The sequence below is a fragment of the Geodermatophilus sp. SYSU D00814 genome (genome assembly GCF_054050055.1).
Genome location: NZ_JBJGYP010000007.1, coordinates 57672 through 172672, shown reverse-complemented (window position 1 = coordinate 172672; position 115001 = coordinate 57672). Strand labels below are relative to the sequence as shown.

Here is a 115001-nt window from a genome sequence, read left to right as displayed (position 1 = left end):
TGCCGAGCAGCCGGCGCGCCAGTCCGAGGTGCACGCTCAGCGCCACGAGCTGCTGCTGGGCGCCGTCGTGCAGGTCGCGCTCCAGGCGCCGGCGCTCGACGTCGGAGGCGGTCACCAGCTCGGCCTGCGCGGCGCGCAGCCGCCGCGCCTGCCCGGTCAGCTCGTCCACGCGAGCCTGCAGCTCGGTCTGCAGCTGCGCCCGGGCGAGCAGCAGGCCGGCCTGGCCGGCCAGGCCGGTGAACAGGCGCAGCTCGACCGCGGTGAGGGGGCGCCCGGGCCGCTCGCGCACCCGCAGCACGCCGAGCACCTCCCCGCCGTGACCGACCGGCAGGCTGTGCACGCCGGCCCGGTGCTCGGCCGCGGGCGGCGGCGGCAGCGGGTCGGTGGCCACCCCGGGAGGCCAGCCGGCCACCAGCCGCGGCTCGCCGTGCACCAGCAGCCAGACCTGTGTCCACGCGGCGGCCGTGCCCTCGGCGAGCACCCGGGCCATCCGCCCGGTCATCTCGCGCACCGACGCGCTGCTGCCCAGCCGCTCGGCGAAGCCGGACAGCAGCTCGTACGGCTCGGGCACCGGGCCCGCCAGCCGGCGGGCGACGGCCGCCTGCACGCGACGCCGGGCCGGCTCCAGACCGACGGCGACCACCGCGGTGGCCAGCAGCGCCAGGCCGGAGCGCGCGGTGCCGGTGCGCCCGAGCAGCAGGTCGCCGCCGACCACCACGACCAGGTACACCGCGAGCACGCCGGCCGCGGTCAGGACCCAGCCGACCGCCGGCGCGACGCCGGCGCGGCGCGTGCCGGCAGCTGCCGGGGCCGGGGGCATGGGCGGGAGTGTGGCCGCCCCGCAGCGGGCCGGGGAGGGGGTTGCCCGCACCGCGCCGGGGGGACGGCCGCACTCCCCGTTCGCTCAGCGGGGCTGCGGCTGGCCGCCGGCCTCCAGGAAGGTCAGCACGGCCGCGACCCGGCGGTTGAGGTCGCCCTCCTCGCTCAGCCCGAGCTTCTGGAACAGCGCGGTGATGTGCTTCTCGACCGCCCGCTCGCTCATGTAGGCGACGCGGGCGATCGCGGCGTTGCTGCGGCCGGTCGCCATCTGCTGCAACACCTCGAGCTCGCGGTCGGTCAGCCCGGCCAGCGGGGACCGCTCGCCGGTCGAGCGGCGCAGCAGCCCCTCGACGACCTTCGGGTCCAGCGCCGAGCCCCCGGCCGCCACCTCCCGCAGCGCCCGGACCAGCTCCTCGACGTCGGAGACGCGCTCCTTGAGCAGGTAGCCGAGCCCCTCGACGCCGTCCTCCAGCAGCTCGAAGACGTAGTCGGGCTCCACGTACTGGGACAGCACCACCACGCCGGTGCCCGGGTGGGCGGCGCGGATGCGCTTGGCCGCGACGATGCCCTCGTCGGTCAGCCCGGGGGGCATGCGGATGTCGGTGAGCACCGCGTCGGGCCGCAGCTCGTCGACCCGGCGCAGCAGCGTGTCCACGTCCTCGGCGACGGCGACCACGTCGACCTCGTCGGCCGTCCCCAGGAGCGCCGCGGTGCCCTGCCGGACGAGGTAGTTGTCCTCGGCGAACACGACCCGCAGCGTCATGGCGGGAGGGTAACGAGGGGGCGGCCGGCCGTCGGCGCCCTCGGGCGCCCGTTCCGGGGCCGCCGACACGGTCGACGGCTGCTGGTCCTGGGCGGTCACGGGAGCTCCTCGGGCGCGGTGCCGGTCCGGTCGCTGCCGAGCGTCGCCGCCGGCCGGCACCCCCTCCAGGGAGCTGACCGCCCGGCGACCGGAGGCCGGCCGAGCCCACGGGTGCGGGAACCCGCCGCCGACCGGGTGGCCCACCGGCTCCACCGGCTCCTCCCCCGTTCCTAGCGTCGGCGCCGCGGTCCCCCGGTCGGCGGGCGGGCCACGACCCGACCCCGAGGAGCTCCCGTGGACACCCTGACCGCCCCGCACCCCACGACCGCGCCGCCCCGCGCCCGGCGGCCGCTGCTCGCCGTCCTGGGTCTGGTCCTCGTCGTCCTCGGCGGGCTCGCCGGGACGGCGGGAGCCGGCGTCCTCGCCGCCTTCGGGACCGACGGCACCGTCGACACCGGCCCGTTCCGGCTGTCCACCTCCTCCGCCGCCCTCGTCAGCGAGGCCTCGCGGGTCGACGACGTCAGCCGGGTCGCCGCCGTCACCGGCGGGCTCGACCTGCGGCTGTCGGTGACCGGCGGGGACCCGTCCACGCCGGTGTTCGTCGGGATCGGCCCGGCCGGTGACGTCGAGGGGTACCTGGCCGGCGTGGCCCACGACGAGGTCAGCGGGCTGGGGACCTCGACGCAGGCCGTGGACCCTCAGCCCGGCGCACCCGCCGCCGCACCACCCGGTGGCCAGCCGTTCTGGGCGGCTTCGGCCGACACCGCGTCCTCGGGGGTCCTGACCTGGCACCTCGCCGACGGCGACCACCGGCTCGTCGTGGTGAACGCCGACGGGTCACCCGGGGTGGACGCCCGCGTCGACGTCCAGCTCGTGCTCGACGGCGCCTTCCCGGTCGGCGTGGCGCTGCTCGTCGGCGGCGGGGTGGCCGCCCTGGCCGGCGTCGTGCCGCTGGCGCGCGCGGCGCGCCGGTGAGGGCCCCGGTGGTCCCCCGCGTCGAGCAGGTCGCGCAGCAGCGTGGCCCGGGTCGCCGGGTCGACGACGACCTCGACGGCGAAGGCCAGGGCGCCCAACGCGGCCAGCCACGCCGCGACCTGGGCCAGAGCGCGTGTGAGGACCACCGCGGTCCCCTCGCCGCCCAGGGCGATCACGGCGTCGGCGGGCGCACCGGTCCACTCGGTCACCACGTGCAGGTCGAGCGTGACCAGGCCGAGGGCGAGGAAACCCCCGAACAGTGCGGCGCCGAAGCCGAGCACCTCGGAGGCGACCCGGGCGGTGACCCGCCTGCCGGTGCGCCGGTCGAGCGGCGCAGACAGCGTGCGCCGGACCCCGACGGTCGCGACGACCAGGGCGCCGCCGCAGGTGACGGTCAGCAGCACGACCAGCCGCGGCAGCGGGAGACGACCGACGTGGCGCCAGGTCTCAGCGGTGACGAACAGGACCAGGAGCAGGCCCAGCAGCAGGCGCAGCTCGCGGGCGGTGACGAGGACGACGTCGACGCGCCGCGGCCGCCCCGCCGGCCGGTCACGGGCCGACCCACCCCGTCCCCGGGCCGACACCGGGTCACGTCCCTGCTGGACCGGGGTGCGGGAGCCGGCCCAGGAAGGCCCGGACGGCGGCGGCGTACCGGTCGGCTCGGGCGACGGAGGCAGTCTGGCCACCGGAGAAGGTCCGCACGGTGGCGCCCGGGTACAGCCGTCGCACCGGCTCGAGCGCCGTCCCGCACCGCTCGTCGCCGGTGGCCTGCAGGAGCAGCACCCGGCCGGGCCACCCGGCCAGGTCGGCGGGGGCGGACCGCGGGAGCGCGGCCGTGTCGGCCAGGACCATCGCGCCGAACCGGTGCGGGGCACGGCGGACCAGAGCCTGGGCGACCAGTCCGCCGGACGAGGTGCCCCAGGCCACGGCGGTGTCGACGTCCTCGGCGTCCAGGATCGCGAGCAGCCCTCCGGCCGACTCGTCGAGGTCGGTCGCCGGGAGACGGGTCACCGACAGCACCCGGTGGTCGGCCTCCATGGCGGCCAGGTGCTCGAAGGACGCCTCCGACCGGCCGGTACCGCCGGGCAGGTGGAGGAGGGCCGGTGAGCCGGATCCGCCGGTCAGGTACTCCCAGGAGGTCGCGCCGATCCGGAGGCGGCGCACGGGGTGCGTCACACGGAACCGCTCCAGTCGCTCGTGCGCGCTCGGCGCCCCCCGGCACGGACACGGCTCACCGGTCACGGTCGGTCCCCTCCCGGGCCGGCCGGACGCTCGCGGCCCCGTCACGGGAGCGCAGGCGCCGGACGGCCAGGACGGCGGCGGTGCACAGCAGCAGCGCGACGTCGCGCTGCCAGCCGCCCTCGACGGCGTCCAGGTCGCCCGCGGTGTTGAAGGCGGCGTGCAGGACACCGACGGCCAGGATGCTGCCGCCGGTGGACAGCAGGACGCAGCCGGCCAGCAGGCGGAACACCAGGGCCACCACCAGCAAGCCGCCTGCCCCCAGCACGACCTCGCCGACACCGGGACGCCCGTCGAACAGCAGCGGCAGGTGCAGCGCCGCGAAGGGCAGCGCGGTCAGCGCCGAGCCGGCCCACAGCCCGTGACGGTCCACCAGCCGGCGCTGCACGAAGCCGGCCCAGGCGGTCTCCTCCCACAGGTTGAGCAGGAGCGTCCCCCACAGCAGCGTCGAGACGGCGAGGTCTGCGGCGAAGCGCCCCCAGCCCGCCCCGGGCCACACGAGGGTGCCGGTCACGGCGGCCAGGCCCAGGGTGGTTCCCGGGATGCCGAGCAGCACCAGCAGCGCCCACGTCCAGCCGATCCGCCAGCGCAGCACGCCCGCGAACAGGCGGCGCACGCCGGGGCGGCCGTCGGCCAGCCAGGTGACCGCCACCGCGGGCCCCAGGAGGCCGACGACGGTGGCGGCCAGCAGGAACGGCTCGACCGGGAGACCGGCCACCAGTGCCGTCCCGAGCGCCGTCCAGCCGGTGCCGAGCGCTCCGACCAGGAACGACGTGACCGGCCGACGGCGGGCGAACCGGCGCAGGGGGCCGCCAACAGCCGGCTCGGTCCCGATCCCGGCGGGCATCTCCGAGGTGGTCACGGTGCACCTCCCGTCCGCGGACGACCCGTCCCCCGCCCGGCGACCGGGCCGGGGCACAGGCCGTGCCGGATCCGCTCAGGTCCCGATGTCACGCCGGGTGAAGACGGCGGCGCCCACGCCGACCAGGACGGCTGTGGCCGCCAGCAGCGCCAGCGCCCCGCCGGGCTGGACCCCGTGGGCCAGCGGGTCGCCGCCGAGGTACCAGTGGAACGGCGACAGGTCCCGGGTCCAGCTCAACGCGTCCACCTGCGGGAGGACGCTGTTGGCGAGGTAGGCGAGCACGACCACGCCCGCGCTCACGCTGAGCGTGACCGTCCTCCTGCCGGTGGCGGCCCCGACCGCGAACGCGAGGGCGGCACAGAAGCCACCGAACAGCGCGAGGTGCAGGTCCATGGCGGCGAGTTCTGCTGCGCTGATGCCGGAGAGGTCCACCGCGCCGGACAGGGCGAGCATCGCCAGCCACAGCCCGACGGCGACGACGACGGCGCCGACCAGGACCGCGGCGATCCGCTGCAGCGCCAGCTGCCGGCGGCTCACCGGGTGGGCCAGCACCAGGTCGAGGGTGCCGGCCTCCTCGTCGGTGCCGACGATGCGCGTGCCCCACGCGGTCATGGCGACCGCGACGAGCAGCGGCAGCAGCATCCCGTAGACCGAGCTGCCCAGGTAGCCCTCGGGGCTGGTGAGCTCGTCGACGTTGAACGCCTCGAGCAGCGCCCGGGGGTAGGCGGCCACGGCCTCCTGCACCTCCGGGGTGCTGATGGTCGGCCAGAAGGCGGCGTACACCACACCGACGACGGCGATCGCCACGGTCCAGCCCGCCAGGGAACGCCGGGCGTCCCAGACAGCCTTCCCGAACACGCTATGCAGCAACACGGTCCGGCTCCCTCCGGGTGTCGTAGTAGGTGAAGAACAGCTCCTCGAGGTCGGGCTCCTCGGACCGCAGTCCCACGACGGTGTGCCGGGCTGCGGTCTTGACGAGGTCGTCGGCCCGTCCGTCGAGCCGGCCCCGCAGGACGGTGCCCTGCACGGTCACGTCGCTGAGGCCGGGTACCGCGGCGAAGTCGGCCGGGTCGACCGGTGCGGCGAAGACGATCTCGACCCGCCGGACGGCGCGCTCGCGCAGCTCCTCGACCCGCTCGACGGTCACCAGGCGCCCCTCGCGGACGATGCCGACCCGGTCGGCGGTCTGCTGCACCTCGCTCATGACGTGCGAGGACATGAACACCGTCGCGCCCCTCGCCGTGGCCTCGCGGACCATGGCGACGAACTCCTGCTGGAGGAACGGGTCCAGGCCGCTGGTCGGCTCGTCCAGCACCAGGATCTCGGGGTCGTGCACGAAGGCCTGGACGATGCCCACCTTCTGCCGGTTGCCCTTCGACAGGGTCCTGATCCCGCGGTCGAGGTCGAGACCCAGCCGGTCGGCCAGCTCCGCCGTGCGCCCGGCCGGCACCCCGCCGCGCAGGTTGCCGAGGTAGGTGAGCAGCTCGCGGCCGGTCTGCCGGCCGTCGACGACGAACTCGCCGGCGAGGTACCCGATCCGGCGGCGCACCTCGACGCCGTGCGTGCGCGGGTCGGCGCCCAGCACCTCGACGCGCCCGGACGTCGGGCGGATCAGGTCGAGCAGCAGCCGGATCGTGGTGCTCTTGCCGGCCCCGTTGGGCCCGAGGAAGCCGTACACCTCACCGGCGAGGACCTCGAGGTCGAGGCCGGCGAGCCCGCGGCCGGTGCGGCCGTAGGTCTTGACCAGTCCCTCCGTGCGGATGGCCACCTCCGCCATCACACCGTCCTCCTCCCTGGAGCTCCCGCTCCCGTGCGGACCGTCGGCGACGAGCGTGCGCGCCGCCCTGGCCCCGGGACCACGCACGCGACGACAACTCCGTGCACACAGCGGGCACACGCCGCACGGGCGGGCACGGAATCGTCGACCGCCGACGGACCGGCCCGGCGACGCGGGCGCCGCAGGGCCGGGGAGTCGTCGTGCGGACCACCGGGTGCGGCACCGTGCACCCGAGCCGGGCGAGGAGCGCCGCGCGCGTCGACCGCGGCTCCGACCGCACCGCCGGGGCGACGAGCGGGGTCAGCGGGGCGAAGTGCAGCGCTCCGTGGTCCCGCACGAGGTGCTCGTCATCGGGGCCGAGGGCCGACGTCCCGTCGTTGACCGGCAGCGGCCCCGACGAGCGCGCTCAGCCGTCGGACGGCCGCAGCCCGCCGTGTCCGTCGAGCGCGTACTCGACCGCCTGCTCTAAGGTCATCGCCCGCCCCTGCTCGCGGGCCCGCTCGAAGGCGGGCACACCGAGGCGTTCGCGGGCCCGGGCCGTGGCGCGGTCGTAGAGCCCGCGGTCGGGCCGGTAGTAGTTGTAGACCGGGGAGCCGACCGCCGCGAGGAGTCCCTCGGCCGCTCCGAGCAGGCACGCGGCGCGCCGCGCGTCACCGCGGGTGGCGGCCACCGCGCCCAGCCCCTCGACGAAGTGCGCGAGGTTGGCCCGGTCGTGCATCCGCTCCGACAGCACCACGCCCTCCGCGAGCAGGAGGGCGGCGTCGTCGTGGCGGCTCTGGGCGAGGGCGACCTGCGCCAGGTTGAACAGCGCGACGCACGCACCGGCCCGGTCCCCGGACCGGCGGGCGACCCGCAGTCCCTCCTCCACCGTCGACGCCGCCCCGTCGAGGTCGCCCTGCAGCAGCAGGACCGTCCCCAGCTGCGTCCGGGCCGTCGACACCGACTGCTCGTTGACGCCGGTCTCGAGGTGCAGCCGCAACGCCTCCTGCAGGTGGGACCGTGCGGTGTCGAGGTCGCCGACGTTGAGCGCCAGCAGGCCCAGGCCGTGCACCGCGTGCGCGGCCAGGACCGGATCGTCCACCTCGGCGGCCAGCGCGAGGCTGCGGGCCAGGTGCCGCTCGGCGGCCGGGTAGTCGCCCTGCGCGTACGCCAGCGCTCCGACCACACCGGATCCGACGGCCGCCGTCCGCGGGGCCGGGTCGCTGCCGAGCACCTGTTCCACGGCGGTCCGGCCCTCGTCCTGACGGCCCCGCAGCCACCAGAAGACCCACAGCGCCCAGCCCAAGCGCACCACACTCTCGTGGTCACCGGCCGACAGCGCCGACGAGATCGCCGCGCGCAGGTTGTCGGTCTCCTGGTCGAGCCGGCCCAGCCACGTCGTCTGGCCCGGTCCCCGCAACTCGGGCTCGGCACGCTCGGCCAGCGCGAGGAAGAACGCCGTGTGGCGGTGGCGGGCGTCGTCGGCGTCCCCGCTCTCCCTCAGGCGCTCCAGCGCGTACTCCCGGATCGGCTCGAGCAGGGTGTACCTGACCGCGCCGTCGTCGGTTCGGGCCACCACCAGGGACTGCTCCACCAGGTCCCCGAGCAGCTCCAGCACAGCGGGCACGTCCACCGGGTCCCCGGACCCGACCGCCTCGGCGGCCTCCAGCGTCAGCCCACCCGAGAAGACCGCCAGCCGGCGGAACAGCGCCCTGGCCTCGTCGCTGAGCAGGTCGTGGCTCCAGTCGAGGGTGGCGCGCACGGTCTTCTGCCGGTCCGGCAGATCCCGCTCCCACGACAGCGACACCGCACGGTCGAGGCGGGCCAGCAGCGTCGCGGGGTCGAGGAACCGCACGCGGGCCGCGGCCAGCTCCACGGCCAGGGGCAGGCCCGCCAGCCGCCGGCAGATCGCCGCCACGCTCGCGGCGTTGCCCTCGGTGAGGGTGAAGGAGGGGGAGGTCGTGCGGGCCCGCTCGACGAACAGCCGGCCGGAGGAGGCCGCCAGGACGTCGTCCGGTGACGGCGACGGCGTCGGTGCCGGCACCGGCAGGGGCGACACCGGGTACTCGTGCTCACCGCGGACCCGCAGCCGCGCCCGGCTGGTGACCAGCAGGGTCACGTACGGGCACTGCCCGGCCAGCCCGGACAGTTCCGGCGCGGCGGCCACCAGGTGCTCGAGGTTGTCGAGGACGAGCAGGACGCGCCGGTCCTGTAGGTGGGCGACCACGGAGTCGACCAGGCGCCGCCCCTCCGTCTCGCGCAGACCGAGCGATCCCGCCACGGTCGGCAGCACGAGCGCGGCGTCGGACAGCGGCGCCAGGGGGATGAACACCCTCCCGTCGGGGAAGGCGTCGGCGGCGCCACCCGCGGTCTCCACGGCCAGGCGCGTCTTGCCGACCCCGCCCGGACCGGTGAGCGTGAGCACGCGGACCTCCGGGCGGTCCAGCAGCGCGGCCACCTCGGCCAGTTCCTGCTCGCGGCCGACCAGCGGCGTCAGGGGGACCGGCAGGGCGGTGTCCGGGACCACGACCGACGCCGCACCGGGTCCGGCGGCCTCGCGCGGGACCGCCGCGAGGAGCGCGGCTCGCTCCGGGCCGGACAGGTGGAGGGCGTCGGCCAGCGACCGCACGGTGTGGGGATGGGGCCGGCGCCGCTCGCCCCGCTCCAGCGCGCTGATCGCGTTGCGCGTCACCCCCGCCAGCTCCGCGAGCTCCTCCTGGCTGAGCCCGGCGGCCTCGCGCAGTCGCCGCAGGTGTGCTCCGAAGGACGGCGTGTGCCCGCTGTCGGCGCTCATGCTGGCTGCTCGCACTGGGTCGTCACGTGGCCGCGACGCGGCGCCGGAGACGCTAGCAGCCGGGCGCGCTCCGGAGGCCGGTCCGGGAGCGCGGTGTGTGCCCGTTGTTGGCGCACCGTGTGTGGCCCGCCTCCCCCCGGCGCGCGGAGACTCCTGCCACCGAGCGCCGCACCCCGGTGCGAGCGGCCGGCCGGACCCGGACCGAGGAGGTCGTGTCGTGTACCCGACCAGCGCAGGACGACCCAGGGCGAGGCGGCCGTGAACGCCGGGGTGGTGGTCGTCGGAGGCGGGCCGGTCGGACTGACCCTCGCCCTCGCCCTCGCCCGGCAGCGCGTGCCGTCCCTCGTCCTGGAGGCCCGGCCGGAGCCCACGCCGGTCGACGAGTCCCGGGCGATCACCTGGATGCCGAAGGGCCTGGAGCTGCTCGACCGGCTGGGACTGCTGGGGGCGTTCGCCGGGCACGGCGTGCGGCGGACCGCCCACGAGTTCCGTACGCCGGAGCGGCTGCTGCTGACCCTGCGGTTCGACGAGCTGCCGGTCCCGCACCCGTACACGCTGCAGCTCCCCCAGCACCACTCCGAGGCCCTCCTGGAGGCAGCCGCGCTGGCCACCGGTCTGGTGGAGGTCCGACGAGGTCACCGGGTGACGGCCGTGGACCAGACCCCGGACGCGGTGACCGTCACCGTGCACGGTCCGGACGGGGGCTACCGGCAGACGGCGTCCTCCGGGGTGGCGTGCGACGGCGCCCGCAGTACCGTCCGCGACCACCTCGGCATCGGGACCCGCTGGCGTGACCACGGCACGGACTCGGCCGTGGCCGACGTCGTGATGGACTGCGACCTGCCCGCCGGCGTCTCGCGGATCGTGCTGGACGCCGCGCGCCCGTACGGCTTCTTCCGCTTCGGGCCGCGCCGCTGGCGGTTCGTCTACCGGCTCGGCGACGGGGAGGACCGGGCGGAGGCGACGTCGGAGGCCGCGGCGGTCGCCCTGCTGACGTCGCGGCTGCCCACGGCGCGGGTCGAGCGCTTCCTGTGGGCCAGCGCCTTCCGTCTCGCCCAGGGGCAGGCGAGCACCTACCGCCGCGGGCGCTGGCTGCTGTGCGGGGACGCCGCGCACGCGATGGGCCCGTCGGCCGGGGCGGGCATGATGATCGGGGTCGTCGGCGCCTGGCGGCTGGCGCACCGGCTGGCCGCGGTGGTGGCGGACGGGGCTCCCGCGGCCGGGCCGCTCGACGACTACGAGCGCGTGCAGCGCGCGGCGTCGCGTCAGGTGCAGGGCGCCAACGCGAGGATCTTCCGGAACATGGCCGTGACGGACCCGGCCGTGGCCGCCGTCCGCGCCACCCTGCTGGGCGGGATCGGACGGGTGCCCGCCGTCGTCCGCAGGATCACCGAGGAGGAGGCCATGGTCCGGCAGGACCTCGGCCCGACCGGGGCCGGCCCGCGACCTGCGCGCCCGGCAGGAGGAGTCAGGAGGACGCCGTGCTGGTGACGGTCACCACGGAGCTGCCGTGCTCGGTCGAACGGGCCCGCGAGGAGGTGGGGACGTCCCGCCTGCTCCTGTACGTGTCCTGGCCGCTGGTCGAGTTCCTCCCGGTCGACCCGCCGGTCCTGCCACCCACTTGGCAGGCCGGGGACCACCTGGTCCGGATGCGGTTGTTCGGGCTGGTACCGCTGGGCCGCCAGACGATCTCGATCTCCTTCCCGCCCACCACCCCGGACCGGGTGCTCCTCAGGGACAACGGGTCCGGTGACCTGCTGCGCCGCTGGGACCACCTGATCACGATCGCACCGGGCAGCTCGCCGACGCGGGCGCGGTACACCGACCGGATCGACGTCGACGCAGGCCTGCTGACCTCGCTCGCCTGGGCCTGGGCGCACGTGCTGTACCGCTGGCGCCAGCACCGGTGGCGGTACCTGGCCGCCCGGGGCTTCCGCTACCCGCCCGCCCGCCGCGCCCACGTCCCCAGGGCGCCCTCGGGGGGCGCGACCCGGGAGTCGCACGACCGGGGACCGGCGACAGCTGGGTGACGGCGGTCGGGGGTCACGGCAGTCATCTGTCCGATGACGCCGGCCGGCAGATCGGGGAGGTTCGGGGAGCGCCCGGCCGACCCCGGCCCCGGCTCCGGCACGACGAGGGAGACCCGTGACCAGCAAGCAGACCGTCGTCCTCGTCCACGGCGCCTACGCCGAGTCCTCGAGCTGGAACAGCGTCATCCGGCCCCTGGCCGCCGAGGGGCACCGCGTCGTCGCCTGGGCCAACCCGCTGCGGAGCGTCGCCGCCGACGCCGCCGCCCTCAGCGACCTCCTGCGGACCGTCGAGGGACCCGTGCTGCTCGTGGGGCACTCCTACGGCGGCGCGGTCGTCACCAACGTGGCGCCCGACGCCGGCGACGTCGTCGGGCTGGTGTTCGTCGCCGCGTTCGCGCTGGCACCCGGCGAGAGCTGCGCGGACGCCTCCGCCCTCGTCCCCGGCAGCACGCTGGGCGAGACGCAGGTGCGGGTGCCCCTGGCGGGCGGCGGCGCCGACACCTACATCGCCCCGGACCGCTACCACCAGCAGTTCTGCGCCGACCTGCCCCACGAGGAGGCGCTGCTGATGTCGGTCACCCAGCGGCCGATCACCGAGGCCGCGCTGGGCGAGGCGTCCGGGGACCGGCCGCTGTGGCGCGACCTGCCGAGCTGGTTCCTCTTCGGGGAGCTCGACCGCAACATCCCCGTGGGCGCCCACCGCCGCATGGCCGAGCGGGCCGGGGCGCGGCGCGCCGTGGAGGTCCCCGGCGCCTCCCACGTCGTCGGGATGTCCCACCACGACGAGGCGACCCGGCTGGTGCTGGAGGCGGCCGCGGCGACGGCGTCGGTCACCGCCTGAGGCCGGGCGGCGCCCGGCGCCGGTCAGCCAGCGCGCAGGCTCGCCACGAGGTTGATCGTGGTGGCGAGGATCCCGGTGCCGAACAGGTAGGACAGCAGCGCGTGGCGCAGCGCGGTGCCGCGCAGCACCGTCGACTGCAGCGTCGTGTCCGACACCTGGAAGGTCATGCCGACGGTGAACGCCAGGTAGGCGAAGTCGCGGTAGGTGGGCGCCTCGGCGCCGGTGAAGTCGATCCCTCCCACCGGCTCGGCGTAGTACAGCGCGGCGTACCGGAGCGTGTAGAGGGTGTGCACCAGCGCCCAGGAGAGCACGACCGACACCACGCCCAGGACCACCCGCAGCAGTTCCTCCGGTCCGCTCCCCTGGTCGGCGCGGGCCAGGACGACGGCCACGACGACGAGGCTGGCGATGGCGGCCACCAGCAGGATGACGTCCGTCGTCACCCGGTTCAGGTCGGTGGTGGTCGCCCGCCGCGCGGTCGCCGCGGCGTCCATGCGCAGCAGCCCGAACACCAGCCAGCCGGTGTAGAGCCCCGCCACCGTGTCCCAGCCCAGCATCAGCCCCAGAGCCGGGGACCGGGCCCAGCCCACCGTGACCGCGACGGCGACCCCGAGCGCCACCGCGACGAGGGCCTCTCCCCGCGCGGAGCCGACCAGCCTCACGGGTGCCGAGGTCCTGCGGTCACCACCCGGCGGGCGCCCGTGCGGTCACCCGGTCACCAGGGTGACCAGGGGCTGCGCCGGGTCGACGAGGTAGGTGGACAGCATCTGCCCCGTCCCCGGGCCGAGGTCGCGGGCGTTGTGCGGGGTGCCGGGCGGGATGAGGAACCCCTCCCCCGCGTGCAGCGTCCGTGGCGGCTGCCCCTGGACCTGCACCTCCACCGTCCCCGCGGCGATGTACCCGACCTCCTCCCCCGGGTGGGTGTGCCACCCGGACTCCACGCCGACCGGGATCTCGGTGAGGACCTGCACGACCACGCGGCCGGGGACCGACAGGGGTCCGCGCTGGACCTCGGTGCGCGTGAGCCTGCCGGCGAAGGCGTCGCCGGCGGACCTGGGTGCGGGGGCGGGATCGGACGACACGGCCGGACCTCCCGGGACGGTGGGTGCGTCCCGTCACCGTGGCGGGTGGACGGCGGCGGCACATCGGCCATCCGACTGCGGATCCGTCGCGCACCGACCGCCGCCACCCGCCGGCAGGCGGCCTCAGCGACCGAGGGCGCGGCCGTCCGGGAGCGTGCGGCCGGCCAGCAGCGCGACCAGCGAGCCGGTGTCCGCGCGGACGGGCACCCCGTCGCCCCGGCTCCACGCCGTGTCGGTGGCCTCGAGGCGGACCCCGGTCAGGTCGGTGCCGAACACCGCGCCGCCGGCGGCGGCGAGGTGCTCGAGGACGGCGACCACGGCCTCCGCCGGCGCGACCGGCGGCCGGCCGAGCGCGACCGTCACGTCCAGCGAGTGGATGACGGCGTGGCTGAGGGCCCCCACCGCACCGCCGCCCGGCGGCTGCCACGCGTGCAGCTGCGGTGAGCGCAGCGCGGCCAGCAGGTCGGCGGTCGGCAGCGCGGCGTCGCGCGCCGCCACGGTGTCGGACAGGACGCCGAAGTCGCCGCCGGCCGCCGCCATCTCGGCGCCGAACCGCTCGGGCGTCAGCCGCACCGGCATCGTCACGTGCGCCACCACGTGCCGGACCTGCCACCCCGCACACAGCGACGGCGCGTCCCAGACCCCCTCGGGACCGGACGCCAGCAGTGCGGCCAGTCCGTCGTACGTCGGTCCCACCCAGGCCTGCAGGTCGTCCCGTGCCCCGCCGCGCCCGTCCACGTCCATCCTCGTCCCCTCCACCCGGCCGGCCCGGTCGCCGGCGCCGACAGGAGGACGCCCGCCGGAGCCCGGACTCATCGGCCGGTCATCCTGCCGGTCCGCGGGCCCGGTCGCCGGCACGGTGGGACGGTGCTGCGCTCAGCCGAGCATCCGCCGGGCCTCGGCCAGCGCCCGCCGCATCGCCGCGGGCATCGACGGGCTCCCGCCCGAACGCCGGTGGCAGACCGCGGCGCGCAGCACCGCCAGCCCGACCGCGGCCGCGAGGTCGGCGTCGGCGGGTCCGGCGGTGCCGCCCCGCGCGGCCAGCGCGGCCGCGAGCTGGGCCTCCAGCTGCTGCTGCACCGCCAGCGTGCGGCGCAGCAGGGCGGGGTGCCCGTCGACCAGCTCGCCCTGCAGGTCCAGCAGCTCCTGCTGGGACTCCAGGAAGTCGGCGAAGGCGAGGAGGACGGCCGGCAACCGGTCCCGGCCCGGGACGTCGGCCTCCACGGAGGCGACGGCGCGGGTGAGCGCGGCCGAGAACGGCTCCCGGTAGCCGACGACCACGTCCTCCTTCGACCGGAAGTGCCGGTAGAAGGTGGCCGGGCTGACGTCGGCGGCCCGGCACACCTCCCCCACGGTCACCGCCTCGTAGCCGTGCCGGCGGAACAGCTCCACGGCGGCCCGCTCGATGCGCGCCCGCGTCTCCGGTGCGCCGGCCAGGCGCCGGTCCTCCGCCATCCCGGCCTCCGGCGGGGGGCTCACGAGGTGCCGACCGGGACCTGGGCCGCGACGTCACCGGCGACGGCGAACTCGAAGGTCACCGGCACGCTCTGCCCGACCGGCAGGTCCTCGGTCAGCCCCGTCAGCCGCAGCCGCACCGGGCCGCTCGTCGCGTCCACCGTGCCACCGGCGGGGACGGGGATGCCGCCGGCCGCCGGGGCGCCGTCCTCGCCGAGGAGCTCGACCGACGCGGCCGCCGCGGTGCTGACGGTGACCAGCCGGTCCTCCTCGTCACCGTCGTTGACCAGCGCCGCGCGCAGGTCGACGTCGCCGCCGGCGGGCACCGTGCCCGAGGTGTCGAGGAAGGCGTCGACCACCTGGACCGAGCCCGCCTGCGCGTTCACCCCCGCGGTGGCCGGGGCCTCGGTCTCGGTGGCCGCGTCCTTCCCGGCGTCGCAGCCGACGAGCAGCACCAGCGCGGCGCCGGCGGCGGCGAGGCCCCGCCTCACCGCGCTCCCCCCGCCTCGGCGACGAGCTGCCCGAGCAGCCCGAGCAGCCCGCGCAGCTTCGTCAGCGTCGCCTGCTCGGCACCGACGTCGTAGCGGTCGGCGAGGACGGCGGGGTCCTGGGAGGCCACTCGGGTCGTGCCGTCCTGGGACCACACCAGCACCCGCAGCGGCAGGTCGAACCCGCAGCGCGGATCGGCCTGCATGAGTGCCGTCCCGACCGCCGGGTTGCCGAAGACGAGGAGCACCTCGTCGGCCAGCTCCAGTCCCGCGGCGCGCGCACCGGCTGCGTGGTCGATGGTCGCGAACACCTCGACCCCGCGGGCGCGCAGCCCGGCGGTCAGCCGGCCGACGACGGCCGCGACGTCCCCGGGGACCTCGGTCACCTGCAGCTCGTCGGACACCTGCCCTCCCTCGGCCGGCGCTGCCGTGGCCGGCACACCCGCCGACCATCCCCCGACCTCCGGCGGACGGCATCCGCCATCTGACCACCGTCGCGGGCGGTCACCCCCCGGCTCGCGGCGACCGGACCACCGCCACCGGACACGGCGAGTAGGTGAGGCAGCGCAGGCCCACCGAGCCGAGCAGCAGGCTCGACCAGCCGGTCCGGCCGCGCGACCCCACCACGAGCAGGTCGGCGGAGTCGGCCAGCTCGGTGAGCACGTCCCAGTCGACGCCCTCGACGGTCTCCGCCCGCAGCTGCAGGTCCGGGGTCCGCCCCTGCCACGCCTCGTGCACCGTCGTGCGGAGGACGACGTCGGCCTGCTCCCGCAGCGTGGTGCCGGGCACCGCCCACGGCGGGCCGCCGTAGCCGGACACGGTGTCGGTCCAGGCGTGCACGACGTGCAGCTCGGCGCCGCGCAGCCGCGCCTCGGCCGCGGCGAAGCGCACCGCCGCCACCGACTCCGCCGAGCCGTCGACCCCGACCAGCACCCGGCTGCCGGTGCCCTGCCACAGCACGGCACCGTGCGTGGACTCGTCGTCCCGGACGACGGCCACCGGTCCCCGGGCGTACTGGGCGCACTGCTGGCTCACCGAGCCGAGCAGCGCCCCGCGCAGCGGCCCCCGCCCGCGGGAGCCGGCGACGAGCAGCCCGTCCTCGCCGGCGGCGTCGACCAGCTGCTGCACGGGGTGCCCGAACCGCACCTCCGGGTGCACCGGGACGGCGTCGGTCCCCGTCGAGGCGGCGACGTCGGCGGCCTCCGCGGCCATCCGGGACCGCACGTCCGCCTCGAGGTCGGCGACGTCGGGCCGGCCGACGCCGCCGTCGTGGCGGTGCGGCGGCAGGTCCGGCGGCCAGACGGTGACCGCCCGGACCGGCACCCCGTGCAGACCCGCCTCCCGGAGCGCCCAGGCCAGGGCGGTGCGCGCCCCGTCGGACCCGTCCACCCCCACCACGACCTCGCGCGGCGTCGTCGCGTCGTCCACGGTGCTCCCCTCGTGGCCGTGCCGGCCCGCGGCCGCGGCCGGTCGGACCCGCCCTACCCCGCGGAGCGGCGCCGGTCCCCTCCCCCGTCGACCGCGGTCCCCCTCCCGGCCGGGCAGCGGCTCCCCCGACGGTCGTCGGCGCAGGTGGGCCGCGGTGCGGGCGTCTCGACCACGTGGGCGAAGACGTAGGCGGGCCGCCCGGCCAGGTCGTGCGCGACGGTCGCCCGCACGCGGGCGGGGACCACGGTCCCGTCGGCGTGCAGGTAGCGCTTGGTCACGTCGTGCACCGACACCGTGCCGTCGCGCGCCTGGCCGAGGTTGACGACGTCCTGGGCCAGGTCGTCGGGGTGGGTCACGTCGGCCACGGACAGGCCGGCGAACTCCTCCGCGGTGCGCCCCACCAGCGCCTCGTAGGCCTTGTTGACGCGGATGAAGCGACCGTCCATGCCGGTCAGCGCCATGCCGATGGGCGCCTCGTCGAAGGCGTGGCGGAACATCGCCTCGCTCTCCCGCAGCGCCTGCTGCGCGGTCACCTCCGCCGTGACGTCCCGCGAGGTCGTCACCAGCTCCCGCAGCGCGCCGTCCTCGTCGGTCAGCCGCTGCACCGACGTGCGCAGCCACCGCACGCGGCCGTCGCGGTCCAGCGCCCGGTGCACGGCGCCGTCGAGCGTGCCGCTGCGCACCAGCGGCAGGCCGGAGCGGACGCGCTCGGCGTCCTCCGGGTGCAGCAGCGCGAGCACCGATCGGCCCAGGAGCTCCTGCGGCAGCCAGCCGAGGACCGGCCCGGTGGTGGCCGAGGCGTAGGTGATGACCCGCTCCGGCGTCGAGACGAACACCATCTCGTCGGCCCCCTGCAGCAGCAGGGACGCGCGCGGGGGGTCGGCGATCCCCGCGGTGGCCCCCGGCCCGGCGCCGGTCAGGACGGGTGCCGGCGCGGGGCGGCCGAAGAGCCAGCCCTGCGCGGCGTCGCAGCCCATGGCGACGAGCTGCTGGGCCTGCTCGAGGGTCTCCACCCCCTCGGCGCACACCCGCCGGCCGAGGCTGTGGGCCGCCTCCACGACGAGCCGCACGAGGATCGCGTCGGCCGGGTCGGTGGTGACCCGCGCGACGAACGAGCGGTCGATCTTCACCTGGTGCACCGGCAGCCGGCGCAGCAGCGTCAGCGACGAGTGGCCGGCGCCGAAGTCGTCCAGTGCGAGGCGGACGCCGAGCTCGCGCAGCTCCTCCAGCCGGCGGGCGGTGGCGTCGAGGTCGGTGACCGCCGCCGTCTCGGTGATCTCCAGGCACAGCCGCGACGGCGCCAGGCCCGAGGCCTGCAGGGCCGACACCACGTCGTCGACGAAGCGGCGCCGCCCGAGCTGCACCGGCGAGACGTTCACCGCGACGGTCGGCAGCGCACCCGAGGGCCCGGCCGGCCAGCCCGCGGCCGCCGCGCAGGCGGTGTGCAGCACCCAGCGGCCGAGGTCGACGATCAGCCCGGTGCGCTCGGCGAGCGGGATGAAGCGGTCCGGGGGGATCCAGCCGAGCTCCCCGTCCTGCCACCGCGCCAGGGCCTCGAAGCCGGTCACCTGGCCGGTGGGCAGCGTCACCACCGGCTGGAACTGCAGGGTCAGACCGCCGGCGTCGACCGCCGCGCGCAGCCGGCGCTCCAGCGAGTGCCGCGCCCGGACCTCGTCGGCCGTCTCCTGGTCGGCCAGCAGGTCAGGGACGAACCGCTCGGCCCGCCCGCGGCCGAGGGACTTCGCCTGGTACATCGCGAGGTCGGCCCGGGTGAGCAGCGTGTCCAGCGCGTCGGCCCCGAACGGCTCGTCGTCGGCCGGCCCGTCGGCGACGCCGACGCTCGCCCCGATCGTCACGACCTCCTCGCCGCCGGTGGCCGCGGACACCGTCACGGGGGCCGCGGCGGCGAGCAGGATGCGCTGGGTGAGCCCCTCGGCCTGCGTCGGGGTCAGCCGGTTCGCGACGAGCAGGGCGAACTCGTCCCCGCCCAGGCGCACCGCGAGGTCGCCCTCCCGGGCGAGGCACCGCAGGCGCCGGGCGAACTCGACGAGGACCTGGTCACCGGCCGCGTGCCCCAGGTGGTCGTTGACGTCCTTGAACCGGTCCAGGTCGATGTAGAGGAGCGCACCGGGGCGGGGCCCGTCGCCGGGCGTCCCCCACTGCTCCTCGAGGAACGAACGGTTCGGCAAGCCGGTCAGCGGGTCGTGCGCGGCCCGGTGGGCGTAGTGCCGGGCGAGGTGCTCGAACACGGTGGCCACGGGGACGACGCCGTACCGCCCGCCCGCCGTCCGCACGACGATCGCCTCGGGCACCGGGTCGTCGGTGCGGCGCCTGCGGGCCAGCACGGCGGCGGCGTCGCCCAGCGTGCACCCGTCGGCCAGGACGACGGTGCCGGGCGGGACCGGCGCGGTCGCCGGCCGCTGCCCGCGGTGGAGGGGACCGGGATCGCGCCGCGGGGCCGGGAGCCGCTCGAGCCAGCTGCGCGTCAGCAGCACCGGACCCTCGGCGCCGGTGAGCACCACCCACCGCAGCGAGCCGTCGGCCCGGAGGAGGTCCGCGACGACGGACAGGGGCGTCCCGGCCGGCACGGTGCGCACCGGCAGGGCGAGGTCACCGAGCGTCTGCGGGGCTCCCAGGGGGGACACGACGGGAGACGGTGCCACGTCGGTCCGGTCCTGCAGCGAGGGCGCCAGGAGCACGCCTGCGTCGGGCATCGGGGAGCCCCTTCCTGTTGCGGTCAGGGACATGTCGGCACCCGCGCGCTCCCGCTCCCCTCCCGTCGCTGCCGGTGTCCCCCACAAGGGGGACCCGCGCTACCGGGTGGCCCGCGCCGGTCAGGCCTCGACCGGGGGCACCGCGTCCGACGGCGTCGCCGTCGTCTGCGGGGGGCGGGCGCGCCGGGTGGCGTAGGCGCGCCGCATCTTGACGTGGTTGCCGCAGCCGGCCATGGAGCACCACCGGCGGGTCTGGTTGCGCGAGGAGTCGAAGAAGGCCCACCGGCAGGTGTCGCGGGCGCACACCTTGAGCCGCACCCAGGTCCGGTCCTCGGCGCACTGGCGGACGGCGTCGACGATCCCGGCGCCGGCGTGGGCGAGGGGTGTGTCGAGCGCGGCGACGAAGCGGTGGCCACCCTCGGTGAACACCAGCCGCACGGGGACCTGGGCGAGCGCGGTGTTGAGCGCCACGACCGCGGCTGGGTCGCTCGCGTGGCCGGCGTGGTCGAGCAGGACGGCGCGCAGCCCCTCTCGGAGGGTCGTGGCCGTGGTGAGGTCGGCCTCGTCCAACCGGGCGTCCGGCGGCACGAGCCGGTGGGACGCCAGCCAGTCGCGCAGCTGCTCCGGCGTGGCGAGGGACTCCGCGCCGACCTGTGGCTCGCGGGTGTTGACGAGGTCGCGCAGCAGGCGCGCGGCGGGCGGGACGGCCGGCTCGTCGTCCATGGCGACCTCCTGTCTGTGACACCACCGTACCGGTTTGACAGGTGTGACGCGTCACTGTCAGGGTCGATCGACACCACCGTCAAGGTCTGACTGGTGTCAGGGAGGTCGTCATGGGCGAGGTCGCACCGCAGGGCGGCCGGTTCCCGGTCCCGCTCGTGGTGGTGCTGGGGCTGCTGACCGCGCTGGGCCCGCTGTCGATCGACCTGTACCTGCCGGCCTTCCCCGCCCTGCAGCGCGAGCTCGGTGCCGGGAACGGCGCCGTGCAGCTGACGCTGGCCGGCACGACGCTGGGCCTGGGGCTGGGGCAGCTGGTCGTCGGCACCTGGAGCGACCGGATCGGGCGACGGATCCCGCTCCTGCTCTCCACCGGGGTGTTCGTGTCGGCCACGGTCGCCTGCGCACTGGCTCCCACGGTCGAGGTCCTCTGCGCGCTCCGCGTGATGCAGGGCATCGGAGCGGCCGGCAGCGCGGTGCTCGTGCTCGCGGTCGTGCGCGACGTGGCCGAGGGCCGCACGCTGGTGCTGCTGCTGGCCCGGGTCGCGCTGGTGACCACGACGGCGCCGCTGGTCGCGCCGGTGCTGGGAGCGGAACTGCTGCGCGTCGTCGGCTGGCGGGGCGTCTTCGCCGTCCTGGCCGCCGCGGCCGCCCTGGTCCTCGCTGCCACGGCGCTGCTCGTGCCCGAGACCCGCACGGCCCGCACCGTCCCGGTGCCCCTGCGCGGCCGGGTGCGCGAGGTCTGGTCCGACCGGGCCTTCCGCCGGGCCACGCTGGTGGCGAGCACGACCTACGCCGGCGTCTACGCCTACGTCGCCGCCTCACCGCTGCTGCTGCAGGAGGTGCACGGCCTGAGCGCCCGCGCCTTCGCCCTCGCGTTCCTCGCCAACTCCCTCGGCCTCGTCGTCGGCGTGCAGGTCAGCGCCGTGCTCGTCAGGAGGATCGCCACCGAGCGGGTGCTCACCGGCGCCACGGCCCTCACCGTGGCCGCCGCTGCCGCGCTGGTGCCGGCCCAGGAGGCCGGCGCGTCCGGGGTCCTGGTCTGCCTGTGGGTCTTCGTCGCCGGCTGCGGCGGCTGCTTCCCGTGCGCGGAGGCCCTCGCGCTTGGGAGCCAGGGCGGGCACGCCGGCACGGCCACCTCGCTCCACGGGTTCGCCACCTTCACCGCGGCCGGGCTGGCATCCCCGCTGCCCGGGCTCGTCGGCATCAGCGACGCGACGCCCCTGGCGGTCGTGCTGCTCGCCACCTCGATCACCGGCCTCGCCGGCACGTGCCTGCTCCTCCGCGGCGCGCGGGCCGTCGAGGACCGGACCCGGGCACCGGCCACCTCCGGTGCCGCCGACCGCTGATCCCCGGAGGATCCCCGTGCCCGTTCCCGCCACCGCCCAGGACGGCAGCCACCCCCGACCCCAGCTGGTCCGCGACGCCTGGACCGACCTGTGCGGCCCCTGGCAGTTCACCTACGACGACGACCGCCGCGGGGAGACCGAGCGGTGGTACCGGCCGACCGACGCCGGCGACCGGACGGTCTTCGACCGCGAGATCACCGTGCCCTACCCACCGGAGTCGCCGGCCTCGGGCATCGGGGACCCGGCCCCGCACCCGGTGTCCTGGTACCGGCGGTCGCTGCGGCTGGCCGACGTCGCCGGTGCCGACGCGGTGCGCGAGCGCGGCCACCGCGTCGTCCTGCGGTTCGCCGCGGTGGACTACGCCGCCCGGGTGTGGCTGGACGGCACGCTGCTCGGCGAGCACGAGGGCGGCCAGACGCCGTTCTCCTTCGACGTCACCGCGCTGCTGGCGGCCGGCGGTGCCGACGCAGATGCCGACGCCGAGCACGTCCTGGTGGTGCGCGCGGAGGACGACCCGCGCGACGTCACCCAGCCCCGGGGCAAGCAGGACTGGCTGGATGCTCCGCACGACGTCTGGTACCACCGCACCAGCGGGATCTGGCAGCCGGTGTGGCTCGAGGTCGTCCCGCCGCTGGCCGCCGAGCACCTGGCGTGGACGCCCGACCTCCCCGGTGCGCGGGTGCACCTGGACCTCACCCTCACGGACACGCCGCTGGCACCGGTCACCGTCGCCGTGCGCCTGGTGCTCGGGGACGCCGTCCTGGCCCAGCACACCGTGCAGGTCACCGACCGGCGCAGTTCGATGACGATCACGACCCCCCACCTCGTCAACGGCGAGGCTCGCCAGCACCTGACCTGGTCACCGGAGACCCCGCGCCTGGTGGACGCGCAGGTCCGCCTGCTCGACGACGCAGGTGCGGTGCTCGACGAGGTGGCCAGCTACCTGGGGCTGCGCTCGTCGGGGGTCGGCGCCGGGGCGTTCCTGCTCAACGCGCGCCCCTACGACCTGCGAGCGGTGCTCGCCCAGAACTACTGGCCCGAGTCCCACCTGGCCGCGCCGGACGCCGGGGCGCTGCGCCGCGAGGTGGAGCTGATCAAGGAGCTCGGCTTCAACGCCGTGCGCGTGCACCAGAAGGTCGAGGACCCCCGCTTCCTGTACTGGTGCGACCGGCTCGGCGTCCTCGTGTGGGGCGAGACGGCCAACGCCTACGCGTTCACCCCCGAGGCGGTGCGCCGGCTGACCACCGAGTGGCTCGACGTCGTGCACCGCGACGTCAGCCACCCCTGCATCGTCACCTGGGTGCCGATGAACGAGAGCTGGGGCGTGCACGACGTCGCCACCGACCCCGCCCAGCAGGCCTACACGATCGCGCTGGCCGCGCTGACCCGGGCGGTCGACCCCAGCCGGCCCGTGGTCAGCAACGACGGCTTCGAGCACACCGACTCCGACCTGCTCACGGTGCACGACTACTCCGTCAGCGGGGCTCTGCTCGCCGAGCGGCTCGGCTCTCCGGAGGGTCTGGCGCGGTTGCTGGCCGGGTTCAACCAGCAGGGACGCCGGGTGCTCGCCGCCGGGGACGTCGACCCCGGCCGGCCGGTGGTGCTGAGCGAGTTCGGCGGAGCCCGCTACACCCCCGGCGGGGGCGCCGGGTCGGCGGAGGACTCCTGGGGCTACTGCACCGCGTCCACGGCCGACGAGTTCGCCGCCCTCCTGACCGACTGGTACGACACGGTCCGGGCCTCCCCCGTGCTCGCCGGCTCCTGCTACACCCAGCTCACCGACACCCTGCAGGAGGGGAACGGCCTGCTCGACCGGCACCGCCGTCCCAAGATCCCGATCGACCGGCTGCGGGCGATCATCACGGGACGGCCCGCGGCGCCGTGACCGGACGGGCACCGGACTCGCGGCCCGGTCGTGCGGGGATGACGCAGGATGGGGCGTGCTCTCCGTTCCCCTGGCCCGGGCCCTGCGCGACGCCGGGCTGACGTGGACCCCCGCCCGAGGCGACAGCTTCGTCGTCCCCGACAAGGAGATGGACTCCGACGTCTTCGTGCTCTCGGACATGACCATCGAGGTGCACCAGTTCCCCACCGGGCCGGTCATCGGCTTCAACGGCACCACCGAGTGGGCCCTGGACTCCCTCGAGCAGTCCGAGGCGCTGTGGCTGCCGGCCGAGCACCAGCTGCGCGGGCTGCTCGGCGACGCGTTCGCGGGGCTCGCGCCCACCGGCGAGGGCTACCGGGTCACGCTCCGCGTCGACGGCGCGACGAGCGGGTTCAACGGCCGCGACCCGGCCGAGGCCTACGCCCTGGCGCTGCTCTCCCTGCTGCGGGCACGCCGCCCCTGACCGGCGGGCGGCTGCCCGTCCGGTCACCCCCGCTCGCCGGCCGTCCGCCGGCCGAGCCCGTCGGTCCACCTCCTCCAGCGCCGGCGGACGACGAGCCGGGCGACCGGGGCCCACGGCGGGCGCCAGCGCTGCTGCGGCTTGCGCGCCACCAGCGTGTTGAGCAGCAGCCCGCGCCGGTCCAGGGCGAGGCGCAGCGGGAGGGCCCGCATGGCCGCGTCGACCACGGCGACGACCAGGTGCTCGCCCTTCGACGTGCTGCGGAGCCGGCCGATCAGGTCCTCGTCCTCGATCGTGCGCAGCGCCTGCCGCTCCTCCCGCCACGCGGCCGGGTCCCGGTCCAGTTCGGCGCGCACCGTGGCGGTCTGGACGTCGGTCAGCCAGTCGGCGAGCCGCTTGCGGGTCTCGTCGTCGTCGGGCGACAGCGCGCGCGCCAGGTGCGCCTGCGCGTCGAGCCGGCCGGCGGTCCAGTCCCAGGCGCGCCACTCGGGCAGGCCGAAGGCCGCGAAGTGCATCACCCGGGTGCCGTAGAGCTTCCTGTCCCCCCAGCGCCGGGCGAGCCGGGCGTCCTCCTCCGAGGGGTCCACGAACGGGCTGTCGACGTCCGGCCCGAGCCGCAGGAACCGGAAGGGCGCGGTCCGCCGGAACGCCCCGTAGGCGGTGAACGCCTGGGAGGCGACCTCCACGGCCAGGGCCGCGCGCACGACGTCGGCGGTGTCGAGGGAGCCGCCGATCGCGGAGGCGTATCCCCGGGCCGCCTGCTGCACGCAGTGGGCCAGGGCGGCGGGAGCCCGGAGGGCCTCGATGTGCTGCCGCGCCCAGGCGGCGCAGGCGACGTCCTCGGCCGGCGCGCCGGCGGCCTGCTCGACCAGCCGGGCGGACACGGCGTCCCGGACGGCCTCGACCCGGCTGAGGGCGGAGACGACGTCGGCGATCCCGCCGGCGCCCGGCTGCTCGCCCTGGGCGACGCGGTCGCGGAGGTCGCCGGCGAGCAGGCGGCACACGCGCTCGGCGGTGCCCAGGCCCCAGGCCCAGCCGCCGGGGCCGGGGGTCAGGCCCGTCCCGGCAGGAGGCACCCACGGCAGGTCCTGCTCGAGCAGCCGGTCGAGGTCCACGGTGGTGGCCGGCGCGAGCACCACCCCGCCGCCCTCGTTGGCCGAGGCCAGGGTGGTGCGGACGTCGAGCAGGCCCCCGACCGCCCGCGCCCGCCGGTACTGCTCCAGCAACCCGTCCGCCGCCCCGGTGGGGGCGGCCAGCTCGGCGCGCAGCAGGGTCTCCGGTCCGGCCTGGCGCGCGTCGGCGCGCGCCAGCAGCTCGGCCGCGTCCTCCACGTCCGCGCGGACGTCCCCCTCCCGGGGGAAGCCGACGGCGGAGCCGAGGATGCCCGTCCAGTCCGGGTGGTCGCCGGCGCCGTCCGGCGTCTGCTCCCGGGAGTCCGGTGCGGCCCGGTCCAGGCCGGTCGAGGCCTGCCCGCGGGAGGGCACCACGTACACCAGCAGCCGCCGCACCGGCCCCGTGGCCGGACGGCGGCCGATGGCGTCGAGCACCGGCTGGAAGGGCGCGTTGTCCAGGACGCCGCCGTCGACCAGCCAGCGGTCGCCGTCGCGTTCCACGGGCGCGGCCGGGAGGATCCGGCGCCGGGCGAGCTCGGGTCCCTCCCGCACCGGGGTGAAGGCCACCGGGAAGGACGCCGACGCCCGGGCGGCGGTGACCAGGGCGCTCTCCGCGTCCGGCCCGTCGAAGTCGTCGGTGAGCGCCGGCTGCCACCACGAGGCGTCGGCATCGGCATCGGCATCGGCATCGGCGTCGCCGGGCCGGTAGACGACCCCGTGGTCCTCGGTGCGGCGGAAGCGGTACTGCCGGCGGTGGTCGGCCACGTCGAAGCGCTGGCCGAAGGAGTCCACGTGCGGCCGGGTGGCCGGGCCCAGGGCGGTCGCGGTGACGAACAGCGTGACGGGCCGGCCGCGGGAACCGCCCGCGCCGCCCATCCCGGCGATCTCCTCGCGGACCGCCTCCCGGAAGAAGTCGCCGTCGAGGACGCTGGGCAGCGGGTCCTCCTCGCGGCGGCGCAGCAGCCGCCCCTCCTCCAGGCGGGCGCGGTCGTCCCAGACGCGGCGCAGCCGCGGGCCGCCGTCGCCGCCGGGTGGGTCCAGCGGGACCCCGCGGGCCACCGCCGTGGCCAGCAGGGTGCCGTTGAGGCCGCCGGCGCTGGTGCCGGCGATGACGTCGACGACGACCTCCCCCACGTCGGCGCGCCGGCACAGGTCCACCCAGGCGTCGAACACCGCCCGGTCGTGCTCGGCCACCCCGCCGACGGCGGCCTCGGACTCCCCGGCGGCGACCCGCGACGCCCGCCGGAGCAGGTCGATCTCGTGGGTGACCCCGCCCATCCACACCGCCAGGCTGACGCCGCCGTTGAGGACCAGGGCCAGGCGGACCTCCTGCCGGGAGCGGCCCGGAGCGCTGGAGCGGGACACGGCTGCCTCCTCCTCGTCGGGGTGCCGCGGCACGACGGCGTCCTCAGACACCGCGGGTCCGGGCGGCGACCAGGGCGCCGGCCGCGAACGCCTCGACGCGCACGACCCGGGCGCCCGGGACGCCGTCGACCCGGATCGTCCGGTGCCCGTCGGCGGCGTCCGCGCTGGCCCGCGGCCGGTCGTCGACGTGCACGTCGAGCCGGTCGGCGCCGACCACGTCGACCTCGAGGGTGAGCGTCCCACCGGACAGGGACGCGGACACGTCCAGCCGGCGGCGGGGCATGCCCGCGAGCACCCGGCCGGCGTGCTCCAGCAGGTCGAGGTTGCCCTCCAGCACGTCGCGGCGGGTCATCTCGTGCCGCTCGTCCGGGGTGATCCCCAGGTCCTCGACCGGCGTCCCGGCCAGCGCCCCGACCCGGAGCGTGCGGCGCATCGACACCCGCATGTCCGCCCCGTGGGGGAGCGCCACGTACGGGGTGTCCGGGTCCGGCACCGGTTCCCGCAGCAGCCGCGCGAGCAGCCCGTGCGTCCACACGTTGGCCCCGCCGGCGCCGGTGTTGTCGTCGACGCCGAGCACCTTCCCGACGGCGTGGTCCTGGAAGCCCGCGGCGAAGATGTCGGTGGCCGAGTAGCAGCGGGCGTCGGTGACGAGGACGACCGGGCCGAAGTACCGCTGACCGGTGGCGTTGGCCTCGTCCTCGGGCGTGATCGGGAACGCCGAGGAGAACACCGCGCCCGTCTGCACGGCCTGCTCCATGGACCGCAGCCACGGCCCGAGGTCGATGCCGATCGGGTTGGCCGCGTGCTGGCGGGTGATCGCGAGGTTCAGCGGCGTGCAGAGGAACTGCACCGGCTCCGGCGTGATGCGCCGCGGCGTGAGCGTCTGCAGGAGGAACTCACTGGCGAAGATGTGCCCGCCGCCGTTGCCGCGCACGTCGAGGACCAGCCCGTCCTGCGGCAGCAGCTCCACCAGGCGGACGAACTCGGCGAGGAAGGCGTGCGGGTCGGGGACGGCGAACCGGAAGACCCGCAGGTGGCCGAAGGTGCCCGAGGCGGTGACGACGCTGCGCGCCTTGAAGACCAGCGGCATCGACGTCGGCACGTCGGCCCCCGGCGCGGCCGGCTTCGTGGACAGGTCGACGTCGGCCGCGCCGAGCTGCTGCTCGACCGCCCGGGGCGCGTAGAGCAGCGCCTGCGCGCGCCCCACCTCGTCGGTGAGCAGGTCCAGGCCCTGGGAGGCGGCGGCCGTGGTGACGGCGCCGGCGTCGGCCATCGGTGGCACGTTGGGCGCCACCAGCCACGGCACCCGGAACTCGCGGCGCACCCCGTCGGCGTCGCGGTAGGTGACCGTCACCCACTCCTCGTCCGGCGGCAGGTGCAGCTTCAGCGGCCGGATGGTCAGCGACTCGACGCCGCGGGCCAGGCGGGCGGCGCGGTTGCTGCCGGCGAAGCGGTCGGCGGCGACCGCGACCGCCCGCTCGATCGGGACACCGTTCCAGTGCAGGACCTCCACGCCGACCCGGAAGGTCGGGTCGCTGACGCCGGAGGCGGTCTTGCTGACGATGTACCGCCGCGCCGCCCCCTCGACGCACCGCTCGACCTGGAACGGCAGGTAGGCGACCTGGCCGGCGAAGGGCTCCGGCAGCAGGTAGTTGGTGTGCAGGTCGCGCACCGAGTGGAAGACCTCCGACAGCTCGGCGTGGAAGACCCGCTCGGGGTCCATCGTGGCGTCGGTCTGCTGTCCCAGCCGCGCCCGCAGCAGGCGCAGCCGCTGCACCGGGTTCACCGCGTGCATCGCCGTCTTCAGCGGCAGGTGGACGTAGTTGTCCTCCATCAGGACCAGCGCCTGGTCGACCAGCACGACCCGGTCGGCGTGGGTCAGCGTCCCGGCCGTCGCGACGAACTCGTGCAGCGGCACCGAGCCCGCCAGTGCGGCGTCGCCGGTGCCGACCTGGATGGTCAGCTCGACCGGCAGGGAGTCGTCGGCGGCCACGTCGTCCAGGGCCTGGCGCGGCTGCAGGACGGCCACGCGGGATGTCAGCGTCATGGGCCGAGTCCAGCGGCCGGGCGTCACCGCCGCGTCACCACCGGGTCCACACCCGGCACGCGCGCCGGGACACCTCGCCGTCGGGGGTATCAGCCGGGTGGTGCCCGGGCTCCGTCCGGCGAGTCCCTCCCCGCGGCCGGCCCGGCCAGGGGACTCCCAGGACGAAGGAGCGACGGCATGCCCCTCCCCTACGACGGCGAGCAGTTCACCCTCCACGACCCCGACGGCGCCGAGCTGCCGGTGCGGGCCTGGGGCAACCAGTTCGCCGCGGTCTTCGAGACCCTCGACGGGCACACCGTCGTGCAGGACCCCGACAGCGGGTACTGGCAGTACGCGACGCTGTCGCCGGACAAGCAGGAACTCCTCCCCACGAGCGACCGGGTCGGCGCCGTCGACGCCGCGCTGCTCGACCTGCCCCGGCACGTCCGCCCCCAGCGGGGAGCGAGGGGCGTCTCCGCGCGGTCGGCCCTCTCCGCGGCCGACGAGCGGCCACGGTGGCGGGTCCGCCACGAGCAGCGGCTGGCCGGCCGGGGTGGGGACGCGCAGGACGGTGCGGCACCGGCGCCTCCCCAGGAGGAGACGACCGGCGACTACGTCGGCCTGTGCCTGCTCGTGGCGTTCCCCGACGTCCCGGCCACCATCCCCCGCCGGGAGGTCGAGGACTTCTGCAACCAGCAGGGGTACGCCGGCTTCGGCAACAACGGGTCCGTCCGGGACTACTTCGCCGACGTCTCGGGCGGCCGGCTGACCTACACCAACACGGTCACGGCCTACTACACGGCCCGGCACGAGCGGGCCCACTACACCGACGAGACGATCGAGCAGCCGCTGCGCGCCTGGGAGCTGATCACCGAGGCACTCGACGACCTGGTGGCGCAGGGGTTCGACTTCTCGCAGCTGACGACCGACGACGCCGGCTACGTGCGGGCGCTCAACGTCTTCTACACGGGCAAGCGGGTCAACAACTGGGCCAAGGGGCTCTGGCCGCACTCCTGGCACCTGCGGAGCGGCTACCGGGTGACACCGACGGCGGAGCTCTACGACTACCAGATCACCGACCTCGGCGACCGGCTGACGCTGCGGACGTTCTGCCACGAGAACGGCCACATGATCTGCGACTACCCCGACCTCTACGACTACGACACCAACCCCACCCTGCAGGGCAACGGCGTCGGGCACTACTGCCTGATGTGCTTCGGCGGCTCCGACGTCAACCCCGTCCAGGTCAGCGCCTACCTCAAGCACGCCTCGGGCTGGGCGTCGTCGGTCCGCCCCCTGACCCCGGGCGCGACGTTCGTCCTCGAGGCCGGGACCAACGACCTCCTCGTCCACCGCAGGAACGCGACCGAGTACTTCCTGCTGGAGAACCGGCAGCAGGTGGGACGCGACCGCTCGCTCCCCGACGCCGGCCTCGCCATCTGGCACGTCGACGAGCGGGGCGACAACAGCCACGAGCAGATGACGCCCGCGCGGCACTACGAGTGCTCGCTCGAGCAGGCAGACAACCGCTTCGACCTCGAGCACCGGGCCAACGCCGGTGACTCCTCGGACCTGTACGGGGCGCCGTTCGCGACGGCCTTCGGCAACGCCACCGCGCCGGACAGCCGGTGGTGGGACGGCACGAGGTCGGGGCTGGAGATCGCGTCCGTCTCGGCTCCGGGCCCGAAGATGACCGTCACCACGAGCGAGCAGACCTGAACCGGCGACCCGTGCCGGCCCCGCCGCGGGGAGGAGGACCGCGACGGAGGCCGGCCGGCCTCCCTGGCCGCCACCGGCAGGGTCCGTCAGCGCAGACGACGCAGGATCGGCAGAGCGGCGAGCGCCGCGGCCGCGGCGACCGGTGGAGCGGCGCGGCGGCGACCGTCGGCGACCCCGGCCAGCGCCCAGGCCAGGGTCACTCCGTACACCCGCTGGGTGAGCGTCGTGGCGTGCCGCGGGAGGTGGCCACCCCGAGGGCGCCGAGGGCCACCGCGGTGGCCGCGCCGGTGGCCGTGGCCGGCCGGCCACCGGGCACGGGCCCGGCGCCGACGAGCATCGAGGCGAGGTTGACCCCGCAGGCGGCCGCTCCCCACCCGGCGAGCAGTCCGGTGGTGAGCGCCAGGGTCGGCGGGACCGGGTCCGGCGTGCGGTCCGCCCGCGCTCGCGCGGTCCCGGCGAGCAGCGCGGTGCCGGCCAGGGCCGCCTGCGCCGCCCAGTACCGCTGCCGGGACAGCAGCGGCGCCCAGGCTCCCAGGCAGAGGAACGCGGCGGCGAGCGGCCAGCCGGTGCGTCGCAGCAGCGGATCGGCGCGCAGGGCCGGCCGGGCCTGCCGGGCGGCGTGCGCCGCCGAGGCCGCGTAGACCGGCAGCCAGACGGCGAAGGCCCACGGCGCGGGCTGGGCCACCTCCGGCGGCCGCAGGTCGCGGCGGACCCGCGGGAGGAGCACCGCGGGCAGGACCGCCTGCGCCACCGCGCCGGTCACGGTGGCCACCTGGCGGGCGACGTCGCCGGCGGCCGGCGGCCTCGCCGGCCTCACCGCGGGACCCCGGCGCCGGGCCGGACCTGCTCCGGGCGCCGCTGCGCGGGGGGCCGCGTCGGCGGGAGCGCCCGTGCGAGCGGAGGCACCAGCACCGCGGCGACGACGGCGTGCAGCACGAGCAGCCAGACGGCGGTCGAGGTCGTGGTGGCCGCCTGCACCGGGGGGACGCCGGAGAGGGCGAGGCCGGCGACGACCGCAGCGAGGAACGTCCGCCGGGGCCGGCCGGTGCGAGCGGCCGACCGGGCGAGGACGTGCGCGGCGACCCCGCCGGCGACGGTGGCCAGGACGACGGCGCCGACCGGGACCGGCCGTGGATCTCCGCGGGCGGCCACCACCAGCTCCTGCCCCGACAGGCGCAGAGCGGAGAAGGCGGCCACCGCGGCCGCGGTGGCGAGGACGGTGAGGACGAGAGAGCGGCGACCGCTCACGAGGGTGTGTTCAGTGCTGAACATGGTCCGACGGTAGGCCCGCCCGCGGCTCAGGGCAAGCCCTCCAGGACCGCCACGGCCAACCGGTGCAGGGTGGCCAGCTCGGCCTCGTCGAGGACGCCGAACCGCTCGGTCAGGAACCGGCTCTGGTCCGGCTCCAGCCGCTCCACCAGCGCCTCCCCGCGCGGCGTGAGCCGCAGCCCGTTGGCCGCCCCGCGCGGTTCCCGCACCAGCAGGCCGGCATCGACCAGCTTGGTCACCAGCATGGAGACGTTGCCGCGGGTGACGCCGAACCGGTTCCCGAAGGTCTGCTGGGTCTCCCCCGGCGCGTCCCGGACCGCCCGCAGCAGCTGGAACTGCGCCGGGTTGAGACCCTCCCCGCGGAGCACGGCAGCGGCGTCCTGGGCGGTGCGGTGCACGATCCGGGCCAGCACGCCGAACAGCTCCGCCGACCGTTCCGCGCGCTGCGCGGCGTGGTGCTCGTCGTCCACCGGCGCAGTCTCGCCCAGGCGCTCGCGAGGCCGGTAGGCGGTGGCGCACCGACACGCCCCGGCCGACCGGTCCGACGGTCGCGCTCACACCGGGAGTCGGTGCGGGTGGTCCGGAGCCGGCGCGGCTCCACCGCGCGCACCACGGAGCGGGACGTCGTCGGGCTCGCGAGGCGCCTGCAGCGGGTCGTCGAACACCGCGACGCCGTCGTCGACGGTGTCCGCGTCAGGACGCGTCGTGGTGCCGGCCGAGAAGGAACCGACCACCGTGCGGGAGCCGAGGTCGACGAGTGCCACGGCGTTGTTCTCCTGCAGCGTCTCCGCGGCGACGCCGTCGCGGTCGACGTCGACGTACTCGGGCTCGGTGTCCTCCGGGTACAGCGCGACCTCGAGGCCGGTCAGCTCGACGCGCCCGACCGTCCACCCCGCTACCGGCCCGTGCAGGTCGACGACGGCCAGGAAGCCCGCCGGCGCCTGCGGCAGACCACCCTCGACACCCCCGACCTCCACCTCCTCGTCGCGCTGGTTCTCGATGGCCACGGCGGCCACCGAACCGTCCGGAGCGACGGCGACAGAGTCGGGCTGCCCGCCCAGGTCCAGGGTCCGCACGACCGACCGGGTGCGCAGGTCGATGACGGCCGGCTCTCCCGAGGGGGCGGCGGGCGACGCGCTCGTGTCCACCACGGCGAGGGCGTGACGCCCGTCCCGCGTGACGGCGACCGACGTGGGCTCGCCACCGACCGCGACACCGCCGATCGCACGGGGCCGGTCCGGTCGGGTCAGGTCGACCAGGCCGACCTCCCCGGTCGCCGAGTCGGCGTGGAGCAGCGTCCGGCCGTCGGGTGTGACAGCGAGGATCTCGGCGACCTCACCACTGACGTCGAAGGTCGCCACCTCGGTGAACGACCGCTGCGGGCCGGGTGCGGCACCGGCAGGGCTGCCGGCGACGACGAGCACGGCGGCAGCGGGCAGCGAGCAGGCGAGGAGCCGGGCGGCGCGAGATGACACAGGAGCTCTCCAGGGTCGCGGACACGTCGTCCCGACCCTGACGAGCCCCGGCGTCACCGGGGCGACCGGCGGCCCGACGACCGGTGACCCGCAGATGACCAGCGAGGGGTGTCTCCGCCGTCCGCCTGACCCTCGGAGCCGTCGCCGTCGGCACCGTGCGGCGGACTCGTGGGGGACGTCGGTGGCCGCCTCCCCCACGGGCGGACGACGGCGTCCCCGTCGGGCACCGGAGCGACCGCCCCGTCGGGCACCCGCTCCCAGCGACCGTCGGTCGTGAGGACGTCGGCCGGTCCGGTCACCTCGGGCCCGGGGTGGGGGCGCACCCGACCGCCCTCGCTGAGCAGGACGCCCTCGACGCGCCGGCGGACGATCGCGCCCGAGGGGGCGGGCGCGGCACCGTGGCGCCACTCGGGGACGCCGTCGAACCACGCGACCGCGAGGCACCCCTCCGGCCCGACGGCGGAGTCGGCGCGCAGCGCACCGGCCGGCACCAGCGCGTGGTCCCCCGCGAGCACCGCGACCCCCGAGAGCTCGAGGCTGCCGCGCAGCACGACGAACTCCTCGTCGACGGGGAAGTGCCCGGCGGCGGGTCGGTGCCAGCCGGCGGGGAACTCCACGAGCTGCACCGAGCGCCCCCCGCCGTCGCGGTGCAGGACCGCCCGCCGGACGGCCGGCTCCGCGTCGGGCAGGTGCAGCGCCTGCCACGCCGCGCCGGGTCCGGGGACGCGGTCGGGGGCCGCCCGTCCGCCCGCCGTGGGGGTGCTCACCTGATCGCGGCCTCCCCGCGGACCAGCGCCTTGGCCACGACCGTGCGCAGCACGTCGTTCGTGCCCTCCCCGATGCTCATCAGGATGGCGTCGCGGTACAGCCGCTCGACCTCGTACTCGGTGGAGAAGCCGTACCCGCCGTGCACCTTCATCGCGTCGATCGCGGCCTCCAGCGCCACCTCGGAGCAGAAGATCTTGGCCATGCCGGTCTGCGCGCCCGCCCGGCCGGCTGCGACCGCGTCGGCCGACCAGTAGGCCATCAGGCGGGCCGCCTGCAGCGTCGTGGCGAGGGTGGCCAGCCGGAGCTGCACGGCCTGGAAGTCGGCGATCGGCCGGCCGAAGGCGTGCCGGCCGCGCGCGTACTCCAGCGCCTCGTCGTAGGCCCGCTGGGCGATGCCGACGCTGCGGGCGGCGATGTTGACCCGGCCCCACTCCAGCGCGGACAGCACCTGCTGCATGCCGGTGCCCTCGACGCCGCCGAGCAGGTTGGCCGCCGGCACGCGGGCACCGTCGAGCACGACCTCGCAGGACTCGGTCCCCTTGTAGCCGAGCTTCGGGATGTCGCGGGCCACCGCGAAGCCGGGGGTGCCGGCCTCCACGAGCAGGACGCTCATGCCCCGGTGCGCGGGCGAGGCCTCCGGATCGGTCTTCACCAGCACCGGCAGCGGGTCGGCGTGGCGCGCGTTGGTGATCCACGTCTTGGTGCCGGTGACCACGTAGCCGTCGCCGTCGCGGACCGCCCGGGTGCGGATGCCCTGCAGGTCGGTACCGGCGTCGGGCTCGGTGAGGGCGATGCCGGTGCGCCGCCGGCCGGTGGCCAGGTCGGGCAGGAAGCGCTGCCTCTGCTCCGCCGTGCCGTGGACGGCGATCATCCGGCAGGACAGCGAGTGGCTGCCGAGGATGCCGGCGACCCCCATCCAGCCGCGGGAGATCTCCTCGAACACCAGCGCGAACGACACCGGGTCCAGGTCCAGGCCGCCGTACTCCTCGGGCACGGTCACCCCGAACAGGCCCAGCTCCGCCATGGTGTCGACGAGCTCCTGCGGGTACCGGCCGGCCTGCTCCCACTCCCGGGCGACGGGCACGACCTCCTCGTCGACGAAGTCGCGCAGCACCGCACGGAAGGAGCGCTGCTCGTCGCTCAGCCGGAACTCCATCGGTCAGCTCCTCGGTGGTCGGACGAAGACGGGCAGGGCCCGCCCGTCGGGCAGGCCGCGCCAGTCCAGGACGACGTCGTCGTCGATCGCGACGGCGCCGGGGTCGTCGGCGACCACGGTGCTCAGCACGACCGGCCCCTCCACCAGGCGGATCCGGGCGACCACGTAGGGCGGGTCGAACCCCGGGCCGGGGGCGCGGTGGACCACGGTGCAGGCGTCGACGCGGCCCCGGCCGGCGACCGGCGACCAGCCGAGGCCGGCCACGTCGCCGCAGGCGGTGCACACCGCCCGCGGCGGGTGCTGCCGGTGGCCGCGCGAGCAGGTCTGCAGCAGGAACTCCCGGCGCCGGGTGGCCTCCCACCACGGCGCGGTGACCTCGTCCGGCGGCGGGACGTCCGGGGCGCTCACCGGTCGACCCCGAGCAGCACCGTGGCGTGGGTGGAGAGGACGCCGCCGGTGCCGTGGGCCAGGGCGACCTCGGCGCCCGGGACCTGGCGGTCGCCGCACTCGCCGCGCAGCTGGCGGACCGCCTCGACGAGCAGCAGCACCCCGTACTGGCCGGGGTGGCAGTAGGACAGCCCTCCTCCGGAGGTGTCCAGGGGGAAGTCCCCACCGGGGCGGACCCGGCCGCCCTGGATCCAGGAGGCGGCCTCCCCCCGGCCGCAGAAGCCCAGCGCCTCCAGGGTGAGCAGCACCGTGATCGTGAAGGAGTCGTAGACCTCGGCGACGTCGACGTCGGCCGGGGACAGCCCGGCCCGGGCGAACGCCGCCCGGCCCGAGTCGACCGCTCCGGGCAGGGTGAGGTCGTCGTACCCGGCCATCGACGTGCCGGTGGTGCTCTCGCCGTAGCCGAGCACCCGCACCGGCGGTCTGGGCAGGTCGCGGGCCCGCTCGAGCGAGGTGAGCACGACCGCCCCGCCGCCGTCGGTGACCAGGCAGCAGTCGGCCGACGTCAGCGGGGTGGACAGCACCGGTGCGCCGAGGACGTCGGCGACCGTCAGCGGACCCGCGCCGTGGCGGTAGGCCACCGGGTTGAGCAGCGCCCACTCGCGGGCGGCCACCGCCACCTCCGCGAGCTGCTCCCGGGTGGCGCCGTACCGGTGCAGGTACTGCGCCGCGGCCATGGCGTACAGCGAGATCGGGTACAGCGGCCCGTACGGGGCCTCGAACTGGGCCTCGGGGGTGTGCGGCTCCACCACCCCGCCCAGGGAGCGGGACCGGGCCGATCGCTGGTTCGACGCGAAGCTGACCACGACGGTGGAGCACTGCCCGGCCTCGATCGCCTGCACCGCCCGCGCCACGTACACCTCGTAGGCGCTGCCACCGGCGAACGTGGAGTCCGCCCACGAGGGGCGCAGGCCGAGGTACTCGGCCAGCTGCGCGGTGGAGAACCGGGAGATCCCGCTGGTCGCCAGCCCGTCGACGTCGGCCAGCGCCAGCCCCGCGTCGGCGAGGGCGCGGGTCACCGCCTGGGTCTGCAGCCCGAGGACCGACCTCCCGGTGACGCCGAGGTCGCACTCGGCCGCCCCCACGATCGCGACCCCGGTCACCGCGCCGCCACCCGCACCTGCGCGCCCGCGCCGGTCACGGCCGGCCGCTCCGGGCGGTCGCCGCTCGCCGGCACGACCACCCGCGAGCTCACCGTGACGAGGTCGCCGTCGACGGCGGTGACGGTCGCCTCGCAGCGGACGGTCTCCCCCGCGAACACCAGCCCTGCAAACCGGAACCACAGCCGGGTGACGAAGCACGACGGGCCGAGCCAGTCCTGCACCTGCTCGGCGAGCAGGGCACCGAACAGCTGGCCGTCGACCACCGGGGCGGGCAGCTGCTTCTCGGCCAGGTAGGTCTCGTCGTGGTGCAGGCGGTGCCAGTCCCAGGTGGCCCCGGCGTAGGCGACCATGCCGGCCCGGTCGAAGCGGCGCTCCAGCGGCGGCACGGTGGCGCCGACCGCCACGGCGGTCACGACGCCGCTCCGGGCAGGGCCACGAAGACCAGCGTCTCGTCGTTCTCGGTGAGCAGCTCACCGCGCTGGTTGCGGTAGCGGGCCGTGGAGGCGACGACGACCATCTCCTGCCCCTGCCGGTTGACCTTCTCGGTGATGCCGGTGATCCGCCAGGTCACGGTGAGCACGTCGGTGGGGCGGACGGGTCGGTGGAACACGTAGCTGTTCCCGCCCCGGACCAGGCGGGTGCCGGGGATCTCGATCCCCCACTCGTGCCCGGCGTACCCGTCGGCGTTCGGCGGGCGCCCGGAGTACTGGTTCGTCTCGCACACCAGGGTCGGAGGGGCCACCACGCCGTCGAGACCGGCGGCCCGGGCGGCGTCGTCGTCGGTGTAGACGGGGTTGTCGTCGCCGACGGCGAGGGCGAAGTACCGGATCGCGGCGCGGCCGAGCTCCTCGGGCGCGGTGTAGACCACCTCGCGCCCCACCATCGCGCGGATCTCGTCAGTCAGCAGCACCGGCGCCGTCCTCGTCGGGCAGCAGCGCGGTCGGGAAGACCTCCAGGAGGAACTCCGGCCGGAGCAGCCCCGCGCAGACCGCGCCGGTCGAGGCCGGCCAGGGCTCGCGGAGCAGTCGCTGCCGGACCGTCGCGACCCCCCGGTAGTCCCCCAGGCCCCCCGGGCACACGTACTCGACCGTCGACACCAGGTGCTCGGGCCGGCCGCCGGCGGCCTCGACCACCTCCAGCACGGAGCGGTAGGTGACCTCGGCCTGCGCCACGACGTCGCCCGGGTGCAGCGCCTCCTGCGTCTCGAGGTCCAGCGCGGCGAACCCGCTCATGTACAGCGTGCGCCCGGCGAGCACGCCGGGGGCGTAGGTGAGCGTGTCGTACCGGCTCCACCCGGGGTTGACCTGCCGCAACGGCAGCCGCGACGCGGTGACGTCGAGGGCGACCAGGACGCCGGGCCGGTGCAGGCGGCTCACCAGGATCCCGCCCGCGCCCGGGAGGACGCCCTTCCCGCCCAGCCGCTCCTGGCGCGGCCGGTGGGTCCGCCGGTAGACGTCCCGGGTGGCCGGGGTGGTGTAGTCGTAGGTGGTCACGGCGTCGGCCAGCGACAGACCCACCCCGCCGAGCAGGGCCTCGGCGCGGTCCAGGCACCAGGCGTACTGGCCGACCAGGTCACCGTCGTGCACCACCTCCCCGTCGTCGTCGAGCGGGAGGACCGTGGGCAGGACGACCGAGCCGTCGCCGGCCTCGCGCACCCCGCCCGGACCCGCCGTCCCCCCGCCCCGGCCGGCGTGCACCTCGATCTCGACGAGCGCCGCCGGGCGCAGCAGCCGGTCGACGACCACGGTGCGCACCGCCGGGACGTGCGCGCCGAACACCTCGCGGCGCACCGCGGCCGTCTCCTCGTACTCCTCGATGCCGGCCACCGTCACGTTCTCGGTCAGGCTCGTGACGTCGGCGGGGGTCAGCCCCGCCGCGTCCAGGATGGCGCCGATCTTGGCGTACGCGGTGCGGGTCTGCTCGCGCATGCCGCCCCGCACGACCATCCGGCCCGACTGCGGGTCGTGCTCGCTGGCCGAGTGCCCGGACAGCCACGCCGTGCCGTCCTCGGCCAGGCCGAGGGAGAAGGTGTAGCCCTCGTACCGGAACCACGGGAACTCGGCCGGCCGGATGGCCGCTGTCGTCATCGGTCCTCCTCGGGGTGCGGCGCCGCGGCGGGGCCGGGCGGCCGGGAGAGCCGGTCGGCGAGCTCGACGACCCGCGCCAGGTCGGGCTCGCCGGCGAGCCCCCGCACCCGTCGGGCGAGCTCGTCGAGGTCGGCGCCGGGACCGCCCGCGTTGGCCGCGGCCTTGGCCAGGAGGCCGTCGTCGTCGAGGGGGCGCTCCGGGCTGCCGGCGCTGCAGGGCACCTCGCCGCGGAGCTCGGTGCCGTCGGTGAGCCGGATCGTCGCGGCCCCCGGTGCCGCGGCGGCGGGCACCCCGGGCCGGTCGACGACCCGGACCGACACCCGGGCCGCGAGGTCGGCGACCTCGGCGCGGGTCAGCGAGGCCGGCGCGTAGGTCTGCACGCCGAGATGCCCGTCGACCAGCAGCGCCGCGACGCTCCACTGCACCGAGAACTTCGCCTCGTAGGGGGTGCGGGGGGCCACCTTGGCGGCAGCCGGCTCGGCGACGATCGCGGCGCTGTCGGGGTGCAGGTCGACCACCACGGAGGCGATGGCCGCGGCCTCCGGACGGCCGCCGGGCAGCCCGGCCGCCGCGGCCGCCGCGGCGTCGAGGGCCGCGTGGGAGAGCTGGCAGGCCGGGTGGGGCTTGACGGTGATCCGGGTGCACTCCCACCGCTCGCCCAGCCCGTCGAGCACGGCGTCGGGGTCGACCCGCCGGCCGGCGAGCGCCGCGTAGACCCCCTGCCCGCCCTCGAGCACGCTCGCCGGGCCGGAGGCACCGGCCGCGGCCAGCCGCGCGGCGAGGATCCCCGACTGCGACGCCAGCCCCGGGTGCAGCTGCTTGGTGGCCGACCCGGTGGACAGGAACTCGAGCAGCCCGCCCGCCGAGCTGCCGGCGATGCCCAGGGCGTCGACCGCCCGCGCCCGGTCGAGACCGCCGAGCCGTGCCGCGACCAGCGCGGCGGAGAAGACACCGCAGACCGCGGTGGCGTGCAGGCCGCGCGCGTGGAAGGCGTGCGGGGCCGCGGCGCCGAGCCGGCAGACGGTCTCGAGGCCGGCCACCGAGGCCAGCAGCACGTCGGCGCCGGTCGCACCCACCTGCTCCCCCACCGCGAGGGCGGCCGGCAGCACGACCGCGGTGGCGTGCACCAGGCCGCCGGCGTGGGTGTCGTCGAAGTCGAGCGCGTGGAGCAGGACGCCGTTGGCGAGCGCGGCGGCCGGCGCGCCGACCCGCGCCCCGGATCCGAGCACCGTCGACTCCGGCGGGCCGCCCAGGCCCAGCGCCACCGTCACCGCCGGCGATGCCGCCCCCGCGCGGCCGGCGGCGATCGCCGTCCCGAGCCCGTCGAGCAGGTGCCGCGCGACGGCGGCCCGCGCGTCGGCGGGCACGTCGTCGAGGCGCAGCCGCCAGGCCCAGTCGACCAGCTTGGGGGCGACGGGCGAGGGGCTCACCGGACCGCGGCCTCGGCCTGCGGGAGGTCCGGGTCGCTGTCCCCCTGCCCGAAGGCGCCGCGGACCCCGAGGTCGGTCACCCGCTCCTCGTCGTAGCCGAGGACCTCCCGCACCACGTGGTCGAGGTCCTCGTTGCGGGCGGGGGCCCGGCGGTAGGCCGGGAGCTGGTCGCCGACCCGGACCGGGGAGGCGAGCTGCCGCAGCCGGCCGTACCGCGGGTGCTCGGTCTCCACGACCAGCCCGCGGGCGCCGGTGTGCTCCTCGGTGAGCGCGTGCTCGACGTCGTTGATGGGGCCGCACGGTATCGCCGCGGCGTACAGCGCTTCGAGCCACTCGGCCACCGTCCGGCCGGCGAACTCCGCCTCCAGGAGCGGCAGCAGGACGTCGCTGTGCGCCTGCCGGTCGGCGAACGAGGCGAACCGGGGGTCCTCCCCCAGCTCGGGGCGGCCGATGACCTGCACCAGCCGGGACCAGAACTTCTCCTTGGCGCAGCCGACGACCAGCCAGCCGTCGCTGGCCTCGAAGGCCTGGAACGGCACGAGCGAGGGGTGCGCAGAGTGCCGGGTGCGGACCGGCCGGAACCCCGCGTTGAGGTGCCAGACCGCGGGATAGGTCAGCAACCCGATCGCGGTGTCGTAGAGGCTGACGTCGCAGTCCATCCCGCGCCCGTCGCGGCGGGCGGCGTGCAGCCCGGCGAGCAGCGCGATCGCCGCGACGAAGCCGCCGGAGTAGTCGACGAGGGACAGCCCGGACTTGGTGGGCGGGCCGTCGGGGTCACCGGTGAGCGACATCCAGCCGGCGAGGCCCTGCAGGACGTAGTCGTACCCGGGTTCGTCGCGCCGCGGCCCGCTCATGCCGAACCCGGTCAGCGAGCAGCACACGATCGCCGGGTTGAGGTGGGCCAGGTCGGCGTAGGTGATCCGCATCTTGGCGGGGACGTCACCGCGCAGGTTGGAGTACACCGCGTCGGCCGACCGCACCAGGTCCTCGAACACCTCCCTGCCCGCGGCGTTGGTCAGGTCCAGGGACAGGCTGCGCTTGCCGCGGTTGAACGTCTCGAAGAACAGCGAGTCCTCGCCGTCGGCGTAGGGCGGCACGTACCGGCCCACGTCGCCGCCCACCCGGGGGTCCTCGATCTTGATCACCTCCGCGCCCAGGTCGGCGAGGTGCACGCTGCCGAACGGGCCGGCCCCGTACTGCTCGACGGCGATGACCCGGACGTCCTCCAGTGGTCTCACGCAGCCCTCCCTCGGGTGCTCCGCGCGATCAGCGCGATCACGGCGTCCTGGGCCCGCCGGGTCTCCGCCGCGCTGGCGCCGTGCGTCGGCGGGGTCAGCTTGACCGTGTCGACGAGCCCCTCGTAGGCGCAGAGGCGGTCGAGCACCTCGTCGGCCGTCCCGCTCAGCGTGAGCGCGTCGACCATGCCGTCGTCCACCGCGCCGGCCAGGCGCTCGGCACCCGCGCCGCCCCGGAACGCCTCGCGGACCCGTTCCTGCCCCTCGGTGAGGCCGTGGAAGGCGAAGAAGTCCGCGTAGGTGCGCACGCTGGCGTAGAAGCCGACCAGCCCGGCCGCCCGGCGGCGGGCCCGTGCCGGGTCCGCGTCGATCGAGCAGCAGGCCGAGACGACGACGTCGACGTCGGCCCGGCGGCGGCCGGGGACCCGCGAGACGCCGGCGTCGAGCTCGGGCAGCACCCGCTCGGCCACGTAGGCCGGCGAGCACAGCTCGTGGGAGATCCAGCCGTCGGCGATCTCACCGGCCAGCCGGGTCATGACCGGGCCCATGGCCGCCAGGTAGACCGGGATGCGCGTGCGCCGCACCGGGAAGGGCCGCTGGTAGCCGGAGATCCGCATCGGCTCGTGCTCCCCGTCGAGCAGCATCGGGGCGCCGGTCGTGCAGTGCGCCCAGAAGTGGCGGACGTCGCGGACGGTCTCGCGCAGGTGCGCGACCGGCCTGTCCCACCGCACGTTGTGCCAGTCCTCGTTGAGCCGCTGCACGCCCGACCCGAGACCGAGCAGGAAGCGCCCGTCGGCCAGCTCGTCGAGGTCGAGTGCCTCCAGGGCGGTCACCATCGGGCTGCGGGGGAAGGCCAGGGCGATCGCCGTCCCGACGCCCGCCGTCGACGTCGCGCCGGCCAGCGCAGCCGCGGCGACCGTCGCGCTGCGGTGCAGCTCGGGCACCCAGACCACCTCCGCGCCGGCCTGCTCGGCACGGCGGGCGGCGTCGGCGAGCTCGTCGAGGGTCTCCCCCCACGGGCCGTAGGTGAGCCGCATCAGGGGGCCTCGTCGTCGAGGGTCAGCTCGGTCGCCGGCGTCGGGAAGGTGTCGCGCACCTGCTCGGCGCCGCGCCGGTAGACGTAGAAGGTGCGGCGGAAGGAGCACACCTCGGCGCCGTCCTGGTTGAGGGTGCGGGTGCGGACGGTGACGATGCCGGCGTGCGGGCGCGATCCGGACTCCCGCTTCTCGAGCACGATCGACTCGCTCCACAGCGTGTCGCCGGCGAACACCGGGTGGGTCATCCGGATGTCGTCCCACCCGAGGTTGGCGAACGCGTTCTGGGTGAGGTCGGTGACGCTCTGCCCGACGGCGATCGCGACGGTGAGCGTGGACACCACCAGGGGACGCCCGAACTCCGACCGGGCGGCGTACTCGGCGTTGAAGTGCATCTGGTTGGTGTTCATCGTGAGCAGCGTGAACCAGGTGTTGTCCGCCTCGGAGACCGTCCGCCCGAGCGGGTGCCGGTACACGTCGCCCACGGTGAAGTCCTCGAAGAACCGGCCCTCCCAGCCGGGCTGAACGGCCATCGGGCACGCCCTCCTCGTCCTCGGCCCCGCCCCGCCCGCGCGTCCGCCCCGGCCGCTCCCCGGCCCCGACGCCCGGAGCATGAAAGAGCAGACCTTTACAAGTCAAGGGGCACGTCAGACGATTCGCCACTCCGAGACCTGCGAGGGAGCACCCGTGGCCGGCTGGACGATCGCCGAGGCACCGCACGTCGTCGTCGCCACCCTCGACGGCGGTGCCGTCAACAGCCTCGACGAGGGCGCACTGCGCGGACTGGACCTCCTCCTCGACCGCGTCGTCGACGACGAGGACGTGCGCGCCCTGGTGCTCACCGGCGCCGGCAGCACGTTCTGCGTGGGTCTCGACCTGGACCTGCTGGGCCGGGCCTTCGGCGACCACGACTACTTCCTGGACGTGGTCGGCCGCTTCCACGCCGTCCTCCGGCGCATCGAGACGCTGCCCGCTCCGGTGGTCGCCGCCGTCAACGGCACGACCCGGGCGGGTGGCTTCGAGCTGCTGCTGGCCTGCGACCTGGTCGTGGCAGCCCACGAGGCGCGGATCGCCGACCACCACCTCGCCGTCGGCATGCTGCCCGGCGGCGGGGCGAGCGCCCGGCTGCCCCGCCTGGTCGGTCCGCAGCGCGCCCGCGAGCTCCTGTTCAGCGGGCGCTTCCTCACCGGAGCCGAGGCCGCCGAGGTGGGTCTGGTGCTGCGCAGCGTCCCCGGCGAGCACCTGCCGGCGGCGGCCCTGGAGCTGGCCGGTGCCGTCGCCGGCAACCCGCGGCACACCGTGGCCCGCCTCAAGGCACTGCTGGCCGAGCAGGACGGGTTGCCGGTCACGGACGCCTGCCGGGTGGAGCTCGAGCACTTCCGGCGGTACCTCGACGAGGAGCCGCTCGCCGACGACGGGTACCGCGCCTTCGTCGAGAAGCGCGCGCCGGCGTGGCGCACGGGATGACGGCCTGGCACGAGCTGCCCCCCGGCACCGAGGTCGAGAGCCCGGAGGTGGCGGTGACCGAGCAGCTGGTCGACGACCTCGTCCGGCTCGGCGGGTACGTGCACCCGCTGTTCACCGATCCCGACTACGTCCGCACCGCGAGCCCCCTGCCGGCCCGCCCGCTGCCCGGTGCCGCGGTGCTGCACCTGATGGGGGGTCTGGCCGAGCAGTGCGAGGTGCTCGACGGCTCGGTCCTGGCGCTGCTGGGCTACGACGAGGTCCGCTTCCAGGCGCCCGCCCTCGCCGGGGACTCCCTCCGGCTGCGCATGCGCCTGGGCCCGACGACGCCCACGGCACGGGCCGGCCGGGAGGAGCTGCGGCTGGACTGGACGGCGGTGCGGCCCGACGGGACGGTGGTGGCCGAGGCCGCGGTCCGCATGCTGGTCGCCCGGCCCTGACCGCGCCGGACGCCGTCCGGCGGGGGGGCGACGCCACCGCCGCCGGCGGACGGCGCGTCCTCGTCAGCCCGAGCGCTGGCGCCGCTGCCGGTCGATGCGCGTGTACGTGGTGCGCAGGTGCCCGAGGTGCTCGTGCTGCGCCTGCCGGGCGGCCTCCGCGTCACCGGCCTCGATGGCGGCCAGGATCTCCCGGTGGTCCCGGTCGACCCGGTACCAGAACCGAGCCGGCGCCTGGTCGCGCAGGAACCGCTCGTTGAGCACGCCGAAGAGGGGCCGGGTCATGGCCTCCACCAGCGGGTTGCCGGCGGCGACCAGCAGGGTGACGTGGAAGTTCCGGTTGTCCTGGAAGACGTGGTCGACGTCGACGGTGCGGGGGTCGAACAGCGTGCCGCGCAGTTGCTGCAGGTGCGCGGCCGTGCGCCGCTCGGCGGCCAGCCCCGCGGCCGGCACCTCCAGCAGCTCGCGGACCTCGAGCAGGTCGCGCACCGAGCTGCCCGGGGCCGCGGCCATCAGCGCGAAGCTGGTCTGCAGGTAGGAGCTGATGTGACCGGGCTGGGGGTGGACCACGAACGTCCCGCCGGAGACCCCGCGGGTCGTGGTCACCAGGTGCTGGCTGGACAGCACGCGCAGCGCCTCGCGGACGGTGCTGCGGCTGACCCCGTGCAGGCGGCACAGCTCCGGCTCGATCGGCAGCCGGTCCCCGGGTCGCAGCTCGCCGGCGAGGATCTGCTCGCGCAGGGTGCGGGCCAGCTCCTGGTACGCCGGCGCGCGCGTCGCCGTCGGTTGCGCGGTCACCGGCACAGCCTAGCCTTGTCCTGCACAAAGGTCTGATGTTAGAAAGACCCGGCCCTCACCCTTGCGAGGAAGCGAGGCCACCATGCCGATGGAGCTCGCCGGCCCCGACCGCACCGCGCTGCTGGTCATCGACGTGCAGAACGGCTTCTGCCACCCCGACGGCTCCTTCGCCGGGCTGGGACTGGACGTCTCGATGTGCACCGCCGCGATCGCCGGCTGCCGGCGGCTGGTCGACGCCGCGCACGCCGCCGGGGTGCCCGTCGTCTACACCCGCTACGTGTACCGCGCCGACTACAAGGACGGCGGCGTGCTCGTGCAGGAGGTGCTCCCCGCCCTGGCGGACGTGAAGTCGCTCGCGGCCGGCACCTGGGACGCCGAGCTGGTCGACGAGCTGGTGCCCACCGGCGACGACTTCGTCCTCGACAAGAACCGGTACTCGGCCTTCTACGGCACCGGCCTCGAGCCGGTCCTCACCAGCCTCGGCGTCCGCACCCTGGTCGTGGCCGGCGTGACCACCAACATGTGCGTCGAGACCACCGCGCGCGACGCCAGCCAGCGCGACTACCGCGTGTTCGTCGTCTCCGACGCCACCGGCGAGCTCGACGCCGCCCGCCACGAGATGGCGCTGGCCACCCTCGGCTTCGGGTTCGGCGCCGTGGTGGCCACCGACGACGTCCTGCGCGCCTGGGAGGCCTGACCGCCGAGCCCCCACGTCCGCGGAGGGCCGGTCCGACGCGGCACCACACCACCCGAGGAGATGCGATGACCCGGCGCTTCGTGATCGACGGCGTGTGCCACCCCTACAACTTCTCCCCGGCCAACCAGCGGGGCCGGTTCGGCAAGCTGTTCACCGACGTCATGTACAGCTACTACCCGCTGGTCAACCCGCCGGAGATCGCGATGACCCGCGAGCAGTGGGAGCGCGAGTGGCAGTGCGACGAGTTCATCGAGACGATGCTGCTGGAGTCCGACACCGACGTCTGCGCGGTGCACACCCTGCCGATCTACGACGCGTACGAGGACGGCCTCACCGCCACCGACAAGGGCGCCCGGCTCAAGCGCGACCACCCCGACCGGGTGCTCTGGTACGTCGGGCTGGACATGTTCCACCCCGAGGCGGCGCTGGACGAGGTGCGCGAGGCGGTGGCCGCCGGGGCCGACGGCATCAAGTTCTACCCGAGCCGCTACGTCGAGGGCCGCACCGAGGCGTGGTCGCTGGCCGACGAGCAGGTCGCCTTCCCGGTCATCCAGCTCGCCCACGACGCCGGCATCCGCAACGTCGCGGTGCACAAGGTGCTGCCCATCGGACCGGTCAGCCACATCGGGATGAACGTCGAGGACGTCTCGGTGGCGGCGAACACGTTCACCGACATGAACTTCCAGGTCGTGCACGCCGGCTTCATGTTCGTCGACGAGACCACCTTCCTGCTGGCCAACCACCCCAACGTCTACGCCACGATGGAGGCCAGCGCGCTGCTGGCCATGCTCAACCCGCCGCAGATGCAGCACCTGCTCGGCGCCTTCATGGGCTTCGGCGGGCCGCAGAAGGTCATCTACGCCAGCGCCGCGGTCAACCCGCACCCGCAGGTGGTGATCGAGGCGATGGAGTCCTTCGCCATGCCCGAGGGCAGCCCGCTGCAGCTGACCGACGAGATCCGCGACCTGTTCATGGGCGGCAACCTCGCCCGGCTGCACGGCATCGACGTCGAGGAGCGGCGCCGGGTGCTCGAGCAGGACCGGTTCAGCCAGTGGAAGCGCGACAACGGCGGCCTGCGGGCGCCGTGGTCGGTGATCCACTCCCCGGTGCCGGCATGACCGGCCCCTCGCCCGCCGAGCTGCGGGCACGGGTCGAGGAGGCGCTCGGCACGGTCCCCGATCCCTGCATGGACCTCGCCGGCACCCCGGCCTCCATCGTCGAGCTCGGCCTGGTCCGCGGCGTCCGCGTGCACGACGGCGAGGTGGAGGTCGTGATCACCTTCACCGAGCCGGGCTGCGCCTACACGCACGCCGTGCTCGACATGGTGCACAGCCGCGTCGAGGCGCTCCCCGGCGTCCGCTCGGTCACCACGACCCTGAGCTGGGCGCCCACGTGGTCCCCGGAGGACCTGCTCGCACCGGCGCGGCAGGCCCTCGCGGCGGCCAGGTCCCGGCTCGGCGGCGGAGCACCGGCCCGCTGACCACCACCCGTGCGTGCGCCGGCGGTGCCCCCTCCCCGCCGGCGCGCGCACCTCACCAGGAGGTCCCGGATGGCCCTGCGTCGCGGCGGCGCGGCTCTCACCATCGCCAACGGCGTGCGCGAGTTCGCCGTCGTCAGCCCCTCGGTGACCGCCGTGCGGGACGGCGACCGGGAGCTGACCTACGCCGCCCTGGGGGAACGCTCCAGCCGCCTCGCCTGCGCGCTGCTCGACGGCGGGCTGCACCCCGGCGACCCGGTGGCCGTGCTCCTGGGCAACCGGCTCGAGTACCCGGAGGTGGCCGCGGGCCTGGCCAAGGCGGGCCTGGTGGCGGTTCCGCTCAACCCCCGGCTGACGCCGCCCGAGGCGGCGTACGTCCTCGAGCACTCACGGGCGCGCGGGCTCGTGCTGGACGACGCGCTCGCGGAGGTCGTCGCCGAGTCGGTCACCTCCCTGGACCCACGGACGGTGCTGTCGATGGACGGCACGACCGTCGGGACCGACTACGAGCAGGCGCTGGCCGCCGCCCGCCCGGTGGACCCGCGGGTGGAGGTCGACGAGCTCGACCCCTTCGCCATCGCGTACACGTCGGGCACGACCGGCCGCCCCAAGGGGGTCCTGCTCAGCCACCGCGCCCGGGCCCTGGCCTTCTACGGCACGGCGCTGGAGTGGGGCCTGGGACCGGGCCGGCGCACGGTCGCGATCGCGCCGATGTACCACGGCGCCGGCTTCTGCTTCGCCTACGCCGCCGTGCACACCGGCGGCACGCTGTCGATGCTGCGCGCGTTCGACCCCGAGCGGGCGCTGGACCTCTTCGAGCGCGACCGGATCCAGAGCGCCTTCCTGGTGCCGACCCACGCCCAGATGGTGCGGGCCCTCGCGCCCGGGGGCCTCGGCGACCGCGACCTCGGCGCCCTGGAGACGCTGTACTTCAACGCCGCCGCGCTGCCGTGGCCGCTCAAGGAGTGGGTGCTCGAGACGTTCCCCGGGGTCGGCGTCCACGAGGTGTACGGGTCGACCGAGGGCGGGATCGTCACCGACCTGCGCCCGGCGGACGCCCGCCGCAAGCCGGGCTCGGTCGGCCACGCCTGGTTCATGAACGAGGTCCGGCTGGTCGGGCCCGACGGCGAACCCGTCCCGCCCGGAACCCCGGGCGAGCTGTACAGCCGGTCGCCGATGCTGATGAGCGGCTATCTCCGGGACGAGGCGGCGACGGAGGAGTGCACCACCCCGGACGGCTTCCTCAGCGCCGGGGACATCGCCGTCGCCGACGACGAGGGCTACGTCACGATCGTCGACCGCGCGAAGGACATGATCATCTCCGGCGGCGTCAACATCTACCCGCGGGAGGTCGAGAACGCCCTCCTGACCCACCCCGACGTCCGGGACGCCGCCGTCGTGGGCCGACCCGACGAGACCTGGGGCGAGCGGGTCAGCGCCTTCGTCGTCCTCACCCGGCCCACCGACGTGGGCGTGCTCGAGACGCACGCCCGCGCGCGGCTGGCCGGCTTCAAGGTGCCGCGCGAGTGGCACGTGCGCGAGGAGCTGCCCCGCAACGCGGCCGGCAAGCTCCTCAAGCGGGAACTCCGGCAGGAACTGCGGTAGGGGTGCCGGCCGGCCGGAGGCGGGTCACCCCGCGGCGGAGGGTTCGCGCTCGGGGACACCGGCCGGCGGCCGCAGCGGCTCGGCCTCCGTCCGGGGCGGGACGACCGTCCGGTCGGACGTCCGCACCAGCGCCGTCTTCGGCTCGTCGTCGACGCTCAGCCGGAGGATCTCGCGCCGCGAGTAGTGCCCGGCGGCGTCGACGAACACCTTGACCCCGGCGATGTCGTCCAGGTCGACGTCCGCGACCAGCACCGTCTCCTCCGGCCCGGTGTGCGGACCGGCGAGGTAGGGGGTCATGGGGTGGATGACGGCCGACCAGCCGCCACCGACGGTGAGGAACTCCTGCGGGCCGAGGGCCTCCTCCATGACGTCGAGCATCTGCTGGGTGACCGGGTTCTGGGCCACGACGACGAAGCACTGGCCGGTGAGCGCGTGGTTGCGCGACATCGCCTCCACCTGCGGGTCGAAGACCTCACGGAAGCCGACGAGGGTCGACAGCGCCGGCCAGGAGCCCGCGTGGATCTGCTCGCCCTGGCAGATGAGCGCGTGCCGGGCGAGGTTCATGGTGTGCTCCCAGCAGACGAGGCCACCGATCCGGCCGATGCCCGTCTGCCACACCGAGAGCGTGGACCCGTCGCCCTGCCCCCACACGGTCCGCTCCGCGAAGGTCGGCTGGAGCTTGCGGTGGCGGCCGATCACCTCGCCCCGCTCGTCGATGACGACCTGGGTGTTGTAGAGCGTGCCGCCCTCGCGCTCGTTGACCCCGAGCACGACGACGGCGCCGGCCTGCCGGGCGGCGGCCCGCACGGGGTCCAGCTGCGCGGTGTCCAGGTCCACCGACTGGGCGGCGTACCGGGCGTGCAGCCCGGCCTGCACGATCGGCGGGTAGAGGTTGATCCAGTACGGGAACCCGGGGACGAACACCTCCGGGAACACCACCAGGCGGGCCCCCCGGTCGGCCGCCCGGCCGACCCACTCGGCGGCCCTGGCCACCGATGCCTCCGCGTCCAGGAACTCGGGAGCGGCGTGCACCGCCGCGACGGTGACCGGAGCCATGTCACTCCTCCTCGCGCTGTCGGGACGCCCGCGCAGCGACGAGCGACGACGACGGTCGCGATCGTCCGCCGTCGCCGGCCACCACGTCGGTACGCGATCCGCACAGTAAAGATCAGATGTTTTGGGGTCAACCTCCCCGGGCTGCCCGCGAACCGCCGCTCAGGACGACCACGGGCCGATGGTGCCGTCCGCCCGCAGTCCGGCCTCCGCCCGGATCCAGTCGTCCAGCGCGATGCCGGACCCCGGGGACCTGCCGAGCTCACCCGCGCGGCGGGCGATCAGTGCCCACTCCCTGGAGAGCACGTCCCGGACCTGCTGCTCGGCCTGCAGCCAGTTCTCCAGGTCGGTCCCCCGCTCCGGGCCCTCGGCGAGCGCCTCGGCCCTGCGCCGGACGAGGAGCTCCTGCTGCGCTCGCAGCCAGGTGTCGAGGTCGACGGAACCGTCCGGGGACGAGGCGATCTCGCGGGCGCGCTGGGCGGTCAGGACCTCGCGCTCGGCGCGCAGCCAGTTCTCCACGTCGCTGCCGCGCTCGGGACCCGCGGCGATCTCCCGGGCCCGGGCCCGGATCATGACCTCCCGCTCGGCCTGGAGCCAGTTGTCCAGGTCGCCGTTGCCCGGCGACGTCTCGGCGATCTCCCGGGCCCGCGCCGCGATGAGCAGTTCCCGCTCGGCCCGGCGCCAGTCGTCCGCGTCGGCGGCGTCCGGTCCGGCGTCGGCGATCTCCCGGGCCCGGACGGCGACGAACAGCTCCCGCTCGGCCTGACGCCGGGCGACCCCGGCGTCACGGACACCGGACGCGGTCGCCAGTTCCCGCGCGCGCTCGGTGACGTGGCGCTGGACGGCAGCGACGAGCCGCTCGTCGACGTCGCTGGTCCCGGTCTCCCGGGCGCGGCCCAGCCGGGGATCCCGGAGGACCGGGGTGCCCGGATCGAGGCCGCTCGCGGTCAGGAGCAGGTCGTCGAGCGGGCGGGGAGGGCGTTCCGCGCCCGACCGCGCCGCCAGTGCGTCGCGGTGTCTCTGGCGCAGCCAGAGGACGAAGTTCACGGTGCTGACCGCGGGGCCGACGGGGTTGCCCGTCGCCGCTCCGAAGCCGACGCTCGCCCCCACGCCCACCACCCGCAGCGCGAGGGCTCCGGGGTCGGCGGTGAGGACCTCCCGCAGGGTCGACGCGCTCATGTCGCGCGCTCGCCCGGTGACGCCCGGCCGTGTGCTGCCGGCCGTGGCACCCGCGGGACGTCTGTCCGGTCGTCCACGCGGTCAGGATCGGCCCGGGCCGTCACCGCGGCGTCACTGCCGGGGTCCCGGGGGACGCGCGTGGGCGGCGCGACACCGTGGCGACAGGTCCCCCGCCGGTGACGTCCCGGTGACGGCGTGGTGGGGATGCTGCCCCGGCCACGCCCTGCGCCGTCGTCAGGGGGCTGTCGTGACTCCTCTGCTCGAGTGGCTGAGGGACTACTCGGTGCCCGTCGTCGGGCTCCTGGCCGTCGGCTCGGCCTTCCTCCTCGTGGCCAGGACGGTCGTCGAGAAGGCCGTGACGTCGAGGCTGGACGCCTACGCCGAGCGGTTGCGCCTCCAGCTGGCGCGACGGTCGGGGTTCGAGGAGAAGATCCTCACCGATCGGTACGTGACCTTGGCGGATCTGCACACGCGGTTGCAGCGGATGACCACGACCGCCAACCGGGCCCACCACGGGAGCGCCCTGCCGGACGGCTTCGTCGTCGCGGGGGACGTGGTCCCGCTGACCGAGGTGTACGAGCAGCTCGACGTGCAGGAGATCCTGCTGGGACCCCGCCTGCACCCGGCCCTGCTCGAGGCGGCCGGGGTCGTCCTGCGGATGGTGGACGCGGCCCACACCGACGACTGGCCGAGCGCGGCGTCCGCCTGGCTGGAGGTCCGCGTCCGGCTGCGGGCCGCGGCGGACGAGGAGTTCGGGCTGGCGGGCATCCGCTGGTGAGGTGCCCGCTGCCGGCGGTCGCGTCGGCGGGCTCCCTCCCCGCGGTCACACGGCCGTGCCGGGTGCAGGCCACGTCCGGCGGGCCGGCACGGGCCAGCGGGCCAGCGGGCCAGCGTGAACGGGACGTGACCGGCCCGGCCGGCCGCCGGTACGCGGGGCAGCGCGCCGGCGAGGCCCACGCGCCGAGCCGCCGAGCACCCCGGGCACGTCGGCGTGCCGACGCGCTCGTGCCCGCCCTTCGGGGCCGGGCGGTTGACCCGTGGCGGAGGAGGGCGGATCGTCGTCACCGTCGCCCGGTGAGCGCCCAGGCCAGGGCCGGCCGGCCGGGCCCGCAGTCGCATCCTCCGATCACCACGGCGCGCCCGGATGGCTGCCCTCCGGACCGCTCCCACCCCGAGCCGGGAGGTGCCGATCATGAGCACCGTGCAGGGCAACTCCGCCACCCACGCCGAGTCACGCGCCACGTCGGAGGGGACGGTGGGCGGCGTCGCCGAGCGACTCAGGGAGCGCGCCGAGATCGAGGAGGACAGGCGCCTGCAGCAGGACCTGGACTACGCCGAACTGGGCGGAGAGTCCTGAACCGCTGTGTACTGACCCGGACAGATCGGCGGGACGTGCAGACCTCGACGCCGGGGCCGCTCGGAGGCTGACCGTCCGCGACGATCGGCACGCCGACCGACACCCGATCGGTCTTCCTGGCGGCCACGGGGCTCGCGGTCCTGCTGCCGCGGCCGCACGGCGCTCGGGGACCGCAGCGTCAGAGGGCGCTGGCAGAGGTCCTGTGCGCCGACACCACCACCAGACCGAGGAGCCGGATCTGCGCCATGATCCCCAGCAGGTGGGACTCGTCGATCACGTCGCCGTACAACGTCGCGCCGGCCCTGTCCTCCTCGATCCGCATGTCGCAGAACGCCTCGCGCGCCTGCTCCGAGAGCTGGCCGTCGACCCGGAACTCGTACACCGTCGCAGTCATCCGCACGCTCCTCTCCTGCTGCCTCACCGTTCGGCACGGGGCGCCGGCGGTCATCGCCCGGTTGGCGTGACCCTCCTGCCTCCGGGAGACGACGGCGCCGGAGACGGCTCACGGCCGACACCGTCCACCGCCGCAGGGCACACACGACGTCCGCGCGACCGGGAGCTCGTGGTGCCACGCGGTGACCGTGACGACCGGGAGACGACGGGCCCGCGTGGAACTCGTGGTCCACGCGAGCGGCGCCGGCACGGGCAGCGCCACACGACCTCGTTCACCCCGCCCGGGTGAGTCGGCTGCGGAGAGGCCCTCCTGCTGGCTCCACGACACTCCCGCACGGGTGTCGCCGGCCGAGGAGGACGCGACGATCCCCACCATCGTGGACCTCGGTCCTCGCCGCGCTGACGGCGTGACCGGCACCTCCTGCGGTCCACCTCGGACGACGCCGCGAGGTCGCTGGGAGCGGCGGGCCCGCTCTGCCTCCCGCGCACTCCGAGGGCAGTACCGTGTCATCCCCTGCCCCCTCCACCGCGACAGGAGGTGCCGGCCATGAGCGGACCGTGGCCGGGAGGCGTGCCGACCCGAGCGGTCCCCGAGGACGGGCTCGGCAGAGCCGGGATCCCTCGGCCCCGGACCGGCTCCGGGACACGGGCGGACTCGTCGTCGTACACGCGGGGACCGGTCGTCCCAGGAGGACCGGTGCCTGCCGTCGGCGACCTGGTCGAGTGCACCCTGGCCTTCTCCGGGAGCTACGTCTCCGATGACGGCTCCGTGACGATCAGGCGGTCCGTCCGGGACTCGGTCGAGTACTCGGGTAGGCAGTTCGCGGCCTATTGCCGCCGGTGTGCGCGGGCACGGCTCATGCCCTCCGGGGGAGAGATCCTGCCCGACGTCCGCGCCGCGATCGTGTTCGCGGCCACGCACGACCACGACGATCTCGACTGAGTGCGTCCGAGGACGGCACCGGGTCGCCGGACACGGAGGACGGCTCGTCGCTGCGCGGGCCGTCGGAAAGGTCCGCGCAGCGGCGAGGACGGGCGCGCCGGCCGGTCAGACCCCCACCGACTCCAACGCCGTCTCGAGGGTGACGGCCGCGTCGATGAGCGCCAGGTGGGTGAACGCCTGGGGGAAGTTGCCGATCTGCTCGCCGGTCAGGGCGATCTCCTCGGAGTACAGACCGACGTGGTTGGCGTAGGTGAGCATCTTCTCGAACGCCAGGCGGGCGTCCTCGACCCGGCCGGCACGGGTGAGGGCGTCGACGTAGGCGAAGCTGCACAGCGAGAAGGTGCCCTCGGACCCCTGCAGGCCGTCCGGCGACGCCGCAGGGTCGTAGCGGTAGACGAGGCTGTCGGTGACCAGTTCCTCGTCCATCGCCCGCAGCGTGGAGAGCCACAGGGGATCGCGTCCGTCGATGAACCCGACGCTCGGCATCCTCAGCAGGGCGGAGTCCAGGACGTCGGTGTCGTAGTGCTGGACGAACGCCTGCCGTGACTCGTGGAAACCCCGGTCGAGGACCTGCGCCCGGATCGCGTCCCGCGCGGCCGTCCACCGCTCGAGCGGGGCGGGTAGGCCGTGGATGGCGGCCAGGCGGATGGCCCGGTCGAACGCGACCCAGCACATGACGCGGCCGTAGGTGAACGGCTGCCGGCCCCCACGGGTCTCCCAGATCCCCTCGTCGGGCTGGTCCCAGTTGTCGACGAGCCAGTCCAGGATGCCGCTGATCGCGGTCCACCCGCGGACGGGGAGGGGCAGCCCCGCCTGGGCACCGGCGAAGATGCTGTCCATCGCCTCGCCGTAGATGTCGAGCTGCAGCTGCTCGGCGGCGCCGTTGCCGAGGCGGATGGGCACCGACCCGCGGTAGCCCGACCAGCCCTCCAGGACGTCCTCCTTCAGGTCGGAGGAACCGTCGATGCGGTACATGAGGTTCAGCGGACCGCTGTCGCTGTGCACCCGCTCCCGGACACGGTCGCCCAGCCAGGTGCCGAAGCGCGCGGCCTCCCCCACCAGCCCGAGCCGGAGCAGGGCGCGGACGGAGAAGGAGGCGTCGCGCACCCACGTGTAGCGGTAGTCCCAGTTGCGTTCGCCCCCGACCTGCTCGGGCAGGGCCATGGTCGGCGCGGCCACGAGGCCCCCCGTCGGCGCGTACGTCATCAGCTTCAGCGTGATCGCCGAGCGCTGCACCGCCTCGCGCCAGCGGCCTCGGTAGGTCGACCCGGACAGCCAGTCGCGCCAGAACCCCACCGTCTCGTCCAGCAGACCCTCGATCTCGGCCGCTCGGATCTCCCGGGGACCGCCGTCCGCCGCGGACTCCAGGACGATGCCACGGACCTCACCGGCGGCCAGCGCGAGCGACGCACGCACGTCCTGGTCGTCCACGTCCACCCGGGCCTTGTGCTCGTCGCCGGGCTCCCGGACCACGTGCAGGGTCAGCGTGGTCCCGTTGGCGGCGAAGACGACGCCGTTCTCCGACGGCTGCGTGCGGTGCGGCACCCGGCCGTAGTCGAACCGCGGCGCGACCTCGATGTCGAAGGTCATCTCCCCGCGGACGCACTGCACCATCCGCACGAGCCGGTGGGTGTCCGTGGCCGTGGTCCCCGTCGGCGGCATGAAGTCGAGGAGCTGGCCCACCCCTGCCTCGGTGGAGAAGCGGGTCACCAGGACGGCGGAGTCGGGGAGGTACATCTGCTTCGTCGTGTAGTCGAGGCCCGAGGGGCGGACGCGGAAGCGCCCTCCGCGCTCGTCGTCGAGGAGCGCCCCGAAGACGCTCGGCGAGTCGAACCGGGGGCAGCAGAACCAGTCGACCGACCCGTCGGTGGTGATCAGTGCGGAGGTCTGCAGGTCTCCGATCAGTCCGTGGTCGGCGATCGCGGTCTCGGTCATGGCCAGCTCCGTGGGCGTCGTGCTGCGGCGCGACCGTGTGGCGCGCCCCGGACGCCCCACGCTCGCCCGCGCCGGGAGCCGGGGCATCACCCGGGTGTGACGAGGCGCGTCGGTGGGTGGAGCGAGGGATCGGCCCCCGGGCCGACCCGGCCGGGGTGCAGTGGGTGCTGGACCGGACGGAGGAGGACCACGCCCCGGAACCCGGGCATCCCGCACCCGGCCCCGAGCACCACGTCGTGGGGCGGGTGGGGGACGGGATCAGCGCGGGCGGGCGCGGCCGACGAACAGTTGCCGCACGAACATCCACGTCGCCAGGACGCCGACCCCGGCGGCAGCCAGCCGGTCCACGGGAGCCGCGCCGGGGACGCGCCCGTACGTCACGGCGCCGTCCCCGGTCTCCCTCCCGGCCGGCGTGGAGGCGCCGGCGGTCCCCGGGCGGCCGTCGATCACCGACGACCCCACGGTGACCTGCTCGGGCCGCGGGGTGGGCACGGCGGGCCCGGACTCGTCGCCGTCGACCGGCGGGCCGCCCACCCGGGCGCGGAACACGTGGTAGGTCCACCCCTGGTAGACCAGGATCACGGGCAGGAGCACCGCGAGCACGACGGTCATGACCGTCAGCGAGTACGAGGCCGAGGCCGTGTTCTTCGCGGTGAGGTCGTTCCCGGCGCCCAGGCTGGAGACCATCACGCGCGGGTAGAGCTCCGCGAAGATCGACACCACGACCGCGGCGGTGGTGACCGAGGTGGCGGCGAAGGCCGCGCCACCTCTGCTCCCCCGGACCAGGACGGCGGCGGCGATCGCCGCGAGTACCGCGCCGACCTCGACGAACGACAGCAGGAACCCGTTCCCCGACACCACCCGGGTCCAGGCGCAGAAGCCGAGCACCGCGAGCGCGGTGAGCGGGGCGAGCCGACGTGCCGTGCGCCTCGCCCGGGCGTGCAGCACCGCACCCGACGTGCGCAGCGACAGGTAGACCGCACCGTGCAGCAGGCTGAGGAGCACCATCGTGACCCCCGTCGCCAGCGCGTAGGGCGCCAGGAGGTCCCCGAGGTCCCCGACGAACTCCTGCCGGGAGTCGATGGGGACGCCGCCGAGCAGTCCCCCGAGCAGGATGCCGAGCCCGAGGGGGACCACCGCGCTGCCGACGGTCAGCGCGGTCCCCCACGTCCGGCGGCCGCGGTCGGTCTCGGCGTGGCTGCGGAACTCGAAGGCCACCCCCCGCAGGACCAGGGCCGCCAGCACGACCAGGACCACGGGGTAGAAGCCGGAGAACATCGTCGCGTACCAGCCCGGGAAGGCGGCGAAGGTGCCCGCCGTGGCGACGATCAGCCAGACCTCGTTGCCGTCCCACAGCGGGGCGATGGTGGAGATGACCGCCCGGCGGCCGGGCTCGTCGCGGCCGACCGGCCCGTGGAGCATCCCGACGCCGAAGTCGAAGCCCTCGAGCAGGAAGAACCCCACCCAGAGCACGGTGAGGGCGAGGAACCAGAAGGCGACGAGGGTCATGGAGACCTTCCTCGGTCGGGACGGGCCGCGCCGGCGACTCGGTCTCAGTGGGTGAGCTCCGGCTCCCGCTCCTCGTCGCGGGTCCCCGGCGCGGGCTCGTCGGCCAGCTCGCGGCGGGCGAACCGGGCCATGAGGCCCCAGGCCACGACGGCCAGCACGCCGTACAGCGTGGAGAAGACGACCAGGCTCACCACGACGGAGGTCGTGCCCACCGACGGCGACACGGCGTCACTGGTCTTCAGCAGTCCCTGGACGATCCACGGCTGACGACCGTTCTCGGTGAGGACCCAGCCTGCCGTGTTGATGACGAACGGGAGCGGGATCGCGAGGACGGCGACGCGCAGGAACCACCGGGACGTGTCGAGCCGCTTGTACCGCCACAGGCCCCAGAGCCCGATGAGCAGGACCAGGCTGCCGAGGTAGGCCATCACCCGCATCGACCAGTACTGGACGAAGACGTTGGGCACGTAGTCCCCCGGCCCGTACTGCTGCTCGTACTGCGCCTGCAGCTCGTCCATGCCCACGACCTCGCCGTTCCAGTGGTTCGTGGCGAGCAGCGAGAGCAGGTGCGGGATCTGGATGATCTTGTCGGGGTCGTGGTCGTCCTTCCCGCCGCCGATCTGGAACAGCGAGAAGGAGCAGGGCTGGCAGGTCTCCCACTGCGCCTCGGCCGCCGCGATCTTCATCGGCTGGAACTCGCCCTCGGTGACCCCGAGCTCGCTGCCCACCAGCAGGTTGAGCATCGTGGCCGGGACGAGGATCGCGAGCGCGATCCGCGCCGAACGGGCGAAGGCCGGCGCGTGCGACCTCCGCCGCAGGTGCCAGGCGGAGATGCCCAGCACGACCACGCACGCGGTGACCACCGAGGCGAGCAGGACGTGCACCAGGCTGCGGAGGAAGACCGGGTTGGTGAGGACGGCGCCGATGCTGGTCAGCTGCGCGTTGCCTTCGCTGTTGATCTCGTAGCCGACCGGGTTCTGCATCCAGGAGTTCGCGGCCATGATGAACGCGGCGGACAGCACACCGCCCGCCGCGGCCGCCCAGATCGTGGCCAGGTGGACGCGGCGGGAGAGCCGGTTCCAGCCGAACACCCACAGGGCGAGGAACGTGGACTCGAGGAAGAAGGCGGCCAGCCCCTCCATCGCCAGGGGGGCGCCGAACACGTCTCCCACGAAGCGGGAGTAGCCCGACCAGTTCATGCCGAACTGGAACTCCTGCACCAGCCCGGTCACCACGCCGACGGCGACGTTGATGACCAGCAGGGTCCCGAAGAACCGGGTCAGCCGCAGGTACTCGCGCTCGTCGGTGCGGTGCCAGCGCGTCTGCAGCAGCGCGGTGACCAGGGCCAGTCCGATGGTGAGCGGCACGAAGAGGAAGTGGTAGATCGACGTGCTCGCGAACTGCATCCGGGCCAGGTCCACGGTGGACACGTCGTCCCCCCGTCCTCGTCGTCGCTGGGTCCCGGGCGACGCTCGCCGTCCTCCCCTGCCGGCACATCACCCGATGAGGAGGACCGGACGGCGGGGTGGGGGTCACCCCGCCCCGCCCCTGCACGCGCGGACGCCCCCGCGGTCGGTCGGATCCGCCGGGACGTGCGTGGCCACCGGGTCGCGGACGTCTCCGCGCCGGGACGGGAACCGCCCGGCTCATCACTCCCTGGTGATGTGCGGCCGCGGCCGGGAGCAGGAGCGTGGCCCGCGGCCGGGGCCGGCAGGCGCCTCCCTGGCGCAGCGACGCCGCCCTGGAGGAGGAACCCGTGGCCGACGACCGGCACCACGACGTCATCATCATCGGCACCGGAGCCGGCGGCGGGACCCTCGCCCACCGGCTGGCTCCCTCGGGGAAGCAGGTGCTCCTCCTGGAACGGGGCGACTACCTGCCGCGCGAACGCGACAACTGGAGCTCCACCGCGGTCTTCGTGCAGGGCAGGTACCGGGCGCCCGAGTACTGGTACGACGGCGACGGCGACCAGTTCCCCCCGGAGGTCAACTACTACGTCGGCGGGAACACGAAGTTCTACGGCGCGGCCCTGTTCCGGCTGCGCCCGCAGGACTTCGGCGAGATCCGGCACCACGGCGGGATCTCCCCGGCCTGGCCGATCGACTACGGCGACCTCGAGCCCTGGTACGGCGAGGCCGAGCAGCTCTACGCCGTCCACGGCCGGCACGGCGAGGACCCGACCGAGGGACCGTCCAGCACGCAGTACCCCTACCCGCCGGTCGAGCACGAGCCGCGCATCGAGCGGCTGAGCCAGGACCTGGAGAAGCAGGGGCTGCACCCCTTCCACCTGCCGATCGGGGTCCGGCTCACCCAGGACGAGCACGGCCGGGCCACGCGCGACAGCGCGTGCATCCGCTGCGACCGGGTGGACGGCTTCCCCTGCGTGCTCGACGCGAAGGCCGACGCCCAGGTGATGTGCGTCGACCCGGCCCTGCGCCACCCGAACGTCCGCATGGTGACCAACGCCCACGTGACCTCACTCGAGACCGACCCCAGCGGGACCACGGTCACCTCGGTCGTGACCGAGCTCGGGGACGGGACGACGGCGCGGTTCTCCGCCGACATCGTCGTCGTCGCCTGCGGGGCGGTGAACTCCGCGGTGCTGCTGCTCGCGTCGGCGAACGACCGGCACCCCAACGGCCTGGCCAACGGCTCCGACGTCGTGGGCCGGCACTACATGCGGCACAACAACCTGGCGCTGATGGGCGTCTCCGAGGAGCCGAACGACACCCGCTTCCAGAAGACGCTCGCCCTCCACGACTGGTACTCCGGGTCGCCGGACTGGGACTACCCCCTGGGCGGCATCCAGATGCTCGGCAAGTCCGACGCCGAGCAGATCCGCGCCAACGCGCCGCACTGGGCCGGGCGGGTGTCCCCGGAGACGCCGTTCACCGAGCTGGCCCGGCACGCCGTCGACTTCTGGCTCTGCGGCGAGGACCTCCCCCAGCCGGACAACCGGGTGACCCTCGACCGGGACGGCGCGATCCACCTGGCGATCGACGAGAAGAACAACGTCGAGGGGGTCAAGCGGCTGCGGCACGAGCTCGAGCACCGGCTCGGGGACCTCGGCATGAAGGAGCAGCACCTGCTGCACCACAGCATCTACGTGCACAAGGGCATGCCGATCGGGGCGACCGCACACCAGGCCGGGACGGTCCGCTTCGGCACCGACCCCGCCACCTCCGCCCTCGACGTGAACTGCAGGGCGCACGAGCTGGACAACCTCTACGTCGTCGACACCAGCTTCTTCCCGAGCATCGGCGCGGTGAACCCGTCGCTCACGGCCATCGCCAACGCGCTGCGGGTCGGGGACCACCTGATCGACCGGCTCGGCTGACGACCCCCCACGAGAACGAGAGAGCGGACCGACATGACGACCGAGCGAGTGGACGCGCTGGTGATCTTCGGGGCGACCGGCGACCTGGCCAAGCTGGAGACCTTCCCGGCCCTCGTGGGGCTCGTCGACCGCGGGGTCCTCGACGTCCCGGTGGTCGGGGTCGCCAAGAGCGGGTGGGGACTCGACCGGTTCCGCGAGTACGCGGCGGCGTCCCTGCGCGCCAACGGCCTCGATCCGGACACGGGCCCGGGCCGGCGGATGCTCGGTCTCCTGCGCTACGTCGACGGCGACCTGGACGACGACGCCACCTACGCCGCCATGGCACGCGAGATGGGGGACGGGAGACGGGCGCTGTTCTACCTCGAGGTGCCGCCGTTCCTGTTCGGCCGGATCGCCCAGGGGATCTCGACCGCCGGCCGCGCCGAGGGCGCCCGGGTGATGGTGGAGAAGCCGTTCGGGAACGACCTCGACAGTGCCCGGACGCTCAACGAGACCCTGCAGCGGTACTTCCCCGAGGACGCGATCTACCGCGTCGACCACTGGCTGGGGCTGGACCCGCTCGAGGACGTGCTCGTCGCCCGCTTCGCCAACTCGATGTTCGAGCCGCTGCTCAACCGCGACCACGTGGCCGGCGTGCAGATCACGATGGCCGAGGCCTTCGACGTCGCCGACCGCGGCCGCTTCTACGACCGGACCGGCGCCACCCGCGACGTGGTCCAGAACCACATGCTGCAGGTGCTGGCCAGCGTGCTCGCCGACCCGCCCGACGGCTCCGGCCTGGACTCGTGGCTGGACGCCAAGGCACGGGTCATCGGGGCACTGCGGCCGCTGACCCCCGAGGACACGGTCTTCGGCCAGTACGAGGGCTACCACGACGTCGACGGTGTCGACCCGGCCTCCACGACGGAGAGCTTCGTGGCGGTCCGGCTGGCCCTGGACTCCTGGCGCTGGGCCGGGGTCCCGCTGCTCATCCGCGCGGGCAAGACCATGCCGGTCACGGCCACCGAGATCACCGTCCGCTTCCGGCCCACCCCGTTCGACGTGTTCGGGCAGGGGCCGAGCGGGATCGTCAACCAGCTGCGCTTCCGGATCTGGCCCGAGACCGGGTTCGGCCTGAGCCTCGCCGGCAAGGTCCCGGGCGCGGCGCTCCGGACCGAGGTCCAGGAGCTGGCCTACGCCCAGCACGGAGCGGCGGACATGCGCCCCTACGACCGGCTGATCGGTGCCGCACTCGACGGGCGGCGCCTGCTGTTCGCCCGGCAGGACACCGTCGAGGCGGCCTGGCGGGTCGTCGACCCGATCCTGGGGGGCGGCGTGCCGCTGCACACCTACCCGCGCGGCACCTGGGGGCCCAAGGAGGCCGAGGAGCTGCTGCCGGACGGGATCACCTGGCACGACCCGGCCGCCTGATCGGAGGAGGAGCGATGGCCCCGTCCCCACAGCACCGGGTCGTGATCGTCGGCGGTGGCTTCGGCGGGCTCTTCGCCGCGCGGGCGCTGCGCGGCTCCGCCCGCGTCACGCTCGTCGACCGGACCCAGCACCACCTCTTCCAGCCGCTGCTGTACCAGGTGGCCACCGGGATGCTCTCCGAGGGGCAGGTCGCGGTGCCACTGCGCGACGTGCTCGAGCGGCACCGGAACGTCGAGTGCCTGCTGGCCGAGGTCGTCGACGTCGACGCCGCCGGCCGGACCGTCGTCGCGGAGCGACCGGACGGCGAGCGCATCCAGCTGCCCTACGACGACCTCGTGGTCGCCGCCGGCGTCCGCCAGTCCTACTTCGGGCACGACGAGTTCGCGCGCTGGGCGCCGGGGATGAAGACGATCGCCGACGCGCTGACGATCCGGCAGCGGGTGTTCGGGGCCTTCGAGCTCGCCGAGACGGCCTCCGACCCGGAGGAGAGGCGGCGCCGGCTCACCTTCGCCGTCGTGGGCGCCGGCCCCACCGGCGTCGAGCTCGCCGGGCAGATCCGCGAGGTGGCCACGCACACCCTGCGGAGGGAGTTCCGGAACATCCGCCCCGAGGACGCCCGCGTCCTCCTCTTCGACGGCGGGGACGCCCCGCTGGCGTCCTTCGGTCCGGCCCTGTCGGCGAAGGCGGCAGCGACGCTCGAGACCCTGGGGGTCGAACTGCGGGTGCACAGCATCGTCACCGGTGTCGACGGTGCCGGGCTGGACGTCCGCGACCGCACCGGTGCCACCGTCCGCGTCGAGGCCGGGACCGTCCTCTGGGCCGCCGGCGTCGCGGCCCCGCCGCTCGCGGCCGCCCTCGCCGAGGCCACCGGGGCGGCCACCGACCGGGCCGGCCGGATCCTGGTCGGCCCGGACCTGACCGTCCCCGGGCACCCGGAGATCTCCGTCGTCGGTGACCTGGTGGCCAGGCCCGGCCTCCCGGGCGTGGCGGAGGTCGCGATGCAGTCGGGCCTCTACGCCGGGCGGCGGATCCGGCGACGCCTCGCCGGTGCCGGACCCGCCCGTCCGTTCCGGTACCGGGACCTCGGCTCGGCCGCCTACCTGGCCCGCGGTCGCGCCGTCGTCTCGGTGGGACGGGTGCACCTGGCCGGCCTGCCCGCCTGGCTGGTGTGGCTGTTCATCCACATCGCCTTCCTGACCGGCTACCGCAACCGGGCAGGAGCCGTGCTCGCGTGGGCCGTCACGTTCGCCCGCGAGTCACGGCGCGAGCGGGCCTTCACCACCCGGCAGATCGGGTCGCTGCACGACCTGTACGCGCAGCCGGTCGGGCCGGCTCACCGGACCATCGCGTCCTGAGCGCCCGCAGACGATGAACGGGGCGGCGCGGCGGCTCGTGCGGCTCGTCCCCGCCGCCAGGCAGGCGGTCCGGGTGACCGCCGGGCTCTCGATCATCGCGGCACTGCTGGTCGTGGCCCAGGCCTGGCTGCTCGCGGACCTGGTCTCCCGGGCGTTCCTGGGCGACGCCGGGCTCTCGGCGCTGACGCCCGCCCTGACCGCCCTCGCCGCCGTGGTCGTGGCCCGCGCCGTGCTCGGCTGGGCCCAGGAGGCGGCCGCCTCCCGCGCAGGGGCGCTGGTCGTGACGCAGGTGCGGGCCCTGCTGCTCGACCACGTCCTGCTGCTCGGCCCGCGACACCCGGGACTGCCGCCGACGGGACGGCTGGCCGCACTCACCGGCCGTGGGGTGGACGCCCTGGACGGCTACGCCGGCCGGTACCTGCCGCAGCGGATCGTCGCCGTCGTCGTCCCCCTCGTCGTCGGCTGCTGGATCCTCACCGCGGACTGGCTCTCCGCCCTCCTGCTGGCGGTGACCGTTCCGCTGGTGCCCGTCTTCATGGTCCTGATCGGCCTGCACACGAAGCAGCGCGTCGGCCGCCAGTGGCGGACGCTCACCGTCCTCGCCGCGCACTTCCTCGACGTCGTCGCCGGTCTCGACGTCCTCACCGCCTTCGGCCGGGCCCGCGGCCAGGAACGCCGGATCGCCGCCGTGTCGGAGCGGCACCGGGTCCAGACGATGCGCACCCTGCGGGTGGCGTTCCTGTCCGCGCTCACCCTGGAGCTGCTGGCGAGCCTGTCGGTCGCCCTCGTGGCCGTGTCCGTGGGTCTGCGACTGGTCGCCGGCGACCTGGACCTGGCCACCGGTCTGCTGGTCATCGTGCTCGCGCCGGAGGTGTTCCTGCCCCTGCGGGCGGTGTCGGCGGGGTACCACGACAACGCCGAGGGCGCGGCCGCCGCCGAGCAGGTCTTCGGCATCCTGGACCTCCCCGTTCCCGCCCGGGCCGGCGGCCGCGCACCCCACCCGGCCGCGGGTCCGTTGCAGCTGGAGGCGGTCACCGTCGACGGCCGGGGCGGCCCGGTGCTCGACCACGTGTCCCTGACCATCGCGCCGGGGCAGGTCCTCGGGCTGACCGGAGCCAGCGGCGCCGGCAAGTCGACCCTGCTGGACCTGCTGCTGGGCTGGCGCCGGCCGGACGGAGGCCGGGTGACCGTCGACGGGGTCGACCTGGCGACGGTGGACCGCGCGGCCTGGCTGCAGCAGGTCGCCTGGGTGCCGCAACGACCGGCGCTGGTCCGGGGGACCATCGCCGACAACCTGCGGCTGGCCGCACCCGACGCCGCTCCGGAGCGGCTCGCCGCCGCCGCCGCGGCCGCGGCGCTCGAACTACCGCTCGGGACCCGGGTGCAGGAGCGGGGCCTGGGGCTCTCCACGGGGCAGCAGCGCCGGGTGGCGCTCGCCCGGGCGCTGCTCGCCGACCGGCCGCTGCTGCTGCTGGACGAGCCCACCGAGGGCCTCGACGGCGAGACCGAGGCCACGGTGCTGCGCACGCTGCCCGCGGCGCTGGCCGGACGCACGGTCGTGCTGGTGAGCCATCGCTCCGCCGTCCTCGGGGTGTGCGACCGGGTGGTCGCGCTGCCGTCACCGGGAACCCGGGCACCCGACTCCGCGGAACCGGACGAGCCGGAGGCAGCGGTCCCCGAACCGGCACGAGGAGCCACCCTCCCTGCAGCAGCCGGCAGAGCCGGGACGGCGTCCTCCGGCCTGCGGGCCCTGCTGCCTGCCCTCCGCCCGCACCGGGGCCGGCTCGCCGTCGCCGTGCTCGCCGGAACCGGCGCGCTCGGCTCCACGCTGGCCCTGGCCGCCACGTCGGCGTGGTTGATCTCGTCCGCGGCGCTGCAACCGCCCGTGCTGTCCCTCGTGGTGGCGATCGTCGGGGTGCGCACGTTCGCCCTGGCCAAGGCCGGGCTGCGCTACGGGGAGCGGCTGGCCTCGCACGACGCCGCGTTGCGGATCCTCGCCACCCTGCGGGTGCGGCTGTGGCGCGCGCTCGTCCGGCTGGGTCCCGCCGCCACCGGGCGGCTGCGCTCCGGGGACCTGCTGGCCCGGCTGGTCGGTGACGTCGACGCCCAGCAGGACCTGGTCGTGCGCGCGTTCGTGCCCGCGGCGTCCGCCGCGATCGCCGGGGTCGGCGCGGTGATCGGTCTGGGCCTGCTGGTGCCCGGGGCCGGTCCGGCCCTGGCCGCGGGCCTGCTCTGCGCCGGGGTGCTCGCGCCGCTCCTCACGCTCCGGGTCGCCCGCTCGCCGGGCCGGCGGACCGCGGAGCTCACCGGGGTCGTGGTGGCCGACGTCGTCGAGCTGCTGGACGCGGCGCCGGACCTCCTCGCCTTCGGGACCGCGACCCGCCGGCGGACCGCGCTGGCCGCCGTCGACGCGAGGCTGGGCGCGCTGCGCCGTCGGGCGGCGGGGGCCGCCGGGCTCGGGGCGGCGGCATCCGTCCTGGGCATCGGCGGGGCGGCCGTGGCCTGCACCGCGCTCGGGGTCGCCGCCCTGCGCGCCGGCTCGCTGGAGGGGCCCGCGCTCGCCGTCCTGGCACTCACCCCCCTCGCGGCCGCGGAGCTGGTCGCCGGTCTCCCGGAGGCCGCCCGCCGGTGGTCGACCGCGCTGCCGGCCGCCGACCGGCTCGCCGCGCTGGAGGCGGCCCGGCCACCGGTCGTCGACGCCGCCGACCCGCGGCCGGCGTCCCCCGGCCGCACGATGGCCACCCAGGGGCTCGCCGTCCGGTGGCCGGGGGCCTCGCAGGACGCCGTCGACGAGGTGGACCTCCGCGTGCCGGCCGGCGGCGCCCTGGTCCTCACCGGCCCCACCGGCTCCGGGAAGAGCACGGTGCTCGCCGCGCTGCTGCGCACGCTGGACCCGCGGGCCGGCCGGGTGCTCATGGACGACGTGGACACCCGCGGGGTCCTGGCTGACGACGTGCGCAGCCGGATCGCCTGGTGCGGTCCCGCACCGCACCTGTTCGACAGCACACTCCGGGACAACCTGCGCCTCGCCCGGCCGGACGCCGCGGACGACCGGATCGTGGCGGCGCTGCGCCGCGCCGGCCTGGGCGACTGGCTCGCGGGGTTGCCCGAGGGCCTGGACACCGCGGTCGGACGGCACGGCGGCGCCGTCTCCGGCGGGGAACGGCAGCGGATCGGCCTGGCCCGGGCGCTGCTCGCAGCGCGACCGCTGCTGGTGCTCGACGAACCCACCGCGCACCTGGACACGGCGACCGCCGAGCGCGTCTGCGCCGACGTCGTCCGGAGCACGGCGGGTCGCACGGCGATCGTCACCAGTCACCGGCCGGAGGCGTTCCCCGGACTGCCGCACCTCCGGATGCCGGCCGCGGAGCCCCGGGCACGGGTCCACCGCGCCGGGCACGCGGGAGTGGTGCTGTCGGCAACGGACGAGAGCGGCAGGTGCGCACCATGACCACGCCAGGGACCGACGGCCCCGGACCACCGGCAGAACCCGCCGACCCGGCCACCATGCTGCGCAGTCCCCAGTACCTGCGGCTGCTCGTGATCGCCGCCGTGCTGGGGGTGCCGATCTCCGCCGTGGCGTACTGGTTCCTCGTGCTCACGAGCGGGCTCGGCGACTGGCTCTACACCGGTCTGCCGGAGGCCCTGGACCTGGACCCCGTCCCGGTGTGGTGGCCGGTACCGCTGCTCGGGGCAGCCGGTCTGCTGGTCGGGCTCGTCGTCCGCCACGTCCCGGGCCGCGGTGGGGAGTCCCCCCTCGACGGCTTCCGCCCCGGAGGTGGCGCACCCGCTCCCCTGCCGCTGCTCGGCATCGCGGTCGCCGCGGTCGCCAGCCTGGGCCTCGGTGCCGTCGTCGGTCCGGAGGCGCCGCTGATCGCGATCGGTGGCGGCCTCGCCGCGGCGGCCGTCCGGCTGACCCGCCGGCCGGTCCCCGCACAGGCGCTCGCCCTGATCGCCGCAACCGGGAGCTTCGCGGCCATCAGCGCCCTGTTCGGGTCCCCCCTCGCCGGCGCGTTCCTCCTCATGGAGGCCGCCGGCATCGGCGGCCCGATGCTGCGGCCCCTCCTGCTGCCCGGGCTGCTCGCCTCCGGCATCGGCTCGCTGGTGTTCATCGGCCTGGACGACTGGACCGGGGAGGGCGTCTTCTCCTTCGCGCTGCCCGGCCTGCCCCCGTTCCCGCGACCCGACCTCGCGCAGTTCGCCTGGGCCCTCGGCATCGGGGTGGCCGCCGCCGTCCTCGTGGCGGCGATCCGCCACCTCGCCACGCCGCTGCGGGCACCGGTCGAGCGACGCGTGCTCCTCGCCGCCCCCCTGGTCGGCCTGGCGGTCGCCGGGCTGGCCATCGGCTACGCGCAGCTCACCGGTCACGACGTGACCGACGTGCTGTTCTCGGGTGAGGACCAGCTGCCCGGGCTGGTCGACGCCCGGGCGGACTACACCGTGGGCGCCCTGCTCCTGCTGCTGCTGTGCAAGTCGCTGGCCTACGCGGGCTCGCTGGTCGCCTTCCGCGGCGGTCCCACGTTCCCGGCCGTCTTCCTCGGAGCTGTCGGCGGGATCGCGCTCTCGCACCTGCCGGGCCTGCCGGTGACCCCGGCCATCGCGATGGGGCTCGCCGCCACCTGCGCCGCGATGCTGCAGCTGCCGCTCACCTCGGTGCTGCTGGCGACCCTCATGCTCGGCGCCGACGGGGTCACCGTCATGCCCCTGGTCATCGTCGCCGTCACGGTGTCCTACGTCGCCTCGGCGCGCCTGGCGCCCCGAGCGGTCGCGACGTCGACCGGCGCGGACGCTCCCCCGAGCACGGCGCCGGTCCCGCTCCCCCGGCAGACGCTGGCGGAGCGGGACGGCGGTGGAGGGTCGTCCCGTCGCTGACCCGACGCGACACCCGCCCGGACCTCTCCAGGAAGCGGCCCGATCGCCGCCGGCGTGGCGGCCGCCCGCGCCGGGGTGGTCGCGGGCGCCCCCGCCGTCCGGCTCGGCGACCGTGAGTCGGACGTGCTCGCGTGCCCGCCCTCGCTGCCGACCGCCGCGGAGCCCGCCGTCTCCGGGCCTGGCGTCGGGCTATCGTTGGTCCACCTCACGATCGGCGGCGATCTCGACGAGATGCCAGGCGCCCCTCCGCCCCGCCACCGACACGGCAGTGGAGCGCGCGACGATGGACGCGACTGAGCAGGTCAGCTGGGCGGACTGCCCGAACTGCGGAGGACTCGTGGCCGTCGGCTGGCTGGACGGGGAGCCGGTCGCGGTCGACTGCGCCGGTGGCTGCCTGCTGCGGGTGGACCAGGTCCAGATCTCCGCCCCCGACACGCCGGATGACGTCGAGCAGATGGCTCTCCTCGAGGACGCGGTCCTCGACACGGCGGCGGCTTACGGGCTCGCCGACCCTCGGGTGGCCGCGGCGCTCGTGGCTGGTGCGTGGGCGGACATCCTGGGCGAGGAGGGGCGGTCGCCCCGGCTCGTCGAGCTCGCCACCGCGGCTGTCCGAGAGGTCGGCGACCAACTGCACCGCCGGCAGCTCTCGGCCGGCCCGCAACAGGTCCACGACGCCTCGGACGACATCCGCGTGCTCGTCGTCGACGACCATCCGCTGGCCCGGCTGAGGCTGAACGAGATGTTCGCCGGCGAAGCCGACCTCAGCGTCGTGGGCGAGTGCCAGAACGGCTCACAGGTCGTGGAGGCCGCGGCACGGCTGCGTCCGCACGTGGTGTGCATGGACTGGTCGCTGCCGACCACGGATGGCCTCGCCGTCACACGGGCCCTGAAGGCGGCCGAGAGGGAGGTCCAGATCGTCCTGCTGACCGGCGACTCCCGCGCACGACGCCAGACCGCACTCGCCGGCGCCGACGCCCTCGTGCCGAAGGAGGCCGGTCGGGACGCGTTGCTCCGCTGCCTCCGGACGGTCGCCCGCAGGGGCACGGGGTGCCCGTACTGCCTGTGATCAGGTGGTGCGACCGGGCGGGCGGCTCCCTGTACCGGGCGTCGTCGACGGTGTCGGGCTGCGCTCCCCGGCGGTGGGGTCCGCCGGGCAGGCGGCGCGGGACGGGCGACTCGGCACCCACCGTCCTGACGGCCGGGTCCGGCGAGCGGTCACCTCAGGCGGGGGCAGCGGTCGAGCCGTCGCCGCCGGGGCCCGGGTGCCAGTCCTCGCCCCGCGTCCCCCGGGCCGCGTCCCTCCCTCTGTGACCTCCACCGGGACCCCGCAGCACGACGGCGAAGCCCACGGCGACGACCGCGCCCGCGGCCGGTCCGAGCGGGTGGGCCCACCACGCGGTCCCGTCCCCGAGGACGACGGGTGCACCGGCTCAGGCGACGATCAGGTACAGGCCGTAGCCGACGATCGACCCGGCGGCGAGGAGGCAGAGCACGGCGACGGCCGTGCCGGCGGCGGAGTGCGTGTCGGACGCACCGCCGTCGTCGCCGGGACCGTCGACCCGCCTCCGCGAGGGGCCGGACAACCCGACCACCGCGAACGCGACCAGCATGACGACGGTCACGGTGGCGGCGGTCGCCACGGCCGCGATCGCGGCGAGCGTGCCCCAGTCGATGTGCACGGGACGGCCCTCCCTCGTCGCTCAGGCTGCCAGGCCGACGGGGACGTCGGCGGCCTCCGGTCGCGGGACGTCGTTGACGTTGGCCGCGGTGACCGGGTCGCGCCGCGACGCGGCGTACATCCCCGCGGCGAGGGCGGCCCCGCTCACCGCGACGACGACCACGCCCACGGTGCCGGTCGCCGCCAGCCACGAGGCCGCCGCACCCACCAGCGCCGCCGACGGCAGGGTGAAGCCCCAGGCGAGCACGATCCGCCCGGCCACTCCCCAGTGCACGGACGCCAGCCGACGACCCGCACCCGCTCCGAAGATGGAGCCGGTGCAGACCTGGGTGGTGGACAGCGGCAACCCGAGGTGGGTCGAGGACAGGATGACCGCCGTGCTGGTGGTCTCGGCGGTGAAGCCCTGGACGACGTGGATGTCGCTGACCCGCTTGCCGAGCGTCCGGATGATGCGCCAGCCACCCATGTAGGTGCCCAGCCCGATGGCCAGCCCGGCCGCGAGGACGACCCAGAACGGCGGCGGCGAGCCCGGCGCGACCAGTCCCGCGGTGATCAGGGTCAGCGTGATCACGCCCATGGTCTTCTGCGCGTCGTTGGTGCCGTGGGCGAGGGCCACCATCGAGGCCGACACCCGCTGGCCGACCGTGAAGCCCCGGCGGACGACCCCGGGCCGGGCCCTGGCGGTGGCCCGGTGGGCCAGGTACGTCGCGATCACCGCGATCACCGCGGCCACCACGGGGGCCAGCAGCGCGGGGAGGACGATCTTGTTCACGACCGCGTCGAAGTCGATCGCGCCGACCCCGCCTGCCACCCAGGTGGCGCCGATCAGGCCACCGAAGAGCGCGTGCGACGAACTGGACGGCAGCCCGAGCAGCCACGTCAGCAGGTTCCACAGGATCGCCCCGATCAACCCGGCGAAGATCACGACCGGGTCGATGAGCGTCTCGTCGACCAGCCCGCCCGAGATCGTCTTCGCCACCTGGACCGACAGGAAGGCCCCGGCCACGTTCAGGCAGGCGGCGATCGTCACGGCGGTCCTCGGCGTGAACGCCCCCGTCGCGATCGACGTCGCCATGGCGTTGGCGGTGTCGTGGAACCCGTTCGTGAAGTCGAAGGCCAGCGCGGTCACCACGACCAGGACCACGATCAGCGACACGTCCATGGACCGCGCCCTCCGATCCGCCGACCAGGACCTTCCCGTCGATGTCGGCCTCGTCGCCCCGGGAGGACGGGAGCGGCCCGTCCGGGACGCGGAGGACGACGACGACCGACGTCCCGTGCCCCTCTCCCGGCTGCACCCCCGCGCCGCACCGTGAGGTGCCGCAGCGGCGAGAGTGCAGCGTGCGGGCCCTCGGATCGGGGTCACATCACCCTGCGAGGACGAGGGCCCCGAGCCGCGCGCGCCGCCGGTGTCCCGTCCCGGGACCGGGACGGCGCGGGCGTGCGCGAACGGGTCGCCCGGCCGACTGTGTCCCCACGCGGCAGTGCCCCGTGGCGTCCCGCACCGGGCGGCCCGTCGCCCGGAGCCGCCCGGTCCCGGCGCAGCCCGCAGCGGCGGCTCACCCACTCCGGGGGACGTCGGGCCCGGCGCGTCCCGCGAGGCTCCAGCCGCCGGCGTGCCCGCACCGCGGGCGCCCGCCGTCGTCACCCACTGACCGGAACCGGTGGTGCGCTCATGGACAGGACGAACCGCCCCGTCGTCCCCGACGGGCTCCCTCAGCTCCAGGCGGGATCCCACCTGGACCCGGAGCAGGGTGCCTGCCTCATGGAGTACGTCTCCGTCATCGCCGGGACGACCTTCGGCGACCACCCGCCCTGCACGGACCCCACCCTGGCCGCGCTGGCCCGGCTCGTGAACGACGCCTCCACCGACGACGGCCGGCCGCTGCTCACCGCCTTCGCTCCGACGCTGGCCTCGATCGGGCGCCTCGCTGATGCCCGCCGCACCGCGGCCGTCGTCCGCGCGACCGTACGCACGGCCGACGCCGCCGCAGACGACCCGGCGGTCCTGGCCCGGCACCTGCGCCGCGCTGAGCGGAGGTACGTCCGCCTCACGGGCACCGGCCCGCTCGCCGCTCTCGCCCGGGAGCTGGACCCGCTGGTCCGCCGAGGACCGGTCCAGCGCCGCCTGAACGCCTCGATCACCGCGCTGACGGCACTGCCGGGACCACGGCGCGACGCCGCTCTCCGGGGCACCCTGACCGCAGCGGTCGCGGCCGCCCTGGACCCTGCCGCGACCTGCCCGCCCACCCCTGGCGAACAGGCGCGGAGCGCTCCCGGCCCGCGGCAGGAGGGGCGGCGCCCCGGGAAGGTCGCCGGCCGAGGCTGAGGGACCCGGGCGCGTCCAGGAGGCCCCGCCCCCTGAGCCCGGCGGGGCGGTGGCGGGCGGGCTCCTGGACGCCGCCCCCGCGGTCCGCGCGGCGGAGTCGCGGGGCCAGACCGTCGGCCGGCTGCTCGACCGCGACCTCGCCGAACTGCTGCACGAACTGAGGGTCGCGAACGCGAACAGGATCTGCTTGCCGGTGGACGTGCCGGCAGCGCGGCGACGCGCCGTTCACCCGAACGGGGTGAGTCGCATCCCGCGCGGTCGCCCCAGGGTACCGGTGTGACGGACGACCCTCGTCCTGGTGGACCGGGAACGGTGCACCTGCGCCGTGCGGTCGTCCGCCCTGCTGCGGTCGTGACCTTGGGCCCTTGCCGCCGGGGTCCGTCGCGGCATGGTGGGGTCGACGGGCTGTCCGCGACGTCCGGGGCTGGTCCCCGAGACGGGCGGACCAACCGGACCACCAGGACGCGAGGACGACCCGCGCCACCGCCGAGTTCGAGCCCGGAGGGCTGTCAGGCAGCCACGGGGCCCGGGAGGAGGGAGACGGCCCGCACGCTCTCCGACCCGACCTGTCCTGCAGGCACGTCACCGCTCGGTGGGCCTGTGGTCGCCCGGCCGCCGGCGCCGTGACTCTCCGGGTAGAGGAGGGGGGATGCTCCACCTGTCGCGGTCCAAGACGACCGTTCCCGACCTCCCACCGGAGTTCGTGTCCCGGCCCGACCTCGTGACAGCCCTGGACTCCGGCGAGGGCCGGGCGCTCACCCTCGTCTGCGCGCCCCCCGGCTACGGCAAGACGCTCCTGCTGGCCGACTGGACCAGGCGGCGTGAGGCGTCCTCCGCGTGGGTGGCGCTGGACGAGGACGACAACGCCGCTCCACGGCTCTGGGCGGCGGTGCTGGCCGCGCTCAGGGCCTGCCCCGCGGTACCCGCGACCAGCCGGCTGCACCGGCTCGTGGTCCCCCGGACGACGGTGGGCGCGGACTTCCTGGCCGACCTGCTCGGTGCGCTCGCCGACCTGCCGACCCGGATCCGGCTCGTCCTCGACGACGCCCACCACCTCAGCGATGCGCAGGTGCTGCACGGTCTGCACCTGTTCCTCCGCCACCGCCCCGAGAACGTCCACGTGGTGCTGGCCGGCCGGTCCGACCCGGCGTTGCCCCTGGCGCGGTTGCGCCTGGAGGACCAGCTGTGCGAGCTCAGGAGCGAGCAGCTCGCCTTCTCCCCGGAGGAGACGGCGACGCTCGCCGGCCGGTGCGGGCTGCGGCTCAGCCACGGACAGCGGGACGCGCTCCGGTCCCGGACCGACGGATGGGTCGCGGGGATCCGTCTCGCCCTCCTCCGGTTGCGGGACCAACCCGAACCCGACGCCTTCCTGAGCGCCTTCTCCGGGGACGACCGGCCGGTGGCCGACTACCTGACCGGCGAGGTGCTCGCGCACATCCCGGACGAGCACCGTGACCTGCTCCGGCGGACCAGCATCGCCGATCCCGTCCCGGCGGCCCTTGCCGCGGAGCTGTCCGGTCGGGCCGACGCCGCCGACGTGCTCGGCGCCCTGGCGCGCAGCACCGGGTTGGTCGCCGCCTCCGGTCCGCACCGCACGGAGTTCCGCGTGCACGGGCTCCTGCGCTCGTACCTCGCGGCCGACCTCTCCCGCCACGGGGGCGCCCTGACCGCACGGCTGCACCGGCAGGCGGCCCTGTGGTGGGCGGAACACGACCGTCCCGTCGAGGCCCTGCGCCATGCCTCCGAGGCGGCCGACGGCCCCCTCGTGACCGGACTGGTCCACGACTGGGCACCCGAACTCGTGGCGCGTGGGGACCTCGCCGAGCTCCGCCGCGCCCTGACCGCGGTGGAGCCGGACGCCACCACCGACGCCTGGCTCTCCCTCGTGGCAGCACAGATCGACCTCGGCAAGGGCGACCTGCCGGCTGCACGGGCCGACGTCCGCCGGACCGCGGTGCACGACGCGCGGATCGGCGACGAGGACCTCGCACACTTCAGGACCGCGACCTCCTGCATGGTGGGGCTCGCGGACCCCTCCCCCGCGGCTGCGCCCGACCCCGCAGACCCGGCGCTGGCGGGACTGGTCCTTGCCGGCCGGGGAGCTGCCGGGATCCGCTCGGGAGCGGACGACGGACCCGCGCACGCGGCCGCCCTCCTCGACGACCTCGAGGCCGCGCTCGCCATCGCGCAGGCACGGCACCTCGAGCTCCTCGAGCTGCAGTGCCTCTGCCTGATCGGCGCGGCCGCGGCGACCTCCGGCGCGCACGCACGGGCCGCGGCCGCCGCGACCGCGGCGATCTCGACGGCGAGCGCCCACGGGTGGCAGGACTCCTGGTGGGCAGCGGGCGCACACGCGGTGCTGGCCCACGCCTCCCTGGTGCGCGCCTGCCCGGCGCGGGTGCTCGACGTCACCGCCCACGGGCTGCGGATCGACCCGGCGGGCCACGACCCCGTCGTCCGGTTCGCCCTGCGCAGCGCGCGGGGCGGCGCACTCGTCGACGTCGGCGACCGGACCGGTGGACTGCTCGAGCTCCAGGAGGCCCATGCCCAGCTCGGCGGACTCCCCGTCCCCGCGCCGCTGGCCGCCTCCGCGGTGCTCCTCGAGCACCGCGCGGCCCTGCTCGTGGGCTCCTCCGCCGCCGTCGCGACGTCCGCCGGCCGGCTGGCCGCGGGCGGGCGGGCGGACGCCGAACGCGCCCTGGTGCGAGCCTGGTCGCAGGCCGCCGCAGGTGCCGTACGAGAGGCCCGTGCGACGGTGGCACCGCTGCTCGACGGCGGACTGGAGCCTCTGCTGCCCTGCACCCTCGTGGAGGCGTGGCTCGTGGAGGTCTGGGCCGCGCTGAGGCTCGACGAGCGTCCGCGCGCGCGGCAGGGACTGCAGGCCGCTCTCGACCTGGCCGAGCCGCTGGACGCCGTACGACCCTTCGCGCTCGCCGGTCAGGGCCTGCGGGTCCTGCTGGTCGACCAACTCGGCGGCGTGCGGGATCCGTCCGCCTTCGCGTTCCGCTGCCTGTCCGCCCAGCAGCGCGTCCGCCGGCGATCGGGACCGCGGCTGAGCGCGCGTGAGCAGGACGTCCTGGTCCAGCTCCTCTCGCTGAGCAACCTCGGGGAGATCGCCGAGGAACTCGACCTGTCGATCAACACGGTCAAGAGCCACGTCCGCGCGATCTACGGGAAGCTGGGCGTGTCCACCCGACGGACCGCGGTCCTGACGGCGGTCGAACAGGGGTTGCTGACGTGAACCCGGAGCCGATCCGGGGCGAGCACGACGCCGCTCGGGCGCGCCACGTGGCGGTGGCAGCGAGGGGATCCCGGGGTGCACGGGGGCGGCATCCCCGGCCGCGCGACCGGTCAGGACCGGGTGCGCGGCTCGTGGTGACCTCCACCGACGACGAGGAGCCCGGTGATGGCCCTCCTCCCCCTCGACGCCCCGCTGCGGTTCCCCGCGAGCAAGGGAGTCGTCCCCGAACTGCCCGCCGACTTCCTGCCGCGTCCACGGGTCCGGCGACGACTCGACGAGGCCGGCCCGGACCAGGTGACCGTGGTCAGTGCCCCGGCCGGGTCGGGGAAGACGCTGCTGCTGGCCGACTGGGCCCACGACCGCCCCGGGACGGCGTGGGTGCGGGTGGACGACGACGACAACGACCCCCGGCGGCTGTGGTCGGCAGTGGTGGCCTCCCTGCGCGTGCTCCCCGCCGCGGCCGGGAACGCCCGGCTGCTGCGGCTGGCCGGCCTCGCGGGGTCCGCTGACGGGGCGGACGTCACCGAGGAGCTGGCCGACACCCTGGACGCCCTCCCCACGCCGGTGACGCTGGTGCTCGACGACGTCCACGAGCTGACCGGGTGGGAGGTGCTGCGCGACCTCACCCGGTTGATCCGCCTCCGGCCGGCGGGCGTGCGGTTCGTGCTGGCCAGCCGGGCCGACCCGCCCGTCTCGATCCCGCGGCTGCGGCTGGAGGGCCGCGTGCACGAGCTGCGGGCCGACGTCCTCGCCTTCACGCTCACCGAGACCGCCGACCTCCTGGCGACGATGGGGCAGGCGCTCACCCCGGCGCAGGTGGCGGCGCTGCACGCACGGACGGAGGGCTGGGCCGCCGGACTCCGGCTCGCCGCCCTCGCCCTGCGCCGCACCGAGGACGCGTCGGGGTTCCTGACGGACTTCTCGGGCGACGAGCGCTCGGTCGCGGAGTACCTGACCGACGAGATCCTCTCCCGGCTGGAACCCGCCACGCAGGAGTTCCTCGGGGAGGTCAGCGTGTGCTCCCCCCTCCCGGCCGCGCTGGCCTCGGTGCTGTCGCAGCGTCCCGACGCCGAGCTGGTCCTCGACGAGCTCCGCCGGGAGACGGCGCTGGTGGAGCGCACCTCCCGCGGCCACTACCGCATCCAGCCGCTGCTGCGCTCCTACCTGGTCGCCGACCTGGCCCGGCAACGGCCCCGGCGCCACCGCGCAGCGCAGATCGCCACTGCGCGCTGGTGGTCCGACCGAGGCCAGCCCGTGCACGCCCTGCGCCACGCCGAACGGTCCGGCGACCGGGACCTGATCGCCTCGCTCGTGCGCGGGGCGGGCGTGCCCCTGCTGCTCGCCGGGGACCTCGGGCCGCTGCGCCGTGCGCTGGCGGCCGTGGGGCAGAGCCCGCGCACGACGGATCCCTGGTTGGCCCTGACCGCGGCGATCACCCACCTCGACGCGCGTGCGCTGCCCGCCGCGGCCGCCGAGCTGGAGAGCGCACGCCGCGCCTGGCCGGAGACCCCGGACGCCGGCCTGGACGCCCTGCGAGCCAGCGTCGAGCTCCTCGCCGCCGGTCAGGGTCTCGACGTCGGGACGCCGACCGTGACCGCGGAGGAGGCGGCTCAGGAGGGGCCCGAGATGGCGGCCCTCCTGCACGTCAGCCGCGGGGTCGCCGAGTTCGGCATCCCGGGTGGGGCCGACGTCGACCGTGCCCGGACCGAGCTGCAGCGGGCTCTCGAGCTGGCGAGCAGGCTCGACCTGGGCTATCTGGAGGTCCAGGCGCTGTCGATGCTGGCGACGCTGGCGGCCATGCGCGGCGACCTCCGCGAGATGACGACGACGGCGCACCGGGCCGTGGCGGTGGCGGCCCGCCACGGCCGGCACCCCTCGGACTGGTCGGCGGCGCCGGTGGGGATGCTCGCCTACGCCGACCTGCTGCGAGGTGACCCGGCGTCCGCGGCCGCGCGCACGGAGGAGGTGCTCGGCGTCTGGGACCCGCTGCCGCCGGAGGCCGCGTACACGCTGCGCGCCGTGCACGGCGCCGCGCTCGCCGACCAGGGACACCGGGCGGCCGGCCTGTCCGAGATGCGGGCCGCGCGCGAGGCCTTCGGGGACACGCAGGGGCCCCCGTCGATGCTGGCCGGCCTGGGCGTCCTCGAGCACCGGGCGGCGCTCCTGAGCGGCAACCTCACCGCCGCCGCACGGATCGCCACCTGGCTGTCCGCGCGGGTCCCCGGAGCGGGAGAGATCCGGCTCCTGGAGGCCTGGGAGGAGATGGCCGGAGGGCGGTACGGAGCCGCCCGGGCCCTCGTCGCCCCGCTGCACGAGCCGGCGACGCCGGTCCTCCTCCCCCAGACCGTGGTGGAGGCGCACCTGGTGGACGCCGAGTCGGCGTTGCAGGCCGGCGACGGCCCGGCCGGCCGGGCCTCGCTGGCGGCGGCGGTCGCGCGTGCCGAGGTCCTCGGCACGATCCGGCCGCTCGCCCTGGCCGGGCCGTGCACGCAGGCGCTCCTGGACGCCGGCCTGCCGGGGTCGGGGCGCTTCGCCGCCCAGCTCGCGACCGCCCGGGCTGCCCTGGTGTCCGCCCCGCCCGTCCTGCTCAGCGAGCGGGAGCTCGCGGTCCTGGCCCTGCTGCCGTCACTGCTCAACGCCCGGGAGATCGCCGAGGAGTTCACGGTGTCGGTCAACACGGTGAAGACCCACATCCGGTCCATCTACGCGAAGCTCGGCGTCTCGTCCCGGAGAGCGGCCGTGCAGCGGGCGCAGGACGCGGGTCTGCTGCCGTGACGGGTTCACCTGGGCGGGGTGAGGCGCGTGCCGCTCCCTGCGGCGACGGTGGACCGGCGTGGGGTCCACCCACCCGGGACGCGACGGAGGCCCGACATGCCGGAGCGGCGGTACGAGGTCCGGGTGACCGGGCGGCTGTCACCGCGGGCGCGCGGCGCCTTCGCCGACATGGACGTGGACGAGGTGACCGCCGAGACCGTCATCTCCGGTCTGGTGCACCGGGACGAGCAGCTGCACGAGCTCCTCGCGCGGATCCAGTCACTCGGCCTGCACGTGGTGTCCGTGCAACAGGTGGCTCCCTGACGGCCCGTCCTGGAGCCCGGCGGCCGGCTGCCCGGCCGGCGCGCCGGCGGTGACGCCGGTGCACCCCCGCGGCACGTCCCAGGACCTGCCCGTCGAGGTCCTGGAGTCCAAGCTCTTCCCGCCCACCGTCCGTCCCGGCGTCGTGCCGCGGCCTGCGCTGCTGGCCCGCCTGCGGGACGCCCGCGGCGCACCGACCGTCGCCGTCGTCGCCCCGGCGGGCTACGGGAAGACCACGCTGCTCGCCCAGTGGTCCGGAGCCGACGACCGTTCCTTCGCCTGGCTGTCGCTCGACCCGCACGACGACGACCCCCTCGTCCTGCTGACCCACCTCGCCGTGGCCGTCGACCGGGTCCACCCGCTGCCGGCCGGGGTCCTCGACGCGCTGCGGATGCCGGGCACCTCCCTGCAGGCGACCGTGGTCCCCCGCCTGGGCGCCGCACTGGCCCGGCCCACGCGGCCGTTCGTCCTGGTGGTCGACGACGTGCACCACCTCCGGGACGGTCCGTCCCTCGACGCGCTGGTGACCCTCGTCGGCCACGCCCGCGGCGGAGCGCAGGCCGCCCTGGCCGGCCGCGCGATGCCGGTGCCGCTGGCCCGCCTGCGCGCCGAGGGCCGGGCGGTCGACGTCGGGACCGACGACCTCGCCTTCTCCGGCCCGGCGGCGGGCTCGCTGCTGCGGGCCGCGGGCGCCGACCTCCCCGACGACGAGGTCGCCGCGCTGGCCCGGCGGACCGAGGGATGGCCGGCCGGGCTCTACCTCGCCGCCCTCGTCCGCACGGCGCCCGGACGGTCCGGGACCCCCGGCGCTGGGGACGGGGACCGCCTGGCTGCCGAGTACCTGCAGGAGGAGCTGCTGTCCGGGCTCCCTCCGCGGGACCTCGCCTTCCTGACCCGGACGTCGGTGCTCGACCGCCTCTCCGGGGACCTGTGCGACGCGGTGCTCGAGACCTCGGGGTCGGCGGCGGACCTGGAGCGGCTGTGCCGGGAGAACCTCTTCCTCGTGCCGCTCGACGACCGGGGCACCTGGTACCGCTACCACCCGATCTTCCGCGACCTCCTCCGGGAGCGGCTGCACCGCTCCGCACCGGACGCCCCTCCCGAGTTGCTGCGCCGCGCCGCCGACTGGTTCGAGGCCGACGGCCGTCCCGAGGCGGCCCTCCACGCCGCGCAGCGGGCCGGGGACGTCGACCGTGTCGCGCGGCTCGCGATCGCCCTCGCCCAGCCGATGTACGCGGCCGGCCGGTCCGGGACCCTCATGGGCTGGTTCGAGTGGGTCGACGGGCGGGGTGCGGTCGACCGGCACCCCGCGATGGCGGCGCAGGCCGCGTACCTGTGCGCGCTCACCGGGCGGCCGGCCGCCGCCGACCGGTGGGCCGACCTGGCCGACCGCTGGGCGGCACGGCGACCGGCGGGCGACGACGCGGAGCGCTTCGGCATCTGGCTGGCGTTGGTGCGCGCGACGATGTGCCGGGACGGCGTCGAGCGGATGCGGCACGACCTCGAGGAGGCCGGCCGGCTCCCGGACGCCGGGACGGCCGCGGATCCCGACCACCCGTTGCGGGTCTTCCTCCGCGGGGTGGCGCAGCTCCTCCTCGGGGACGACGAGGGCGCGGGCGCGTGGTTCGACGACGCCTGCGAGCTCGTCGACGCGACACGACGGCCGCCCCTCTCCGCGACGGTCCTCTCCTACCGTGCCCTGGTCCGGTCGAGGCAGGGGGACTGGCGCGGCGCCGGGGAACTCGTCGGGGAGGCGCTCGAGACCGTCCGGCGCACGCACGCCGGGTGGTACGTCACCAGCGTCCTGCCCTCCACGCTCGCCGCCCGGGTGGCGGTGCACCAGCAGGACCCGCAGCGGGCGCGCACGCACCTCGCCGAGGCGCAGCGGGCGCGGCCGCTGCTGTCCCACGCGCTGCCCTGGCTGACCGTCGAGGCGCTGCTGGGGATGGCCGAGGTTGCCCTCGGCCTCGACGACCCGGGTGGGGCACGCGTGTTCCTCCAGGACGCGGAGTCCGTGCTGCGGCGCCGGCCCGACCTGGGGCTGCTCGGCAAGCGGGCCGACGAGCTGCGCGGGCGACTCGCGTCGCTGCGGGCAGCCCGGGCGGACACGGCGACCCTGACGTCGGCGGAGCTGCGTCTCCTCCCCCTGCTGCTGACGCACCTCACGCTGGAGGGCATCGCCGGCCGGTTGTCGCTGTCCCGGCACACCGTGAAGGCCCAGGCCTGGTCGACGTACCGCAAGCTCGGCGTCCACACGCGCGGCGACGCCGTCGCCCGGGCGCAGGAGCTCGGTCTGCTCGAGGGATGACCCGCCCCTGGTGGATGGGACGGATCGTCCGATGTGCCCGTCCCGGGAGTCCGCCACGCTGACCCCGGCGGTGCTCGGGTGTGGTCCGGAGGGCGACCACCCCGCGGGGGCACCGGGACACGGCGGAGGGACCATGGACGAGCGTGCGACGGACGTCCTGGAGGAGCGGTCGGGCGGGTCGTGGCCGCCGTGGGCGGGGACCGGGCCGGAGGCGACGGTGCTCTCCGGCGAGGACCTGCTCGACCGCAGCCTCGCCTTCTCCGGGTGCCACGAGTCCGACGACGGCCAGGTGCGGATCCGGCGCGCCACCGCCCCGTTCGAGTACGCGGGAGCCCGGCTGGTCGGCTCCTGCGCGATCTGCGCCCGGGCCGGGCTCACCGCCCCCGCGGGCGAGCGGCTGCCCGACCTCCGCGCCGCCGCGGGGTTCCTGTCGGCACACGACCACGGCGACGTCGACTGACGCGACGTCCGCGTCCCCGGTCGACCACCCCGCCGGTGAGCGCCGGACCGCCCGTCCGGGGTGAGCACCCGGCGGCTCCGCGGGTGCACGGTGTCGTCCATGGACGACACCGTGCACCGGACGACGCGGACCACGCGGGCGGGCGCCCGCGGCGGTCGGGGGCCCCAGCCGGCGGCTGGCCTCGAGATCACGGGTTGGCACCGGGACGCGGCGCGCTTCCTCGCCGGCTGCATCGGCACCGGGGCCCTGCTCGGGGCCGCCGTGGCCGCCGTGCGGGAACCGCGCACCTGACCGGCACCGGCGACGGCAGCGGGAGACGCCGGCCCCCCGTCCGGACCCTGCCTCGTCCCCGGGCCGCGGTCATCACCCGCGGGCGAGGTGGTGCCGCCCGGGGGACGCGACGCTCCGGACGCCGGCATCCGTCGACGACGGGTGGACCGGTCACCGGACACCAGGACGGAGGACAGGATGGCCATCGGACCTGTACAGCTCGTCGTGCTCGGGTTCCCGCAGCCCGACTTCCACGGCGAGATCATCGACGAGCTCGAGCGGCTGAGGCAGAGCGACACCGTGCGGGTGATCGACGCCCTGGCGGTCTACAAGGACCCCGACGGCGAGCTCGAGGCCATGCACCTGAGCAACCTCTCCGACGAGGAGGCCATCGAGGTCGGCAGCACGGTCGGCGCCCTCGTCGGCCTGGGCTTCGACGGCGAGGAGGGTGCGGAGGCCGGCGCGGAGGCCGGCGCCGCGGCGGCGGCCGACGGGCTCGGCGCCTTCTCCGACGAGGACGCCTGGGACGTGCTCGGGGACATCCCGAACGGCTCGGCCGCCGCGCTGGTGCTGCTCGAGCACCACTGGGCGGTGGGTCTGCGCGACGCGGTCGTCCGCGCGGGCGGCTTCCGGGTGGCCGACGGGTTCATCAGCCCGCTGGACCTCGTCGGGATCGGCCTGGTGAGCGCGGAGGAGGCGGCCGAGCTGCACCGCCTGGAGCGCTCGCCGGTCTCCACCTGACCGCGGGACACCGACGACGGAGAGGAGGACGACGTGTTCGCATCACGCAGGGTCGCCCGGCGCACCGCCCGGCGGACCGCCCGGCGGGTCAGCCGGCGTCGCGACCGCCGGAACTGATCGCGTCACAGCACACGTCCCGCCGGCCGGTCCCCGAGGGCCGCCGGCGGGACGGAGCGCGTGCAGCCCGCCGTCCCGGCGCGTTGCCGGGGCCGTCGCGGACGCCCGGGACGTGCGCCCGTCGACGACCTCACCGGGAGCCTCACGCCGGCCGGGACCTCCTCGATGCGAGTCCCCGGCCCGCCTGCGTGCCCGTCCGGGTCAGACCCCGGTCTCGGCGGGGATCCGGCCCGCCGAGATGGCGGTCAGGAGCGCCTGGTGGTCCCGCTCGGTCTGGTCCGCGTAGGACCGGGCGAACTCCCCGACGGCCACGTCGAAGGCGGCGCTCCCACCGAGGTAGGCCGCGATCGCGACGCGGTCCCCGGACCGGGCGTGCGCGCGGGCGAGCGTCCAGCCGCAGACCTCGCCGTAGGCCCGCATCCCCTCCGGGATCATGGTCTCGATGTCCGCCGAGCCCTTCCAGTCGCGCAACTGCCGTACGTAGAAGTCCCGCCTCTGGCCGTCGATGCCCTCGACCCGCACCCAGCCGAGGAAGATGTCGCTGACCGCCTGCATCAGCCGCTGCCCGACGACCACGCGCTGCCCGCAGTTGTCGTACTCGCTGGCGCCGACGAAGGCCTCCAGCACCGACGGGCCGGCCTCCTTGGCCTGCAGGAACAGCGGGTGCCGGCCGTCCTCGAGCAGGAGCACCATCCACGACCGCGTCCCCACGCTGCCGACGCCGACGACCTTGCGGGCGATGTCGACCTGCCGGAACCGGTCGAGCAGCACCCGGCGCTCGGGTTCCAGGCTCTCCCCGTAGGCACGGATGAGTCCGTGGAGTCCGCGCTCGGCCCTCTCGGCCTCGACGGGATCGTCGACGAGGTCCCGCAGCGGGACGACCAGTGGCGGCTCGGCGTTCAACCGGGTCACTCCGCTGTCGACCGTGGCGAAGCGACCGAGCGAGCCCAGGTTGTCCTTGGTCTGGGCCTTGGCGCTGGCCCGGGCCAGCACCTTGCGCTGGCGGCCGCGCAGCGACACCGAGGTGAGCGCCTCGAGCCGGTCGGCGTCGGCACGGGCGTACCAGACGTCGAGGGCGTCCATGCCGGCGAAGGCCCGCATCGCCCGCCGGTAGGCGGCGACCGAGGCGAGCACGATGCCGGACCGGGTCTTGTCCGGGTAGCCGTTGGCCCGCCCGGCGATCTCCAGACTGGTGGCCAACCGCTTGACGTCCCACTCCCAGGGGCCGGGCAGTGTCTCGTCGAAGTCGTTGACGTCGAACACGAGGGTCCGCTCGGGTGAGGCGAACAGCCCGAAGTTCGCCAGGTGCGCGTCCCCGCACGCCTGGACGGTGAGCCCGGTCCGGGGCGTCCGCGCCAGGTCGCTCGCCATCGGCAGTGCCGCACCGCGGAAGAAGGCGAACGCCGAGGAGGCCATCCGCCCGTACCGGATGGGCAGCAGTTCCGGGACCCGGGTGAGCCCCTGGCCCTCGAGCAGGGCCAGCGGATCGGTGCGGTCCGCGCCGGCGGTGAAGTCGGCGTGGCTGGCGCGCGGCACCTCCGCCCGCGCCGCCTTCCCTCGGGCCACACGCTGTTCACGGGTCGTCTCGGGCGCCGCTCGGGTGGTGTGCTTCCGCCGTGCCGGGGTCGTGGTCGCCATCGGATGTCCCTCGTCGGAGATCGATCGGTCCGGGTCCCGGATGGCGAGGTGCGGCCGGGCCTCGCGAGCTCGTCCGCCGCCATGTGCCGGGTGCAGCCTCCCGACCCTGGCCGACCGGCCCGCCCGGGCCATCGCCCGTCGGGGATGAGCGGCGGGCGGGCCCCCCGCCCACCCGTCCCGGGGGATGCGCGGCGGGACCGGGCACCGGAGGGTGCGGTGAGGTGAGGGGAGGTGCGCGGTGGCCGGTGAGCCCGGAAGCCTGAGACCGGGCGGCCGGGCGGTCGTCACGACCCTGCTGTCCTCAGCAGCCGCGTCGATCCTCCTGCTCGTGGCCTACTACCACGCACCGCTGGACCGGCCGCTGGACTGGGTCACCGGAGCGGTGTTCGTCGCGTCCCTGGTGCTCTTCTCGGTGTTCGTGGCGTTCCAGCTCCGCAGCATCGTCCGGTCGGACGAGCCGAGGCTGCGGGCGATCCGCGCGCTGGCCGTGGGACTGCCGCTGCTGCTCCTGGCCTTCGCCTCGACCTACGGCGTCATCGCCGCCCAGCAGCCCGGGGCCTTCACCGAGCCGCTCGACCGCACCGACGGCATCTACTTCACCGTCACCGTCTTCTCCACGGTCGGTTTCGGGGACATCGCTCCCGTCAGCGAGCTGGCCCGGGTCCTTGTGACGATCCAGATGGTGGTCGGGCTGGTCGTGGTCGGCCTGATCGCGAGACTGGTCGTCGGTGCGGTGCAGCTCGGCCTGGCCCGCCGCGCGCGGGCGCCGGAGCCGTCCGGCGAGCACCGACGCAGCCGGACCCCGGCACCTCCTCCGAGCGTCCCGGCCGCGTCGGCCGCACTCCCGCACGGCTTCACCCAGAACGAGTGACGCCCCGGTGCGGCACTCGCGCGACGGTGCCCCGGATCCGGGCGTGGGACCCGGCGCACCGCACCCGAGGAGCCCCGATGACCGACCTAGGCTCGTCCCGTCCCGACGTGGACACCACCCGTCCCGCCTACGGCAGGGACCCGGCCCCGACCGCCTGGACGGGCTGGGTCGTGTTCGCCAGCGTGATGATGCTGATGCTGGGCGCCTTCCAGGCGATCGAAGGCCTCGTGGCCATCTTCGACGACGGGTTCTACGCCGTCACCGAGTCCCGCCTCGTGGTGGACGTCGACTACACCGTCTGGGGCTGGACCCACCTGCTCCTGGGCGTGCTCCTCGTCATCTGCGGTGTCGGCGTGCTCAGCGGCAACGTGGCCGCCCGCGCCGTGGGCGTGGTCCTCGCCGGGCTCAGTGCGCTGGTGAACCTGGCGTTCATCGCGGCCTATCCCGTCTGGAGCATCCTGGTCATCACCATCGACGTCCTGGTGATCTACGCGCTGATCGTCCACGGCCGGGAGCTGCGCGACTCGGCTCTGTGATCCCCGCGTCGCGATCCCCGGGTCCGTGGTCCCCGGGTCCGTGGTCCCGGGTCCGTGGTCCGCGTGGCACCCGGCCCGGTCGCCGGTGTGCCGCCCCTGCACCGACGGATCGGTCCGGCGACGGCCGGTGCTGCGAGGTGCGCAGCGCGGCAGTGGCCGGGCGTGGACCGGACGAGGAGCGGTGCCCCCTACCGACCGTCCGCCGCAGACCTCGTCCGGCTCGATCGGACCCGGTCCCGCCGGTGGGCGGCCGAGTGGGCGGCCGTCGAGCCCCTCTGGACGGGCAGGCAGTCCCGACGCGACACGCCTGTCGTCGTCCCCGCCACGTGGCCGGCACGTGCGGCTCACACCGCTCGGGTGAGTCGCGGGGTCAGCCGGCCCGCGATGCTCGACGACGGGCCGCAGCAGCGAGGGGTCCTCCGGACCTCGGCCCCCGCCGGTGTCCGGCGCCGTCAGCGCCGGAGCCGCGCGTCAGAGCGGAGGCCTGACATGACCGCACCGACTCTCCCGGACTTCTCCACCCTCGACCGGTCCATCACCGCTGCCCTCGCCGCGCTCCGGCACGCCCGTGCGTCGACCATCCGGTACGGGGACGCCGACGCCGTCCGCGCCGAGCGTGACGCTGAGTCCCGGCTCAACGGTCTGCTCGAGTGCCGGCTCGCCGCCCAGCGTCAGTGACCGCCGAGTCGGTCACGCGCGCCCCGGGCGTCAGCCGCACCGGGCCACCGACAGGACGCGGACGGCGGGCTCAGGTGGGGAGGATGTTGACCACCCGGGCGAGGACCACCACGAGGACGCCCAGGGAGATCAGCGACTGCAGCGCCATGAGTCCCTTGACCCGGAGGGTCAGCGGGAGGGTGTCGGTCGGGCTGAAGGCGACCAGGTTGGTGAACGCCAGGTAGAGGTGGTCCCCGAAGTGCGGGCGCCACCCCGGCGGTGCCAGGCCCTTTGTCCCCGTCTGCGGGAACTGGAAGTCGGGGAAGGGCGTCGGCTCCGCCGCGCGACCGGCCGGCCCACCTCCGTCCAGCTGCCAGTAGAGCAACGCGAACGTGACCACGTTGACCACCAGGACCAGGACGGCGGCGACGAGCAGCCGGCCGACGGTGAGTGCGACGCCGTCGACCTCGCCGTCCCCGAGGACGAGGACCGTGAGCCGTACCGCCGCGACGGTGTTCGCCAGCACGAGGACCCCGAACAGGGTGAGCACGACGGAGCGGGCCCCGCGCGGCACCGGCCCGGGCCGGGCCGCGATGCCCAGCAGCACGAGCAGCGCGATCCCCTCGACGACCGGGACCACCAGCGGTGGCCCGACTCGCTGTCCCGGGGGAATCAGCGCCTGCGGCAGGATGACCGCGACGATCGTCAGCAGCGGCCAGGTGTAGCTCTCCGGCTGGCCGTGCCGGCTCGGGCCGCCTGCGCGGTCCATGGCACCACCTCGTCCCTCACCGACAGGCCGCTCCCGAGGCGCTCCGGGAGTGCGGCTCGCCTCGGGACGGCCTCGCCCGGTCGGTCTCGGGGACCGCCCGGCGTGCGTCCCGGGGGGCGACGACGGCGACACCCTCGACGCGGCCCCAAGCTTCGGGGGGCCCGGCACGGCGTTCCTCACCCGAGGAGGATGAGCGACCTGGCGTCGCCGCCCGCCGTGGCGGCTGCCGGGTGACCGCCGGCTCCGCGACACCGCCGCGGGCCTGCGGCGTCGTCCCCCGGGGCTCTGCCGCTCCCGGACGTCGCCCGTGGTCACCTCGGCCGGGCGAGGCGCCCGGCCCGCCGGGCTCGGATCCTCTCAGCAGCCCACCGGGAGGAGCGTCATGACCGTCACAGTCGCCCTCCCCCGGTCTCGCGACCACCGGACACCCGCACACGGTGGTGTCAGCAGGTCGCGTGCGGACCTGCGTCCGGCCGTGTCGACGACGACGTCGCGGAACCCGTCCAGGAGGTCGCCCCCGGCCCGGAAGGCCCCGTCGGGCCGCGTCGGCCGCGACGCGGCCACCACGACCCGCCCCAGCCGTGCGCCGGACTCCCCTCGGTCGTCCTGCCGGGAGGCGACCGGGAGCAGGCGCCCGGACCCGGCCTCGGGACGAGGAGGACCCGGTCCATGGTCTTCTTCGGGTTGAACACGTGGGTCCTGGCCGCCGTCCTGGGCGCGATCATGGCCGTGGCCACGGTCACCGGCCTGCTGGTCGGCCGGGCGATGGCCGCCCGGTCGGACCACGTCCGCGAGTCCTACGGGGTCCTGCAGGGCGCACTCATCGGCTTCATGGGCCTGGTGCTCGCCTTCGGCCTGAGCCTCGCGGTCGGCCGCTACGAGTCACGCAGGGCCGACGTGGTCGCCGAGGCGAACGCCATCGGGACGACGTACCTCCGCGCACAGACACTGGCCGAGCCGATGCGGACGGAGTCGCTGGCCCTCCTCCGCAGCTACACCGAGGTCAGCATCGCCATCTCCGACACCGTTCCCGGTACCCCCGAGCACGATCGCGCCATCGCCGACAGCGGGTCGCACCAGGACCGGCTGTGGGCCCTCGCCGGGCGAGCGCTCGACGAGGCGCCGGTGGACAGCGCTCCCCGGCTGTACGTGGAGACGCTCAACGAGATGTTCGACGCACAGACCGACCGGGTGTACCGACTGAGCAACCGCGTGCCGACCGCCGTCCTGGTCCTGGAGGTGGCCGGCGCTGCCATCGCCATCGCAGCGCTGGCGCTGCACCTGGCCACCTTCGGCCGCGGGGTACCCACCGTGCTCATCGCATCCGTGCTGGTCACGGTCCTCCTGGTCGTCACCTTCGATCTGGACCGCCCCACCCGCGGCCTGATCCGTGTCCCTCCCACACCGCTCGTCGACCTGAGTTCCTCCATGACCGCAGCCCCCGCCGCGACGGCGCCCGGAGATCCCTGACCACCGGCCCGAGAGGTCAGCCGATGGGCAACGGCTCTCCGGCGGCGAGGGCCCGGGCGATCCAGAGGCGCACCGGCGGCTCGACGAACTGCGGTTGCCCGACGACGGCCCGGTGGCGCGACTGCTCATCCGATGACTCCGGCGTCGCCGTCGAGTCACTCCTGGACGTGGACGAGACGTGCACCACGACCAGGCGATGAGCGCCACGAGCAGCGAGCGGACGACGGTCCGTGTCGGCGCAGACGTCCGCCTCTGTGTCGAGGGGTTCGGCGAGCCGGCGCATCCCGCGATCCTGCTGATCGGCGCAGCGACGTGGTCGATGGACTGGTGGGAGGACGGGTTCTGCCGCCGTCTGGCCGACCGTGGGCGCCGGGTCGTGCGCTACGACCAGCGCGACACCGGCCGTTCGACCAGCTGGCCGCCCGGTGCCCCCGGCTACACCGGAGCGGATCTGGTCAGCGACGCGGTCGCCGTGCTCGACGGCCTCGGCATCGCCCGCGCCCACGTGGTCGGCCTGTCGATGGGCGGCGGGGTCGCACAGCGCATGGCGCTCGAGCACCGTCACCGGCTGGCGACGCTGACGCTGGTGTCCACGACCCCGCTCGCTCCCGACGTCGACGGCCTGCCCGGCCCGAGTCCGGTGCTGCAGGCCGCCGTCGCCGAGATGGGCACCGAGCCCGACTGGCTCGACCGCGACGCCGTCGTCGACCACGTCGTCGAGAGCGAGCGCCCCTACGCCGGCCCGGGCACCTTCGACGAGGCGCGCCTGCGCGCGGTCGCCGGTCGGGTGTTCGACCGCAGCAACGACATCGCCGCGAGCCTGGCCAACCACTTCCTCCTCGACTCCGACGGCTCCGGCGACACACGGCTCGGTCGGCTGGCGGGCCTGCCCACCCTCGTGGTGCACGGCACCGCCGATCCGCTGTTCCCCCTCGCCCACGGCCGGGCGCTGGCCGCCGCCATCCCCGGCGCCCGCCTCCTCGAGCTCCACGGTGTCGGCCACCAGCTGCCGCCACCGCACACCTGGGATCGGCTCGTCGACACGCTGGTCGACCACACCGCCGAGGCGTGACGAGGTCGAGCGGCCGCGTGCCCGCTCGCCGACGCGCGGCCCTCACGTCGCCCGGGAACCGGCCAACCTCGCCCGCAGCCAGGCCGCGGTGACGGCGAGCACGTCGGGACGCCCGAACTCCGGTCCCTCGTGCCCGGCGCCGCCCAGCAGGAGGAGCGTGCTGTCCGCTCCGGCCCGGCTCAGCGCGTCGTGCAGGGCCTGCCCCTCCGACGGCGGGACGACGTGGTCGCGGTCGCCGTGCGCGATCAGGAAGGGCGGCGCCTGGGCGGACACGCGGCCGAGCAGGCCGAGGGCGCGGGCGCGACCGGCGGCCTCGGCCACGGAGCCCACGCCCAGCAGGCCGGCCTCGAAGGCGAAGGGGAGCAGCCGGGCCTCGACGTCGCTGCGCGACCCGGACGCGAGCAGGTCGGACTGCCCGAACCAGTGCACGACCGCCTGCACCGCGCTCGACTGCTCGAGGTTCCCTCCCACGCTGCCCTCCAGCTCCTCCTCGCCCGCGGTCAGCGCGAGCAGGGAGCCCAGGTACGCGCCCGCCGAGGCTCCCCAGACGCCGATCCGGTCGGTCCGCAGGCCCAGGCGTAGCCCGTGGGCGCGCAACCAGCGGACCGCACCCTTGAGGTCGTGCAGTTGGTCGGGGAAGGTCGCGTCGGGCACGAGCCGGTAGTCGACGGATGCGACCGTCACGCCGTTCGCCGCCAGGGGGGCGAGCCGCTCGGTGGCGGCGTCCGCCCGGTCGCCGCTGCGCCAGCCGCCACCGTGCGCGTACACGACGAGCGGTGCGTCCGTCCCCGGAGCACGGTGGAGGTCCAACCGCAGCGTCGTCGTCCCCACGGTGGCGAACACGAGGTCCCGCTCGACCCCCACCGCGCCGCTCACGCCGCACCTCCGTTGACCCGGATCACCTGCCCGTTGACCCACCGGCCCGGACCGGCGAGGAACGCGACCACCTCGGCGACGTCGTCGGGCCGGCCGAGGCGCTCCAGCGGGCTCACCGAGGCCAGTCGCTGGACCGTCTGCTCGTCCTTGCCGTCCAGGAACAGCGGCGTCGCGGTCGGCCCCGGCGCCACCGCGTTGACTGTCACGTCCCGACCCCGGAGCTCGCGCGCGAGGATCAGCGTCATCGCCTCGACACCACCCTTGGTCGCCGCGTACGCGGTGTAGGTGGGGAAGGCCAGGAGGACGACGGAGCTGGAGAAGTTGACGCCAGGTCGAGGTCGACCAGCGGGGACAGCAGCATGACCCCGGCGGTGTGGACGACGACGTCCACACCCCCGTAGGTCTGCTCCACCGTGTCGAACAGCTGCGCGACCTGCTCCTCGTCGGCGACGTCGGCACCGAGCGCGGTGGCCTCGCCGCCTGCCGCAGTGATGCGGTCGACGACCTCCTGCGCTCGCTCCCGGTTGCCGGCGTAGTGCACGACGACGGTCGTGCCGTCGGCGGCGAGCCGCTCCGCGACGGACGTGCCGATCCCGCCGGAGCCGCCGGTCACGACGGCGACCCGTCGCCCGGAGGTCCCCTCGTCGACCGGGAGGGCGGTGGTGGGGGTGGTCATGGAGCACCTTCCTCGAAGGACACTGCGCGCCCCGATGTGGACGCTGCGTCCACGGTAGGAGGATGTGGACGCTGCGTCCATTAACATGGTCGGCATGACCCAGGCAGAAGACGCTCCCCCGGTCCCGCCCGCCCGTCGCGGCCGCGGCCGCCGCCCGTCGGAGGAGGTGCGCCGGGACATCCTGGACGCCTCCGGGCGGTTGCTGCTCGACCGGGGCATGGCGGGCTTCACCATCGAGGGCGTGGCCACGCTGGCCGGCGTCAGCAAGATGACCATCTACAAGTGGTGGCCCTCCAAGGGCGCCCTCGCCCTGGACGGCTACTCCACCACCGTGCAGTCCGCGCTGACCTTCCCGGACAGCGGTGACGTCGAGGCGGACCTCACCGCTCAGCTGCGGGGCTTCGTCCACCTGCTTCTGGACACGCCCGCCGGCCGGGTCGTCGCTGAGCTCATCGCCCAGGCGCAGACCGATCCCGACCTCGCCACCGCCTACCGCCGGTCCTACTCCGGCCCACGGCGGGCCCTCGCGGTCGACGCACTGGAGCGAGCACGGGCCCGCGGCCAGATCCGCCCCGACGTCGACCCCGAAGTGGTCGTCGACCAGCTGTGGGGTGCCTGCTACCACCGGCTCCTGGTCCCCGACCAGCCGCTGACCGAGGAGTTCGCCGTGGAGCTCGTGCGCAACCTGGTGCGCGGGATCGCTCCGGGCGACTGAGCACGCGCCGCCTCGGCCGAGCCGGCTCCGTGCCGGGTCGTTCGCCCCTGCCTGCGACCGCTGGTCCCGCATAGCGTCCCCGGCATGACGCTGACCCTCGGGAGCACTGCCGTCGAGCAGTACGCCGCGGCATGGCTCGAGACCGACGCCGCCGCGCGCCGGGCACTGCTGGACACCTGCTGGGCCGAGGACGGCGTCTACTGCGACCCGCTGAGCCGTGTCGAGGGCCGCGACGGGTTGTCGTCGCTCATCGGGTCGTTCCAGGAGGGGAACCCGGGCGCCCGCATCGAGATCGTCAGCGGCGTCGACGAGCACGACGGTCACCTGCGGTTCGCCTGGCGGATGCTGGCGGCCGACGGCTCGGTCGCAGTCGAGGGAACCGACTTCGGCGACGTCGACGGCGAGGGCAGGTTGCGCCGGATCGTCGGCTTCTTCGGCCCGCTGCCGACGTGAGCCGGGTGGAGCCGTCCCAGCGGTCGATCGACTGCTGACCACCGTCCGCGCCGGTCAGGGTGCCGGTGCGACGACGTCCCCGTGCATGCGGCCGCGGTGGATCGGGCTGACCTGCGGTGGTGCTCCCCCCGATCGGACTCCAACCAATGACCCGGCGAGTCGGTCTCGGAGCCGTCGGCGGTGGTTGGCCAGCGACGGAAGTGCAGGTCGATGGCCGTTCACGTCGACGGCCAGTGCTGGTCATCTTTGGACACCGGAGGTGGTTCCTTGGTCGTGAGTTGGTCGCGTCCAGCAGAGCGATCAACCGCTACAGGCTGAGCACCAACCGCAGCGCGGCATCGACCCGCTGCACGTCCTCGACGTTCAGACGCCTGGCGCTGCCTAGCCGGGTCGGCGGCCGTCCCGTCCCGCAGCGAGGCACGCGCACGGCGGCGAGCCTCGGCGAGTCAGCACCCCTGGCCAGGTCCGATGAGGATGACCCGGCGGACGGCCGGAGCCGTCGACGGCCAGTCGCGGCTCGGTCGACAGCCCGTCAGAGGAGCGCCCCGACTCGATCACCCGGCTCGACCTCCCGGTCGGGGGGTGCCGTCCCCGCCCTACCCCGGTGACCGGACGGCGGTCGCGCCGTGCCGGTGCATCCGCGGTGTCGGCTCCGCTCATCCGCGGTGTCGTCTCCGGGGCGCCTGGTCGTTCGCCGTTGCCTCGTCGTTGCCGAGCGGGGAACGCGACGAGGGGACCGACGCGCCGCCGGTCCGGCGCCTGGGCCTGAACCACGACGGAACGCGCCGGTCCGGGGACGTCGATGCCGTGGCGGTCCGCTGGCCGGGGATGCCACGGTCGGTGCTCTCCATCCCGCGCCCTCGGCTCGGTGCCGGCGTGCGGCCCGGCCGGTCGCTGCCATCGCCCGTCGGGCGGTGGTCCGGGGTCTGGCCGTGGCCCTCGGCCGGTCGCTCCGACTCGACCGCGCCGGGCTCCTCGATGGGTCGGAAGAACCCACGCACGGCGCGGCGGGCAGCGCCGATCTGGTTCATCCGCTTGGGCACCGCCGCGCCGCCATAGGCCAGCGTGCCGTGGCCGTGCTCGTCGACCGGCCCGAGCGGTTGGTGCACCTCGATGTACGCCCCGTCGGGCAGCCGGCGGATGACCCCCGTCTCGATGCCCTCCCGCAGCACCTGCCGGTCGTGCTGCTGCAGACCCAGACAGATGCGGTAGGTGAGCACGTAGGCGATCGGTGGCAGCAGGATCAGCCCGATGCGACCGGCCCACGTCATCGCGTTCAGGCTGATGTGGAACTTGTCGGCGATCACGTCGTTCGCGCCGGAGATCGTCAGCACCAGGTAGAAGGCGATGGCCATGGCGCCCAGGGACGTGCGCACCGGCACGTCGCGCGGCCGCTGCAGCAACTGGTGGGAGACCATGTCTCCGGTCAGCCGGCGCTCGATGATCGGGTAGGTCGCCAGCAGGGTGAAGAGGACGCCGGGGAGCACGAGCGTCGGCCAGAACAGCGCCGGGATGGTGTAGCCGCCGGGCAGGTGGACGTCCCACGCCGGGAACAGCCGAGTCGATCCGTCGAGGAAGAAGATGTACCAGTCGGGCTGCGAGCCCGCCGACACCTGCGCCGGGGTGTAGGGCCCCCACAGCCAGATGGGGTTGATCTGCACCAGGCCGCCCAGCGTGGCCACCGTCCCGAACACGACGAGCAGCAGCCCGACCGTCTGCGTCACGAACCTGGGGAAGAAGCGCTCGCCGACCACGTTGTGCTCGGTCCGCCCCGGGCCCGGGAGCTGCGCGTGCTTGTGCTTGACCAGCAGCAGCAGGTGCAGCGCGATCAGCGCCAGGAGGATCGCCGGGAACAGCAGGACGTGGACGACGTAGAAGCGGCCGATGATCTGCTCGCCGACGAAGTCCCCGTCGAACACCGCGAAGTGCGCCCACGTGCCGATCACGGGAAGGGACAACAGGATCGCCGACGCGATGCGCAGCCCCGTACCCGACAGCAGGTCATCGGGCAGCGAGTAGCCGGTGAAGCCCTCGAGGAGGGCCAGCACGAGCAGGCCGACCCCCAGGAGCCAGTTGGCCTCGCGCGGCCTGCGGAACGCGCCGGTGAAGAAGGTGCGCAGCAGGTGCAGCATGATCGACGCGAGGAACAGCAGCGCGGACCAGTGGTGCAGCTGGCGCAGGAACAGGCCGCCGCGCACGTCGAAGGACAGGCCCAGCGCCGAGTCGTAGGCCGCCGACATCTCCACCCCCCGCAACGGCGCGTAGGAGCCGTCGTAGACGACCTCACGCATGGACGCGTCGAAGAAGAGGGTCAGGAACGTGCCGGAGAGCAGCAGCACGACGAACGCGTAGAGCGCGATCTCACCGAGCAGGAACGACCAGTGCTCGGGATAGACCTTGTTCATGGTGCGGCGCAGCCAGCCCGCGGCCGTGAAGCGGTCGTCGATCTCGACGGCGGCCCTGCCGAGCCTCGTCGTGGCAGCGCCGGGCGCCGGGCGTGTGACCATCACCCCTCGACCTCGTGGTGCAGCCATGTCGTCCACTCCTGGCGTCTTCCTGCACGGTGCGCCACGCGCCCTCGCTTGCCCGCGGTGCAGTGCGCCTCCCGCGTACCGTCCGGCGCGACAGACGGCGACGTCGATGTGGGCGCCGCAGTCGCTGCGCACGGCACCCGCCCGGGAGTGCAGCCTCCCGGGGCGAGGCGCGGGATCGGCGCGTCTGCACCGACCGGCCCGGCGGAGGCGTTCTCCAGGCGAGGGACGCCGTGACGCCTCCGCCGGGAACGGTCACCGCTGAGCGTTCGCGTACCGACCGATGCTGGCGGCGTACAACGGCGTCTCGCGCCTGCAGTGGTCGTCTGTCGCGGCCTGACGCGCCCGCGCAGCGTCCTCCCAGCTCTGCCCCTGGGCCTCGATGAACTGCATGAACTCGGCGGTCGGGTGACTGGTCACCGTGTTGGTGTAGGTCGACGTGCTGCTGTCGACCGCCTCCGCCTGCAGGCACCAGGTCACCTGCGTGGTGGTCCACCCGGCCGGAGTCAGCACGTCGGACAGCGAGACCATGTGGCAGTGGTGCTTTTCGGCCACCTGGGCGACGTAGTGCTGGATCGTCAGTCCAGTCCCGATCATCTCGACGTTGATCGACATCGGCCGGCCGTCGTCCGTGGTCGTGTAGCCGGCGGCCTTGTGGTCCGGTGGGGCGCAGCGCTGGTACTCCGCGTCGGGCAGGGTGAACAGCCAGCGGGCTATGTCGATCTTCTCGATCGGCGCATCGATGGTCGCGGTGTAGACGGCTTCGGTGAGGACCTTGTCCTCCAGCACCGTCCGGTCGGGGGCGCTCGGCACCGTGGCGGTCATCGGGCTTCCTTCCTGGGCTGGTCACGGGGTGGTGCACGCGCGTCCCCGGCGCACTGGTGACGCGGCGATCGGTGGTGGGCCTCCGGACGGTCGTCGTCCCCCGTGCGCGGGATGACGGTCCGGGCGCTGCTCCTCGAGGCGATGGCGCACCTGGGTGCGCGATGCGGCGCAGCTCAGCTGTCCGCACCGGCCGCTGTGTGTCCCTTGCTCCACCAGTGGGTGACGACTGCGGCGTAGGCCGCGGCGTCGTCCTCCCAGGTGAAGTGGCTGGCGTCGATCACATCGAGCCGGCTGTGCGGCAGCCGGTCGTGCAGGTACCGGGCGTTCGACGGCGGGATGGCCGTGTCGCGCGCCCCGGCGATGATCTGCACCGGTGTGAGGACACCCGGCAGCACGTCCCGCAGGTCGGCGAGATCGGTGGGGTAGGCGCGCACGTAGCGCATGGACTCCACGAACCGGTCCCCCTCGTACGCGGAGAGGTAGTCCTCCCGGACGTCGGCCGGGAGGGCATGGGTGGCCGAGACGTTCTCGAGCGTCGCCGCGACGATCGCCCGGGCGTCGCGTGTCCTGTACTCGTCGAGGTCCGGCGCCCCCACCCAGCTCGACAGCGGCTCCCCGAGCTCCAGCGGGAACGAGGCCGCGCCGCTGCCGACGACGAGACTGCGGAACCGGTCGGGCTCCGACGCCGCCGCGAACAGCACGGCGCTCGTGCCGACGTCGGGTCCGACGACATGGGGGCACCTCAGGTCCAGCGCGTCGGCGACGCGGACGACGAACCGCCCCATCGCCCGGGGGGAGAGGAGGTCCCGGCGCCCCTGTGAGTGCCCGAAGCCCGGCAGGTCGACGGCGAACAGCTGCACCTGCTCCGACAGGGACTCCCACGTCGGCGCGAACGCGAACAAGCTCTCCGGCCACGGGCAGAACAGAAGGGCCTGCTCGTCGCGGACCTCGCTGCGGGCGAATCGGATGGATAGGCCGTCCAGAGTGGTGAACTCGGGACGGATCTGCGTCCCCGACCGGGTGCGCGTGGTGTCGGACACGACTTCCCCTCCCTACCTGTCGCGTTGGACTCCGGCGCCCAGCGTGTGGCCGGAGCTCCGCCCTTCGCACCCGTGCCGTCCCTGGTCGGCCCCTGGCGATGTCCCGGGGCTCCGTCACGGAGGCCGGCGGACGTCGACGCGGTGCTCCTGCAGACGACGCACGGTGAGACCGACGACCACGAGGCCGACGGCCAGGACCGCGACGTCGCCGGTGCGGGTTCCTTCGTGCCCGTCAGGGCCTCTGCCTGGTGGGCGGCGTGTCCCGCTGCCGGTGACGCCCTCCCCAGACGCGTCACTTCGGGGAGCTCGCTGGTGCACATGTGGGTTCCCGCCGGTGACGCTGTTGGCCGTCGGGATCCGAGCAGAGACCAGGGTGCCCACGGGCGCGACGCCGGGCCGGCGGCTCGATGCTCTGGCCACCACCGGTGCGCTCGACGGACACACGCCACGTCCCGGCGCACCCCGAGCCAGGAGAGGCAGCATGTCCGACACCGCCAGCACCGTCACCACAGACCGCCGCCCGCCGCCAGCCGGGGACCCCGGGTACAGCGGCTCGGTCACCCGGCGGATCCGGGCCGGCAACGGCGTGGAGTACGCCTACCGGGAGACCGGCGCCGGCCCCCGGCCGCTGGTGCTCCTCCAGCACTTCCGCGGCAACCTGGACAACTGGGACCCCGCGCTGGTCGACGCGCTGGGCGCCTCGCACCGCGTGATCACCTTCGACAACACCGGCGTGGGCGGCTCCTCCGGGACGACGCCGGGCACCGTTGCGCAGATGGCCCGCGACGCCCTCGCGTTCCTCGACGCCCTGGGCCTGGAGCGGGTCGACCTGCTCGGCTTCTCCCTCGGCAGCTTCGTCGCCCAGGAGGTCGCCCTGGTCCGGCCCGACGCCGTCCGCCGGCTGGTGCTGGCCTCCTCGGCGCCGCAGGGGGCGGCCGGGATGCACGGCTGGGCGCCCGCGGTCGTCGCCGCCGTCGGGAGCCCGCAGACCCGCCCGGAGGGCTATCTGGAGGTCTTCTACACCGGCTCACCGCAGAGCCGGCAAGCCGGCTCGGAGTCCCTCCGGCGGATGCTCGCCCGGACCGAGGACCGGGACCGGGTGACGACCTGGCAGACCCGGCTCGCCCAGTACGACGCCGTCTGCGCCTGGGGAGTGCCCGACCACGCCCGGCTGCAGCGGGTCACCGGCATCGCCTGCCCGGTGTTCGTCGCCAACGGCGACAGCGACCCGATGATCCTCCCCCGGTACTCCCACCTGCTCGCCGGCCTGCTCCCCGACGCCAGGGTCGCCGTCTACCCCGACGCGGCCCACGGGTTCCTGTTCCAGCACGCCGCGCGGTTCGCCGCGGACGTCGTGGCCTTCCTGGCCGAGCCACCCCCGGGCGACGGGGACGCGCGGCCCGGCGGCGCGTGATCTCGTCCTGGGTCGTACACGACCGCTCGAACCGCGACCGGACCCGGCCCTCGCTGTGCGCCCCGATGAGGATCCGGCCCCGCTGCAGTGCCGGGATGCACCGGACACCGGGGACCGGACTCGCGCCTCGACTGCCGACGGCCGGCCCACAGCGCATCGAACACCGACTTCGACCAGCCCTCCGCGTCGGCGTCGGCCTGCGGCACCAGCGGAGTGATCCCGCCGACCAGCACCGCCTCGGCGACCCGAGCCGTCCCGTGCCGGCCCACCTGGGGAGTGACCTCTCCCCCGCGCCGTGGAGTGCCCGATCCGCACGACGTCGTGCAGGTCCAGGTGCGTGAGGAGCCCGGCCAGGTCATGGACGTAGGTGGTCGAGTCGTTGCCCCCAGGACCGAGAGGACCTGCCACGCCAGCAGGCCCGCGTCAGCGCGGACGGCGCCCCGGGGCGGCTTCGGGGACCCCTTCACCTGTGGGAGCAGCCGCACGGTGGAAGCGGTCGGCGTCCCAGGGTCCTCCCTGGTGTGAAGAGGCACGTACTGCGCGACCGTCGTGCGCGCTGGAACCCGAGGGCGACCGTTCGCACGGTGATCCCCTCGCGACCCGGGAGTCCTCACCGGCGCACGACGCCGACAGCCCACAGCGGAGGAAGGAGCGGACCCATGAACAGAAGCGACGCACTGACGGCCTCCGGGGGCGGACTCCCGGCCCAGGATGCGACGGACCGCGGCACTGCGCCGCCGGCTCAGGTCCCACTGCGGAGCAGAGCGGGCGGCGCCGTGATCGCGGCAGCGGCCCTCGCCTCGATGGCGGGGTTCCTCGACGCGAGCGTCGTCAACGTCGCCGTGCCGGCGATCAGCAAGGACTTCGGCGCCGATCTCGTCTCCATCCAGTGGAGCGTCACCGGGTACCTCCTGACCGCAGCGGCGCTGCTCCTGGTGGGCGGGGCACTGGCCGACCGCTTCGGACGCCGGCGGGTGCTCGTCACCGGGCTCTGCGTCATGCTCGCGGCCTCGGTGGGGTGCACCGTGGCCCCGGACTTCCAGCTGCTCATCGCAGCACGCATCGTCCAGGGCGTCGGTGCGGCCCTGGTCGTCCCGAGCAGTCTCGCGCTGCTCAACGGGGCCCTGCGCACGGAGGACCGGGCCGCCGGCATCGGCATCTGGGCGGGACTGGCGTCACTCGGCACGCTGTTCGGGCCGTTCGTCGGCGGCTGGCTGGTCGACCACACGTCGTGGCGAGCCGTCTTCCTGCTCAACGTCCCGCTCCTGCTGCTCGCACTCCTCGCGCTGCTGCCGGTGCCGGAGAGCCGGGCCACTCGCGGTCGGACGTCCCTCGACGGCATTGGTGCCGCGCTGGCGGTCATCGGGCTGGCCGCGGTGATCGATGGGCTGACCGTGGCCGCCAAGCACGGTTGGACGAGTCCGCGGGTGATCGCCGAGCTCGTCGTCGGTGTGCTCTGCCTCGTCGCCCTGGTGCCGGTCGAGCGCCGGGTCCGCACGCCGATGCTCGACGTGTCGCTGTTCACCTCCCGCCAGTTCTCCGCGATCAACGTCGCGACGGTCCTGCAGTACGGGGCCCAGTACGCGGCGACCTACCTGCTCGTCCTGCGGTGCCAGCTCGTCCTGGGGTACGACGCGGCGAAGGCGGGCGCCGTCCTCATCCCGTCCTCGGTGATCTTCATCGCGCTGTCCCCTCTCAGCGGCGCCGTGTTGAAGAAGCTCGGTCCGCGTCGGCTCATGTCCGCCGGGATGCTGGTCTTCGCCTGCGCCGCGCTGTGGCTGGCCCAGTCCGGCCCGGGCCCTTATGTCCGCGAGCTGCTCCCCGGCGTGGTCCTGTGGGGCCTCGCGCTCGGCCTGCTGGTCACCCCGCTGACGGCCGCCGTGCTCGCTGCGGTCAGGGACGCCGACCTCGGCGAGGCCTCCGCCGTCAACGACGTCGCGGCGCGGCTGGGTGGAGCGGTGATGATCGCGCTCGCCCCCACCCTCATCGGCGCTACCGCCGGGGACGGCCTGGCGGCAGCCCTCATGGACGGCTACCGGCAGGCGATGGTCGTCCTCGCCGCGCTGTCGGTGGTCGCCGCCGTGGTGACGATCGCGTTCGTCCGGGACGGCAGGGTGGCGCCCAGCCGCATGGCTCCTCCCGCTCCGTACCACGGCTGCAGCCTGCCGGCGGTCGACACGACCCCCTCGGCCTCCCGCGCCGGGTGATGGCCGGTCGCGTCCTCCGTCCTGCACACGAGAAGAAGGCGGTGATCACCGTGCGCTCCGACATCGCCCGGGGCGGGGTCTTCCCCGATTACGCGCTCCCCGATCACACGGGCACGACTCGGCGACTCAGCGAGATCCAAGGGGCCGACCCGATGGTGCTGGTCCTGTCCCGCGGCAGCTACTCACCCAAGGACGTCCAACAGCACCTGGAACTGGTGGCGTTCCAGTCCAAACTCCTCGTCGGCTACACGCAGATGGTGACGATCACGACCGACGAGCACCACCCGCTGTTGGCCTTCCGGGCGTCGGTCGGCGCAGGCTGGCCCTTCCTGTCGGACCCTGGCCGGACCATCCAGCGGGACCTCGACATCCAGGAGTACACCGACCCGGAGCACGACCCGATGATCCCGCACACCCTGGTGCTCAAGCCCGGGCTGGTCATCCACAGCGTCTACATCGCCTACTGGTTCTGGGGTCACCCGACGGTCGACGAGCTGTGGCGGGATCTCCGCGAGGTGACGAGGGAGATCCGTCCCGACTGGGACCCGGGCGGGCGCGGACTGCGCGCGGCGTGGGAGTCGGGTGACCGGTCCCTCTTCAGCGGCTGGGAACGAGGCCAGCGCAACGTGCTGGGCTGATGCGAACGTCAGTGGAGGTCCGAGCGGCGGACCGCGGCGCGCCCGGCGTGGCCCGGTGCGGGATGGTGCCCGTGGAGGGGGCGTCCCGGTCGGCGGCTTCGACCACGGAGCGCACGCCCAGTAGCCGGTCTCGAAGGGGAACCGGAGCAGACAGGCCTCGGCGGCACTGCTCGGACCCGACGCGAACAGGGCCCGGGTGGGCGTCCGGAGCCTGGTCGAGGGTCTTGCTGTGCTCGGTTGCTCCAGTCGAGTCCGACCGCCGCAGACGTCCCGTGGCGGTATCCGACTGCTCTGCCCACGACCACGCGTGTCCCGCGGGATGGCCGGGGCTGACGAGGGCACGACACGGGACAGTCACGGGTGCCACTCCGGCCGGCCGGCGGCAGGGTGTCTGCTGTGCCCAGACACGGGGTCTGCCTGGAGCGGGCCACGCGTGATCGCTGGCACCGTCGACCGCGACCCGGTCCTCGCCGTGCGACTCGGTCGGCATCTCCTGCTGTGCCACAACGCACCGAGGTTCTCCACGGCGCTCACGCCGGATCCCGTGCCGACGCGTCGTGAACGGATGATCGACCATCGAGGTGAGGAGACCGGACCCATGAGCGAATCACGACGCTCGACGCCCGCCGGCGCCGTCGTCCGGGGTCTCGTGGGAGGCGCCGTCGGCACTCTCGCGCTGGACCTCGTGGGTTTCGCGCGCCATCGGCTCGGCGGCGGCACGAGCAGTTTCCCGCGGTGGGAGTTCTCAGCGGACCTCGAGAGCTGGGAGGAGGCTCCGGCTCCGGCCCAGGTGGGCAAGCGGCTGGCCGAGGGCCTCTTCCAGACGCGGCTGGCGGATCACCGCGCGCGGTTGGTCAACAACGTGACGCACTGGGGGTACGGGATGCTCAACGGCGCGCTCTACGGCATCGTCGCCGGCTCGTTGCGTCAGCCGCGGGTCGCCTTCGGACTCCCGTTCGGAGCGGCGGTGTGGAGCGTCGGCTACGTCGTCCTGCCCGCCGCCATGCTGTACAAGCCGATCTGGGAGTACGACCGGGCCACGCTGGCCAAGGACCTCGGTGGGCATCTCGTGTACGGGCTCGGCACCGCTGCCACGTTCGTCGGGCTCTCCCGCCGGTGACGGCGGGCGGTACGGCCGCCCGGACGTGGACGGTCCCGGCGCTCCCGTCCCCGCCCCCGTCATCCGCCAGTCGTCCCCAGGGATCTGCTCGGGTGCCTTCCCACTGCCCCTCCGGTGAACGCGGGTCACGTGGTGGCCGACCGTGGGTCCACGGTCGGCCACCACCACGGGCGGTCACGAACGGCCGGCTGGTCCCTCGCCGGCGAGGAAGGCCAGCAGGTCGGCGTTGAACTCCTGCTCGTAGGCGCCGTGGAGCCCGTGCGGGGCGCCCGGGTAGACCTTCAGCGTCGCGGTGGGCACCAGCTCGATCGACTTCCGGGCCGCCGCCACGATCGGCACGATCTGGTCGTCGTCGCCGTGGGCGATGAAGGTGGGGACGTCGATGGTCTTGAGGTCCTCGGTCAGGTCGGTCTCGGAGAACGCCGCGATGCAGTCGTAGGCGCCCTTGTAGCCCACCGTCATGCACTGCAGCCAGAACTCGTCCCGCTTGCCCTGCGAGACGGTGGCCCCCTCCCGGTTGGCGCCGTAGAAGGACGCCGACAGGTCGCGGTAGAACTGCGAGCGGTCGCCGGCCACCCCGGCCCGCAGCCCGTCGAACACCGAGCGCGGCAGGCCCTCGGGGTTGGCGTCGGTCTGCAGCATCAGCGGGGGGATGGCGCCCAGCAGCACGGCCTTGGCCACCCGGGCGGTGCCGTGCCGGCCCATGTAGCGGGTGACCTCTCCCCCGCCGGTGGAGTGCCCGACCAGCACCACGTCGTGCAGGTCCAGGTGCTCGATCAGCCCGGCCAGGTCGTCGGCGTAGGTGCTCAGGTCGTTGCCCTCCCAGGGCTGGGAGGAGCGCCCGCCGCCGCGCCGGTCGTGGGCGATCGCCCGGTACCCGGCCGAGGCGACCAGGTCCAGCTGCGGGTCCCAGGCGTCGGCGGTCAGCGGCCAGCCGTGGCTGAACACCACCGGCTGACCACTCCCCCAGTCCTTGAAGAAGATGTCCACGCCGTCCTTGGTGGTGTAGGTACCCATGTCGCCTCCAGGTGTGCGATGGGCGACGCCTCGTCCGCCGCGCCGCCACCAGCCGGTGATGAGGAGCAGGGTGCGAACCGGGCGGTGAACGCCTGACCAGTCGTCCTGTCCGCCACCGAGCCTGCTGTCCTCCCGTGCCCGTCGCACCCGTGCACGCCCTGGTCGGTTGCGGGGCGGCCGGCGAGCATTCCCCTCCCGGTTGGACGGTCCTCCGTGCGCCGGGTTCGTCTGTCCGGGACGACCCTGAGGCGGACACGTACCACGGGGCGTTGCGGCTCGCCGCACGCCCGAGACCCCGGTGGCCCGTTCGGCGGCAGGACGGTGGTGGCGACGGCTCGCGAGAGTCACTCTCGCGGGCGAAGCGGTACTTCCCGGAGAGCCCGTCCCGGCGGTGGGCGACAGCCATCGCCGCCCTGACCGAGGGGGACGTCGCATGCGCCACCGCGATCTCGTCGAGGCACGGCTGACTCGTCCCCGCCTCGCGGTCGGCGCGGGGCGCAGCAGCCCGCTGGGTTCGTCCGCCCAGCCCTGAGCGCACCCCGCTCCGGTCGACCGGCCCGGCTGGCCAGCCGGCGACGGGCGACGTCCCTGCCTCTCTCAGCGGCCTCGCTCCAGGCCGTGCTGCCCGCTCGACCCGACCCCCGACGGTGACGCCATGCCCAACACGGACCGACGACCGGCTCTGTTCGGACGACGCAGTGAGTGCGAGAGGTTGAGCAGCCTGGTGGCGGCCGCGAAGGCGGGCCGGAGTCAGGTGCTGGTGCTCCGCGGTGAAGCGGGCATCGGCAAGACGGCGCTGCTCGAGTTCATGCTCGACCGCGCCGCGGGATGCGCGGTGACGCGTGCAGCGGGCGTCGAGTCGGAGATGCAGCTGCCGTTCGCGGGCCTCTACCAGGTCTGCACCCCGTATCTGAGCCGGCTGGACCGTCTGCCCGCTCCTCAACACAAGGCGCTCGCGACGGCGTTCGGTCTGCACAGCGGCAGCGCACCCGACCGCTTCCTCATCGGCCTGGCGGTGCTGACGCTGCTCTCCCAGGCAGCCGAGGAACGCCCCCTCATCTGCCTCGTGGACGACGCCCAGTGGCTGGATCAGGAATCGACGCAGGTGCTGCAGTTCATCGCGCGACGACTCGCGGCCGATCCGGTGACCCTGGTCTTCGCGGTCCGCTCATCGGACCGGCACAGCCGACTCACCGGGCTCCCAGAACTCGAGGTGAAGAGGCTCGACCGGGCAGCCGCGGCAGCCCTTCTGGAGGCGACGGTCACCAGCACCCTGGATCCACGGATACGGGAGCGGATCCTGGCGGAGAGCAACGGCAACCCGCTGGCCATCCTCGAGCTGCCGAGGGGGCTGTCGACGGCCCAGCTCGCCTTCGGCGGCGACGTCAGGACGGTCGCCACTCCACTGGCACACCGCTTGGAGCAGGAGTTCCTGCGCCAGGTCCAGCCGCTGGCTCCGCCGTGCCGCCAGCTCCTGCTGACGGCCGCTGCCGAGCCCCTGGGCGATGTCCCGCTGCTGTGGCGGGCCGCCGGGCGTCTCGGCATCCCCTCGGATGCGGTCGCGGCGGCCGAGGACACCGGCCTGATCGAGCTCGGTGGCCGGGTCCGCTTCCGGCATCCACTCGTCCGCTCGGCGATCTACCACTCGGCCGGTGAGGTGCAACGGCGCGCGGTCCACCAAGCGCTCGCCGAGGCCACGGATCCCGAGCTCGATCCCGATCGCCGGGCCTGGCACCGTGCGTGCGCGGCGGTCGGCCCGGACGAGGCGGTCGCCGGTGAGCTCGAGGCATGCGCCGGGCGGGCCCTCGCGCACGGCGGCCTGTCGGCGGCAGCCGCCTTCCTCGAACGTTCGGCAGCGCTCACGCCCGACCCGGCTCGTCGGGGTCAGCGCTCGCTGGACGCCGCCCAGGCCAAGATCACCACGGGTGCCTTCGGCGACGCCACGGCCTTGGTGAGCATCGCTGAGCTGTGCCCGCTGGGGGAGGCGGAGGTGGCACGGATCGAGTTGCTCAAGGCCCAGATGAGTTTCGCCGCCAACCGCGGCAGCGAGGCCCTCCCCTTGCTCCTGGCGGCGGCCCGACGACTCGAACCGCTCGATGCCGATCTCGCCCGCGACACCTACCTCGATGCGTTGTCCGCGTCGTTGTTCGCCGGCCGGTTGGCCGAGGGCCCGGGCGCACGGCAGGTGGCGGAGGCGGCTCGGCAGGCCCCCGCGCCGCGCACACCGCGCAAGGGCGACCTGTTGCTGCAGGGACTTGCGACGCTGTTCACCGACGGGTACTCCGCGGCGGTCCCGGCCTCGGTCGAGGCGATCGAGGCGTTCCTCACCGGAGAACTGGCCATGGACGAGGCGCTGCGCTTCGCCTGGCTCGCCGCCTCCACCGCGGTCTCCCTGTGGGACGACGCCGGATGGGACCGACTGAGCCAGCGCCACCTGGACGTCGCGCGCTCGACGGGGGCGCTCAGCGCCCTTCCCCTGGCACTCACCAGCCGGGTCTTCGTGCACCTGTTCACCGGCGACCTCACCGCCGCGGAGTCCCTGCTCCAGGAGATCCGGTCGGTGGCCGAGGTCACCGGCGGGGAGGTGTCCCTGGCGCCGTACGCCGAGGTGTCCCTGGCTGCCGTCCGCGGCCGGGAGGAAGCCGATCGGTCGATCCACGACTGTCTCCGGGACTTCACCGCCCGAGGTGAGGGCGTGGGCGTCAACATGATGCAGTGGTCGCGGGCCGTGTTGTGCAACGCCACCGGCCGCTACGGGCAGGCCCTGGTCGCAGCCCAGGCGGCCACGGTCGACCCGCTGGAGCTGGGGCCGCCGAAGTGGGCCCTCGGGGAGGCCGTGGAAGCGGGCGTGCGCATTGGCGACACCGCCGCGGCCTCCGCCGCACTCGAGCAACTGTCGACGATGGCAGCAGCCAGCGGCACGGACTGGGCGCTCGGGGTCGAGGCCGGCAGACGGGCACTGCTGCAGGGCGGTGTCACCGCTGAGGAGCTGTACCGGGAGGCGATCAGCAGGCTGGCCTGCACCAGAGTGCGGGTCGACCTCGCGCGGGCACAGCTGCTGTACGGCGAGTGGCTGCGACGAGAAGGGAGACGCGTCGACGCCCGAGCCCAGCTGCGGACCGCCCACGAGGCGCTGACCGCCATGGGCGTGGAGGGGTTCGCTCAGCGCGCTCGACGCGAGCTGCTGGCCACCGGAGAGTCCGTGCGCAAGCGCAGGGTCGAGATCTCGAGCGAACTGACGCCGCAGGAAGCCCACATCGCCAGGCTCGCCGCGCAGGGGCTGACCAATCCGGAGATCGGCGCCGAGCTGTATCTCAGTCCCCGAACGGTGGAGTGGCACCTGCGCAAGATCTTCGCCAAGGTCGGCGCCACCACCCGGCGGGAGCTGCGGCGAGCGCTGCCGGTGACCGAGCACGAGCCCACGACCGTCTAGTGCGGCACCGCCGTCACATCGTCGTCACTCCGCCGAGGAGGTGTCACGACGGCGCCGGTCCCACCCGTGGAAGAGCGACGGTCCCACCCGTGGAAGAGCGACCAGTCCCCCGAAGCCCAGGCCTCAGGCAGCCCGGGGCTGCTGAGGTCCCAGTCGGGGCGGATCTGCGCCGAGGCCGTCCGCAGGTCGTGCCACAGGTCGTAGACGGACGGCCGGCCCCAGAACCAGTAGCCGTTGTAGACGCTGTGGATCACCAGTCCCGGCTTCAGGACGAGGGTGTGAGGGATCATCGGATCGTGCTCGGGGTCGGTGTACTCCCGGATGTCGAGGTCGCGCTGGACCACGCGTCCCGGGTCCGAGAGGAAGGTCCACGACGCTCCCACTGAGGCGCGGAACTCCTGCAGCTCGTGGTGGTCGTCGGTCGTGATGGTCACGACCTGGGTGTAGGCCACGGCGATCTTGGGATAGAACGACGCGAGCTCGAGGTGCTGCTGGTGGTCCTTCGGGCAGTAGTGCCCCCGAGCCAGCACGAGGACCAAGGGGTCGTGCCCCTGCAGCTCGCCGAGCGTGCGGACGGTACCGGTGTGGTCAGGCAGCGCGTAGTCGGGGAAGACGCCGCCCGGGACGATGTCGGATCGCATGGCCCTACCGCCTCTCATCGATGACCGGCGCCCGCGGACAGCCCCACTGGCATCGAGGCAGTCGTCTCGTGCGAAGGCGCCGGCCGGTCGACTGTCGCGCTCGGTGGCGGTCCTCGCCCCAGGGCGAGTCCCTGGTCCGCGCCCGGCACCACGCGCGGCCGACATCCCGTCGGCGGTCGTCGCCACGGAGCGGCGGACCAGGGACTTGCCCTGGGGCGACGCGGATGCCCCGGCGCAACCGTTGTCAGGGCCGGCGACCAGCCGGTGTCGGCTCCGACAGCGAGGAGTCCAGATCGTGGACCTGGAAGTCGCGGGCGGCGTGATCCCGGTGTCCGCCGCCGACCGCGTCGAACAGCTCACCGGGGCCCGGGGAAGGCGGGAGGTCGTGGATCTCGTCCGAGCCGAGGACTTCCCCCGCCCTCCCGCTGACGCCGCCCGGCTCGCAGCCGTCCGTCCGCGTCGATCACCAGCCATCCGGTGTCGAGCCGGGGGCCCCGTGGCGGCGGCGTCCTCCACCGTGCCGGGAGGGGCCTCGACGTCCGCCGGGGCCGCGCCGGGGGCGGACCGCGGCCGGGGCGTGGCGTCGCCGCGTGGCCTGCCGCTCCCACCCACCCGCCCCGAGGAGCTGCGGTCGCTCCACCTGCACACGACGCGCTCCTGACGCCGGATCCGAGGACCACTGATGGACGTCACGAGACTGACCGAGCTCCTCCGCGAGGCGGAGGACAACCACGGGCGCTACGAACCCAGCGCACCGCCGCACCACTGGTCCGGGTGGTACGCCGCCTTCATCGTGGCCCGCGACCAGGGGAAGACCGTTGAGCAGGCCTACACCGAGGCGAGCGCCCACATCCAGGGAACCCGGCAGTGAACGGTGATCCCGGGGTCGCCGCCATCGGCGGTAGGTCACCCGGCAACTCCGCGCCGAGGAGCTGACGGGGAGGCACTCGCGTCGCGCTCGTCGAGGGACTCCCCGGAGGTGTCCCCGGCGACGGATGCGCCGCACGCGAGGACCTACGTGCACCGCTGGTGCAGGGGACGGCTGTGCCGAACGACTCCGAGCGGCTCTGCCGGCGTGCCGGCGCCGGTCCGATCCACCCACGGAACAGATCCACCACACAGAGAGGCAGCACCATGGACGTGAAGCTCGAGGTCGTCATCCTGCCCGTCTCCGACGTCGACCGTGCCAAGCAGTTCTACAAGGGGCTGGGCTGGCGCGAGGACGCCGACATCGCTGCAGGCGAGCACTTCCGCATCGTGCAGGTGACGCCCCCGGGGTCGGCATGCTCCATCAGTTTCGGCATCGGCATCACGACGATGACGCCAGGATCCCAGCAGGGCCTGCTACTGGTCACCGACGACATCCAGGCCGCCCGCGCCGACCTGCTCGAACGCGGTGCTCCCGTGAGCGAGGTCTTCCACGGCTCGGCAGGGCGCTTCCACCCGGAGGACCCGAGCGTGCGGCAGCCGGGTCCGGCTCCGGACGGCCAGAGCTACCAGTCGCACGCCGTGTTCAGCGACCCGGACGGCAACGGCTGGGTGCTGCAGGAGATCACCCAACGCCTGCCCGGCCGCTGACCGGATCGCCACCCGACGGGAGTCCTGCTCATGTGGGGCCCAGGCGCCCGACGCCGCTGATCCCGCGGGGCGGCCAGCGGCGAGCGGGCCGCGGTGGCCGGCGAGGACCGCGACGCCCGGGAGCAGTCCGTTGGCCCTGCGCAGCCAGGCCGACGCCGCCCTCATCGCCGCCACGGTCCTCGCCTCCCCGGTGCCCCTCCTCGACGCGTCCGTCGCCATCGTGGCGTCTCCGGCGACCGGTCACGAGCTGCGTGCGCGCGCGACCGGGGTCCAGTGGGTCGCCGGCCACCTGCTGACCGGGGCTGCGCTCCCGCCCCCGCGCCGGCGCCTTCATCGATTCCTCCGAGCGGCGCTGGAGCCTGCGCGCGGGGCTGCTGCTCATCACCGTCGCGTCGCTGTTGCGCGCTGGCCCCCGCGGCCGGCGCGCTGATCGCCGCCAGGCTCCTCCAGGGGCTGGGCTCGCTCGCCCGAGCAGGTGGGCAGCCGCGCCACACCGGCGCACGGCGGCGCCTTTCCGACGCGGCGTCGAGCGGTTCGCGTCCCCAGCGCGTCGGCCCGGCCGTCGCCCCGGGGAAGTCCCTGGCTCGTCCGGCGCTCGAACGCCGCGCTCGCGGGTGAGGTGCCGAGCAACGACCCGGGAATCTCCCGGGCGCGAGTTCCGGACCGCCCTCGCCACCCTTCCTCGAGACCCGCCGACGACCGAGGGATCGTGACGATGCAGGAGAGTACGGCCCGGCCGCGACTGCAGGGACGGCGAGACGAGTGTGACCGGCTCGACGCGCTCGTCGCCACGGCGAAGGCCGGACGCAGCCAGGTCCTGGTGCTCCGGGGCGAGGCCGGCATCGGCAAGACGGCGCTGCTCGACTACGTCCTGAACCGCGCGGCGGGGTGCCAGGTCGTCCGCGCGGCAGGGGTCGAGGCGGAGATGGAGCTGGCGTTCTCGAGCCTGCACCAGCTGTGCGGCCCCCACCTCAGCCGGCTGGGAACGCTGCCCCCACCGCAGCAGGAAGCGCTCCGCACGGCCTTCGGCCTGCAGACAGGCAACCCGCCGGACCGCTACGGGGTGGGCCTGGCCGTGCTGACCCTGCTGTCGGCCCTCGCCGAGGACAAGCCGTTGCTCTGCGTCCTCGACGACGTCCAGTGGCTGGACCGGGCCTCGTCCCAGACGCTGGAGTTCGTCGCACGCCGACTCGAGGCGGAGCCGATCGCCATGGTCGTCGCAGCACGCCGCTCCGACGACGGGACTCCCTTCACCGGGCTGCCGGAACTCCCGCTCTACGGACTGTCCGACACCGACGCGGCCACTCTGCTGGACACGACGGTGACCGGACCCCTGGATCCCCGCGTGCGACAACGCATCCTGGCGGAGTGCCACGGCAACCCCCTGGCACTGCTCGAGCTGCCACACGGCCTGTCCGCGGCCGACCTCGCCTTCGGCGGTGACGGAGGCGGGGACGCCGGCTCCCTCACCCGCCGGTTGGAGGAGGGCTTCCTGCGGCAGGTGCAGCTCCTCCCCCGAGCGACCCAGCAGGTGCTGCTGACCGCAGCCGCCGAGCCGGTCGGTGACATCCCGCTGCTGCGGCGCGCGTCCGGGCGCCTCGGCACCCGGCTCGAGGACGTGCTGGCAGCCGAGACGGCAGGGCTGGTGGAACTCAGGGACCGAGTGCGCTTCCGGCACCCTCTCGTCCGCTCGGCGCTCTACCGGTCGGCCACCCACGCGGAGCGGCGTGAGGTCCACCGGGCGCTTGCCGACGCCACCGACCCGGATCGGGATCCTGACCGCCGAGCCTGGCACCGCGCCCATGCCGCCGTGGGTCCCGACGAGGCCGTCGCCGCAGAACTGGAGGCGTCGGCCGGCCGTGCGCTCGACCACGGCGGGCTGGCCGCGGCGGCCGCCTTCCTGGAACGGTCCGCCGGGCTGACCCTCGATCCGGCCCGGCGGTCGGCCCGGCTCCTGACGGCGGCACAGGTCACCCAGCAGGCCGGGGACCGTGAGGCCGCGCTGGACCTGCTGGCCACGGCCGAGGCCGGCCCGCTCGACGACCTCCAGCGCGCCCGCGCCGGGGTCATACGCGGCCAGATCGCCTTCACGTCCGCGGACGGCCGGCGCGCTCCCCGACTCCTGCTCGACGCCGCCGGAGAGCTGCAGCAGGTGCATGCCGCCCTCGCACGCGACACCTACCGCGACGCCCTCACCGCCGCGCTCTTCGTGGGTCGCCTGGCCGGTGACGTCGGTGTGGTGCAGGTGGCGGAGGCGGCTGCACGGATGGGTCCACCGCGGTCGGCACGGCCGGCGGACCTCCTCCTCACGGGTCTGACCCTCATGATCACCCGAGGGCACGCTGCGGGTGCCCCGCTGGTGAGGCACGCGGTGACCGCCTTCAGCACCGAGGACCTGCCCGACATGGAGGCCCTCCGGTGGCTGTGGTTGGCCACCCACGCCGCACACGACGTGTGGGACGACGAGGGATGGGACGTGCTGTGTGCACGCCACATCGGCTTGGCACGACAGGCCGGTGCCCTCGGTGTGCTGCCCCTCGCGCTCAGCGCGCGCATCGGGTTCCTCCTCCACGCCGGTGAGCTGTCTCAGGCCGCCACGCTCGTCGACGAAGTCGCCGCGGTGACCGACGTGACCGGCAACCGGCTGCCGCCCTACGGCGCTCTGGCGCTCGCGGCACGGCAGGGCTGGGAGCCGCGTGCAGCGGCGCTGATCCGGACGACCCGGGACGAGCTCGTCCCGCGAGGTGAGGGCATGGGCCTCACCCTGGTCGACCACGCCGAGGCCGTCCTCTACAACGGGCTCGGACGGTACGGGGAGGCCCTCACCGCTGCCGAGCACGCAGCTGCGCACCCGCCGGAACTCGGGTTCGCCACCCTGGTCCTACCGGAGCTGATCGAAGCGGCCAGCCGCAGCGGTCAGCCGGCCCGCGCCGCCCAGGCGCTGGAGGAGATGGCTGCGCAAGCGACGGCCACGGGCACGGACTGGGCCCTGGGCCTGGCAGCTCGCTGCCGCGCGTTGCTCAGCGCAGGCGAGGTGGCCGAGGACCTCTACAGCGAGGCGATCGAGCGGCTCAGCCGGACCCGGATGCGCATGGACCTGGCCCGGACCCAGCTCCTCTACGGCGAGTGGCTGCGTCGCGACCGGCGGCGCGTGGACGCCCGGGCGCAGCTGCGGACGGCACACGAGGCGCTGGTCGAGATGGGCGCCGAGGCCTTCGCCGAGCGCGCGCGGCGCGAGCTCCTCGCGACCGGGGAGACGGTGCGCAAGCGCTCGGTCGAGACCACTGGGGAGCTCACGGCCCAGGAGAGCCACATCGCCCGACTGGCTGTGGATGGCCTCACCAATCCGCAGATCGGAGCCGCTCTGTACATCAGTCCCCGGACCGTCGAGTGGCATCTGCGCATGGTCTACGAAAAACTCGGGGTCAAGACGCGGAGAGATCTCGAGCGGTTGATGCCCGACCAGACCGGATTCCCGGTCGCCACCTAGCCGGGACACCGGTGGCGCAGGGGCGACTCGAACCGTCGCGCCTCGGCGGGGGGATCCCTGCACGGTCGGAAGACGGCTCCTCCGACGGCTGGTGCTCGGCGCCGGGAATGCCGTTGCCCGGGCTCGGTCGGTTCGACACCACCGAGGTCCAGCGGCCGGGATCCGACGACAGTGCCGGATCGGTGAGGCACACCAGTCCACCGGATGGGCCTCGGTCTCGGATGACCGGTGAGTCATCGCGTGCCGCCCCCAGATCGCCCACCGGTCGAGAAGAGGTTCAACAACAGGAGGAACAGGTTGAGGAGGTCGAGGAAGATCGACGCGGCCAACAGCGGTGCGGTACGGAGGTCCCTGGCCTTCCGCAGCCGCTGGAAGTCGATGCTGGTCAGCGCAGCGAACACGACGAGGCCCACGACGGAGTACACCAGCGCCCCGTGAGGGATCTCGACGAACACCAGCACGATCCCCGCGACGACCAGGGCGACCAGTGCCCAGTAGAGGTGGCGCGCGAGCCCGGACAGGTCGCGCCGGGTGGCGTAGCCGGCCGCACCGAACCCCGCCACGATGAGCCCAGCGCCGGCACCGGACAGCCACAGTGCATCGGCGTCGGCCTCGCCGTACGCCACGAGCACCGGAGCGACGGCGGCACCGAGCAGGGCGCCGAAGAGCAGGAGGACGACGACGGCAGCCCGCTCCGACCGCCGGGCCGCTGACTGCAGGCCCACGAGGAGGCCGAAGGACGAGAGGAGAAAGACCCAGCCCCACTGGCCGGGCGCCCCGCGGGCGAGGAAGGCACCTACCGCGAACGAGCCTGCGGTCAGCGCGAGCAGCCCCATGGTCTTGCCGAGCAGAGTCGCGGACTGGTCGCGGGTGAGAGCAGGCTCGGTGACCTCGACTCTCGTGGACGTACTGGCAGACATCGTGACCCCTTGTCGCGGAGGGCGGCTCAGCCGGTCGGTCGAGCCGTTCGTCGGGTACGCCGACCCACTCGCCGACGCATCGCCACCGTGTCCGACCGGCCGACGCGTTCGCACCCGTGACCGCCCTGGCAGCCATCCGCCCTCGTCAGGCGGCGAGCCGGTGAGCCGATGCCCAGGGCACGGTGTGCGACCGGTTCCGCACCGCGCAGGCTCGGCGCTCGTGAAGAGGACTCCTGTCCGCTGACCGTCCCGTGACCTCCCGGCCGTACGGAGCGCCTCGTTGGAACTTCAGTCGGGTTCAGCACCACCCAGCACCTGCGAGAGTCCAGCGAGCGCCTCCTGCGCAGTCGCCTCGACGGACACAGCGGTGCCGACCTGCCACGAGCAGACGGCGACGCGCAGGACCGCGATGCCGGCGACGGCGACCGTCGTGCGCACGGCCGGCGTCCGCCTCCCGGCGAGACCGACCAGCACGGCAGCGAGCTCGGCCTCCAGTTGCTACTGGACGAGCAGGGTTCGCTGCACCAGCGCCGACTGGCCGGCAACCAGCTCTCCCCGCAGCGCCAAGACCTCCCGCTGAGTCTCCAGCCACGTCGCACATCCGGCGAGGAGTTGACGGCACCGCGAACTGGTCCGGTACGGACCGTCGGCCAGCCCGACGTCGCAACGATCCTGGGCCGGGACCGCCGGTCCCACCCGGGACCTCCCTGGCCCCTCCGTGTGCCCGTCCGGCCGGCGCCCCGGGACGAGGCCAGGCGATCCCCTGGGGCGATCCGGGATGCGCCGCGCCACGGTGATCCCATCCGCATCCAGACCCGACGAGGACGCGGTCCACCGAGGGCGACGCCGCCACCGGCCGGGTGAGACGGGAGTGAGCACCATGACGCGAGCACACACCGACCCGGACCGGCTCCTCGAGCTCGCGCGCCGCGAGCACGCCACGGTGGAGGTCATCCTGTACTGGGACCGGATCTCCGCGCGGGCGCTGGTGGTCTTGTGGAACTGGCAGTCCGGCACCTGCCTACGGGTGGACGTCGACGCCGACCGAGCCCGGGACGCGTTCACGCACCCGTGTGCCTACGCCGCCGCGCACGGCGTGCCCGCGAGGGTCCTGGCGTACGCCGCCTGAGGCCGGTCCACGGATCCGCGCCGCAGCTCGACGGGGGCGACGTGTGGCCGGCGCCCCTGTCCCTGGGCGTCCAGGGCCCCGGGCGCGAGGACCGGCCGATCTGTCAACGGTCCGTGGACGGGCGGGGTGCTCCTCCACGTCGGCCGTCTCACCCGGTGACGGCACCGGTCCGCTCCCCGGACGCACGGACCGGGGCCAGCGACGGACCCCTCATCAGCGCCGCGGCGCGCAGATCCCATCCGTCCGCCGCTTCCGAACAGCGCTCATCGGTGACCGGGACACCAGGGACTGCGACCGCAGAGTCGCCAGGGCGTCCACTGGTGCGACGGGCTCCAGGGACGACGACTGTTCATGGCGCGAACCACAGGAAGGCGCCACGTCCATCACTGCCGAGACCGCGACCAGACCTCGGACGTGCCACCTCGACATCCCCCGGAGTGGATCGAGGACGCCGCCTCACTGCACACCACTGCTGCGATCTCAGACACGCCTGCGTCATCACCCCAGAGAGTCATCAGGTCCTGTGAGGAGGACTCGTCATGAGCCGATCGTCCACCCAGGTGCTGTCGGCACGAAGGACGGCACTGACTGCCGCGGCGACGTTCACGCTGGTTGGCGGCCTGAGCACGGTGGCGACCGCCCCGGCACAGGCGGCCACCCCGGAATGCGGCGCAGGGTGCATCTCCGTCTTCAGCAGCGAGCTGGGAACCTTCGCCGACCCCAACTTCGTCGAAGCCGTCCTCGACGGAGGAGCTGCACGAGTCGGGCAGCCCGTCGGCCTGAAGCCAGCCACCGGCACCGACCCGTCCGAGGACTTCAAGCCCGGCAGGGCCACGGGCGGGGGCACGGTCTCCGACTTCTTCGCAGACGGCATGGTGTCCGCGGAGGCGAACAGCCACTACGGCCACCTGAACGCGGTGCAGCAGGAGTACGCGCCGTACGGGATCGAGACCGGCTTGTGCGTCGGTGTGGCGCGCGTGGCGCAGGGCGAGGATCTGACGTTGCAGCCATGCGACGTTCCCGGCACGACGGTGTGGATCGTCTATCCCGCTGCGGGGGGCCCGACGTCGGACTACTTCGCCATCGTCAACGCCGGCACCACCGACTTCGACCGTCCGTTCGCGATGCACCTGCCGCGCAACGAGGTCAGGTCCGGCGACCCGGAGCTGCAGATGGAGCTCCGCCACCTGCAGTACCGCACCGGAGAGGACACCCTGCCGGCGCGACAGCTCTGGGGCGCTGTCTTCGGACCGCAGGGCTAGCCGTATCGCCGAGGACGGCGGTCCGCGGGGGACTCACGAGCCCCGTTCCACCTGCTGGAGG

General features: G+C 74.9%; 101 protein-coding genes and 1 pseudogene (1 of these 102 only partly in view). 48 read left to right on the top strand and 54 right to left on the bottom strand.

The genetic code is table 11. The features are described 5' to 3' along the window. Positions 1-820 carry the 5' portion of a GAF domain-containing sensor histidine kinase gene (locus ACI780_RS07535; RefSeq protein WP_456870919.1) on the bottom strand. 515 nt of this gene lie to the left of the window's left edge, so the window shows 820 of its 1335 coding nt (coding positions 1-820); its start codon is at positions 818-820; its stop codon lies off the left edge, out of view. An 84-nt stretch (positions 821-904) separates the two neighbouring features. Beyond that, positions 905-1582 carry a response regulator transcription factor gene (locus ACI780_RS07530; protein WP_456870918.1) on the bottom strand — a complete coding sequence of 226 codons (678 nt, stop codon included), beginning with the start codon at positions 1580-1582 and terminating at the stop codon, positions 905-907. Between the two features lie 333 nt (positions 1583-1915). Here ACI780_RS07530 and ACI780_RS07525 point away from each other — a divergent pair, with 333 nt between their 5' ends. Next, the gene (locus ACI780_RS07525) at positions 1916-2596 is read left to right on the top strand and encodes a hypothetical protein (RefSeq protein ID WP_456870917.1); all 681 of its coding nucleotides are present in this window, start codon (positions 1916-1918) and stop codon (positions 2594-2596) included. Positions 2597-3184: 588 nt separating this feature from the next. Here ACI780_RS07525 and ACI780_RS07520 read toward each other — a convergent pair. The 5 genes from ACI780_RS07520 to ACI780_RS07500 form a co-directional block, all read right to left on the bottom strand. Further along, complete coding sequence (locus tag ACI780_RS07520) at positions 3185-3772, bottom strand: alpha/beta fold hydrolase (RefSeq protein ID WP_457001929.1); 588 nt, start codon at positions 3770-3772, stop codon at positions 3185-3187. Positions 3773-3827: 55 nt separating this feature from the next. Next, positions 3828-4697, bottom strand: coding sequence for a CPBP family intramembrane glutamic endopeptidase (locus tag ACI780_RS07515; protein ID WP_456870915.1), 870 nt, complete (start codon positions 4695-4697; stop codon positions 3828-3830). A 75-nt stretch (positions 4698-4772) separates the two neighbouring features. Next, positions 4773-5555: an ABC transporter permease subunit gene (locus ACI780_RS07510; RefSeq protein WP_457001926.1), complete on the bottom strand. Its 783-nt coding sequence runs from the start codon at positions 5553-5555 to the stop codon at positions 4773-4775. Position 5556: 1 nt separating this feature from the next. After that, positions 5557-6474, bottom strand: a complete 918-nt coding sequence (locus tag ACI780_RS07505) for an ABC transporter ATP-binding protein (protein WP_456870913.1) — start codon at positions 6472-6474, stop codon at positions 5557-5559. A 406-nt stretch (positions 6475-6880) separates the two neighbouring features. After that, complete coding sequence (locus ACI780_RS07500) at positions 6881-9247, bottom strand: ATP-binding protein (RefSeq protein WP_456870912.1); 2367 nt, start codon at positions 9245-9247, stop codon at positions 6881-6883. Positions 9248-9505: 258 nt separating this feature from the next. Here ACI780_RS07500 and ACI780_RS07495 point away from each other — a divergent pair, with 258 nt between their 5' ends. The 3 genes from ACI780_RS07495 (at position 9506) to ACI780_RS07485 (ending at position 12118) form a co-directional block, all read left to right on the top strand. After that, entirely contained in the window at positions 9506-10738 is a 1233-nt protein-coding gene (locus tag ACI780_RS07495; protein WP_457001923.1) for an FAD-dependent monooxygenase, read from the top strand. Continuing rightward, positions 10729-11277: a hypothetical protein gene (locus tag ACI780_RS07490; protein ID WP_456870910.1), complete on the top strand. Its 549-nt coding sequence runs from the start codon at positions 10729-10731 to the stop codon at positions 11275-11277. The genes ACI780_RS07495 and ACI780_RS07490 overlap by 10 nt, the downstream gene beginning before the upstream one ends. Before the next feature lie 115 nt (positions 11278-11392). Next, on the top strand, positions 11393-12118 hold the full coding sequence (locus tag ACI780_RS07485; protein ID WP_456870909.1) for an alpha/beta fold hydrolase: 726 nt from the start codon (positions 11393-11395) through the stop codon (positions 12116-12118). 23 nt (positions 12119-12141) lie between these two features. Here the strand turns inward: ACI780_RS07485 and ACI780_RS07480 are convergent, their stop codons facing one another. From ACI780_RS07480 to ACI780_RS07440, 9 genes are all read right to left on the bottom strand, one after another. Next, a complete protein-coding gene (locus ACI780_RS07480; protein WP_456870908.1) occupies positions 12142-12780 on the bottom strand; it encodes a DUF1345 domain-containing protein in 639 nt (212 codons plus the stop codon). A 45-nt stretch (positions 12781-12825) separates the two neighbouring features. Continuing rightward, positions 12826-13200, bottom strand: a complete 375-nt coding sequence (locus ACI780_RS07475; RefSeq protein WP_456870907.1) for a cupin domain-containing protein — start codon at positions 13198-13200, stop codon at positions 12826-12828. A gap of 123 nt (positions 13201-13323) precedes the next feature. Then, positions 13324-13944: a maleylpyruvate isomerase family mycothiol-dependent enzyme gene (locus ACI780_RS07470; RefSeq protein WP_456870906.1), complete on the bottom strand. Its 621-nt coding sequence runs from the start codon at positions 13942-13944 to the stop codon at positions 13324-13326. A gap of 132 nt (positions 13945-14076) precedes the next feature. Next, positions 14077-14655, bottom strand: a complete 579-nt coding sequence (locus ACI780_RS07465; protein WP_457001920.1) for a TetR/AcrR family transcriptional regulator — start codon at positions 14653-14655, stop codon at positions 14077-14079. A 20-nt stretch (positions 14656-14675) separates the two neighbouring features. Continuing rightward, positions 14676-15146: a copper chaperone PCu(A)C gene (locus ACI780_RS07460; RefSeq protein ID WP_457001919.1), complete on the bottom strand. Its 471-nt coding sequence runs from the start codon at positions 15144-15146 to the stop codon at positions 14676-14678. Continuing rightward, positions 15143-15547 (bottom strand): DUF302 domain-containing protein, encoded by a 405-nt coding sequence (locus tag ACI780_RS07455; protein ID WP_457001917.1) that lies wholly within the window; start codon positions 15545-15547, stop codon positions 15143-15145. Before ACI780_RS07455 ends, ACI780_RS07460 begins: the two co-directional genes overlap by 4 nt. A 100-nt stretch (positions 15548-15647) precedes the next feature. After that, complete coding sequence (locus tag ACI780_RS07450) at positions 15648-16571, bottom strand: universal stress protein (protein ID WP_457001915.1); 924 nt, start codon at positions 16569-16571, stop codon at positions 15648-15650. 53 nt (positions 16572-16624) lie between these two features. Beyond that, on the bottom strand, positions 16625-19216 hold the full coding sequence (locus ACI780_RS07445) for an EAL domain-containing protein (RefSeq protein ID WP_457001913.1): 2592 nt from the start codon (positions 19214-19216) through the stop codon (positions 16625-16627). A gap of 189 nt (positions 19217-19405) precedes the next feature. After that, a complete protein-coding gene (locus tag ACI780_RS07440) occupies positions 19406-20008 on the bottom strand; it encodes a CGNR zinc finger domain-containing protein (RefSeq protein WP_457001911.1) in 603 nt (200 codons plus the stop codon). Positions 20009-20118: 110 nt separating this feature from the next. Here ACI780_RS07440 and ACI780_RS07435 point away from each other — a divergent pair, with 110 nt between their 5' ends. Genes ACI780_RS07435 through ACI780_RS07425 form a run of 3 tightly spaced genes read left to right on the top strand, consistent with a single transcriptional unit; the run spans position 20119 to position 23699 of the window. Next, on the top strand, positions 20119-21351 hold the full coding sequence (locus tag ACI780_RS07435) for a Bcr/CflA family efflux MFS transporter (protein WP_457001909.1): 1233 nt from the start codon (positions 20119-20121) through the stop codon (positions 21349-21351). A gap of 16 nt (positions 21352-21367) precedes the next feature. Further along, positions 21368-23236: a glycoside hydrolase family 2 protein gene (locus ACI780_RS07430; protein ID WP_457001907.1), complete on the top strand. Its 1869-nt coding sequence runs from the start codon at positions 21368-21370 to the stop codon at positions 23234-23236. A 55-nt stretch (positions 23237-23291) separates the two neighbouring features. Next, on the top strand, positions 23292-23699 hold the full coding sequence (locus ACI780_RS07425; protein ID WP_456870900.1) for a hypothetical protein: 408 nt from the start codon (positions 23292-23294) through the stop codon (positions 23697-23699). A gap of 23 nt (positions 23700-23722) precedes the next feature. Here the strand turns inward: ACI780_RS07425 and ACI780_RS07420 are convergent, their stop codons facing one another. Both ACI780_RS07420 and ACI780_RS07415 read right to left on the bottom strand, forming a co-directional pair. Then, on the bottom strand, positions 23723-26173 hold the full coding sequence (locus ACI780_RS07420; protein ID WP_457001904.1) for a DUF3376 domain-containing protein: 2451 nt from the start codon (positions 26171-26173) through the stop codon (positions 23723-23725). Between the two features lie 43 nt (positions 26174-26216). Continuing rightward, positions 26217-28220, bottom strand: a complete 2004-nt coding sequence (locus ACI780_RS07415) for a S41 family peptidase (RefSeq protein ID WP_457001902.1) — start codon at positions 28218-28220, stop codon at positions 26217-26219. A 177-nt stretch (positions 28221-28397) separates the two neighbouring features. On the opposite strand from ACI780_RS07415, the gene ACI780_RS07410 reads away from it, so the two are divergent. Beyond that, positions 28398-29918, top strand: a complete 1521-nt coding sequence (locus tag ACI780_RS07410; protein WP_456870897.1) for a M6 family metalloprotease domain-containing protein — start codon at positions 28398-28400, stop codon at positions 29916-29918. Positions 29919-30004: 86 nt separating this feature from the next. On the opposite strand, the gene ACI780_RS07405 is transcribed toward ACI780_RS07410, so the two are convergent. From ACI780_RS07405 to ACI780_RS07330, 16 genes are all read right to left on the bottom strand, one after another. Further along, positions 30005-30127 carry a hypothetical protein gene (locus tag ACI780_RS07405; RefSeq protein ID WP_457001900.1) on the bottom strand — a complete coding sequence of 41 codons (123 nt, stop codon included), beginning with the start codon at positions 30125-30127 and terminating at the stop codon, positions 30005-30007. Next, a complete protein-coding gene (locus ACI780_RS07400; RefSeq protein WP_457001898.1) occupies positions 30115-30735 on the bottom strand; it encodes a hypothetical protein in 621 nt (206 codons plus the stop codon). Before ACI780_RS07400 ends, ACI780_RS07405 begins: the two co-directional genes overlap by 13 nt. Beyond that, the gene (locus tag ACI780_RS07395) at positions 30732-31190 is read right to left on the bottom strand and encodes a DUF6069 family protein (RefSeq protein WP_457001896.1); all 459 of its coding nucleotides are present in this window, start codon (positions 31188-31190) and stop codon (positions 30732-30734) included. Before ACI780_RS07395 ends, ACI780_RS07400 begins: the two co-directional genes overlap by 4 nt. Before the next feature lie 26 nt (positions 31191-31216). Then, a complete protein-coding gene (locus ACI780_RS07390) occupies positions 31217-31657 on the bottom strand; it encodes a MarR family winged helix-turn-helix transcriptional regulator (RefSeq protein WP_457001894.1) in 441 nt (146 codons plus the stop codon). A gap of 84 nt (positions 31658-31741) precedes the next feature. Continuing rightward, complete coding sequence (locus ACI780_RS07385) at positions 31742-32662, bottom strand: hypothetical protein (protein WP_457001892.1); 921 nt, start codon at positions 32660-32662, stop codon at positions 31742-31744. A gap of 53 nt (positions 32663-32715) precedes the next feature. Then, the gene (locus ACI780_RS07380) at positions 32716-33429 is read right to left on the bottom strand and encodes a hypothetical protein (RefSeq protein WP_457001890.1); all 714 of its coding nucleotides are present in this window, start codon (positions 33427-33429) and stop codon (positions 32716-32718) included. After that, positions 33426-34586 carry an acyl-CoA dehydrogenase family protein gene (locus tag ACI780_RS07375; protein ID WP_457001888.1) on the bottom strand — a complete coding sequence of 387 codons (1161 nt, stop codon included), beginning with the start codon at positions 34584-34586 and terminating at the stop codon, positions 33426-33428. The genes ACI780_RS07380 and ACI780_RS07375 overlap by 4 nt, the downstream gene beginning before the upstream one ends. 3 nt (positions 34587-34589) lie before the next feature. After that, a complete protein-coding gene (locus ACI780_RS07370; RefSeq protein ID WP_456870890.1) occupies positions 34590-34994 on the bottom strand; it encodes a Zn-ribbon domain-containing OB-fold protein in 405 nt (134 codons plus the stop codon). Then, positions 34991-36136: an acetyl-CoA acetyltransferase gene (locus ACI780_RS07365; RefSeq protein WP_457001885.1), complete on the bottom strand. Its 1146-nt coding sequence runs from the start codon at positions 36134-36136 to the stop codon at positions 34991-34993. Before ACI780_RS07365 ends, ACI780_RS07370 begins: the two co-directional genes overlap by 4 nt. Next, positions 36133-36549 (bottom strand): MaoC/PaaZ C-terminal domain-containing protein, encoded by a 417-nt coding sequence (locus ACI780_RS07360; RefSeq protein ID WP_456870888.1) that lies wholly within the window; start codon positions 36547-36549, stop codon positions 36133-36135. The genes ACI780_RS07365 and ACI780_RS07360 overlap by 4 nt, the downstream gene beginning before the upstream one ends. After that, positions 36546-37046: an FAS1-like dehydratase domain-containing protein gene (locus tag ACI780_RS07355; RefSeq protein WP_457001883.1), complete on the bottom strand. Its 501-nt coding sequence runs from the start codon at positions 37044-37046 to the stop codon at positions 36546-36548. The genes ACI780_RS07360 and ACI780_RS07355 overlap by 4 nt, the downstream gene beginning before the upstream one ends. Next, positions 37033-38223 carry a Rid family hydrolase gene (locus tag ACI780_RS07350; protein ID WP_457001881.1) on the bottom strand — a complete coding sequence of 397 codons (1191 nt, stop codon included), beginning with the start codon at positions 38221-38223 and terminating at the stop codon, positions 37033-37035. Before ACI780_RS07350 ends, ACI780_RS07355 begins: the two co-directional genes overlap by 14 nt. After that, on the bottom strand, positions 38220-39653 hold the full coding sequence (locus tag ACI780_RS07345) for an MmgE/PrpD family protein (RefSeq protein WP_457001879.1): 1434 nt from the start codon (positions 39651-39653) through the stop codon (positions 38220-38222). Before ACI780_RS07345 ends, ACI780_RS07350 begins: the two co-directional genes overlap by 4 nt. Beyond that, positions 39650-40891, bottom strand: a complete 1242-nt coding sequence (locus ACI780_RS07340; protein WP_457001877.1) for a CaiB/BaiF CoA transferase family protein — start codon at positions 40889-40891, stop codon at positions 39650-39652. Before ACI780_RS07340 ends, ACI780_RS07345 begins: the two co-directional genes overlap by 4 nt. Beyond that, positions 40888-41925 carry an LLM class flavin-dependent oxidoreductase gene (locus ACI780_RS07335; protein ID WP_457001875.1) on the bottom strand — a complete coding sequence of 346 codons (1038 nt, stop codon included), beginning with the start codon at positions 41923-41925 and terminating at the stop codon, positions 40888-40890. The genes ACI780_RS07340 and ACI780_RS07335 overlap by 4 nt, the downstream gene beginning before the upstream one ends. Then, positions 41925-42455, bottom strand: coding sequence for a MaoC family dehydratase (locus tag ACI780_RS07330; protein ID WP_456870882.1), 531 nt, complete (start codon positions 42453-42455; stop codon positions 41925-41927). Before ACI780_RS07330 ends, ACI780_RS07335 begins: the two co-directional genes overlap by 1 nt. A gap of 154 nt (positions 42456-42609) precedes the next feature. On the opposite strand from ACI780_RS07330, the gene ACI780_RS07325 reads away from it, so the two are divergent. Both ACI780_RS07325 and ACI780_RS07320 read left to right on the top strand, forming a co-directional pair. Beyond that, complete coding sequence (locus tag ACI780_RS07325) at positions 42610-43389, top strand: enoyl-CoA hydratase/isomerase family protein (RefSeq protein ID WP_457001872.1); 780 nt, start codon at positions 42610-42612, stop codon at positions 43387-43389. Continuing rightward, entirely contained in the window at positions 43386-43826 is a 441-nt protein-coding gene (locus tag ACI780_RS07320; protein WP_457001870.1) for a MaoC family dehydratase, read from the top strand. Before ACI780_RS07325 ends, ACI780_RS07320 begins: the two co-directional genes overlap by 4 nt. 63 nt (positions 43827-43889) lie before the next feature. On the opposite strand, the gene ACI780_RS07315 is transcribed toward ACI780_RS07320, so the two are convergent. Further along, positions 43890-44621: a FadR/GntR family transcriptional regulator gene (locus ACI780_RS07315; RefSeq protein ID WP_456870879.1), complete on the bottom strand. Its 732-nt coding sequence runs from the start codon at positions 44619-44621 to the stop codon at positions 43890-43892. 82 nt (positions 44622-44703) lie between these two features. On the opposite strand from ACI780_RS07315, the gene ACI780_RS07310 reads away from it, so the two are divergent. The 4 genes from ACI780_RS07310 (at position 44704) to ACI780_RS07295 (ending at position 48400) form a co-directional block, all read left to right on the top strand. Then, positions 44704-45318 carry an isochorismatase family protein gene (locus ACI780_RS07310; RefSeq protein WP_456870878.1) on the top strand — a complete coding sequence of 205 codons (615 nt, stop codon included), beginning with the start codon at positions 44704-44706 and terminating at the stop codon, positions 45316-45318. A gap of 65 nt (positions 45319-45383) precedes the next feature. Further along, positions 45384-46436 carry an amidohydrolase family protein gene (locus ACI780_RS07305; RefSeq protein WP_456870877.1) on the top strand — a complete coding sequence of 351 codons (1053 nt, stop codon included), beginning with the start codon at positions 45384-45386 and terminating at the stop codon, positions 46434-46436. Then, a complete protein-coding gene (locus tag ACI780_RS07300; RefSeq protein ID WP_456870876.1) occupies positions 46433-46798 on the top strand; it encodes a metal-sulfur cluster assembly factor in 366 nt (121 codons plus the stop codon). Before ACI780_RS07305 ends, ACI780_RS07300 begins: the two co-directional genes overlap by 4 nt. 69 nt (positions 46799-46867) lie before the next feature. After that, positions 46868-48400 (top strand): class I adenylate-forming enzyme family protein, encoded by a 1533-nt coding sequence (locus tag ACI780_RS07295; RefSeq protein WP_456870875.1) that lies wholly within the window; start codon positions 46868-46870, stop codon positions 48398-48400. A gap of 24 nt (positions 48401-48424) precedes the next feature. Here the strand turns inward: ACI780_RS07295 and ACI780_RS07290 are convergent, their stop codons facing one another. Then, positions 48425-49456 (bottom strand): carbon-nitrogen hydrolase family protein, encoded by a 1032-nt coding sequence (locus ACI780_RS07290; RefSeq protein ID WP_456870874.1) that lies wholly within the window; start codon positions 49454-49456, stop codon positions 48425-48427. Positions 49457-49615: 159 nt separating this feature from the next. Next, entirely contained in the window at positions 49616-50632 is a 1017-nt protein-coding gene (locus ACI780_RS07285) for a DUF2934 domain-containing protein (RefSeq protein ID WP_457001866.1), read from the bottom strand. 247 nt (positions 50633-50879) lie between these two features. Here ACI780_RS07285 and ACI780_RS07280 point away from each other — a divergent pair, with 247 nt between their 5' ends. Both ACI780_RS07280 and ACI780_RS07275 read left to right on the top strand, forming a co-directional pair. After that, positions 50880-51410 carry a hypothetical protein gene (locus ACI780_RS07280; protein WP_457001864.1) on the top strand — a complete coding sequence of 177 codons (531 nt, stop codon included), beginning with the start codon at positions 50880-50882 and terminating at the stop codon, positions 51408-51410. A gap of 414 nt (positions 51411-51824) precedes the next feature. Beyond that, complete coding sequence (locus ACI780_RS07275; RefSeq protein ID WP_456870871.1) at positions 51825-51989, top strand: hypothetical protein; 165 nt, start codon at positions 51825-51827, stop codon at positions 51987-51989. Positions 51990-52167: 178 nt separating this feature from the next. Here ACI780_RS07275 and ACI780_RS07270 read toward each other — a convergent pair whose 3' ends face one another. Continuing rightward, positions 52168-52383 (bottom strand): hypothetical protein, encoded by a 216-nt coding sequence (locus ACI780_RS07270; RefSeq protein ID WP_456870870.1) that lies wholly within the window; start codon positions 52381-52383, stop codon positions 52168-52170. Between the two features lie 696 nt (positions 52384-53079). Here ACI780_RS07270 and ACI780_RS07265 point away from each other — a divergent pair. Further along, positions 53080-53325, top strand: coding sequence for a hypothetical protein (locus ACI780_RS07265; protein WP_457001861.1), 246 nt, complete (start codon positions 53080-53082; stop codon positions 53323-53325). A gap of 105 nt (positions 53326-53430) precedes the next feature. Here the strand turns inward: ACI780_RS07265 and ACI780_RS07260 are convergent, their stop codons facing one another. The 3 genes from ACI780_RS07260 to ACI780_RS07250 all read right to left on the bottom strand — a co-directional run bounded on the left by ACI780_RS07260 (position 53431) and on the right by ACI780_RS07250 (position 58199). After that, the gene (locus ACI780_RS07260; RefSeq protein ID WP_457001859.1) at positions 53431-55260 is read right to left on the bottom strand and encodes a glycoside hydrolase family 15 protein; all 1830 of its coding nucleotides are present in this window, start codon (positions 55258-55260) and stop codon (positions 53431-53433) included. 258 nt (positions 55261-55518) lie between these two features. Beyond that, on the bottom strand, positions 55519-56769 hold the full coding sequence (gene cydB, locus ACI780_RS07255) for a cytochrome d ubiquinol oxidase subunit II (protein WP_457001857.1): 1251 nt from the start codon (positions 56767-56769) through the stop codon (positions 55519-55521). Positions 56770-56813: 44 nt separating this feature from the next. Next, entirely contained in the window at positions 56814-58199 is a 1386-nt protein-coding gene (locus tag ACI780_RS07250) for a cytochrome ubiquinol oxidase subunit I (RefSeq protein WP_456870866.1), read from the bottom strand. A gap of 260 nt (positions 58200-58459) precedes the next feature. Between ACI780_RS07250 and ACI780_RS07245 the strand changes: the two genes are divergently transcribed. The 6 genes from ACI780_RS07245 to ACI780_RS07220 all read left to right on the top strand — a co-directional run bounded on the left by ACI780_RS07245 (position 58460) and on the right by ACI780_RS07220 (position 68809). Then, positions 58460-60106, top strand: a complete 1647-nt coding sequence (locus tag ACI780_RS07245; RefSeq protein ID WP_456870865.1) for a GMC oxidoreductase — start codon at positions 58460-58462, stop codon at positions 60104-60106. A gap of 33 nt (positions 60107-60139) precedes the next feature. Beyond that, positions 60140-61516 carry a glucose-6-phosphate dehydrogenase gene (gene zwf / locus ACI780_RS07240; RefSeq protein ID WP_457001854.1) on the top strand — a complete coding sequence of 459 codons (1377 nt, stop codon included), beginning with the start codon at positions 60140-60142 and terminating at the stop codon, positions 61514-61516. 14 nt (positions 61517-61530) lie between these two features. Further along, a complete protein-coding gene (locus ACI780_RS07235; RefSeq protein WP_457001852.1) occupies positions 61531-62871 on the top strand; it encodes an NAD(P)/FAD-dependent oxidoreductase in 1341 nt (446 codons plus the stop codon). 13 nt (positions 62872-62884) lie between these two features. Further along, positions 62885-66322, top strand: coding sequence for a thiol reductant ABC exporter subunit CydD (gene cydD / locus ACI780_RS07230; protein ID WP_457001850.1), 3438 nt, complete (start codon positions 62885-62887; stop codon positions 66320-66322). Further along, the gene (locus ACI780_RS07225; RefSeq protein WP_457001848.1) at positions 66319-67743 is read left to right on the top strand and encodes a chloride channel protein; all 1425 of its coding nucleotides are present in this window, start codon (positions 66319-66321) and stop codon (positions 67741-67743) included. Before cydD ends, ACI780_RS07225 begins: the two co-directional genes overlap by 4 nt. A 337-nt stretch (positions 67744-68080) precedes the next feature. Continuing rightward, on the top strand, positions 68081-68809 hold the full coding sequence (locus ACI780_RS07220; protein WP_457001846.1) for a response regulator: 729 nt from the start codon (positions 68081-68083) through the stop codon (positions 68807-68809). A 364-nt stretch (positions 68810-69173) separates the two neighbouring features. Here the strand turns inward: ACI780_RS07220 and ACI780_RS07215 are convergent, their stop codons facing one another. Next, the gene (locus ACI780_RS07215; protein WP_456870859.1) at positions 69174-69422 is read right to left on the bottom strand and encodes a hypothetical protein; all 249 of its coding nucleotides are present in this window, start codon (positions 69420-69422) and stop codon (positions 69174-69176) included. A gap of 21 nt (positions 69423-69443) precedes the next feature. Then, positions 69444-70583 (bottom strand): anion permease, encoded by a 1140-nt coding sequence (locus ACI780_RS07210; RefSeq protein ID WP_456870858.1) that lies wholly within the window; start codon positions 70581-70583, stop codon positions 69444-69446. A gap of 603 nt (positions 70584-71186) precedes the next feature. Here ACI780_RS07210 and ACI780_RS07205 point away from each other — a divergent pair. From ACI780_RS07205 to ACI780_RS07170, 8 genes are all read left to right on the top strand, one after another. Next, a complete protein-coding gene (locus ACI780_RS07205) occupies positions 71187-71750 on the top strand; it encodes a hypothetical protein (protein WP_456870857.1) in 564 nt (187 codons plus the stop codon). A 649-nt stretch (positions 71751-72399) separates the two neighbouring features. Beyond that, complete coding sequence (locus ACI780_RS07200) at positions 72400-74991, top strand: LuxR C-terminal-related transcriptional regulator (protein WP_457001843.1); 2592 nt, start codon at positions 72400-72402, stop codon at positions 74989-74991. 165 nt (positions 74992-75156) lie between these two features. Then, the gene (locus tag ACI780_RS07195) at positions 75157-77766 is read left to right on the top strand and encodes a LuxR C-terminal-related transcriptional regulator (RefSeq protein ID WP_457001841.1); all 2610 of its coding nucleotides are present in this window, start codon (positions 75157-75159) and stop codon (positions 77764-77766) included. Between the two features lie 96 nt (positions 77767-77862). Further along, positions 77863-78069, top strand: a complete 207-nt coding sequence (locus tag ACI780_RS07190; RefSeq protein WP_456870853.1) for a hypothetical protein — start codon at positions 77863-77865, stop codon at positions 78067-78069. 58 nt (positions 78070-78127) lie between these two features. Next, the gene (locus ACI780_RS07185) at positions 78128-80374 is read left to right on the top strand and encodes a LuxR C-terminal-related transcriptional regulator (protein WP_457001839.1); all 2247 of its coding nucleotides are present in this window, start codon (positions 78128-78130) and stop codon (positions 80372-80374) included. 133 nt (positions 80375-80507) lie between these two features. Then, positions 80508-80834, top strand: coding sequence for a hypothetical protein (locus tag ACI780_RS07180; RefSeq protein WP_456870851.1), 327 nt, complete (start codon positions 80508-80510; stop codon positions 80832-80834). A 99-nt stretch (positions 80835-80933) separates the two neighbouring features. After that, the gene (locus ACI780_RS07175) at positions 80934-81125 is read left to right on the top strand and encodes a hypothetical protein (RefSeq protein WP_456870850.1); all 192 of its coding nucleotides are present in this window, start codon (positions 80934-80936) and stop codon (positions 81123-81125) included. Positions 81126-81302: 177 nt separating this feature from the next. Continuing rightward, positions 81303-81845, top strand: a complete 543-nt coding sequence (locus ACI780_RS07170; RefSeq protein WP_457001837.1) for a hypothetical protein — start codon at positions 81303-81305, stop codon at positions 81843-81845. 318 nt (positions 81846-82163) lie between these two features. Here the strand turns inward: ACI780_RS07170 and ACI780_RS07165 are convergent, their stop codons facing one another. After that, positions 82164-83498, bottom strand: a complete 1335-nt coding sequence (locus tag ACI780_RS07165; RefSeq protein ID WP_457001835.1) for a DUF2252 domain-containing protein — start codon at positions 83496-83498, stop codon at positions 82164-82166. A 430-nt stretch (positions 83499-83928) separates the two neighbouring features. Here ACI780_RS07165 and ACI780_RS07160 point away from each other — a divergent pair, with 430 nt between their 5' ends. The 3 genes from ACI780_RS07160 (at position 83929) to ACI780_RS07150 (ending at position 85685) form a co-directional block, all read left to right on the top strand. Further along, entirely contained in the window at positions 83929-84471 is a 543-nt protein-coding gene (locus ACI780_RS07160; RefSeq protein ID WP_456870847.1) for a potassium channel family protein, read from the top strand. A 77-nt stretch (positions 84472-84548) separates the two neighbouring features. Next, positions 84549-85007 carry a DUF7144 family membrane protein gene (locus ACI780_RS07155; RefSeq protein WP_457001832.1) on the top strand — a complete coding sequence of 153 codons (459 nt, stop codon included), beginning with the start codon at positions 84549-84551 and terminating at the stop codon, positions 85005-85007. A 489-nt stretch (positions 85008-85496) separates the two neighbouring features. After that, positions 85497-85685: a hypothetical protein gene (locus ACI780_RS07150; RefSeq protein WP_457001830.1), complete on the top strand. Its 189-nt coding sequence runs from the start codon at positions 85497-85499 to the stop codon at positions 85683-85685. A gap of 70 nt (positions 85686-85755) precedes the next feature. On the opposite strand, the gene ACI780_RS07145 is transcribed toward ACI780_RS07150, so the two are convergent. Next, entirely contained in the window at positions 85756-86433 is a 678-nt protein-coding gene (locus ACI780_RS07145; RefSeq protein ID WP_457001828.1) for a hypothetical protein, read from the bottom strand. Positions 86434-87102: 669 nt separating this feature from the next. On the opposite strand from ACI780_RS07145, the gene ACI780_RS07140 reads away from it, so the two are divergent. Next, positions 87103-87903, top strand: coding sequence for a bestrophin-like domain (locus ACI780_RS07140; protein ID WP_456870843.1), 801 nt, complete (start codon positions 87103-87105; stop codon positions 87901-87903). 196 nt (positions 87904-88099) lie between these two features. Then, complete coding sequence (locus ACI780_RS07135; protein WP_457001826.1) at positions 88100-88975, top strand: alpha/beta fold hydrolase; 876 nt, start codon at positions 88100-88102, stop codon at positions 88973-88975. 42 nt (positions 88976-89017) lie between these two features. On the opposite strand, the gene ACI780_RS07130 is transcribed toward ACI780_RS07135, so the two are convergent. Continuing rightward, positions 89018-89851: an alpha/beta hydrolase fold domain-containing protein gene (locus ACI780_RS07130; RefSeq protein ID WP_457001824.1), complete on the bottom strand. Its 834-nt coding sequence runs from the start codon at positions 89849-89851 to the stop codon at positions 89018-89020. Continuing rightward, positions 89848-90527 (bottom strand): annotated as a pseudogene (locus ACI780_RS07125) (SDR family oxidoreductase). Before ACI780_RS07125 ends, ACI780_RS07130 begins: the two are co-directional and overlap by 4 nt. 94 nt (positions 90528-90621) lie before the next feature. Between ACI780_RS07125 and ACI780_RS07120 the strand changes: the two are divergent. Together ACI780_RS07120 and ACI780_RS07115 are read left to right on the top strand one after the other, a co-directional pair. Further along, positions 90622-91242 carry a TetR/AcrR family transcriptional regulator gene (locus tag ACI780_RS07120; protein WP_457001822.1) on the top strand — a complete coding sequence of 207 codons (621 nt, stop codon included), beginning with the start codon at positions 90622-90624 and terminating at the stop codon, positions 91240-91242. An 84-nt stretch (positions 91243-91326) separates the two neighbouring features. Then, the gene (locus tag ACI780_RS07115) at positions 91327-91695 is read left to right on the top strand and encodes a nuclear transport factor 2 family protein (protein WP_457001820.1); all 369 of its coding nucleotides are present in this window, start codon (positions 91327-91329) and stop codon (positions 91693-91695) included. A gap of 656 nt (positions 91696-92351) precedes the next feature. Here the strand turns inward: ACI780_RS07115 and qcrB are convergent. The 3 genes from qcrB to ACI780_RS07100 form a co-directional block, all read right to left on the bottom strand. After that, positions 92352-94202: a cytochrome bc1 complex cytochrome b subunit gene (gene qcrB / locus ACI780_RS07110; RefSeq protein WP_457001818.1), complete on the bottom strand. Its 1851-nt coding sequence runs from the start codon at positions 94200-94202 to the stop codon at positions 92352-92354. 279 nt (positions 94203-94481) lie between these two features. After that, the gene (locus tag ACI780_RS07105; RefSeq protein ID WP_456870838.1) at positions 94482-95051 is read right to left on the bottom strand and encodes a hypothetical protein; all 570 of its coding nucleotides are present in this window, start codon (positions 95049-95051) and stop codon (positions 94482-94484) included. A 173-nt stretch (positions 95052-95224) separates the two neighbouring features. Further along, entirely contained in the window at positions 95225-96091 is an 867-nt protein-coding gene (locus tag ACI780_RS07100; protein ID WP_457001816.1) for an alpha/beta fold hydrolase, read from the bottom strand. 481 nt (positions 96092-96572) lie between these two features. Here ACI780_RS07100 and ACI780_RS07095 point away from each other — a divergent pair, with 481 nt between their 5' ends. From ACI780_RS07095 to ACI780_RS07080, 4 genes are all read left to right on the top strand, one after another. Beyond that, positions 96573-97505: an alpha/beta fold hydrolase gene (locus tag ACI780_RS07095; protein WP_457001814.1), complete on the top strand. Its 933-nt coding sequence runs from the start codon at positions 96573-96575 to the stop codon at positions 97503-97505. Between the two features lie 776 nt (positions 97506-98281). Next, on the top strand, positions 98282-99712 hold the full coding sequence (locus ACI780_RS07090) for a DHA2 family efflux MFS transporter permease subunit (protein ID WP_456870835.1): 1431 nt from the start codon (positions 98282-98284) through the stop codon (positions 99710-99712). Next, on the top strand, positions 99712-100350 hold the full coding sequence (locus ACI780_RS07085) for a peroxiredoxin family protein (RefSeq protein WP_457001812.1): 639 nt from the start codon (positions 99712-99714) through the stop codon (positions 100348-100350). Before ACI780_RS07090 ends, ACI780_RS07085 begins: the two co-directional genes overlap by 1 nt. Positions 100351-100948: 598 nt before the next feature. Then, positions 100949-101470, top strand: coding sequence for a hypothetical protein (locus ACI780_RS07080; protein ID WP_457001810.1), 522 nt, complete (start codon positions 100949-100951; stop codon positions 101468-101470). A 174-nt stretch (positions 101471-101644) separates the two neighbouring features. Here the strand turns inward: ACI780_RS07080 and ACI780_RS07075 are convergent, their stop codons facing one another. Further along, complete coding sequence (locus ACI780_RS07075) at positions 101645-102487, bottom strand: alpha/beta fold hydrolase (RefSeq protein WP_457001808.1); 843 nt, start codon at positions 102485-102487, stop codon at positions 101645-101647. A gap of 655 nt (positions 102488-103142) precedes the next feature. Here ACI780_RS07075 and ACI780_RS07070 point away from each other — a divergent pair. Further along, complete coding sequence (locus ACI780_RS07070) at positions 103143-105920, top strand: helix-turn-helix transcriptional regulator (protein ID WP_457001806.1); 2778 nt, start codon at positions 103143-103145, stop codon at positions 105918-105920. Here the strand turns inward: ACI780_RS07070 and ACI780_RS07065 are convergent. After that, positions 105917-106561, bottom strand: a complete 645-nt coding sequence (locus tag ACI780_RS07065; protein WP_456872833.1) for a redoxin domain-containing protein — start codon at positions 106559-106561, stop codon at positions 105917-105919. The two genes, ACI780_RS07070 and ACI780_RS07065, sit on opposite strands and share 4 nt — an antisense overlap. Before the next feature lie 682 nt (positions 106562-107243). Here ACI780_RS07065 and ACI780_RS07060 point away from each other — a divergent pair. The 3 genes from ACI780_RS07060 (at position 107244) to ACI780_RS07050 (ending at position 111629) form a co-directional block, all read left to right on the top strand. Continuing rightward, positions 107244-107432 (top strand): hypothetical protein, encoded by a 189-nt coding sequence (locus ACI780_RS07060; RefSeq protein WP_456872834.1) that lies wholly within the window; start codon positions 107244-107246, stop codon positions 107430-107432. A gap of 263 nt (positions 107433-107695) precedes the next feature. Continuing rightward, complete coding sequence (locus tag ACI780_RS07055; RefSeq protein ID WP_456872835.1) at positions 107696-108139, top strand: VOC family protein; 444 nt, start codon at positions 107696-107698, stop codon at positions 108137-108139. 715 nt (positions 108140-108854) lie between these two features. Beyond that, on the top strand, positions 108855-111629 hold the full coding sequence (locus ACI780_RS07050; RefSeq protein WP_457001937.1) for a helix-turn-helix transcriptional regulator: 2775 nt from the start codon (positions 108855-108857) through the stop codon (positions 111627-111629). Positions 111630-111862: 233 nt separating this feature from the next. Here the strand turns inward: ACI780_RS07050 and ACI780_RS07045 are convergent, their stop codons facing one another. Both ACI780_RS07045 and ACI780_RS07040 read right to left on the bottom strand, forming a co-directional pair. Beyond that, on the bottom strand, positions 111863-112549 hold the full coding sequence (locus ACI780_RS07045) for a Bax inhibitor-1/YccA family protein (protein ID WP_457001803.1): 687 nt from the start codon (positions 112547-112549) through the stop codon (positions 111863-111865). A 288-nt stretch (positions 112550-112837) separates the two neighbouring features. Next, positions 112838-112987, bottom strand: coding sequence for a hypothetical protein (locus ACI780_RS07040; protein ID WP_456872837.1), 150 nt, complete (start codon positions 112985-112987; stop codon positions 112838-112840). A gap of 442 nt (positions 112988-113429) precedes the next feature. Between ACI780_RS07040 and ACI780_RS07035 the strand changes: the two genes are divergently transcribed. Further along, a complete protein-coding gene (locus tag ACI780_RS07035) occupies positions 113430-113678 on the top strand; it encodes a hypothetical protein (RefSeq protein WP_456872838.1) in 249 nt (82 codons plus the stop codon). Between the two features lie 539 nt (positions 113679-114217). After that, the gene (locus tag ACI780_RS07030; RefSeq protein ID WP_456872839.1) at positions 114218-114940 is read left to right on the top strand and encodes a hypothetical protein; all 723 of its coding nucleotides are present in this window, start codon (positions 114218-114220) and stop codon (positions 114938-114940) included. The last annotated feature ends 61 nt before the right edge of the window (positions 114941-115001 follow it).

What these genes read in the sequence shown, in the direction of transcription:
- ACI780_RS07470 (WP_456870906.1), bottom strand. Translation starts at nt 13,944, where the DNA reads ATGGACGTGGACGGGCGCGGCGGGGCACGGGACGACCTGCAGGCCTGG.
- ACI780_RS07275 (WP_456870871.1), top strand. Translation starts at nt 51,825, where the DNA reads ATGAGCACCGTGCAGGGCAACTCCGCCACCCACGCCGAGTCACGCGCC.
- ACI780_RS07195 (WP_457001841.1), top strand. Translation starts at nt 75,157, where the DNA reads ATGGCCCTCCTCCCCCTCGACGCCCCGCTGCGGTTCCCCGCGAGCAAG.
- ACI780_RS07150 (WP_457001830.1), top strand. Translation starts at nt 85,497, where the DNA reads ATGACCGCACCGACTCTCCCGGACTTCTCCACCCTCGACCGGTCCATC.
- ACI780_RS07060 (WP_456872834.1), top strand. Translation starts at nt 107,244, where the DNA reads ATGGACGTCACGAGACTGACCGAGCTCCTCCGCGAGGCGGAGGACAAC.
- ACI780_RS07465 (WP_457001920.1), bottom strand. Translation starts at nt 14,655, where the DNA reads ATGGCGGAGGACCGGCGCCTGGCCGGCGCACCGGAGACGCGGGCGCGC.
- ACI780_RS07260 (WP_457001859.1), bottom strand. Translation starts at nt 55,260, where the DNA reads ATGACCGAGACCGCGATCGCCGACCACGGACTGATCGGAGACCTGCAG.
- ACI780_RS07055 (WP_456872835.1), top strand. Translation starts at nt 107,696, where the DNA reads ATGGACGTGAAGCTCGAGGTCGTCATCCTGCCCGTCTCCGACGTCGAC.
- ACI780_RS07310 (WP_456870878.1), top strand. Translation starts at nt 44,704, where the DNA reads ATGCCGATGGAGCTCGCCGGCCCCGACCGCACCGCGCTGCTGGTCATC.
- ACI780_RS07175 (WP_456870850.1), top strand. Translation starts at nt 80,934, where the DNA reads ATGGACGACACCGTGCACCGGACGACGCGGACCACGCGGGCGGGCGCC.
- qcrB (WP_457001818.1), bottom strand. Translation starts at nt 94,202, where the DNA reads ATGGTCACACGCCCGGCGCCCGGCGCTGCCACGACGAGGCTCGGCAGG.
- ACI780_RS07270 (WP_456870870.1), bottom strand. Translation starts at nt 52,383, where the DNA reads ATGACTGCGACGGTGTACGAGTTCCGGGTCGACGGCCAGCTCTCGGAG.
- ACI780_RS07135 (WP_457001826.1), top strand. Translation starts at nt 88,100, where the DNA reads ATGAGCGCCACGAGCAGCGAGCGGACGACGGTCCGTGTCGGCGCAGAC.
- ACI780_RS07330 (WP_456870882.1), bottom strand. Translation starts at nt 42,455, where the DNA reads ATGGCCGTTCAGCCCGGCTGGGAGGGCCGGTTCTTCGAGGACTTCACC.
- ACI780_RS07145 (WP_457001828.1), bottom strand. Translation starts at nt 86,433, where the DNA reads ATGGACCGCGCAGGCGGCCCGAGCCGGCACGGCCAGCCGGAGAGCTAC.
- ACI780_RS07410 (WP_456870897.1), top strand. Translation starts at nt 28,398, where the DNA reads ATGCCCCTCCCCTACGACGGCGAGCAGTTCACCCTCCACGACCCCGAC.
- ACI780_RS07500 (WP_456870912.1), bottom strand. Translation starts at nt 9,247, where the DNA reads ATGAGCGCCGACAGCGGGCACACGCCGTCCTTCGGAGCACACCTGCGG.
- ACI780_RS07320 (WP_457001870.1), top strand. Translation starts at nt 43,386, where the DNA reads ATGACGGCCTGGCACGAGCTGCCCCCCGGCACCGAGGTCGAGAGCCCG.
- ACI780_RS07530 (WP_456870918.1), bottom strand. Translation starts at nt 1,582, where the DNA reads ATGACGCTGCGGGTCGTGTTCGCCGAGGACAACTACCTCGTCCGGCAG.
- zwf (WP_457001854.1), top strand. Translation starts at nt 60,140, where the DNA reads ATGACGACCGAGCGAGTGGACGCGCTGGTGATCTTCGGGGCGACCGGC.
- ACI780_RS07225 (WP_457001848.1), top strand. Translation starts at nt 66,319, where the DNA reads ATGACCACGCCAGGGACCGACGGCCCCGGACCACCGGCAGAACCCGCC.
- ACI780_RS07075 (WP_457001808.1), bottom strand. Translation starts at nt 102,487, where the DNA reads ATGGGTACCTACACCACCAAGGACGGCGTGGACATCTTCTTCAAGGAC.
- ACI780_RS07415 (WP_457001902.1), bottom strand. Translation starts at nt 28,220, where the DNA reads ATGACGCTGACATCCCGCGTGGCCGTCCTGCAGCCGCGCCAGGCCCTG.
- ACI780_RS07440 (WP_457001911.1), bottom strand. Translation starts at nt 20,008, where the DNA reads ATGGACGACGAGCCGGCCGTCCCGCCCGCCGCGCGCCTGCTGCGCGAC.
- ACI780_RS07435 (WP_457001909.1), top strand. Translation starts at nt 20,119, where the DNA reads ATGGGCGAGGTCGCACCGCAGGGCGGCCGGTTCCCGGTCCCGCTCGTG.
- ACI780_RS07105 (WP_456870838.1), bottom strand. Translation starts at nt 95,051, where the DNA reads ATGACCGCCACGGTGCCGAGCGCCCCCGACCGGACGGTGCTGGAGGAC.
- ACI780_RS07085 (WP_457001812.1), top strand. Translation starts at nt 99,712, where the DNA reads ATGGCCGGTCGCGTCCTCCGTCCTGCACACGAGAAGAAGGCGGTGATC.
- ACI780_RS07210 (WP_456870858.1), bottom strand. Translation starts at nt 70,583, where the DNA reads ATGGACGTGTCGCTGATCGTGGTCCTGGTCGTGGTGACCGCGCTGGCC.
- ACI780_RS07065 (WP_456872833.1), bottom strand. Translation starts at nt 106,561, where the DNA reads ATGCGATCCGACATCGTCCCGGGCGGCGTCTTCCCCGACTACGCGCTG.
- ACI780_RS07155 (WP_457001832.1), top strand. Translation starts at nt 84,549, where the DNA reads ATGACCGACCTAGGCTCGTCCCGTCCCGACGTGGACACCACCCGTCCC.
- ACI780_RS07095 (WP_457001814.1), top strand. Translation starts at nt 96,573, where the DNA reads ATGTCCGACACCGCCAGCACCGTCACCACAGACCGCCGCCCGCCGCCA.
- ACI780_RS07030 (WP_456872839.1), top strand. Translation starts at nt 114,218, where the DNA reads ATGAGCCGATCGTCCACCCAGGTGCTGTCGGCACGAAGGACGGCACTG.
- ACI780_RS07295 (WP_456870875.1), top strand. Translation starts at nt 46,868, where the DNA reads ATGGCCCTGCGTCGCGGCGGCGCGGCTCTCACCATCGCCAACGGCGTG.
- ACI780_RS07300 (WP_456870876.1), top strand. Translation starts at nt 46,433, where the DNA reads ATGACCGGCCCCTCGCCCGCCGAGCTGCGGGCACGGGTCGAGGAGGCG.
- ACI780_RS07035 (WP_456872838.1), top strand. Translation starts at nt 113,430, where the DNA reads ATGACGCGAGCACACACCGACCCGGACCGGCTCCTCGAGCTCGCGCGC.
- ACI780_RS07290 (WP_456870874.1), bottom strand. Translation starts at nt 49,456, where the DNA reads ATGGCTCCGGTCACCGTCGCGGCGGTGCACGCCGCTCCCGAGTTCCTG.
- cydB (WP_457001857.1), bottom strand. Translation starts at nt 56,769, where the DNA reads ATGACCCTCGTCGCCTTCTGGTTCCTCGCCCTCACCGTGCTCTGGGTG.
- ACI780_RS07070 (WP_457001806.1), top strand. Translation starts at nt 103,143, where the DNA reads ATGCCCAACACGGACCGACGACCGGCTCTGTTCGGACGACGCAGTGAG.
- ACI780_RS07235 (WP_457001852.1), top strand. Translation starts at nt 61,531, where the DNA reads ATGGCCCCGTCCCCACAGCACCGGGTCGTGATCGTCGGCGGTGGCTTC.
- ACI780_RS07505 (WP_456870913.1), bottom strand. Translation starts at nt 6,474, where the DNA reads ATGGCGGAGGTGGCCATCCGCACGGAGGGACTGGTCAAGACCTACGGC.
- ACI780_RS07120 (WP_457001822.1), top strand. Translation starts at nt 90,622, where the DNA reads ATGACCCAGGCAGAAGACGCTCCCCCGGTCCCGCCCGCCCGTCGCGGC.
- ACI780_RS07205 (WP_456870857.1), top strand. Translation starts at nt 71,187, where the DNA reads ATGGAGTACGTCTCCGTCATCGCCGGGACGACCTTCGGCGACCACCCG.
- ACI780_RS07080 (WP_457001810.1), top strand. Translation starts at nt 100,949, where the DNA reads ATGAGCGAATCACGACGCTCGACGCCCGCCGGCGCCGTCGTCCGGGGT.
- ACI780_RS07350 (WP_457001881.1), bottom strand. Translation starts at nt 38,223, where the DNA reads ATGACGACAGCGGCCATCCGGCCGGCCGAGTTCCCGTGGTTCCGGTAC.
- ACI780_RS07170 (WP_457001837.1), top strand. Translation starts at nt 81,303, where the DNA reads ATGGCCATCGGACCTGTACAGCTCGTCGTGCTCGGGTTCCCGCAGCCC.
- ACI780_RS07045 (WP_457001803.1), bottom strand. Translation starts at nt 112,549, where the DNA reads ATGTCTGCCAGTACGTCCACGAGAGTCGAGGTCACCGAGCCTGCTCTC.
- ACI780_RS07305 (WP_456870877.1), top strand. Translation starts at nt 45,384, where the DNA reads ATGACCCGGCGCTTCGTGATCGACGGCGTGTGCCACCCCTACAACTTC.
- ACI780_RS07050 (WP_457001937.1), top strand. Translation starts at nt 108,855, where the DNA reads ATGCAGGAGAGTACGGCCCGGCCGCGACTGCAGGGACGGCGAGACGAG.
- ACI780_RS07395 (WP_457001896.1), bottom strand. Translation starts at nt 31,190, where the DNA reads ATGTTCAGCACTGAACACACCCTCGTGAGCGGTCGCCGCTCTCTCGTC.
- ACI780_RS07190 (WP_456870853.1), top strand. Translation starts at nt 77,863, where the DNA reads ATGCCGGAGCGGCGGTACGAGGTCCGGGTGACCGGGCGGCTGTCACCG.
- ACI780_RS07335 (WP_457001875.1), bottom strand. Translation starts at nt 41,925, where the DNA reads ATGCGGCTCACCTACGGCCCGTGGGGGGAGACCCTCGACGAGCTCGCC.
- cydD (WP_457001850.1), top strand. Translation starts at nt 62,885, where the DNA reads ATGAACGGGGCGGCGCGGCGGCTCGTGCGGCTCGTCCCCGCCGCCAGG.
- ACI780_RS07115 (WP_457001820.1), top strand. Translation starts at nt 91,327, where the DNA reads ATGACGCTGACCCTCGGGAGCACTGCCGTCGAGCAGTACGCCGCGGCA.
- ACI780_RS07200 (WP_457001843.1), top strand. Translation starts at nt 72,400, where the DNA reads ATGCTCCACCTGTCGCGGTCCAAGACGACCGTTCCCGACCTCCCACCG.
- ACI780_RS07180 (WP_456870851.1), top strand. Translation starts at nt 80,508, where the DNA reads ATGGACGAGCGTGCGACGGACGTCCTGGAGGAGCGGTCGGGCGGGTCG.
- ACI780_RS07285 (WP_457001866.1), bottom strand. Translation starts at nt 50,632, where the DNA reads ATGAGCGCGTCGACCCTGCGGGAGGTCCTCACCGCCGACCCCGGAGCC.
- ACI780_RS07140 (WP_456870843.1), top strand. Translation starts at nt 87,103, where the DNA reads ATGGTCTTCTTCGGGTTGAACACGTGGGTCCTGGCCGCCGTCCTGGGC.
- ACI780_RS07375 (WP_457001888.1), bottom strand. Translation starts at nt 34,586, where the DNA reads ATGGAGTTCCGGCTGAGCGACGAGCAGCGCTCCTTCCGTGCGGTGCTG.